104 protein-coding genes and 1 pseudogene (1 of these 105 cut by a window edge) are annotated in these 113,252 nt (G+C 66.8%); 46 read left to right on the top strand and 59 right to left on the bottom strand.

All coding sequences use genetic code 11. The annotated features are described in order from the left end of the window. Positions 1–78: 78 nt before the first annotated feature. The 3 genes from E8M01_RS18605 to E8M01_RS18595 all read right to left on the bottom strand — a co-directional run bounded on the left by E8M01_RS18605 (position 79) and on the right by E8M01_RS18595 (position 3,879). Positions 79–1,308, bottom strand: a complete 1,230-nt coding sequence (locus tag E8M01_RS18605; protein WP_136961489.1) for a M20/M25/M40 family metallo-hydrolase — start codon at positions 1,306–1,308, stop codon at positions 79–81. Positions 1,309–1,319: 11 nt separating this feature from the next. Beyond that, positions 1,320–2,600, bottom strand: coding sequence for an allantoate amidohydrolase (locus tag E8M01_RS18600; RefSeq protein WP_246088353.1), 1,281 nt, complete (start codon positions 2,598–2,600; stop codon positions 1,320–1,322). Between the two features lie 61 nt (positions 2,601–2,661). Next, positions 2,662–3,879: a urate hydroxylase PuuD gene (locus E8M01_RS18595; protein WP_136961487.1), complete on the bottom strand. Its 1,218-nt coding sequence runs from the start codon at positions 3,877–3,879 to the stop codon at positions 2,662–2,664. A 112-nt stretch (positions 3,880–3,991) separates the two neighbouring features. Between E8M01_RS18595 and E8M01_RS18590 the strand changes: the two genes are divergently transcribed. Then, positions 3,992–4,924: a LysR family transcriptional regulator gene (locus tag E8M01_RS18590; RefSeq protein WP_136961486.1), complete on the top strand. Its 933-nt coding sequence runs from the start codon at positions 3,992–3,994 to the stop codon at positions 4,922–4,924. 68 nt (positions 4,925–4,992) lie between these two features. Here E8M01_RS18590 and E8M01_RS18585 read toward each other — a convergent pair whose 3' ends face one another. Next, the gene (locus E8M01_RS18585; protein WP_136961485.1) at positions 4,993–6,399 is read right to left on the bottom strand and encodes a nucleobase:cation symporter-2 family protein; all 1,407 of its coding nucleotides are present in this window, start codon (positions 6,397–6,399) and stop codon (positions 4,993–4,995) included. Positions 6,400–6,585: 186 nt separating this feature from the next. Here E8M01_RS18585 and uraH point away from each other — a divergent pair, with 186 nt between their 5' ends. From uraH to E8M01_RS18540, 9 genes are all read left to right on the top strand, one after another. Beyond that, positions 6,586–6,942: a hydroxyisourate hydrolase gene (gene uraH, locus E8M01_RS18580; protein ID WP_136961484.1), complete on the top strand. Its 357-nt coding sequence runs from the start codon at positions 6,586–6,588 to the stop codon at positions 6,940–6,942. A gap of 50 nt (positions 6,943–6,992) precedes the next feature. Continuing rightward, positions 6,993–8,417 carry an allantoinase PuuE gene (gene puuE / locus E8M01_RS18575; protein WP_136961483.1) on the top strand — a complete coding sequence of 475 codons (1,425 nt, stop codon included), beginning with the start codon at positions 6,993–6,995 and terminating at the stop codon, positions 8,415–8,417. A gap of 407 nt (positions 8,418–8,824) precedes the next feature. Continuing rightward, positions 8,825–9,070: a hypothetical protein gene (locus E8M01_RS18570; protein WP_136961482.1), complete on the top strand. Its 246-nt coding sequence runs from the start codon at positions 8,825–8,827 to the stop codon at positions 9,068–9,070. Positions 9,071–9,325: 255 nt separating this feature from the next. Next, on the top strand, positions 9,326–9,583 hold the full coding sequence (locus tag E8M01_RS18565; RefSeq protein ID WP_136961481.1) for a hypothetical protein: 258 nt from the start codon (positions 9,326–9,328) through the stop codon (positions 9,581–9,583). A 14-nt stretch (positions 9,584–9,597) separates the two neighbouring features. Continuing rightward, positions 9,598–11,139: a TolC family protein gene (locus E8M01_RS18560; protein ID WP_136961480.1), complete on the top strand. Its 1,542-nt coding sequence runs from the start codon at positions 9,598–9,600 to the stop codon at positions 11,137–11,139. Positions 11,140–11,152: 13 nt separating this feature from the next. Beyond that, entirely contained in the window at positions 11,153–12,559 is a 1,407-nt protein-coding gene (locus tag E8M01_RS18555; RefSeq protein WP_211596657.1) for a multicopper oxidase family protein, read from the top strand. Between the two features lie 26 nt (positions 12,560–12,585). Next, positions 12,586–13,044: a cupredoxin domain-containing protein gene (locus E8M01_RS18550; protein WP_170181960.1), complete on the top strand. Its 459-nt coding sequence runs from the start codon at positions 12,586–12,588 to the stop codon at positions 13,042–13,044. Positions 13,045–13,068: 24 nt separating this feature from the next. Continuing rightward, positions 13,069–13,362 carry a copper-binding protein gene (locus E8M01_RS18545; RefSeq protein ID WP_136961478.1) on the top strand — a complete coding sequence of 98 codons (294 nt, stop codon included), beginning with the start codon at positions 13,069–13,071 and terminating at the stop codon, positions 13,360–13,362. A 209-nt stretch (positions 13,363–13,571) separates the two neighbouring features. Next, positions 13,572–14,048, top strand: coding sequence for a DUF411 domain-containing protein (locus E8M01_RS18540; protein ID WP_136961477.1), 477 nt, complete (start codon positions 13,572–13,574; stop codon positions 14,046–14,048). Positions 14,049–14,385: 337 nt separating this feature from the next. Here the strand turns inward: E8M01_RS18540 and E8M01_RS18535 are convergent, their stop codons facing one another. Then, positions 14,386–15,837, bottom strand: coding sequence for a porin (locus tag E8M01_RS18535; RefSeq protein ID WP_170181959.1), 1,452 nt, complete (start codon positions 15,835–15,837; stop codon positions 14,386–14,388). Positions 15,838–16,597: 760 nt separating this feature from the next. On the opposite strand from E8M01_RS18535, the gene E8M01_RS18530 reads away from it, so the two are divergent. Then, complete coding sequence (locus E8M01_RS18530; RefSeq protein ID WP_136961475.1) at positions 16,598–17,362, top strand: response regulator; 765 nt, start codon at positions 16,598–16,600, stop codon at positions 17,360–17,362. Beyond that, the gene (locus E8M01_RS18525; protein ID WP_136961474.1) at positions 17,359–18,678 is read left to right on the top strand and encodes an ATP-binding protein; all 1,320 of its coding nucleotides are present in this window, start codon (positions 17,359–17,361) and stop codon (positions 18,676–18,678) included. The genes E8M01_RS18530 and E8M01_RS18525 overlap by 4 nt, the downstream gene beginning before the upstream one ends. On the opposite strand, the gene E8M01_RS18520 is transcribed toward E8M01_RS18525, so the two are convergent. Together E8M01_RS18520 and E8M01_RS18515 are read right to left on the bottom strand one after the other, a co-directional pair. Then, the gene (locus E8M01_RS18520; RefSeq protein WP_215908768.1) at positions 18,675–19,181 is read right to left on the bottom strand and encodes a phosphatidylglycerophosphatase A family protein; all 507 of its coding nucleotides are present in this window, start codon (positions 19,179–19,181) and stop codon (positions 18,675–18,677) included. The two genes, E8M01_RS18525 and E8M01_RS18520, sit on opposite strands and share 4 nt — an antisense overlap. Further along, complete coding sequence (locus E8M01_RS18515; protein ID WP_136961473.1) at positions 19,178–20,311, bottom strand: dATP pyrophosphohydrolase; 1,134 nt, start codon at positions 20,309–20,311, stop codon at positions 19,178–19,180. The genes E8M01_RS18520 and E8M01_RS18515 overlap by 4 nt, the downstream gene beginning before the upstream one ends. A gap of 213 nt (positions 20,312–20,524) precedes the next feature. Between E8M01_RS18515 and E8M01_RS18510 the strand changes: the two genes are divergently transcribed. From E8M01_RS18510 to E8M01_RS18500, 3 genes are read left to right on the top strand one after another with little or no spacing between them, the layout of a single operon-like run. Next, positions 20,525–21,688 (top strand): LptF/LptG family permease, encoded by a 1,164-nt coding sequence (locus E8M01_RS18510; RefSeq protein WP_170181958.1) that lies wholly within the window; start codon positions 20,525–20,527, stop codon positions 21,686–21,688. Next, on the top strand, positions 21,685–22,875 hold the full coding sequence (locus tag E8M01_RS18505) for an LptF/LptG family permease (protein ID WP_170181957.1): 1,191 nt from the start codon (positions 21,685–21,687) through the stop codon (positions 22,873–22,875). The genes E8M01_RS18510 and E8M01_RS18505 overlap by 4 nt, the downstream gene beginning before the upstream one ends. A gap of 13 nt (positions 22,876–22,888) precedes the next feature. Next, positions 22,889–23,650, top strand: a complete 762-nt coding sequence (locus E8M01_RS18500; protein ID WP_136961470.1) for a glycosyltransferase family 32 protein — start codon at positions 22,889–22,891, stop codon at positions 23,648–23,650. A 15-nt stretch (positions 23,651–23,665) separates the two neighbouring features. Here the strand turns inward: E8M01_RS18500 and E8M01_RS18495 are convergent, their stop codons facing one another. After that, entirely contained in the window at positions 23,666–24,229 is a 564-nt protein-coding gene (locus E8M01_RS18495; RefSeq protein ID WP_170181956.1) for a DUF4833 domain-containing protein, read from the bottom strand. Between the two features lie 333 nt (positions 24,230–24,562). Here E8M01_RS18495 and E8M01_RS18490 point away from each other — a divergent pair, with 333 nt between their 5' ends. From E8M01_RS18490 to E8M01_RS18470, 5 genes are all read left to right on the top strand, one after another. Then, a complete protein-coding gene (locus E8M01_RS18490; protein ID WP_246088352.1) occupies positions 24,563–24,766 on the top strand; it encodes a phosphopantetheine-binding protein in 204 nt (67 codons plus the stop codon). A 1-nt stretch (position 24,767) separates the two neighbouring features. Then, positions 24,768–25,979, top strand: coding sequence for a beta-ketoacyl-[acyl-carrier-protein] synthase family protein (locus tag E8M01_RS18485; protein WP_246088351.1), 1,212 nt, complete (start codon positions 24,768–24,770; stop codon positions 25,977–25,979). Beyond that, on the top strand, positions 25,976–26,353 hold the full coding sequence (locus E8M01_RS18480) for a hypothetical protein (RefSeq protein ID WP_136961467.1): 378 nt from the start codon (positions 25,976–25,978) through the stop codon (positions 26,351–26,353). The genes E8M01_RS18485 and E8M01_RS18480 overlap by 4 nt, the downstream gene beginning before the upstream one ends. Beyond that, positions 26,350–26,757 (top strand): MaoC family dehydratase, encoded by a 408-nt coding sequence (locus E8M01_RS18475; protein ID WP_136961466.1) that lies wholly within the window; start codon positions 26,350–26,352, stop codon positions 26,755–26,757. The genes E8M01_RS18480 and E8M01_RS18475 overlap by 4 nt, the downstream gene beginning before the upstream one ends. A gap of 215 nt (positions 26,758–26,972) precedes the next feature. Next, complete coding sequence (locus E8M01_RS18470; RefSeq protein ID WP_246088350.1) at positions 26,973–28,043, top strand: fatty acid desaturase family protein; 1,071 nt, start codon at positions 26,973–26,975, stop codon at positions 28,041–28,043. A gap of 234 nt (positions 28,044–28,277) precedes the next feature. On the opposite strand, the gene E8M01_RS18465 is transcribed toward E8M01_RS18470, so the two are convergent. The 4 genes from E8M01_RS18465 to E8M01_RS18450 all read right to left on the bottom strand — a co-directional run bounded on the left by E8M01_RS18465 (position 28,278) and on the right by E8M01_RS18450 (position 31,892). After that, the gene (locus tag E8M01_RS18465) at positions 28,278–29,516 is read right to left on the bottom strand and encodes an aminotransferase class I/II-fold pyridoxal phosphate-dependent enzyme (protein ID WP_170181955.1); all 1,239 of its coding nucleotides are present in this window, start codon (positions 29,514–29,516) and stop codon (positions 28,278–28,280) included. A gap of 193 nt (positions 29,517–29,709) precedes the next feature. After that, on the bottom strand, positions 29,710–30,528 hold the full coding sequence (locus E8M01_RS18460) for an SDR family oxidoreductase (protein ID WP_136961464.1): 819 nt from the start codon (positions 30,526–30,528) through the stop codon (positions 29,710–29,712). A gap of 131 nt (positions 30,529–30,659) precedes the next feature. Further along, positions 30,660–31,103 (bottom strand): cupin domain-containing protein, encoded by a 444-nt coding sequence (locus E8M01_RS18455; RefSeq protein ID WP_136961463.1) that lies wholly within the window; start codon positions 31,101–31,103, stop codon positions 30,660–30,662. Between the two features lie 12 nt (positions 31,104–31,115). After that, complete coding sequence (locus tag E8M01_RS18450; protein ID WP_170181954.1) at positions 31,116–31,892, bottom strand: helix-turn-helix domain-containing protein; 777 nt, start codon at positions 31,890–31,892, stop codon at positions 31,116–31,118. A gap of 183 nt (positions 31,893–32,075) precedes the next feature. Here E8M01_RS18450 and E8M01_RS18445 point away from each other — a divergent pair, with 183 nt between their 5' ends. Then, on the top strand, positions 32,076–32,927 hold the full coding sequence (locus E8M01_RS18445; RefSeq protein WP_136961461.1) for an amidohydrolase family protein: 852 nt from the start codon (positions 32,076–32,078) through the stop codon (positions 32,925–32,927). Positions 32,928–32,955: 28 nt separating this feature from the next. Here the strand turns inward: E8M01_RS18445 and E8M01_RS18440 are convergent, their stop codons facing one another. After that, positions 32,956–34,539 (bottom strand): ABC transporter substrate-binding protein, encoded by a 1,584-nt coding sequence (locus E8M01_RS18440; protein WP_246088349.1) that lies wholly within the window; start codon positions 34,537–34,539, stop codon positions 32,956–32,958. A 10-nt stretch (positions 34,540–34,549) separates the two neighbouring features. Next, positions 34,550–36,019 (bottom strand): M81 family metallopeptidase, encoded by a 1,470-nt coding sequence (locus E8M01_RS18435; protein ID WP_136961460.1) that lies wholly within the window; start codon positions 36,017–36,019, stop codon positions 34,550–34,552. A gap of 183 nt (positions 36,020–36,202) precedes the next feature. Here E8M01_RS18435 and E8M01_RS18430 point away from each other — a divergent pair, with 183 nt between their 5' ends. After that, entirely contained in the window at positions 36,203–36,874 is a 672-nt protein-coding gene (locus E8M01_RS18430; protein ID WP_136961459.1) for a helix-turn-helix domain-containing protein, read from the top strand. Between the two features lie 35 nt (positions 36,875–36,909). Here E8M01_RS18430 and E8M01_RS18425 read toward each other — a convergent pair whose 3' ends face one another. From E8M01_RS18425 to E8M01_RS18410, 4 genes are all read right to left on the bottom strand, one after another. Further along, a complete protein-coding gene (locus E8M01_RS18425) occupies positions 36,910–38,193 on the bottom strand; it encodes a TRAP transporter large permease (RefSeq protein WP_136961458.1) in 1,284 nt (427 codons plus the stop codon). A 1-nt stretch (position 38,194) separates the two neighbouring features. Continuing rightward, positions 38,195–38,695, bottom strand: coding sequence for a TRAP transporter small permease (locus tag E8M01_RS18420; protein WP_136961457.1), 501 nt, complete (start codon positions 38,693–38,695; stop codon positions 38,195–38,197). A gap of 77 nt (positions 38,696–38,772) precedes the next feature. Then, the gene (locus E8M01_RS18415) at positions 38,773–39,768 is read right to left on the bottom strand and encodes a TRAP transporter substrate-binding protein (protein ID WP_136961456.1); all 996 of its coding nucleotides are present in this window, start codon (positions 39,766–39,768) and stop codon (positions 38,773–38,775) included. 102 nt (positions 39,769–39,870) lie between these two features. After that, on the bottom strand, positions 39,871–41,226 hold the full coding sequence (locus tag E8M01_RS18410; RefSeq protein ID WP_136961455.1) for an NAD(P)H-dependent oxidoreductase: 1,356 nt from the start codon (positions 41,224–41,226) through the stop codon (positions 39,871–39,873). A gap of 293 nt (positions 41,227–41,519) precedes the next feature. Between E8M01_RS18410 and E8M01_RS18405 the strand changes: the two genes are divergently transcribed. Next, positions 41,520–42,431, top strand: coding sequence for a LysR substrate-binding domain-containing protein (locus tag E8M01_RS18405; RefSeq protein WP_136961454.1), 912 nt, complete (start codon positions 41,520–41,522; stop codon positions 42,429–42,431). A gap of 17 nt (positions 42,432–42,448) precedes the next feature. On the opposite strand, the gene E8M01_RS18400 is transcribed toward E8M01_RS18405, so the two are convergent. From E8M01_RS18400 to E8M01_RS18385, 4 genes are all read right to left on the bottom strand, one after another. Next, the gene (locus E8M01_RS18400) at positions 42,449–42,928 is read right to left on the bottom strand and encodes a DUF2938 domain-containing protein (protein ID WP_136961453.1); all 480 of its coding nucleotides are present in this window, start codon (positions 42,926–42,928) and stop codon (positions 42,449–42,451) included. A 148-nt stretch (positions 42,929–43,076) separates the two neighbouring features. Next, positions 43,077–44,132, bottom strand: coding sequence for a 2-oxoacid:ferredoxin oxidoreductase subunit beta (locus tag E8M01_RS18395; protein WP_136961452.1), 1,056 nt, complete (start codon positions 44,130–44,132; stop codon positions 43,077–43,079). Next, complete coding sequence (locus E8M01_RS18390; RefSeq protein ID WP_136961451.1) at positions 44,129–45,964, bottom strand: 2-oxoacid:acceptor oxidoreductase subunit alpha; 1,836 nt, start codon at positions 45,962–45,964, stop codon at positions 44,129–44,131. Before E8M01_RS18390 ends, E8M01_RS18395 begins: the two co-directional genes overlap by 4 nt. After that, positions 45,946–47,736, bottom strand: coding sequence for an FAD-dependent oxidoreductase (locus E8M01_RS18385; RefSeq protein ID WP_136961450.1), 1,791 nt, complete (start codon positions 47,734–47,736; stop codon positions 45,946–45,948). Before E8M01_RS18385 ends, E8M01_RS18390 begins: the two co-directional genes overlap by 19 nt. Before the next feature lie 610 nt (positions 47,737–48,346). Here E8M01_RS18385 and E8M01_RS18380 point away from each other — a divergent pair. From E8M01_RS18380 to E8M01_RS18365, 4 genes are all read left to right on the top strand, one after another. Then, positions 48,347–49,687, top strand: coding sequence for an ABC transporter substrate-binding protein (locus tag E8M01_RS18380; protein ID WP_136961449.1), 1,341 nt, complete (start codon positions 48,347–48,349; stop codon positions 49,685–49,687). A 135-nt stretch (positions 49,688–49,822) separates the two neighbouring features. Further along, positions 49,823–50,815 (top strand): carbohydrate ABC transporter permease, encoded by a 993-nt coding sequence (locus E8M01_RS18375; RefSeq protein WP_136964708.1) that lies wholly within the window; start codon positions 49,823–49,825, stop codon positions 50,813–50,815. Next, complete coding sequence (locus E8M01_RS18370; RefSeq protein ID WP_136961448.1) at positions 50,815–51,726, top strand: carbohydrate ABC transporter permease; 912 nt, start codon at positions 50,815–50,817, stop codon at positions 51,724–51,726. The genes E8M01_RS18375 and E8M01_RS18370 overlap by 1 nt, the downstream gene beginning before the upstream one ends. Positions 51,727–51,736: 10 nt before the next feature. After that, a complete protein-coding gene (locus tag E8M01_RS18365; protein WP_136961447.1) occupies positions 51,737–52,837 on the top strand; it encodes an ABC transporter ATP-binding protein in 1,101 nt (366 codons plus the stop codon). A gap of 45 nt (positions 52,838–52,882) precedes the next feature. Here the strand turns inward: E8M01_RS18365 and E8M01_RS18360 are convergent, their stop codons facing one another. The 3 genes from E8M01_RS18360 to E8M01_RS18350 all read right to left on the bottom strand — a co-directional run bounded on the left by E8M01_RS18360 (position 52,883) and on the right by E8M01_RS18350 (position 54,952). After that, positions 52,883–53,440, bottom strand: a complete 558-nt coding sequence (locus tag E8M01_RS18360; RefSeq protein ID WP_136961446.1) for a hypothetical protein — start codon at positions 53,438–53,440, stop codon at positions 52,883–52,885. A gap of 189 nt (positions 53,441–53,629) precedes the next feature. After that, positions 53,630–54,049, bottom strand: coding sequence for a peptide-methionine (R)-S-oxide reductase MsrB (msrB, locus tag E8M01_RS18355; protein ID WP_136961445.1), 420 nt, complete (start codon positions 54,047–54,049; stop codon positions 53,630–53,632). Between the two features lie 30 nt (positions 54,050–54,079). Next, positions 54,080–54,952 carry a protein-methionine-sulfoxide reductase heme-binding subunit MsrQ gene (locus E8M01_RS18350; protein WP_136961444.1) on the bottom strand — a complete coding sequence of 291 codons (873 nt, stop codon included), beginning with the start codon at positions 54,950–54,952 and terminating at the stop codon, positions 54,080–54,082. A gap of 218 nt (positions 54,953–55,170) precedes the next feature. Between E8M01_RS18350 and E8M01_RS18345 the strand changes: the two genes are divergently transcribed. Together E8M01_RS18345 and E8M01_RS18340 are read left to right on the top strand one after the other, a co-directional pair. Continuing rightward, positions 55,171–55,890, top strand: a complete 720-nt coding sequence (locus E8M01_RS18345; protein ID WP_136961443.1) for a response regulator — start codon at positions 55,171–55,173, stop codon at positions 55,888–55,890. After that, the gene (locus E8M01_RS18340; protein WP_136961442.1) at positions 55,890–57,218 is read left to right on the top strand and encodes an ATP-binding protein; all 1,329 of its coding nucleotides are present in this window, start codon (positions 55,890–55,892) and stop codon (positions 57,216–57,218) included. The genes E8M01_RS18345 and E8M01_RS18340 overlap by 1 nt, the downstream gene beginning before the upstream one ends. Positions 57,219–57,227: 9 nt before the next feature. On the opposite strand, the gene E8M01_RS18335 is transcribed toward E8M01_RS18340, so the two are convergent. From E8M01_RS18335 to E8M01_RS18315, 5 genes are all read right to left on the bottom strand, one after another. Next, on the bottom strand, positions 57,228–58,163 hold the full coding sequence (locus E8M01_RS18335; RefSeq protein WP_136961441.1) for an arginase family protein: 936 nt from the start codon (positions 58,161–58,163) through the stop codon (positions 57,228–57,230). Positions 58,164–58,214: 51 nt separating this feature from the next. After that, complete coding sequence (locus E8M01_RS18330) at positions 58,215–58,823, bottom strand: nuclear transport factor 2 family protein (protein ID WP_136961440.1); 609 nt, start codon at positions 58,821–58,823, stop codon at positions 58,215–58,217. A 66-nt stretch (positions 58,824–58,889) separates the two neighbouring features. Continuing rightward, complete coding sequence (locus E8M01_RS18325) at positions 58,890–59,489, bottom strand: hypothetical protein (protein ID WP_136961439.1); 600 nt, start codon at positions 59,487–59,489, stop codon at positions 58,890–58,892. After that, complete coding sequence (locus E8M01_RS18320; protein ID WP_215908767.1) at positions 59,486–60,547, bottom strand: zinc-dependent alcohol dehydrogenase; 1,062 nt, start codon at positions 60,545–60,547, stop codon at positions 59,486–59,488. The genes E8M01_RS18325 and E8M01_RS18320 overlap by 4 nt, the downstream gene beginning before the upstream one ends. After that, positions 60,544–61,524 carry a Bug family tripartite tricarboxylate transporter substrate binding protein gene (locus E8M01_RS18315; protein WP_170181953.1) on the bottom strand — a complete coding sequence of 327 codons (981 nt, stop codon included), beginning with the start codon at positions 61,522–61,524 and terminating at the stop codon, positions 60,544–60,546. The genes E8M01_RS18320 and E8M01_RS18315 overlap by 4 nt, the downstream gene beginning before the upstream one ends. Positions 61,525–61,841: 317 nt before the next feature. Between E8M01_RS18315 and E8M01_RS18310 the strand changes: the two genes are divergently transcribed. Together E8M01_RS18310 and E8M01_RS18305 are read left to right on the top strand one after the other, a co-directional pair. Continuing rightward, complete coding sequence (locus E8M01_RS18310) at positions 61,842–63,731, top strand: DEAD/DEAH box helicase (protein ID WP_136961437.1); 1,890 nt, start codon at positions 61,842–61,844, stop codon at positions 63,729–63,731. A 10-nt stretch (positions 63,732–63,741) separates the two neighbouring features. Then, entirely contained in the window at positions 63,742–64,236 is a 495-nt protein-coding gene (locus E8M01_RS18305; protein ID WP_425467663.1) for a YaiI/YqxD family protein, read from the top strand. 221 nt (positions 64,237–64,457) lie between these two features. On the opposite strand, the gene E8M01_RS18300 is transcribed toward E8M01_RS18305, so the two are convergent. From E8M01_RS18300 to E8M01_RS18265, 8 genes are all read right to left on the bottom strand, one after another. Continuing rightward, positions 64,458–65,402: a DMT family transporter gene (locus E8M01_RS18300; protein WP_136961436.1), complete on the bottom strand. Its 945-nt coding sequence runs from the start codon at positions 65,400–65,402 to the stop codon at positions 64,458–64,460. Further along, on the bottom strand, positions 65,399–66,205 hold the full coding sequence (locus tag E8M01_RS18295; protein WP_246088348.1) for an ABC transporter permease: 807 nt from the start codon (positions 66,203–66,205) through the stop codon (positions 65,399–65,401). Before E8M01_RS18295 ends, E8M01_RS18300 begins: the two co-directional genes overlap by 4 nt. Further along, complete coding sequence (locus E8M01_RS18290) at positions 66,202–67,005, bottom strand: ABC transporter ATP-binding protein (RefSeq protein WP_136961435.1); 804 nt, start codon at positions 67,003–67,005, stop codon at positions 66,202–66,204. The genes E8M01_RS18295 and E8M01_RS18290 overlap by 4 nt, the downstream gene beginning before the upstream one ends. 2 nt (positions 67,006–67,007) lie before the next feature. Continuing rightward, positions 67,008–68,003, bottom strand: coding sequence for an ABC transporter substrate-binding protein (locus E8M01_RS18285; RefSeq protein ID WP_136961434.1), 996 nt, complete (start codon positions 68,001–68,003; stop codon positions 67,008–67,010). After that, the gene (locus tag E8M01_RS18280) at positions 68,000–68,716 is read right to left on the bottom strand and encodes a TetR/AcrR family transcriptional regulator (RefSeq protein WP_136961433.1); all 717 of its coding nucleotides are present in this window, start codon (positions 68,714–68,716) and stop codon (positions 68,000–68,002) included. Before E8M01_RS18280 ends, E8M01_RS18285 begins: the two co-directional genes overlap by 4 nt. Before the next feature lies 1 nt (position 68,717). Then, complete coding sequence (locus tag E8M01_RS18275; RefSeq protein WP_136961432.1) at positions 68,718–70,451, bottom strand: hydantoinase B/oxoprolinase family protein; 1,734 nt, start codon at positions 70,449–70,451, stop codon at positions 68,718–68,720. A 2-nt stretch (positions 70,452–70,453) separates the two neighbouring features. Next, a complete protein-coding gene (locus E8M01_RS18270) occupies positions 70,454–72,547 on the bottom strand; it encodes a hydantoinase/oxoprolinase family protein (RefSeq protein ID WP_136961431.1) in 2,094 nt (697 codons plus the stop codon). 390 nt (positions 72,548–72,937) lie between these two features. Then, entirely contained in the window at positions 72,938–74,644 is a 1,707-nt protein-coding gene (locus tag E8M01_RS18265) for an IlvD/Edd family dehydratase (protein WP_136961430.1), read from the bottom strand. 171 nt (positions 74,645–74,815) lie between these two features. Between E8M01_RS18265 and E8M01_RS18260 the strand changes: the two genes are divergently transcribed. Beyond that, positions 74,816–75,511 (top strand): GntR family transcriptional regulator, encoded by a 696-nt coding sequence (locus E8M01_RS18260; RefSeq protein ID WP_136961429.1) that lies wholly within the window; start codon positions 74,816–74,818, stop codon positions 75,509–75,511. A 252-nt stretch (positions 75,512–75,763) separates the two neighbouring features. Here the strand turns inward: E8M01_RS18260 and E8M01_RS35550 are convergent, their stop codons facing one another. The 8 genes and pseudogenes from E8M01_RS35550 to E8M01_RS18225 form a co-directional block, all read right to left on the bottom strand. Continuing rightward, positions 75,764–77,215, bottom strand: coding sequence for an aldehyde dehydrogenase (locus tag E8M01_RS35550; RefSeq protein ID WP_246088829.1), 1,452 nt, complete (start codon positions 77,213–77,215; stop codon positions 75,764–75,766). Positions 77,216–77,533: 318 nt separating this feature from the next. Then, positions 77,534–78,010: pseudogene (locus E8M01_RS35545) on the bottom strand (ABC transporter ATP-binding protein); the annotation flags it as partial. Beyond that, positions 78,003–78,731 carry an ABC transporter ATP-binding protein gene (locus E8M01_RS18250; protein ID WP_136961427.1) on the bottom strand — a complete coding sequence of 243 codons (729 nt, stop codon included), beginning with the start codon at positions 78,729–78,731 and terminating at the stop codon, positions 78,003–78,005. The gene E8M01_RS18250 and the pseudogene E8M01_RS35545, both read right to left, overlap by 8 nt. A gap of 4 nt (positions 78,732–78,735) precedes the next feature. Then, positions 78,736–79,695, bottom strand: coding sequence for a branched-chain amino acid ABC transporter permease (locus tag E8M01_RS18245; protein WP_136961426.1), 960 nt, complete (start codon positions 79,693–79,695; stop codon positions 78,736–78,738). After that, complete coding sequence (locus E8M01_RS18240; protein WP_136961425.1) at positions 79,692–80,567, bottom strand: branched-chain amino acid ABC transporter permease; 876 nt, start codon at positions 80,565–80,567, stop codon at positions 79,692–79,694. The genes E8M01_RS18245 and E8M01_RS18240 overlap by 4 nt, the downstream gene beginning before the upstream one ends. Before the next feature lie 369 nt (positions 80,568–80,936). Then, positions 80,937–82,166 (bottom strand): amino acid ABC transporter substrate-binding protein, encoded by a 1,230-nt coding sequence (locus E8M01_RS18235; protein WP_136961424.1) that lies wholly within the window; start codon positions 82,164–82,166, stop codon positions 80,937–80,939. 66 nt (positions 82,167–82,232) lie between these two features. After that, positions 82,233–83,234, bottom strand: a complete 1,002-nt coding sequence (locus E8M01_RS18230) for a Bug family tripartite tricarboxylate transporter substrate binding protein (RefSeq protein WP_136961423.1) — start codon at positions 83,232–83,234, stop codon at positions 82,233–82,235. A 72-nt stretch (positions 83,235–83,306) separates the two neighbouring features. Beyond that, positions 83,307–85,031 (bottom strand): thiamine pyrophosphate-requiring protein, encoded by a 1,725-nt coding sequence (locus tag E8M01_RS18225; protein ID WP_136961422.1) that lies wholly within the window; start codon positions 85,029–85,031, stop codon positions 83,307–83,309. A gap of 193 nt (positions 85,032–85,224) precedes the next feature. On the opposite strand from E8M01_RS18225, the gene E8M01_RS18220 reads away from it, so the two are divergent. Then, on the top strand, positions 85,225–85,710 hold the full coding sequence (locus E8M01_RS18220; RefSeq protein WP_136961421.1) for a MarR family winged helix-turn-helix transcriptional regulator: 486 nt from the start codon (positions 85,225–85,227) through the stop codon (positions 85,708–85,710). Between the two features lie 30 nt (positions 85,711–85,740). On the opposite strand, the gene E8M01_RS18215 is transcribed toward E8M01_RS18220, so the two are convergent. Then, the gene (locus E8M01_RS18215) at positions 85,741–86,625 is read right to left on the bottom strand and encodes a LysR substrate-binding domain-containing protein (protein ID WP_136961420.1); all 885 of its coding nucleotides are present in this window, start codon (positions 86,623–86,625) and stop codon (positions 85,741–85,743) included. A 104-nt stretch (positions 86,626–86,729) separates the two neighbouring features. Between E8M01_RS18215 and psrA the strand changes: the two genes are divergently transcribed. The 5 genes from psrA (at position 86,730) to E8M01_RS18190 (ending at position 94,159) form a co-directional block, all read left to right on the top strand. Further along, entirely contained in the window at positions 86,730–87,836 is a 1,107-nt protein-coding gene (gene psrA, locus E8M01_RS18210) for an iron-containing alcohol dehydrogenase PsrA (protein WP_136961419.1), read from the top strand. A gap of 20 nt (positions 87,837–87,856) precedes the next feature. Further along, positions 87,857–89,101, top strand: coding sequence for a phosphonoacetate hydrolase (gene phnA / locus E8M01_RS18205; RefSeq protein ID WP_136964704.1), 1,245 nt, complete (start codon positions 87,857–87,859; stop codon positions 89,099–89,101). After that, complete coding sequence (gene phnY, locus E8M01_RS18200) at positions 89,102–90,556, top strand: phosphonoacetaldehyde dehydrogenase (protein ID WP_425467661.1); 1,455 nt, start codon at positions 89,102–89,104, stop codon at positions 90,554–90,556. A gap of 118 nt (positions 90,557–90,674) precedes the next feature. Beyond that, the gene (locus E8M01_RS18195; protein WP_136961417.1) at positions 90,675–91,982 is read left to right on the top strand and encodes an MFS transporter; all 1,308 of its coding nucleotides are present in this window, start codon (positions 90,675–90,677) and stop codon (positions 91,980–91,982) included. A gap of 554 nt (positions 91,983–92,536) precedes the next feature. Then, positions 92,537–94,159 (top strand): ABC-F family ATP-binding cassette domain-containing protein, encoded by a 1,623-nt coding sequence (locus tag E8M01_RS18190; protein ID WP_136961416.1) that lies wholly within the window; start codon positions 92,537–92,539, stop codon positions 94,157–94,159. Between the two features lie 336 nt (positions 94,160–94,495). Here E8M01_RS18190 and E8M01_RS18185 read toward each other — a convergent pair whose 3' ends face one another. Next, positions 94,496–95,719 carry an MFS transporter gene (locus E8M01_RS18185; protein ID WP_136961415.1) on the bottom strand — a complete coding sequence of 408 codons (1,224 nt, stop codon included), beginning with the start codon at positions 95,717–95,719 and terminating at the stop codon, positions 94,496–94,498. A 68-nt stretch (positions 95,720–95,787) separates the two neighbouring features. Here E8M01_RS18185 and E8M01_RS18180 point away from each other — a divergent pair, with 68 nt between their 5' ends. Continuing rightward, the gene (locus E8M01_RS18180) at positions 95,788–96,741 is read left to right on the top strand and encodes an AraC family transcriptional regulator (protein WP_136961414.1); all 954 of its coding nucleotides are present in this window, start codon (positions 95,788–95,790) and stop codon (positions 96,739–96,741) included. Positions 96,742–97,060: 319 nt separating this feature from the next. Here E8M01_RS18180 and E8M01_RS18175 read toward each other — a convergent pair whose 3' ends face one another. Further along, positions 97,061–97,720, bottom strand: a complete 660-nt coding sequence (locus E8M01_RS18175; RefSeq protein ID WP_136961413.1) for a TetR/AcrR family transcriptional regulator — start codon at positions 97,718–97,720, stop codon at positions 97,061–97,063. A 135-nt stretch (positions 97,721–97,855) separates the two neighbouring features. Between E8M01_RS18175 and E8M01_RS18165 the strand changes: the two genes are divergently transcribed. The 3 genes from E8M01_RS18165 to E8M01_RS18155 are packed head-to-tail and all read left to right on the top strand — an operon-like array spanning position 97,856 to position 99,679. Further along, positions 97,856–98,221 (top strand): VOC family protein, encoded by a 366-nt coding sequence (locus tag E8M01_RS18165; protein ID WP_136961411.1) that lies wholly within the window; start codon positions 97,856–97,858, stop codon positions 98,219–98,221. 58 nt (positions 98,222–98,279) lie between these two features. Further along, entirely contained in the window at positions 98,280–99,131 is an 852-nt protein-coding gene (locus E8M01_RS18160) for an alpha/beta fold hydrolase (protein WP_136961410.1), read from the top strand. 32 nt (positions 99,132–99,163) lie between these two features. Next, positions 99,164–99,679 (top strand): GFA family protein, encoded by a 516-nt coding sequence (locus tag E8M01_RS18155; RefSeq protein WP_136961409.1) that lies wholly within the window; start codon positions 99,164–99,166, stop codon positions 99,677–99,679. A 30-nt stretch (positions 99,680–99,709) separates the two neighbouring features. Here the strand turns inward: E8M01_RS18155 and E8M01_RS35335 are convergent, their stop codons facing one another. From E8M01_RS35335 to E8M01_RS18140, 4 genes are all read right to left on the bottom strand, one after another. After that, positions 99,710–100,072: a VOC family protein gene (locus E8M01_RS35335; protein WP_215908765.1), complete on the bottom strand. Its 363-nt coding sequence runs from the start codon at positions 100,070–100,072 to the stop codon at positions 99,710–99,712. After that, positions 100,039–100,671, bottom strand: coding sequence for a VOC family protein (locus E8M01_RS18150; protein WP_215908764.1), 633 nt, complete (start codon positions 100,669–100,671; stop codon positions 100,039–100,041). The genes E8M01_RS35335 and E8M01_RS18150 overlap by 34 nt, the downstream gene beginning before the upstream one ends. 99 nt (positions 100,672–100,770) lie before the next feature. After that, positions 100,771–101,757 carry a Bug family tripartite tricarboxylate transporter substrate binding protein gene (locus tag E8M01_RS18145; protein ID WP_136961408.1) on the bottom strand — a complete coding sequence of 329 codons (987 nt, stop codon included), beginning with the start codon at positions 101,755–101,757 and terminating at the stop codon, positions 100,771–100,773. 78 nt (positions 101,758–101,835) lie between these two features. Then, entirely contained in the window at positions 101,836–102,699 is an 864-nt protein-coding gene (locus tag E8M01_RS18140; protein ID WP_136961407.1) for a fumarylacetoacetate hydrolase family protein, read from the bottom strand. Between the two features lie 166 nt (positions 102,700–102,865). Between E8M01_RS18140 and E8M01_RS18135 the strand changes: the two genes are divergently transcribed. Continuing rightward, on the top strand, positions 102,866–103,594 hold the full coding sequence (locus tag E8M01_RS18135; protein WP_215908763.1) for a GntR family transcriptional regulator: 729 nt from the start codon (positions 102,866–102,868) through the stop codon (positions 103,592–103,594). A 198-nt stretch (positions 103,595–103,792) separates the two neighbouring features. Then, positions 103,793–105,052: a pyridoxal-phosphate-dependent aminotransferase family protein gene (locus E8M01_RS18130; protein ID WP_136961406.1), complete on the top strand. Its 1,260-nt coding sequence runs from the start codon at positions 103,793–103,795 to the stop codon at positions 105,050–105,052. Positions 105,053–105,103: 51 nt separating this feature from the next. Here the strand turns inward: E8M01_RS18130 and E8M01_RS18125 are convergent, their stop codons facing one another. After that, positions 105,104–106,084 (bottom strand): IS110 family RNA-guided transposase, encoded by a 981-nt coding sequence (locus E8M01_RS18125; RefSeq protein WP_136961405.1) that lies wholly within the window; start codon positions 106,082–106,084, stop codon positions 105,104–105,106. Between the two features lie 332 nt (positions 106,085–106,416). Beyond that, entirely contained in the window at positions 106,417–107,334 is a 918-nt protein-coding gene (locus tag E8M01_RS18120; protein WP_136961404.1) for a LysR family transcriptional regulator, read from the bottom strand. 88 nt (positions 107,335–107,422) lie between these two features. On the opposite strand from E8M01_RS18120, the gene E8M01_RS18115 reads away from it, so the two are divergent. Then, positions 107,423–108,316 (top strand): DMT family transporter, encoded by an 894-nt coding sequence (locus tag E8M01_RS18115; RefSeq protein ID WP_136961403.1) that lies wholly within the window; start codon positions 107,423–107,425, stop codon positions 108,314–108,316. A gap of 6 nt (positions 108,317–108,322) precedes the next feature. On the opposite strand, the gene E8M01_RS18110 is transcribed toward E8M01_RS18115, so the two are convergent. The 4 genes from E8M01_RS18110 to E8M01_RS18095 are packed head-to-tail and all read right to left on the bottom strand — an operon-like array spanning position 108,323 to position 112,035. Further along, on the bottom strand, positions 108,323–109,156 hold the full coding sequence (locus E8M01_RS18110) for a sugar phosphate isomerase/epimerase family protein (RefSeq protein ID WP_136961402.1): 834 nt from the start codon (positions 109,154–109,156) through the stop codon (positions 108,323–108,325). Continuing rightward, complete coding sequence (locus E8M01_RS18105) at positions 109,153–110,052, bottom strand: NAD-dependent epimerase/dehydratase family protein (protein ID WP_136961401.1); 900 nt, start codon at positions 110,050–110,052, stop codon at positions 109,153–109,155. Before E8M01_RS18105 ends, E8M01_RS18110 begins: the two co-directional genes overlap by 4 nt. Before the next feature lie 58 nt (positions 110,053–110,110). Continuing rightward, entirely contained in the window at positions 110,111–110,962 is an 852-nt protein-coding gene (locus tag E8M01_RS18100) for an IclR family transcriptional regulator (protein ID WP_136961400.1), read from the bottom strand. 23 nt (positions 110,963–110,985) lie between these two features. Beyond that, positions 110,986–112,035 carry a Gfo/Idh/MocA family protein gene (locus E8M01_RS18095; protein ID WP_136961399.1) on the bottom strand — a complete coding sequence of 350 codons (1,050 nt, stop codon included), beginning with the start codon at positions 112,033–112,035 and terminating at the stop codon, positions 110,986–110,988. 214 nt (positions 112,036–112,249) lie between these two features. Here E8M01_RS18095 and E8M01_RS18090 point away from each other — a divergent pair, with 214 nt between their 5' ends. Beyond that, a protein-coding gene (locus tag E8M01_RS18090; protein ID WP_136961398.1) for an ABC transporter substrate-binding protein crosses the window boundary here: on the top strand, positions 112,250–113,252 show its 5' portion. It continues 257 nt past the right edge of the window; 1,003 of the gene's 1,260 nt are visible here — the first part of the coding sequence; the start codon lies at positions 112,250–112,252; its stop codon lies beyond the right edge, outside the window.

The raw sequence follows: 113,252 nt of genomic DNA, 5'->3' as shown, positions 1-113,252 counted from the left end.
CCGGCGTGGAGGGAAGGACGCGGTCATCACGACTGCGTGGAACATCGCCAAAGGGTTGGCGGAGGGCGGCTCCCGCCTTTAGCTCAAGAGATCGACGAGCGAGCGCGCGATCACCTCCGTCGCTTTCTCGAGATCGCTCAACCGCAATCTCTCGTCGGCCCGGTGGGCATTGGCCTCCTCGATCGATTTCGGGCCGGCGCCATAAAGCACCACCGGAACGCCCTTGGCGGCGTAGAGCCGCGCGTCGGTATAGAGCGGCACGCCGGTCGAGCGCACCGGCTCGCCGAACACCGCGGTCGCATGGCCGCCGACCAGCTCGGAGATCCGCCTCGCTTCCGCCGTCGCCTTCAGCGGCTCGGCGAGCAGAATGCGCCTGATGCTGACGCGCGCGGCCGGATAAGCCGCCGCGGCGGCGGCGATCAGGTCGCGCAGGGCGCTTTCGACGACGGCCGGGTTCTCTTCCGGGATCATGCGGCGATCGAGCCGGAAGGTGATCCGGTCGGGCACGACATTGGTGTTGATGCCGCCCTGGATGAGACCGACCGTGACCTGCGGACTGCCGATGCCGGGCACCGACGAGGTCGCCGCCTGCAAGGCCCGGCGCTCGGCATAGAGCGCTGCCAGGATCGGCGTCGCGGCTTCGAGCGCGTCGATGCCGGTCGCCGGGAGGGCCGCATGGGCCGACTTGCCTTCGACCACCACCTCCAGATGCAGGCAGCCATTATGGGCATCGACGACCGCGTAGCTGAAGCCGGCGGCGATCGCCATGTCCGGCCGGACAAGGCCCTGCGACAACAGCCAGCCGGGGCCGATCTCGCCGCCGGCCTCTTCGTCATAGGTCAGGTGCAGCTCGACGGTGCCGTTCAGCGGCAGGCCGGAGCGCTTCAGCGCATCGAGCGCGAAAGCATAGGTGGCGAAGTCGGATTTCGACACGGCGACGCCGCGGCCATACATCCAGCCGTCGACGACCGCCGCGCCGTAGGGATCCTGCGTCCATCCCTCGCCGGGCGGCACGACGTCGCCATGGGCATTGAGCGCGATCACCGGGCCGTCGCCGAAACGATGGCGGACGACCAGGTTGGTCACCGAAATCATGCCGTGGCGCGCCACCAGATCATCCGGCACCCGGTGCCGCTCGACCGTGAAACCGAGCCGTTCGAGCCATGCGGCGGCGTGCTCGGCATGGGCGGCGCAGTCGCCGGAGGGATTGTCCGAGGGCATTTTGACCAGCGCGGCGAGAAAGGCTACCTCGTCCTCGAAACGCTGGTGCACGAGATCATGCAGTCGGGCGGACTGGGCGGTCGTCATGGCTTGATCCTTCAGGTGGCGAGGTGATCGAGAAAATCGGCGAGAACACGCGCGGCGACATCGATGTCGTCAGCCGCGGCAAATTCGTCCGGGTGGTGGCTCAGCCCGTCGCGGCAGCGCACGAACAGCATGGCGAAGGGAAGCACGCCGCGAAACGCCATGGCGTCGTGACCGGCGCCGCTCGGCAATGAGGTGTAAGGCACACCGCAGCGCCCGGCGGACGCCGCCAGCCGCGCCGACAGCCCGGCATCGCAAGGCGCTGCCGGTGCCTCGTAGGACATGGCGATGTCGCAGCCGATGCCGCGTGCCCGGGCGATCGCCCTGATATCCCTGGTGATCGCGCCGAGAGCCGCCTCGCGCTGCGCGTCGAAGGGGCTGCGCAGATCCAGGGTCAGCCGCACCTTGCCGGGCACGGTGTTGACCGCTCCGCCAGGGGTCTCGATATGCCCGACGGTCGCGACGAGGCCGGGCTGTTCGCGCGCGCGCCGCTCGACCATCAGGATGATCTCGGCGGCCGCCGCCAGGGCGTCGCTGCGCAGGTCCATCGGGGTCGTGCCGGCATGGCTCGCCTTGCCGGTCAGCGCGACCGTTCCGCGCGAGGCGCCGTTGATCGCGGTCACCACGCCGATCGCGAGCCCGCTCGCCTCCAGCACCGGTCCCTGTTCGATATGAACTTCGACATAACCCAGCGTGTCGGCCGGCGAGCGCGCCGACCGGGGGATGGTCGCGACGTCGCAGCCGAAGCTTGCCAGCGCCTCGCGACGCGACACGCCGGCGCTGTCGCGCTCGTCGAGCGTCGCGGCATCGAACCTGCCGGCCATGGCACGCGAGCCGCCGAGCGTGCTGGCGAAGCGCACGCCCTCTTCATCGCCGAAGGCCACGACCTCGATCGCCAGGGGATATCGATGCCCGCGCCGGTGCAGCGACCGCACCACTTCCAGCGCGGTCACGACCCCGAGATTGCCGTCGAAGCGCCCGGCATTGCGGACCGTGTCGATATGCGAGCCGATGACCAGGGCCGGAGCCTTGGGCGTCGTCCCTTCATAACGGCCGATCAGACTGCCGAGGCCGTCGAGCGACACCTGCATGCCCGCCTCGGTCATCCAGGACGACACGAGATCGACGGCGCGGCGATGCGCCGGACCGAGGTAAAGCCTGGTCAGCACGCCCGGCTCGTCGGTGATGCCGGCGAGCTCATCGAGGCGCGCCACGATCGCGCGGCCAAGCGCGATGCCGGCATGGTCGCCGGCCAATGTCCCGAAGGCGGCGGACGGATTCTCCGATAGCGGCACCATGGGCTCCTGCGATGGCGTGGCGGGTTGGTCAAAAGGGCGCATCATGCGGCATCGATCGTCAGCGCGGGCCCGCCCAGTCCGCCAGGACGCGGCGCTCGCCGGCGGTCATGCCGGTGATGTTTTGCGGCGGCATGGCATGGGTGATCACCGATTGCAGCCGGATGGCCTCCCTTTGGCGCGCTATCGTCTCGGGACTGTCGAGCACGACGCCCTTCGGCGCGACGCCGATGCCGTCCCAGACCGGCTGGAGCGCATGGCACATGCTGCAGCGGCCAATGACGATATCGGCGACGGCGGTTGGCGCCCGCGGCGTTGCCGCGGCATGCCTGATGTCGCCGAGCGGCGCCAGGCCAAGCCTTTCGCGGCCGATCGGCGACGAGGCCATGCTGATCCAGCCGGCCCACATGATGCAGATCGCCGCCACCGCCCAGGTCCACCAGGGCTGGCCCTTGCCGGCGTGGCTGACATTGTAGAAGTGCCTGACCAGCGCACCGGCGACCAGAACCAGCCCGACGATCACCCAGGCGAACGGCGAGGAGTAGGTGAGCGGATAGTGGTTCGACAACATCAGGAACACGACCGGCAAGGTCAGGTAGTTGTTGTGGGTCGACCGGGCTTTGGCCTGCTTGCCGAAGTCAGGATTCGGCGTGCGGCCGGCGAGCAGGTCCTTGATGGTCTTGCGCTGGTTGGGAATGATGTTGAAGAACACATTGCCCGACATCATCGTCGCCATCATGGCGCCGGTATGCAGCAGCGCGCCGCGCCCGGAAAAGACCTGCTGGAACAGGAAGGCCATCAGGATGATGAAGGCGAAACCGACGGCCGCGAGCGCCACCTCATGCCTGATCAGCGGCGAGCGGCAGAGACCGTCATAGACCAGCCAGCCGAGGGCCAGTCCACCAAGGCCAATGGCGGCGGCGGCTAGCCGCGACAGTTCCATCACCTGCGGATCGACCAGGTACAGGTCGGCGCCGGCATAATAGATCCAGACGAGCAGGAAGAAGCCGGAGATCCAGGTCGAATAGGACTGCCACTTGTGCCAGATCATATCCGGCGGCAGGTGAGCCGGTGCCTCCAGATATTTCCGGACCTCGTAGAATCCGCCGCCATGCACTTCCCAGGCCGCGCCGCCCTTGCCCGGGCGGATCTCCGGAATGGCCTTGAGCGAGGCGTCCAGGTGCATGAAGTAGAAGGATGATCCGATCCAGGCGATGCCTGTGATCACATGCACCCAGCGCAGCAGCAGGCTGCCCCATTCCGCAATGATCGGATCCACGATCGCTGTCCTCCCCGACTTTCTCCGGACAGCCTAGGTCACTGGCCATTCCCCTTGAACACGCAAAAAGTAGTGATATTTTCGTCCTGGCATTGAAAATCATGAGGGCGCGATGGGCTTCGTCGAAGACGCCAGGATCTTTGCCCGCGCCGTCGAAAAGGGCAGCTTTTCCGCCGCCGGACGGGACCTGCGCATGTCCGCGGCGGTGGTCAGCAGCCGCATCCTGGCGCTGGAGCAGAAGCTCGGCTGCCGCCTGTTCAACCGGACGACCCGGAAGATCCAGCTGACCTCGGTCGGGCGGTCGTTCTTCGAGCGCATCGTCGATGTGCTGGACGCGGTCGAGCGTGCCGAGGCGAGCGTCGCTTTGGAAGGCGGCGCGCCGCGCGGATCGCTGAAGGTGACGGCGCCGCTCGGGCTCGGACGCAGGCTCGTCGGCCCGGTCGTGACGACCTTCAGGGCCGCCCAGCCGAATATCGACATCCGCTTGCGGCTCGCCGAACACCTGCTCGATCTGATCGGCGAGGGCATCGACCTGGCGCTTCGGATGGCGGATCTGTCCGATTCAAGTTTCATCGTCCGCAAGGTGGCGACCATCGAGCGCATTCTCTGCGCCTCGCCGGCCTATATCGAAGCGCATGGCGCGCCGAAGACGCCGGACGACCTGTTCGACCACCAATGCCTGCTGTTGCGTTTTCCGGGCTCCCGGCAGTTTCGGCTCACCTTGCGGCAAGGCCGGGAGGCCAGGACTCTGGCGGTCAGCGGCGCCATCGACTGCGACGACGGCGACGTCCTGACCCAGTGGGCGCTCGCCGGTTCCGGCATCGTGATGAAGCCGGTGTTCGAGGTCGCCGAACAATTGACCAGGGGCACGCTGGTGCAGGTGATGCCCGACGCCACGCCGGAACCAACCACATTGGCGATCATCTATCCGTCGCGGCAATTGCCGCCGCCGGGCCACCGGGCCTTTTCCGACCTGCTGCTGGAAGCCGGCCGCAGCCATGTCGCGACCGAGCTCGGCAAACTCGGCAAACGGCTGGAAAACTGATGGCGCCCGGACGGCTCCGCCGCATCGCGGCAGGCCGATCCGGGCGCCGGTCCTTGGGACCGATGCGATCAGTGCGCGGCGTCGGCCATGGCGCCGGCGTCGCGGACCTCGGCCTGTGCTTCGGCCGTGGTCTTGAAGCCGTTGAAGTAGATGTTCAGGCCGACGGCGGCGATCGCCGCCAAAAGGATGCCGGACTCGAGCAAGGGATGCAGGCTGTGCGGCATGTGCCGGAAGAAGTTCGGCGCGACCAGCGGGATCATGCCGAGGCCAACGGCAATGGCGACGATGTAGAGATTGTTCCGATTGCCGCGAAAATCGACGGTCGTCAGGATGCGCACGCCGGTCGCCGCGACCATGCCGAACATCACGATCCCCGCCCCGCCGAGCACCGCCGAGGGGATCGCCTCGGCGAGCGCGCCGAGCTTGGGGATGAGCCCCATGAACAGCAGGATGATGCCGCCGACCGCCGTGACGAAACGCGAGCGCACCCCGGTGACGCCGACCAGACCGACATTCTGCGAGAACGAGGTATAGGGGAAGGTGTTGAAGAGGCCACCGATCATGGTGCCCAGGCCGTCGGCCCTGAGGCCCTTGGTCAGGTCGTCCTGGCTGACCTTGCGGCTGGTCATGTCGCCGATCGCCAGGAACATTCCGGTCGACTCGATCATCACCACGATCATCACCAGGCACATGGTGATGATCGAGACCGGTTCGAACTTCGGCAGGCCGAACTGGAAAGGATAGATGAAGCCGAACCAGTCAGCCCTGCCGACGACATCAAAATTCATCTTGCCCACGGCAAAGGCGGCCATGCAGCCGATGGCGATCCCCAGAAGGACCGCGATGTTCTGGACGAAGCCCTTGCCATATTTGGTCAGGGCCAGCACGACGCACAGGACGAACAGCGCGAGCGCCAGGCTGTCGAGCGCGCCATAGCCCGGATTGGGGTTGTCGATCAGCCTGAGCTTGCCGTCGATCATGGTGGTGATGAAGGCCGGCCCGCCCGCCGCCCAGCCGATGCCGACGCGCATCAGCGAGACGCCGATCACCAGAATGATGGTGCCGGTGACGACCGGCGGAAAGAAGCGCAGCATGCGGCTGATGAAGGGCGCGAGCATCAGGGCGAAGAAGCCGGAGGCGATGATGGCGCCGAATATGCCGGTAATGCCAAGGTTCGGATCGCGCCCGATCGCCAGCATCGGCGCGACCGAAGCAAAGGTCACCCCCATCATGACCGGCAGGCGAATGCCGACGCCGGGAATGCCGAGCGACTGGATCAGCGTGACGACCCCGCAGGCAAAAAGATCGGCGCTGATCAGCAAGGCCACCTGGTCGGGCGTCATGTTGAGCGCGCGGCCGATGATCAGCGGCACCGCGATGGCGCCCGCATACATCACGAGAACATGCTGAAGGCCGAGCGCGAACATTCTTGGCGCCGGCAGCACCTGGTCAACTGGATGAACCTGATCGGCCATCGTCTTGTCCTCCCCATGCGGGCGCTGGCCGAATTTCCCGGTCTTGAAGAGCACTCGCCGGGACATTGAAGGTCGCCGACGAACCCCAAGCAATGATCTCAAAATCGGTAAGATTTTCAAAATTTGCATGAAAATGAACGGCCGCCGGTCGGGTTAACTGGCAGCCGTCAACAGGCGGGGAACGCAATGGGACGACTTTCGACACATGTGCTCGACACCGTCGCCGGACGGCCGGCCGCCGGCATGGATGTGGCGCTCTATCGCCTCGCCGAAGACGGCGCCCGGGCGCTGATCACAAAGGCCAGGACCGGAGAGGACGGCCGCACCGCCGAGCCGCTGCTGGCCGGCGCGGCGCTGGTGGCGGGAACCTATGAACTGGTGTTCGGCGTCGCGGCCTATTTCCGCGCCGCCGGGGCCGCCCAGGCCGACCCGCCATTCCTGGATGACGTGCCGATCCGCTTCACCATCGGCGACGCGCAGGCGCATTATCATGTGCCGCTGATCGCGACCCCGTGGAGCTATCAGACCTATCGCGGCAGCTGAGACCTCGATCGCCGCCCCATTCCGACAGACCCGATGCCGCGAGGCCCGTCATGCAGAACACCCCCTACCCCCGAGACATGATCGGTTATGGCCGCACTCCGCCAACGGCCAACTGGCCGGGCGGCGCGCGCATCGCCGTGCAGTTCGTGATCAATTACGAGGAAGGCGGGGAGAACAATGTCCTGCATGGCGATCCGGCGTCGGAAGCCTTCCTGTCGGAAATGATCGGGGCGCAGCCCTGGCCCGGCCAGCGCCACCCGAGCATGGAGTCGATCTACGAATATGGCTCGCGCGCCGGGTTCTGGCGGCTCTGGCGGCTGTTCACCAAGCGCCGGCTGCCGGTGACCGTCTATGGCGTCGCGACCGCCCTGGAGCGTCATCCAGACGCCGTCGCCGCCATGCGGGAAGCCGACTGGGAGATCGCCAGCCACGGGCTGAAATGGATCGACCACCGGGACATGCCGATCGCCGAGGAGCGCGCCGCCATCGCCGAGGCCCTGCGCATTCACACCGCTGTGTGCGGTGAACGGCCGCTCGGCTGGTACACCGGACGGACCTCGGAAAACACGCTGGATCTCGTCATGCAAGACGGCGGGTTCCTGTATTCCGCCGATTCCTATGCCGACGACCTGCCCTACTGGGTCGACGGGCCGAAAAGCCCACATCTCATCGTGCCCTATACGCTCGATGCCAACGACATGCGCTTCGCCACCGCGCAAGGCTTCAATTCGGGCGACCAGTTCCTCGCCTACCTGAAGGACTCGTTCGACGTCCTCTATGCCGAGGGCACGGATGGCGCGCCGAAAATGCTGTCGATCGGGCTGCATTGCCGGCTCGCCGGACGACCGGGGCGGCTCGCCTCGCTTGCGCGCTTTCTCGACCATATCCAGGGTCACGAGAAGGTCTGGATCTGCCGGCGCGTCGACATCGCCAGGCACTGGGCGATCCATCACTACCCGGCCGGGGGTCGGCCGAGCGGCATGACCCGGCCGGTCCTCGTCGCGAAATTCGGCGATGTCTTCGAGCATACGCCCGAGATCGTCGCGCGCGCCCACGACGCCGGATTGACCTCGGCCGATGATACGGCGGAAGGCCTGCACGGCGCTCTCACCGCGGTGCTCGATGCCATGACCGACGGCGAAAAGCGCGCGCTGATCAATGCCCATCCCGATCTCGCGGGCCGGCTTGCCGCGGCCGGGCAATTGACCGCCGATTCCGCCAACGAACAGGCCGGAGCCAACCTGGACCGCTTGACGCCCGACGAGCTTGCGCGTTTCACCGCGCTCAACGACGCCTATCGGGCGCGCCACCACTTCCCCTTCATCATGGCCGTCAAGGGCGCGACGAAGCAGGCTGTGCTCGACGCCTTCGAGCGGCGCATGACCAACTCCGCCGAGGACGAATTCGCAACCGCGATCGCCGAGATCAAGCGGATCGCTTTGTTCAGGCTGAAGGATCGTATGCGCGCCGCATGACACGCGCCGGCGCATGACCGCGCTGAACCGTGCCCCCGCCTGAACAGCGCCGAGCCTCGACCGCGGCTCCCGAGCCCTTCCGTCGTCCCCGAAGGCGCGCGCGAGATCGCCGCCCCGGCTTGACGGTACATGCCGTCGCGCCGCGGGCCGAACGAGCGTCCGACGGCGAAGACCAGCGGCCTACGTTACAAACGCCTTCATCTTCTGTAATATAACTTTTGTCTCTTGAAATATTACGCAATATTATGAAATATATACTCCTCTTATAACAATATTCGCGAACACGTGATTAGCCATACCATTGGTTACGTCGTATGCGAAGGGAGTTTCGAGCGAATACGGTTCGCCGAAACGACGATCTCGCCCATCGCGCAGTGATAGTTGCTGACATTGTCTGGAGGAAAACCATGATGAAGCTCATTCTTGCTGCGATACTCTTGCCGCTGGCCATGGCTCCGGCGCTGGCCCACCGGATCAGCGATACCACCGGCCAAACCGGAGCCCGGCACACGCGCGGCGCGGCGCCGACCGGCGCGTGCCTCAATTGCGCCGATAACGACCGGTCGCGGTCGATCTCGGTATCGCCCGCCGAGCGCATCCAGATCGATCGCCAGGCCGTGCCGTCCAGTGCCTTTTCGGACAGCGGCTCCTGATCCGAGCCGACAGATCCGCCATTGACGCCGGGATGTTTCATCCCGGCGTTTTTCGTTGCGCGGGACGCAGCGGACAGACGTCGCTGCAAATCGCCCCCCGGACCGGATGACTGCATGCCCCGGCGGCCTCGATGCGCGCCGGTTTCCGGCCGCGGGCCGGACCACGCAGGGCAATAAATTGTAACGATCGAGAAATACGACCTGCGAACAGCCTCGTTAGCGTCCCCGTGATGATTCAGCTTCAACGGGGCCCGCATGCCGCAGACGACCAGCTTTGCGTCCACTCGAATTCGGATTTTCGGCATTGCCATTGCGGCCAGCCTGACGCTTGGCGCCTGCAGCGAGACGGGCGCAAGAGCACGCCTGGGCGAACCGGCCGCCGACCCCGCCATCGCCAGCCGGCAAGTCCGGTATCAGCCTGTCCTCGCCGGCTTCACCGGCTTCCGTCCTGTCGGGCCGATCGACTGGGGGCGGTCGAACCAACGCGTCGCCCCCGGTTCCCCGGTGCGATGAGGACGATGGCGATCATGGCATTGTCCGAACACAGAGACCCGATCGGCGGCCGGCCGGATACCGCGAAGAAGCGGCTCAAACCGGCCCGGCTCGGCGCCCTGCTGATTGGTGCGGCCACCGCCCTTGGCGGCTGCGCGAGCTATAGCCCCGACGGAGGCCTTGCGGTCACACGCGACATTGCCGCACGGGAGCTGCGGCAGGAGGTGGTTCGCGTCAGGGAGCCGGCCGACAGCGACCGGGTGAGAGCCCGGGTCACCGGCCTGCTGCGCTCGCCGCTGACCGTCGACCGGGCGGTGCAGATCGCCCTCATCAACAATCGCGGCTTGCAGGCGGCCTATAATGATCTCGGGATTTCGGAAGCGCTGTTCGTCCAGGCCAGCCTGCCGCCGAGCCCAACCCTGTCGCTGACACGGCTGGCCAGCACCGGCGCGATCGAGATCGAACGTCAATTGCTGGTCAATATCCTCGGGCTCGCGACGCTGCCGCAGCGGCGCGCCGTCGCCGAGGTCCGGTTTACCCAGGCCCAATTGCGCGCCGCCGACGAGACCCTTCGCCTCGCCGGCGAGACACGCCGGGCCTATTATCGGGTGGTCGCCTCCGGCCAGCTGGTCAATTTCCTTGCCCAGACCAGCACGGCGGCGCGCACCGCCTCCGAACTGTTCAAGCGGCTCGGCGAAACCGGCGCGGTGAACCGGCTCGACCAGGCGCGCGAGCACGTGTTCTACGCCGATGTCGCGGCGCAGCTCGCCCGCGCCCGCCTGCAACACCAGGCCGATCGCGAACGCCTGATCCGGGTGCTCGGGCTGTGGGAGAACATTGCCGCGCTGACGCTGCCGGCCCAATTGCCTGGCCTGCCGCGCCGCCCCGCCGCCCGCGAGGCCATCGAACGGGAGGCTCTGGAGAAAAGGCTGGATCTCAGGATCGCCCGGCTCGAGGTCGACGGCGTCGCCCGCCAGCTCGACCTGACCCAATGGTCACGCTTCCTGAACGTGCTGGAGCTGCAGGGCGCATTGAACAACGAGCGATCGACCCGCACCGAGCGATCCTACAGCCTGCAAGGCGGGCAGATCGTCGAGAGCCGCCAGGTCGAATTCGAGCGGACCCGTGTGAGCGGCCTGTCGCTGGAAGTCCAGATCCCCCTGGATCTGGGCGAGAGCCGCCTGAGGGACGCCCGCGAGACCTATCTGCGCTCGATCAATCGCCTGGTCGAACGCGGTGTCAATGTGCGCTCGGAAGCACGCGAGGCCTACCAGCGCTACCGCGGCGGCTTCGACTTCGCCCGGCATTACCAGTCGCAGATCCTGCCGCTGCGCCAGATCATCGCCGATGAAAGCCAGCTTCGCTACAATGGCATGATGGTCGACGTGTTTTCGCTTCTGACCGAGGCGCGCGCCCGCATTGCGGCCAATGCCGCGGCGATCGAAGCGCGCCGCGACTTCTGGATCGCCCATAGCGATCTGCAATTTGCGGTCATCGGCGGCTCATCGCCCGGCGGATCAGCTGAAACCCCCACCACAGCGGTCGCAGGCGCCCAAGGCGGCGCGGCAGCCCACTGACGAGGAAGCAATCATGTCCGTATCGCGACGTGGATTTTTTGGCACGGCCGGCGCCGGGCTCGCCCTGGTCGGCGCCTCGCAGGTCAGCGGGCAGGCCCAGACCGCGAGCCTGCCGGAGGCACCGACCATGACCAGGCCGAATACCCAGCCGCCGCTCGCACCGCCATCCAGCGGACCGGATTACCAGCCGGTCGTCACGCTGAACGGCTGGACCTTGCCGTCGCGCATGAATGGCGAATGGAAGGAGTTCCATCTCGTCGCCGAACCGGTGGTGCGCGAGATCTCGCCCGGCATGGTCGCCCATCTCTGGGGCTATAACGGCCAGAGCCCGGGCCCGACGATCGAGGCGGTGGAGGGCGACAAGCTGCGCATCTTCGTCACCAACCGGCTGCCGGAAAGCACCGCGGTGCATTGGCACGGCCAGATCCTGCCGTCCGGCATGGATGGCGTCGGCGGGCTGACCCAGCCGCACATCCCGCCGGGCAAGACCTTTGTCTACGAGTTCCAGCTGCGCAAGAGCGGCACCTTCATGTACCACTCGCATTCCGACGAGATGGTCCAGATGGCCATGGGGATGATGGGTTTCTTCGTGGTACATCCGCGCGACCCCGCCCTGCACCGCGTCGATCGCGACTTCGTCTTCCTTCTCAATACGTTCGACATCGACCCCGGCACCTATGTGCCGAAGGTCTCGACCATGACCGATTTCAACATCTGGTGCATGAACAGCCGGACCTGGCCCGGCCTCGATCCCCTGGTGGTCGCCAAGAACGACCGCGTCCGCGTCAGGATCGGCAATCTCAGCATGACCAATCACCCGATCCACATGCATGGTTACGACTTCGAAGTGACCTGCACCGATGGCGGCTGGGTGCGTCCCGAGGCGCGCTGGCCTGAGGTGACCATCGACGTGCCTGTCGGTGCCATGCGCGCCTATGAGTTCCACGCGGTGAACGAAGGCGACTGGGCGTTTCACTGCCACAAGTCACATCACACGATGGGGCCGATGGGCCACGACACGCGCACGATGATCGGCGTGGACCAGCGGCAGCTGTCCCGCGCGATCCGGGGGCTGGTGCCGGGCTTCATGCCGATGGGCAGCGCCGGCATGGGCGAGATGGGCGCGATGGAGATGCCGCTGCCCGCCAACACGCTGCCGATGATGACCGGCGACGGGCCGTTCGGCCCGGTCGAGATGGGCGGCATGTTCACCGTGATGAAGGTTCGCGAAGGGCTGGCGGCCGGCGACTACAAGGATCCCGGTTGGTACCAGCACCCTCAGGGCACGGTGGCCTATGAATGGAAAGGCGCGCCACTCGCCCCGCCCGCGCGCGCCGGCACGCCGCCCGGACCGCCGCCTGCCGCGCGCGTGCTCGACCGCGCCGCGCGCCGCGCCCGCGGCGGCCACTCCAACCACTGACATCCAGACCCGGACGAGGACAGATCATGTCGAGGAACTCAACTCTGCTGGCCATTGCCGCCACCATCGCCCTGACCGGCATTGCGGTAGCGCATGGCCCGTCATCGCCCGCCGGCGAGGCCGGTCATGCCGGCAGCGTCACGCGCACCGTCGAGGTGCGGATGCTGGAAGGCGACGGCCGCATGCTGTTCGAACCGGCCGAGATCACCATCAAGCGGGGCGATACGGTGCGCTTCGTGGTCAAGAATGCCGGCGCGCTCGACCACGAGATGGTCATCGATACGCTCGAGGGCAATCAACGCCACAAGGCCGCGATGGAGCGCAATCCGGACATGGAACATGCCGATCCGAATGCTGTGAAGGTCGAGCCCGCGAGAACAGGCGAAATCGTCTGGCGTTTCACCAATGCCGGCACCTTCGAATATGCCTGCCTGATCCCGGGTCATTACCAGGCCGGCATGCATGGCCGGATCAACGTGCGCTGAGCGGCGCCACGAGAGGAGGTTCCCATGTATATCATCAAAGCTCTCGCCCTCGCCCTTGCCGTCACGACCATGGGCCACGTCGCCACGGCGACCGCCCAGGCGGTGACCGGCGAGGTCGTCAAGATCGAAGCCGAGCGTGGCCGGATCACGCTCAAGCACGGACCCATCCCGAACCTGGACATGGACGGCATGACCATGGTCTTCCGGGTCGCCGATCCAGCCATGCTGCAGCAGGTGCGTGAAGGTGATCGGGTCCGCTTCGATGCCGACCGCGTCAATGGCAACATCACCATTACCCGCATCCAGCGCGCCCGCTGAGACGGCCGGCGGCGGCGAGACGCCCCCGGGCCTTGGCGATTGTCTCCGGGGTTGCAGCTGACGCGTGAGCCGACCGCGCCCGATCGCGGTCGGCTCATGGCCGTTTGCGCCGGCGCTCGCGGAGCGGCGCGACCGGGCTCCGACCAGCGCGTGTCGCCTTGAAACAGCTTGAAACAGATGGAATAACGCAAGGGGCGGAGGTGAGAACCATGGCCGTCGATCGAAGAGTATTTCTCACGGCGCTGGCCTTGGCCGGCGCGACCGGTGCCCGATCGACCGCGGCTGCGGCCAAGCCGATCGTCGTCGTGCACAAGGATCCGTCCTGCGGCTGCTGCGGCGCCTGGGTCGAGCATATCGCCGCCGCCGGATTTCCGACCAGGGTCGTCGAAGACGTCAGGGTCAATGCGGTCAAGGCGCGGCTCGGCGTCCCCGTTGCGATGCGATCCTGCCATACGGCCGAGGTCGACGGTTATGTCATCGAAGGCCATGTGCCGGTGGCGGCGCTCGAGCGGCTGCTCGCCGAACGCCCGGCCGTGCGCGGCCTCGCGGTACCCGGCATGCCGATCGGATCGCCGGGCATGGAGGTGCCGGGCGAGCCGGCCGAGACCTATGACGTCATGGCTTTCGGCACCGACAGCGCAGCCGTTTTCATGCGCTTTCGCGGGTCGGACCGCATCGACGGCTGAAGGATCCTGCCGGTGACGCCGCGCAGCTTACGGGACTTGCGCATCGGTCTTCCGCCGTCGATTGCCGGGCTAACGAACGGCTCGCGATTTTCGCCGGGCCCGGCCGTAACTTTCCGGCATCAATCGATGGGCGTCCTCGCCACCGACGGATAAGCGTTGCCACTGGAAATACCGCTCATCGATCCAGTTGGCTGGCTGGCATCCGCTTCAGGAGGCATGGACACCAGCCAGCGCAAGAGGAGCACAGCAACCAAGGCGGGCACACCTTCAGTGGCGGCTGTGCTCAAGGCCCCCGGCGGCACACGGCCACCGGGCGCCAATGATGTTCGACTTCAGGTCAGAAGTTGCGCTGCACCCGGGCGGTTGCCACCCAGGCTCCCTCGGAGCCACGCGGCGTGCTGCTCGGCGTAATGATCGGAATGCCGCCGGCCTGCGTCCGCGCTTGAATATTGTGATAGACAAGCTCCAGGCCGAGATCGAGGTTGCGCACCGGCGACCAGATCGTGTTCACGCCGACCGTCGCGTATTTCAGGTTCCAGAGCGACGACGCGGCCGGCTGATCGATCTTGGAATAGGACCCGAAAATCGCCGAACGCAATGCCGGGGTCCAGAAGTGGCGGAACCCGGCCGCGACCGACCACGCCTTCGTGGTCTGGATCGTTGGGGTGGCGCTCGCCGTATTGACGATGCCGTCCCGCAATTGCGTGTTGAGCGCATTGACGCCTGCAAGATTTCCCGCGCCATAGATGCCCTCACGGTCACCGCCCTGATTGCCCACGCTGAAAGCGTAGTCGAGAGCCCCGTTGGCATAGACCGCCTGCAGCCAGAGAACGTCGCCACGGGCAAGCATATCGAGGTTGAGGCGGACACCGCCACCGACGACCCAACCGAGCTTGTCGCCGGCGGCGGCAATGGGCGCGCCGAAGTTCCGGCCGCCGGCGGTAGTGACGGGTGCCGCGTTCCAACCGACGTCGGTGAGTTGATGAAGCGCACCCATGAGCTGCGCGGAGCCCCACGCCTGATCGACGCGCAGGTTCGCAACAATGTCGGGCAGCTTCTGAGGCCCGTAGGTCAGGCCATAGAGCCCGGACAGCGGTCGCGACAGCGGAACCTGGTTGGGGCCAGCCGCGCCGTCGAGAAAGACATCGCCGTTGCCGTGCCGCCGATACATTGAATCCTCAATGGCGACCGACGCCGAGAAACCGGAGCCGAGCGAGGCCGTATAGGCCAGCACGGTGGTCCCGCGGGCGGTCGTTGCAAAGCTACCCGAATACTGAAGATCGCCCTGATAGAAATTGAAGAACGAACTCGAGAAGCCCGCCGTGAACCCCGCGAACTGAATAAAGGCCCGCTCGACATTGATCGCCGAAGCGCGCGGTGACTGGCCAACGCCGCCGTTGATCAGGCCTTGGGAATTGACGGAGCCACTGAATGGGCCCCGGTAGGCGCTGAACTGGCCGAATGCGCGAAGCAATCCGTATTCGGTGTTCGAGCGCGCATCAAAATTCAGCGTCATGCGTACAGATGTCGAATACAGCTGATCGAAATATGATGTGCCGAGAGAGGTGACGCCGGTGGCGGGATTCGTCCGGTTTCCCGCCGAGGAATTCACAACATAGTCGGCGCGGACAAAACCTCCGATGCGAAGGCATGTGTCGGTCCCCGGGATGAAGTAAAATCCCGCGCCATAGGTGTCGCAGATCCGCACATACTCCGCCGGGCTTGCCTTGCCCGGCAGATCGGCGGCGTTGGCCCCCGTGACGGCCGTCAATCCGATGGCGCAGCCCAAGAATACTTCTCGTTTTATTGTCATGCGACAGATCTCCCACTATCCTGATTGTCGTCCGGCTCTTTTGAGCTCTGGACATGATGATTTAGTTCGACGCGCTTATGCGCCGCCGGTTGTGCGAAGCATTCACGCGCCGATCTGAGATTTTTTGATCTTTTGACTGAACAGATGGCGATCGATGTCTGCGTCGCCCCGCCAACGGAACTTTCAGCGATCAATCGCGTTCGATGTTTTCTTCCCTGACTCAGTTCGCTTCGGCAATAACGTCCGAATACGCGGCCAATCCCATTGACGACTCCGCCACGGCGAGGCCATCACATGGATCCAACGCCTCGACTTGAAGCAATTTCGTCAAACAATGCCGCTCTATGTTTCTCCGTTTCGACTCATGCGGCAGTATTGACGGTAAAAACTGAACCTATATGAGTCAATGGCGATTTTATTTCAGTATATTTTGAAATATTTCACGAATATATTGAAACACCCTCCACACGCAGCTGACATCATCTGGCGTACACTTCTGCGGTCACTTTCAGATGCCTGGGGTATCTGGCCGGCCGCGGTGAGGCCGCGCCGTCGAGACGGCGCGCGTCCAGGGACAACTTCGCCGTCAGACGCCGCATTCCGGTTCGTCCGCCGCAGTCAGAGATCGTCATGAGCAGGCGCCGGACACACTTTGTAACAATCGTGAAACCCGAACGAGACACTTCGAAAGTATAGACCGGACGTTCCTATTTCACGGTGCTTCATGCCATCCGAGATGATCTTACGGCCGCCGGACAACACGGCGACGCGCGCACTGCCGGAACCTGGCGGTACTCATGTGTTGGTGGTCGACGATGACGGGCAGATCCGCCAGCTGGTCGCCAAGTTTCTCCGCGCCAACGGGTTCAAGGTCAGCGTCGCACGCGATGGCTACGAGATGCGGGAGGTGGTCGACCATGCAACGATCGACCTGGTCATCCTGGATGTGATGCTGCCCGGCCTGAGCGGTCTCGACCTCTGCCGGGAGCTGCGCGCCCGGTCGCAGATCCCGATCGTCATGCTGACCGCCAAGGGCGACGACACCGACCGCATCGTCGGATTGGAGATCGGCGCCGACGACTATCTGACCAAGCCGTTCAACCCGCGCGAATTGCTTGCGCGCATCAATGCGGTGTTGCGCCGGAGCCTCGGGCCGCGTGAGAGCGAACCGGGCACGCGGGCGCGAAAATATGTCTTCGAAGACTGGACGCTGGATACCTTGCGGCGGGACCTGATCGACCCGCGGGGCGTCGTCATCGAGCTGACCAGCGGCGACTACGATCTCCTGCTGACATTGCTCGAGGCGCCACAGCGCGTGCTGACGCGCGAACATCTGCTGGATGCGTCGCGCAACCGGTCCGCGAGCGGGTTCGACCGCAGCATCGACGTGCAGATCAGCAGGCTGCGCAAGAAGATCGACGAAGCGAACAATCCTCACTCGATGATCCGGACGGTGCGCGGCGTCGGCTATATGTTCAGCCCGGCGGTCAGGCGCGAGTGATCAGGTTCGCCAACTCGGTTCCCGGCCGGACGATCATCGTCCTGATGATCGCGATCGGGGTGCTGCACGTTGCCAGCCTCTGGACCTATCAGGCGTCGCTGCAGGCCGAGATCACCTCCAACAACGACGAGCGGCTCGCCGAACGGCTGGTGTCGATCATGCGCACGGTGATGCGCGTACCGGCCGCCGAACGCGAACTGACCGCGCATGCCCTGGCCGGCGGGCCGTTCGACATTCACTGGAGCTTGGCCGAACACGCGGTTGCCGGCGGTCCCGGCGTCGGGCGCCTCGAAGGCATGCGGAAGCGGCTCCTGGACATCGCCCCGGAACTTGGCGGCGGCAACCTGGTGATCGGAACCAGCGCTACCCTGCGCGATGACGAGCACATCGCGATGATCTCGATGCAATTGCCGGATCGCAGCTGGGTCAATGTCAGCGTCGTGTCGGTGCGTATCCCGCCGCTATCGGGTGACGGCACGCTCTACTCGACCACACTGATGGCCGGCGGCCTGCTGCTGGTCGCCGTGCTTCTGCTCGGCTGGCTGACGCGGCCGCTGAAGGTGGTTGCCGACGCGGCCCGGCAGTTCTCGACGGGGGTCGAGGTGGTCAAGGTTGCCGAAAGCGGTCCGACCGAGGTGAAACAGCTGGCGGCCGCCTTCAACGAGATGCAGGTGCGCATCAAGAAGCTGATCGACGACCGGAGCCAGACGCTGGCGGCGATTTCACACGACCTGAAATCGCCGCTCACCCGGCTGCGGTTCCGCATCGAGGATGTTCCAAGCCCGGAAACCCGATCCGAAATCGAAGCCGACATTGGCGAGATGGAGGCGATGATCGAGGGCGCGCTGGCCTTTCTCAAGGGCGACCGGTCGGACGAGGCCTTGCGATCCGTCGACTTGGCGTCGCTGGTCGAGGCGATCGCGACCGACTTCGACGACATGGGCAAGCCGGTCCGGTTCGCGGCGCCGCGGGCGGTGGTGATCCAAGGCCGCAAGCTGTCGCTCAAGCGGGCCCTGACCAATGTGATCGAAAACGCCATCAAATATGGCGGGCGGGCCGATATCAGCGTGTCGGCGGACGGGCTCAATGCGCAGGTCCTGGTGACCGACCAGGGCCCCGGCATCGACGACAAGGACAAGGAGGCGGTTTTCGCGCCGTTCCACCGGCTCGAGCTGTCGCGCAACAAGGAGACCGGCGGCGTCGGCCTGGGGCTGACGGTCGCCCGCTCGATCGTCCGCGCCCATGGCGGGGATGTCGTGCTGTCGGACCGCGCCGGCGGCGGCCTGTCCGTCCTGGTGACTCTGCCGGCGGCCTAAAGAAGACGCGCGACCAGATGCACCGCGGCCAGCGCATAGACCGCGGCCAGCGCATCATCGAGCATGATGCCGAGCCCGCCCTCGACCCGCCGGTCGATCCGGCCGATCGGCCAGGGCTTGACGATATCGAAAAAGCGGAAGGCGACGAAGCCGCCGAGCAGCATGGCGTAGCCGGGCGGCGCAAAGGCGACGACCGCCGCCATCGCCCAGGTCTCGTCGAACACGATGGCCTGGTGGTCATGGACGCCGGCGGCGCTGGCGGTCGCACCGCAGGCCCAGACGCCGATCAGGCCAGCCGCAACCAGGGCTGCGGCCGCCGGCCAGAAGCCGGCGGCGGCGAGCGCCAGGCCGAGCGGCAGGCCGAGCAGCGCGCCGAAGGTGCCGGGAGCGACCGGCACCAGCCCGACGCCGCCCGACAGGGCGATGAGATGCGCCGGCGCACGCATCAGGAAGGCCGTGTCGAGCCGCGCCGTCCCGGCCGGGCGATGGTCCGGATCGGTCATGCCTGGATGCTCCCGGCGACATCGCCATAGATGCGATAACGCTTGTAGATCGTGCCGCCGATGCGTTCGATGATGCGGCGCATGCGCGTGTTGTCGTCGAGGATCCAGCTCATTTCAAGCTCGCCGGGATAGCGGTTCTGGGCGAACAGCTGGGCAATGGCGGCCATTGGCAGGCGGGCGCCGAAAGTGGTGTCGCGCAGGTCCGAGCGGACGCCGAGCAAGGTGAAGCGATAGCTGGCGAACCGGTGGGTCAGGACCCGCCAGGCGGCGCGTGCCCAGTTGAACGGCAGGAGCCGCCCGTCGAACCCGCGGAACAGCTCATAAGCATTGGGCAGGCCAAAGGCGAAGGCCGAGACACGCCCGTCGATCTCCAGAAATGTCGCGTGATTGCGCCGGAGAATCGGCCGCGCCACCTTGAGCAGGGTCGCCAGTTCCGGCGCGGCGAGCGGAATGAAGCCCCAATTGTCGTTCCACGAGGCGTTGAACAGCTCGGTCATGATCTCGGCCTCGCGGTCGAGCGCCGAGAGGTCGAGCATGCGGGTGGTCATCTGGCTCTGGCCGGTAGGTTTGCCGACCTGCAGCCCGCGCCACTTGGCGGCGTGATCGAGATCGATGACATAGGCGAGCAGATCCTTCAGCGGCGCCAGTCCCGCCGCTTCGACATGGGCGCCGAGATAGGCGGGATGCCAGGGCATCAGGATCATGGCGCCCCGATCCTGGCCTTCGACCTGCAGGCCGGCCTCCTCGTTGATCGAAAAGGTATAGGGACCCTGGAGGGCCGTGCGGCCGCGCCGGGCATGCCAGTCGCGCGCGGTCGCCAGCAGGGCCGCGACGACGCGCGGGTCATCGACCGCCTCGAGGCAGCCGAAATGGCCGACCAGAACCTTGTCCGGCGGGGTCAGCCGATCGAATTGCGCGGAGATGCGGCCAAGCGGCCGGCCATTGCCGTCGGAGGCGATCCAAAAGGCCGCCTCGCCATGGCTGAAGAAGGGTGAGCGCTTCGGATCGATCAGCTGCATCCGCTCGAAATCCAGCGGCGGCTCGAAGCCGGCCAGGCCCGAATAGAGCTCTCGCGGGATTCGGACGAAGCGTCTAAGATCGGCCCGCGTTGTGACTTCGTCGATCCGCACCCGGTTGCTCCTTCCCTTGGCAGCGGGGCGTGATCTTGTGTCGCCGACGCCTGTCGGCATGCTGTCTATCGTGTCATTGGCCGGCAAGCCATCATCACGACGATCAACTCATCATCAGTGGAGCGAACCGGAACGATGCAGTCGCGGCCAGACATCGCGCGAAAGGCCATCGCCCGGACCGGCGTCGCGTGGCGGGACAGGGCCCAGCGAAACATGGCCGGCCAGCCACGCCGGTTTCCGCACCAGCAGGCCAAGCGCGTGATCCGCGACGTGGTGATCCAGGTCGCGCTGGTGCTGCTGCTGATCGAATGCGTGTTCGTTTCGGAAAAGCTGATCTCGGGCCTTTTGGAAGAGGTCCTGAAGATTCGCGCGCCGCTGTCCAAGACCCTGATGATGATGGTCGCCCTGTTGCCCGAAGTGTTCGAGCTGGCGCTGCCGACCGCCGTTCTGATCGCGGTCTATCGGGTCACCCTGGCGATGCGCGAGGATCGTGAATTCCTGATGCTGTCGAGCCTCGGCATTCCACCCCACGGCCTGATCCGGCTGGTGCTGGCGATCGGGCTCGGCGCCCAGATCGCGACCCTGGCGATCGGCGGCTTTGTCGACCCGCTGTCGCGCTACGCCTTCCGGCTGGTCATGTTCTCCGCCCAATACAATGCCCTGACCGGCAATACGGTTTCGGCGAACCGGCTGATCGAGACACGGATCGGCACGGTCGCGGTGACGCCGCGTGCCGGTGGCGACGGCAATCCGCGGCTGTTCGTGCGCCAGGACGACGAGCCGGGACGCGAACGCATCATCGTGGCCAACGGCGCGAGCCTGACCGGGCCCGGGGACAGCGGCCGGGTGTCGCTCCATCTGTTCGATTTCTCGGTCGACGAATTCGCGCTTCCCGCCGCCGGTGCTCCGCGCACCGGCCGGCCGCCGACCGCGCCGTTCTCGTCATTGCGCGGCAGCTCGACCTCACAAAGCATGGTCATCGACGACGTCGTGCCGTTCGACCCGCGCAGCCGCCATGTGGCGGAGCAGACGACCGCCGAATTGTTCATGTCGGCCGGCGCCGACCCGCTGCATCGGCTGGAACTGGGCAAGCGGATCGGCCGCAGCCTGCTCTGCCTGCTGGCGCCGCTGATCGCGATCCTGGCCTTGTCCTTCACCACCCGGCTCAACCAGGCCTTCGTGCTGCCACTGGCCTGCGCCGGGCTGATGGCCACCGAGATCGTCGGTACCGCGGCACTCGCCGGCGTCACCTGGATCGGCGTCGTGCCGATGCTGGCCTTCCTGATCATCATGGCCACCGGCCTGACGCTCGCCATGGCGAGCCTGGTCGCGGCCCGCTCATCGGCCGTGGCGCGCCCAGGGCTCGGCCGCTCGTGACCGGTGCCATCTCCCGCCTGACCTCGACACCGGCCGGCCGGAGCTTCGGCCTGGTGCCGCTCGGCACCTTCACGCGGACGCTGGCGCTTGCCCATGCGCGCCATGTGGCAACCGTTGTCGCGGCGCTGCTGATCGTCGGCCTGACGCTGGATGTCGCGCCGCGCGCCGACCGCATCCTGGCCCAGGCGGCCAACCAGAGCGCCCTTGGCATCACCGGACACCTGGTCTGGTATATCGCGCTCAGGCTGGCCGACCTGACGGGATCGCTGATGCCGCTCGGCACGTTTCTCGGACTGTTCTGGTCGGAGGTGACGCTGACCCAGACGCGCGAGCGGGTGGTCATCTGGAACGGCGGACGCACGCCACTGCAGGCGATCGTTCCGCTGGCCATCGTCGGCGCGCTGTGCGGGATGATCCAGGTCGCCTCGATCGGCATCCTGAGGCCGGCCGCGGTGGCCTATCAGATCGCCCACGGGCTCGGCGACTATGGCGAACGTTTCGATCGCCGGCTGCAGGATGTGCCGCGCTGGATCACCCTCGACAATCAGATGATCAAGGCGCGGCTCGACTACCGGCAGCGCCGGCTGGTCGATGTCGACGTCTACGAGGTCTCGGCCGATAGCCGTCTGGTCTCGCGGGTCGCCGCCAGTTCCGCCCGTCCGGCCGCCGAGGCCGGCCGCTGGATCTTCACCCAGGGCAGCCGCTGGACGGCGCCCAGGGAGGGCGATCCGACGCCGGCGACCGGGGCGGGCGACGCCTGGTGGTTCGACGAAGAAACCATAACGCTGCCGCTCGACCCGCTCTGGCTGGAAAACAGCGGCATCGATGCCCGCTATCTGCCGCAGGCGACGCTTGCCGCTCTCGCCAGCCGCGGCGACGGCATTCCGGACGCGGCGAGCTATTCGACCTGGTGGCATGCCCGCTTCGCCCAGGCTTTCCTGCCGTTCGGCATGATGGTCCTGGCCTCCGCCATGGCCATGACGCTGATCGCCCATCGGCTCAAGTTCAGCGCCATGATGACGATTGGCCTGACCGGCTATTTCCTGCATGTCGCGACCAATATTTTCGTCTGGCTGGGCGAATATGGCCGGTTTCCGCCTGTCGTCGCGACCTGGGGCATGCCGCTGGCGATGATCGGCGTCGCCTTCGCCCTGCTGATCCGGCTCGACCGGATGGGCCAGCGTTGACCGGAACCAGCCGATGATCCCGCCGATCCTGCACCAGACCTGGGAAACCCTGGATCTGCCCGACCATCTCCAGGCATTCCGGCAAACCATCAGAACGCGCAATCCCGGCCTCGACATGCGCCTCTATGACGCCAGCGCCCGCCGTGCCTATGTCGCGGCCCGTTGTCCCGAAGCGCTTGCCGCCTATGACAGCCTGCCGTTCGGTGTGGCCAAGGCCGATCTCTTCCGGCTGGTCGCGGTCTTCGCCGAGGGCGGCTTCTACGCCGATCTCGACATGGAATGCCTGAAGCCGATCGAGCGGTTCCGCAACACCGACCAGGCGGTGTTTTCGATCGAGGCCCAGGTCATGCCACAACGCCAGCGCGAGCTCGGCTACGCGCAGCCGTTCCAGCTCGCCAACTGCATGTTCGGCGCGCCGCCCGGACATCCCTTCCTCTACGCCATGATCACCAAGATCACGCAGCGCCTCGCGGCCACCCCCCTGACCCTGCGCGGCGAGATCGAGGACGCCACCGGCCCCAGGGCGCTGACGCGGCTCTTCTACGCGCTCGAGCCACGCGGCGTCGGCGTGTTGGAACAGGTCTATTGGGTGCCGCCCGACCTCTATGCCGGCCTTCCCTGGCTGAACCGAAACATCCATTTCCGGCATCATTTCGTCGGCGCCTGGAAGCAGCCGCAAGGCCGGCGCCAGCCGCTGGCCAGGCAATGGGTCGAGCGCAACCGCCTGCCGAACCCCTATCCGGCCGGCCTCTGGCACGATTTCGGCTGGCGCTAGAGCCCGGCCCGGCGATCACATATCGAGACGAATTCTTTCACGAATCGCCTCGCCCGTTGCGATATCGAAGCCGTGCACGTCGACGTAATGGATCTTCGGGATGAAGCCGGCGTCATCGGCCGAGGCATAGGCATAAACAACCCGGACCATGCGCGAACCGACCGGCAGCAGGGCGCGCGGCTTGCCCCTTTCGTCGAGATCGATGATCGCTTCACGCGCCCGGTAACCGGCGATGCGCGCGCCGTAGCGACCATCCGGCAAAGCCCGCGTGCTGACCCCGAAAGCAAAGATCCGTTCGAAGAAATTCAGCGCTCGCCTTTGGCCTTGCTCGTCGAAACGGCGCCAGAACGCTTCCACCGGCTGGTTCGGGTCCAGCTTGCCGTCCGGCCGGAGCCGCGCGGCATAGACGATCAGGCTCTTGTTGATCGAGTGCTGGACGTAGAACAGAAGGCCCGGGTCGGTCGCCACCGGCAGGTCGGGCCTGGCCACGATCAACGTCCGCGAGACGGTGACCTCCGAGCCACGCGCGACGATCGGCGGCAGCCGCTGGCCCTGGGCGAGCCCCGGCCGGCTGGCCATCCCATATGCCAATGCGCCTGCAGTCAGAAATAGGGAACGCCGGGTGACCATGATATCAAGCTGGATCCGTGATAGGTGGGGCAATATCGCATAGACATTGCGGCCGATCCTGTGCAACAGGCAATCGCGCTGTAGATAGGGCGCTGCGAACCGTATAGGAACAACAGGTTGAGCCCTTGGGGGGCTTGGGCACTTGGCTTCCGGACGCCGAGCGCATAGCTTGCGCCGAAGTTACCAAAATCCAAAAAAGGCTAATGAATGAGCGACATTGCAACCCGATTTGGAGATGATGAACTCACTCTGGACCTCGTTGACGTCATCGCGAAAGAGGGCATGGTCGATCTCGCTGGCGTCGGGCCGGAGACGACGCTCGAGTCGCTCAACATTGCCAGTGTCGACTACATGATGATCCTCGCCGCCGTCGAAGAGAAATTCGCCGTCTATGTGCCGATGGACGAGAGTCTGGCCCAGGTGAAGGATGTCGGCGGCCTGCTGACGATCCTGAAGGAACGCATCCTCGCCGAGAAGAAGGCCTGACGTGACCGGCAGGCAAGCCGTCATTACCGGCATCGGCGCGATTTCGGTCGCCGGGCTCGGTGTCGAGGCCTTGTGGAATGCCGCCGCCGAGGGCGTTTCCGGCGCGCGCCCGCTGATTCTGTCGCGCGATGTCGGCAATGCGGTGAAGGTCGCGGCCCAGATCCCGGAGCTCGATCTGCCGCAGCTGTTCCCCGACAGAAAAACCGGCTTTTACGATCGGGCCACCGCTTTCGCGCTGATCGCCGCGGCGGAAGCCGTGAAGGATGCCGGCCTTGCCGACGCGCCGCCGTTCGGCAACCGCACCTCGGTGATCGTCGGCACCGGCATCGGCAGCGCCGGCTCGATCGAGGATGCGATCCTCAATCTTGGCGCCGGCAAACGGCCCGATCCGTTGACCGTGCCGCGCTCGATGATGAGCGCCTCGGCCTCCCATATCGGCATGACCTATGGCTGCACCGGCACGACCTTCGTCATTTCCAGCGCCTGCGCTTCGTCGTCGCAGGCGCTCGGCATGGCCATGATGATGGTGCGCTCAGGGCTCGCCGACCGGGTCATCGTCGGCGGCACCGAGGCCATCGTCACGCCCGGCGGCATGAAGGTCTGGGAAGCAATGCGCGTGTTGTCGCCGGATCTCTGCCGGCCGTTCTCCAAGGGCCGCAACGGCCTGTTGCTGGGCGAGGCGGGCGCCGTGCTGATCGTCGAGGCCGAAGAGGTCGCCAAGGCGCGCGGCGCCAGGATCCGGGCCCGCCTGCTCGGCTATGGCACGACCAGCGACGCCAAGGACATTCTCCGGCCAGACCTGGACGGCGCTTCCGACGCCATGGCCGCCGCTCTCGACGATGCCGGGCTGCCGCCAAGCGCAGTCAGCTATGTCAACGCCCACGGCACCGGCACGGTGCTGAACGACACGACCGAGAGCGAAGCGCTGAACCGCATCTTCGGCGATCACATTGCCAACCTGCCGGTCAGCTCGACCAAGCCGGTGCACGGCCATACGCTCGGCGCGGCCGGAGCCGTCGAGGTGGTGATCACCGTGCGGGCGCTGGAAGAAGGCCGGATCCCGCCGACGATCAACCATGCCGCGGCCGACCCGAACTGCCCGATCGACTGCGTGCCCAATGTCGGCCGCCGCCAGCCGCTGTCGGTGGCGATGAGCAATTCTTTCGCTTTCGGCGGCATCAATGCCGCGCTGGTCATCGGGCGCGCCGCGTGAGCCTCGCCGGCCGGCACGCCTCGGCGCGTTTCGGCGTGGTGGCCGGGGCCGGCGACGTCAGGGCTTTCGCGGCGAGCATCGGCGCCGATCCGACGGCCGCGCGGCTGCCGACGACCTATCCGATCCGCTGGCTGACGCGGCCCGAGGTCGTCGCCCTGGTCAAGGCCTTGAGCGCCGACATGCCCATGGCCCTGCCGGTGCATGAACTTCAGACGGTCGAGACTTTCGCGGCCCTGCCGATCGATACGCCACTGTCGATCGAGGTTACCGCGACGCGCACCGACGCGATCCATGTGACGCTCGAAGCCTCGGTCACCGATGCCGGCAACCAGGCGCTGGTCAGGCTTCGCAGCGTGCTCAGGCTGTTTCAATGACCGCCGAGACGCTTGCCGTCGGCAGCCAATTGCCCGAGCATCGTTTCGGGCCGATCGACGCGGCGGCCGTCCGGTGTTACGCCGAGGCCTCGGGCGACGCCAATCCGATCCATGTCGATGCGGGCGCCGCCAAGGCGATCGGCCTCGACGGCCCGATCGTCCAGGGCATGCTGTTGATGGGGCTGGTCGATAGCGCCTTGGCAGCCTGGCTGCCGCAGGCGCGCTGCGACAAGCTTTCGAGCCGCTTTGCCCTGCCGGTCGCCGTCGGCTCGCCGGTGACGGTGGCGGCCCGCGTGGTGCGCCTGGACAGCCCCGAGGGCCGGCGGCGTGTCACGCTCAGGATCTTCGTCCGCGACGGCGCCGACAAGGTGGTGGCGCTGGCCGAAGCGGTGCTGACCGGCTAAAAGGGACCTCGGCCAGCCGCAGGCCGGGAGCGCCGCCGCCATCCTGGTCAGCCTGCCGTGCCAGCACCTGCCTGCATTTGCGGCAGGTCTGCGCCTTTCCCGTCGTTGTCGCGTCGCCTGCCCTTCGCTATCGTCAAAGGCTCATGGTCGCCTCTCCCGACCGCCCGGGCCATTGTTTCGGAGTCCGCCATTTGTCCGTCATGAGCCCGCAGCCCGTGGAAGCCAGGCAGAATGAAAAAAGCGACAGCGCCGTCCTGCTGAAAGCCGCCCACCGCCTGACCGCCGATCTGATGCAGCCCAATCCGGTGCTCTACTGGGTCGACCTGATCGCCAGTTCCGGCCTCGGCTACGGCGCGCTGGCGGCCGCGGTGGCGCCGACGCTACCGGTTCCGCTGCGCATCGCGGCCGGCATCATTGCCGTGCTGGCACTCTACCGCGCGATCCTGTTCATCCACGAACTGACCCATGTCCGGCTGTCGACCTTGCCCGGCTTCTGGACCGGCTGGAACATCCTGGTCGGCATTCCCCTGCTGACCCCCTCGTTCTTCTACGAGGGCGTGCACACGCTGCATCACGCCAAGACCCATTACGGCACCGTGCGCGACCCGGAATACCTGCCGCTCGGCCATAACCGGCCGGTCGAACTCATTCTGTTCACTTTCGCCGCGCTGTTCTTCCCGCTGCTGCTGATCCTCCGCTCGCTCATCCTGGTGCCGCTCGCGGCGGTCATTCCGCCGCTCCGGCGCCTGATGGTGGAGCGCCTGTCGGCGCTGGTGATCAATCCGGAGTTCCGCCGGCCGCCGCTGACGCCGACGCTCGCCCGGCGCTGGCTGGTGCTGGAAACCGTCACCTGCCTTTATGCCTGGGGGGTTGCCGCCCTGGTGCTGTCAGGCGCGATCTCCTGGACTTCGGTCGCCATCGTGCTGGCGATCGCCGCCGGCATCGCCCTGACCAACCAGTTCCGCACGCTGCTGGCGCACCATTGGGAGAACGAAGGCGAGGAGATGGATGCGGTCGAGCAATTGCTCGACACCGTCAACGTGCCGCCGCCGGCCATGCTGCCCATGCTGTGGGCCCCCGTCGGGCTGCGCTATCACGGGCTGCACCATTTCCTGCCCGGCCTGCCCTATCACAATCTCGGCGAGGCGCATCGCCGGATGGTGACGGCGCTGCCGGCCGACAATGCCTATCAGCAGACCTCGAGCACGGGCGCGGTCGAGGTGCTGGCCAGGCTTCTGGCGCACCAGGCGCGCGCCAAGGAGCTGCGCCGCGAGCGGAAGGCCTGAGGGCCTGGTACCGCCGCGCAGTGACTATGACGGGTTCATTTTGGTGCAAACAAGTCGTGGATATCAGGGACAAGCCCGGGCAGGACGACGGGTAGACCTCACCGTGTGCCGGGCCACGGCGCGGGTCCTGCGCCCGGTCCGTTCAGCGCCCGTCGCTCCAAGGACAATTCTCGTCTTGGCCGGGCTTGTCCCTGATATCCACGACTTCAGCCCAATTGCTCATAGAGAGCAGCCTCAGGCCGAGATCGCCCGCGGTGCCATTTCACGCATGATATCGAGGAACTTGTCGATATCCGCATCGGTATGGGCGGCCGAAACCGAAAAGCGCAGCAGCACCTCGCCCGCCGGCGTCGCCGGCGGGATCAGCAGGTTGACATAGATGCCGCGCGCCAGCAGGTCGCGCCAGAAATCCATGCCCTGGACCAGCCCTCGCATGCGGATCGAGCCGACCGGGCCGGGCGCCGCACAGAGACTGTAACCGAGCGCCTCGACACCCAGGCAGAACCGCTCGGCCTTGCGCCACATCTCGGCACGCAAGCCCGGTTCGGACGCGATGATCTCGATGGCGGTGCGCGCCGAAGCGACGACCGCCGGCGGCAAGGAGGCGGTATAAAGATAGGCCCGGGCGAGGAAACGCAGCGACTTGAGCGCCGGATGCATCGTGACGCAATAGCCGCCGATGACCCCGACACTCTTGGAGAAGGTGCCGACGATGGCATCGACCAGATGTTCGGCACCCTGCGCCTCGGTGACACCCCGGCCGTTATCGCCGTAAAGGCCGAGGCCATGAGCCTCGTCGACGAAGACCAGCGCGCCATGGTCTTTTGCGACGGTCGCCAGGCCCTTGACGTCGCCGACATCGCCCCAGACCGAATAGAGCCCCTCCAGCACCACCAGGATGCGCGAGGCCGGAACCGTCGCTTCCTTCAACAGGCGGTCGAGATCGACCGGATCATTGTGCTTGAACGGCTTGAAGGTGGCGCCGCTCGCCCGGCAGGCATCGATGATGCTGGCGTGGCAATGGCTGTCATAAAGAATCAGGTCGCCATCGCTCGCCAGGCCACAAATGGTGCCCATATTGGCCATGAAGCCGGTCGAGAACACGATGGCATCAGGACGATCGTAAAATTTCGCGATGGTTCGTTCGAGCGCGACGTGGCCGTCCTGATTGCCCGAGGCGACACGTGAAGCGGTCGAGCCGGTGCCCCACTGGCGCAACGCCTGTTCGGCGGCGGCGATGCAGCGCGGATCGAAATTCAGGCCAAGATAGCTGTTGGTGCCGAAAAGCGTGGTCTGGCGGCCGTCGATCACCGCTTGGACCGGACCGTCGAACCGCTCGATCTGGATCCTGAGCGGATGATCGGCATTGCCGACCGAGCGGTCGATCATGTCGCCGATCATGCCGACGCGGCGGAGGATGCCGGACAGTTGCGTGGTAGCGGCCGCAGCTTCGGGCCGGGTGTTCTGCTGCACAGGGCTATCCGACATGGGCGAGCAAGCTACCTTCGACCGACCGACAAACCGGTGACTGTGTGTCACGACAGTGACGCTATAGTCACCTTAGGCGAAGTGAGCAAGCTTCGGGCCAATCCCCGGGTGATCGACGCCGCCCTCGTCGCCGTTCGAAATTGGCCGGTTCGACGGCTTTTTCCGAGGTTTTCGCCGCTCAGGGCCGGAGCCGATAATAGATGCCGAGCCCCCATTGGAACAGCCGGGCCGGAATGAACGCCCTGCCCGCGACCAGGATGCGCTGGGCCAGCGGGCCAACCACGTAGCGCGGCGCGGTGGCGCGGCCCTCGACAATGTCGGCGATCCGCCGCGCAACCCCGACAGCCGGCGAACCGGCGCGTTCTTCCGCCTCGAAGGTCGCCAGCACGCGCGGAAACACGCCGGCATAGGCCGAGGCCTCCAGCCCGGAGGCTTCGGTTCGCTGGCGATTGTCGACCACGCTGGTGGCGGTATCGCCAGGCGCGACCAGGGTGACCTGGACACCGAAGCCGGCAACCTCCAGCCGCAGGCTCTCGCTCAGGCCTTCGAGCGCAAATTTGCTGGCGCTGTAGAGCCCCTGGAACGGCAGGCCGACACGGCCGGCGAGCGAGCCTATGTTGACGATGACGCCGGCGCGCTGCGCCCGCATGGCCGGCAAGGCCGCCCTGGTCACCCGCAGAGCGCCGAACAGATTGGTCTCGAACAGCTGGCGCGCCTCGGCGAGCGTGGTGTCTTCGACCGCGCCGGCCAGCACCAGGCCGGCATTGTTGACGACGGCATCGATCCGGCTCTGTTCGGCAAGAATGGTCGCCATGGCGGCCGCGACCGAGCTATCGTCGGCAACGTCAAGCCGGATCATCCGCCACGCCGCCGGATGGCGCTCCGGATCCCGGCTGGTGCCGTAGACGATATGGCCCCTGTCATGGAGCATGGCCGCAGCGGCGCGGCCGATGCCCGACGACGCTCCGGTGACCAGCACGACCTTGGCGACTTTCATGCCCGCTCCCGACCTGAGGCTCGCGGTTGTCTAGCGCAAGCCGATGCCGGGTGCATCATGCCATGTCGCGAGGCCAGGGAGAGGCACGCCACGGCGACCATGGCGCGCCAATGTCCCGCCATGCCGCGCTGTCAGAGATCGGTGCGCTCGTCCGCGACGTCGCGGCGCTTGTCCATGTCGAAACGCCCGGCATAGATCGGTCGTCCGCCGGTGGTCGGTCCGGGATATTGCACGATCAGGATATCGCCGCCGGTCGCCGTTTCGAACTTGCCTTCGAAATGGGGATCGGGATGGAAGATCATGGTTCCGGGCTTGCAGAGCGTGTCGTCGATCTTGAATTCGCCGCTGAGAATGTACCAGACCTGCGCGAAATCGTGGTTGTGCAGAGGATGGTGGGCGCCCGGCTCGAGCCGGAGAATGCCGGCATTGGGCTCGGTCGGCCGCTCGGGGCGCGGATGAAACAGCATCTTGCCGGTCTCGCCCGGCCACCGGATGGTTTCCCAGCCGATGTCGTCCATATGCTTGATTTCATAAGGCAAATGCGCGCCGCTGGGCGTGATGGCCACCGTCTGCATGGGTGTTCTCCCTTAGCCTGATTTGGTCTTGGATTGCCGCATCGACTGGGATGCGGTGGGGACTCTCCACCAGTCGAAATGTTCGGTCTTCAGTGGAGATTTCGCGACGACCATCAGCACGCGCGCTTCGTCGTCTCCGATGTTGTCGGCGCGATGCGGCAATTCGGAATTCAGGAAGATGCCCTCGCCAGGGGCCAGATCGAAGCTCTCGGCGCCAACGTGGAACTGGATGCGCCCGCTGATCACGTAGCAATATTCCTGGCCCGGATGCGAGACCATGAGATCCATCCGGTTCTTCCTCGGAAAGACCAGGTGAAAGACCTCCAGGTCGTCGTTCGGCATGCCGCCGGCAAACAGCGACCAGCGATAGCCGGTGGCGGGGATGGCCTGGGCTTCGCCGGCATCGCCGATCCGATGCACGGTGACATCGCTGCGCAGCTGATCCGGCGCGGCCGCGAACAGTTCGCCGACACCGATCTCCAGGACCTGGGCGATCTGGATGAGGTTGGCGACCGAACTCGAGACCTGGCCGCGTTCAAGCCGCGAGACGAAGGCGTCGGAGAGCCCGGCACCATCGGCCAGCTCCTTCAGCTTCATGCCGCGTTCCTCGCGCAGCGCGCGGATGCGTGCGCCCAGTCCGAGCAGTGCATCATCTTGCATTTTCATGTTTGGCAGTTTTTCCTTCGATTGCGTTGGTGTCAATAGAAATTGTCTTCCATGCAACTCGTCAAAAATGGACAGCAGATTTTCCAGTGAAACCCATCGAGCGCGCAAGGCAAGATTGCGCACGACGCAACCGGCGCTTCCGGCAGGCGGTATCGGGACGGACGGAAGCATCTGGGGACGACGCACCGCCGGCCTTGATCATCACGTCCCGCGTGCCGATCCTGCGCCGGCTTGCGCGGCGGACGGCCGCTGCGCCCGACATCGGGACGCGGCGGGCCCTTAGCGGATGAACCCTGGCATGGCCTCATGTTGATCGACGCTCATCAGCACTTCTGGTCGCTCGCGCGTGGCGACTATGGCTGGCTGACGCCGGCGCTCGGGCCGATCCATCGCGATTTCGGCCCAGCCGATCTTGGTCCCCTGATCGCCCGCCACGGCATCGCCAGGACCATTCTGGTGCAGGCGGCGCCGACACCGGAAGAAACCGAATTCCTGCTGGCGATCGCGCGGGACGAGGCGTGGGTGGCGGGTGTGATCGGCTGGGCCGATTTCGCCGCCGCCGATGCGCCGGCGGCGATCGCCAGGCTCTCGGGCGACCCGTTGCTGGTCGGCCTGCGCCCGATGGTCCAGGACATTGCCGATGATGACTGGCTGATACAGCCGTCGCTGCGGCCGGCCTTCGAGGCGCTTGCCGCGACCGGCCTGGTCTTCGATGCCCTGGTGCTGCCGCGCCATCTCCCGCGCCTGCTGAATGTCGCGAAACGCCACCCCGATCTGACCATCGTCATCGACCACCTGGCGAAACCGCCGATCGCCGAGGGCCGGCTCGATCCCTGGCGCGCCGACATGGCGGCGCTCGCGGCCTTGCCGAATGTCGCCTGCAAGCTCTCCGGAATGGTCACCGAGGCCGGGCCTGGCTGGACCACGGCGCAACTCGCGCCCTATGCCGCCCATGTCCTAGCGGTGTTCGACGCGGAGCGCCTGTTATGGGGATCCGACTGGCCGGTGGCGACGCTCGCGGCAGGCTATGATGACTGGGTCGCGGCGACCGGCGACCTGCTCGGCCAGCTGTCGCCGGAGAGCCGTGCGGCGGTGCTCGGCGGCAATGCCGCCCGCATCTATCTCGGCCGGCGGGGCCGCGGCGCGAACCCGGCGTGAATGCCGCCGGGGCCCGCTGCGATAGGGTTCAGCTCTTGCGCAGGTTCCAGAACACCGCCGCGCTGGCGGGAACGATATCGCTGACCACGTTGCGGAAGATCGTCGGCTGCTGAATCTGGCCGAGCGGCACATAGGGCGCCATGTCGAAGGCCTGCTGCTCCATCTCGGTGGCGAGCTTGCGCTGGGCCGCTTCGTCGGGGGCGGCGAACCAGGCGGTGCGGAGCGCCTCCATCTTCGGATCGGTGAACCAGCCGGCCCAGCCCGCCGGCCCGTTGCCGCGCATGCCGAGATGGGAGGCCGGGCTCATGAATTCCGGCGCGACCGCGGTGGTGTGGAAAATGTTCCAGCCGCCGTCCTCGGCCGGCTTTTGCGACGCCCGCCTGGCCAGCAAGGTGCCCCAGTCGGTGGTGACGAGATCGACCTGCATGCCGAGCCGGCGCAACAGGTCGGCGGTGACCTCGCCCAAAGGCGCCAGAAGCGGCAGGTCGGCGGAAGCCAGGATGACGACCTTGCGGCCGTCATATTGGCTCGCCTTCAGCATGGCCCGGGCTTCGTCGAGCTTGCCGTCCATCACGGCCGAACCGGTTCCGGTCGAGAGCGGCGTGCCGCAGGGGAAAAAGGCCTTGCACTCGCGGTAGAGCTTGGGATCGCCGACCATGGGCTGGAGGTAGTCGTTCTGGTTGACGGCGCGCAGCACGGCGCGGCGCACCGCGACCTCGTTGAACGGCGGCACGAGGCTGTTGAACCGCAGCATCACATAGGTGCCGATCGGATCGAGCGTGGAGATGGTGACATTGCGCTGCCTGGCGACCAGCGGCAGCAGATCGGGCGACGGCACTTCGAGCCAATCCACCTGGCCGGTCCTGAGCGCCGACATGGCGGTCGATGCATCGGGGATCGTGTGCCACTGGACGCGCGCGACATTGACGACCTTGCCGCCGGCCATGCCATCCGGCTTTTCGTTGCGCGGCACATAGCCGTCGAAGCGGGAATAGGCCGCGCTGGCGCCTTGCCGCCATTCACTGGCCAGGAAACGGAAGGGCCCTGAGCCGACCGCCTCCTTGATCTGCTGGCTCGGGTCGGTCAGCGCCAGCCGCTCCGGCATCATGAACGGCACCGGGCTCGACAGCTTGCCGAGCGCCTCCGGCAGCAGCGGGAACGGCGCCTTGAGGCGAAAGCGAATGGTGCGGTCGTCGACCGCGGCCAGTTCGTCGGTATGGGCCATCAAGGTCTGGCCGAAGCCGTCGCGCGCGGCCCAGCGGCGAATGCTGGCGACGCAGTCACGGGCGAGCACAGCCGTCCCGTCATGGAACTTCAGCCCCTCGCGCAGCCGGATCGTGCAGGTCTTGCCATCGTCGGTGACCGTATGGCCCTCGGCCATCTGCGGCCGGATGCGAAAGCTCGAGTCGAGCGAGAACAGCGTGTCGAAGACCATGTAGCCGTGGTTGCGCACGACATAACCGGTGGTCCAGATCGGATCGAGCGCGGCGAGATCGCTGGAGGGAATGAAATGCAGCGTGCTGGCCGGCTGCGCGATGGCTGGCCGGGCGAGCGGCGCCAGAGCCGCTCCAGCCAGGGTGCCAAGCGCGGACCGTCGGGTCATCGAGGCCATGGCCTGCTCCTCAATTTACGGCGAAGGGATCGGCGACACGCGGCCAGAACGGCGACGCCAGCCGGGTATAGGGAATTTCGGCATAGGCAAATTGCAGCGCGCCGGGGCTGGAGACGTAGCGAACCTGCCGGGCGATCGGCGCGAAGGCCGCCTGGAAATGCTGCGACGATTTGACTGCCACCAAGAGCTTGTCGTGCAAGGTCAGGCCAAGCCCGGTGAACGCGTCCGGTGCGAAGGTCTGCGCCCGCCTGGTCACCAGGACGAGATCGATGCCGTCGGCGGAAACCCAGACGCTGGGGCCGAAACTCGAGCGGCCGCCGCTCAAGCCGGCTTGCGAATGATCGGGCGCGATCTTGCGCACCGTCACCATGAGGTCGACGGCATCGCCGGAGGCCGGACCACATTTGCCGCCGACACGCAGGAGAAAGCGCGCGCCCTCGCCGGCCTCGATGCAGAACTGGACCGCCTGCGGATCCCAGAAGCAGCCGAGGACCGCGCCGGTGATGCCGCGCTCGCGGATGCGCTTGAGCAGGAAGGTGCTGTCGGCCGGCGCGCCGCCGCCGGGGTTGTCGGCCGCGTCGGCGAGCACGACGAGGCCCTTGCCGTCGGCGAGGACCGCGTCGAGCGCTTCGTCGATGCTGTCGAGCCGGGCGGTGATCGCCTCGCGCAGATCCCACAATTCGCGGCCGAGCCGGGCAGCCAATGCCTTGGCCTTGGCTTGGTCGCCGTCGGCGATGACGACCACCTTGGCGCCGACATCGGGCACGTCGGCCCAGGGAAAGCCGTGGCCGAACGACACCGAGAGAATGCCGTCCTTGCCTTCCATCGCCATCATCCGGTCGACGAAACCGCGCAGCGGCTCCTGGGTCGGCCGGAAGGTGCCGATCATCCGGCAGTCGTGATAGGCCATGACCGGCCGGGTCTTGCCGGAAGCGGCATCCAGGCACAGGCGATAAAGTTCCGGCGCCCGGTCGCCGATATCGGTATGGGGATATTCCTTGAAGGTCACGATTGCCGTCGCCGAGCTACGCATCAGCTCGGTCAGATGACAATGCAGGTCGAGCTCGATGCCGATCTTCACATCCGGGCCGACAACCTCCCGGACCCGTGCCAGCGTATCGCCCTCGCAATCGTCATAACCTTCCGCCACCATGGCGCCATGCATGAACAGCAGGACCACGTCGACCGGCATGGCGGCTTTCAGATCCGCGAGCAGGGTGTCGCGCAGCTCCTCGTAGATATCGCGCAAGGTGGTGCCGGCCGGTTGGGCGAAGGTGCAGATGCTCTCGACGACCTGATGGCCGTCCGCTTCGCCCTGCTTGCGCCAGGCGATCAGGGGGATGTTGGCCGTAGTGGCCGGGTGCCGGCTGCCGTCGTTGCGGAACCATTCCCGTCCGCCACCGGTAAAGGCCGCCCGGCCTGTCGGGATCGGTGAAAAGGTGTTGGTCTCGGTGGCGAGCGTCGCCATGAAAATCTTCATGCCTGCAACTCCGGCGCTCCGAGCGGCGCCTGACGCCGCATTTTCCGGGCGGCGCATTGTCAGCCCGGTTCAAACCGAATGACAAGGGCAAAATTTCAAAATCGTGGAATTTTTTAGCGCATCAACTAAACTATCATCAAATGTCGCTATTCGCTTTCAGCTCTGACATAGTTGGCCCTGGCCATGACCGTCCCTGATTCATCTCCTCAGCGCCCTCAGCTCGGCGATTGCCTGAAGGCCGCCCGGCGCGCCCGCGGCCTGACCTTGAAAGATGTCTCGGCACGGACCGGCATGGCGCTTTCGACCCTGTCGAAGGTCGAGAACCACCAGATGTCGCTGACCTATGACAAGCTCTTGCAGTTGAGCGCCGGGCTCGGCATGGAGGTGGCGGAACTGTTCCATCCGGCCGAGATGAACGCGCCGGTCAGCGCCATGCCGACGGCGCGCCGCAGCATCAGCCGCAAGGGTGAAGGGCAGTTCGTCCGGACCAAGGCCTATGGCTATTCCTATCAAAACACCGAGCTTCTGGGGAAGCGGATGATCCCGATCATCGCCGAGCTCACGGCCCGGAGCCTGGACGAATTCGGGCCGCTGATGCGGCATTCCGGCGAGGAATATCTGCTGGTGCTCGAGGGCCGCGTCGCCGTCCATACCGAGTTCTATGCCCCCGAACTGCTGGAGCCGGGCGACGGCATCTATATCGACAGCACCATGGCCCACGCCTATCTGAATGTCGGCGACGGGCCGGCCCGGGCGATCTGCGTGTGCAGCGCCGACAGCCCCGACCTTTACGAGCAGCTCCAGACCCTGGCGCGCCGCAGCGCGATCCCGAAAGCGGATGACCGGGAAATCTGAAACAGCCCCCGGACGCGCGGCCGCAGTGCTCCCCGTCAGTTCAAGAGAACCCGGGGCAGCCAGAGCACGGTTGACGGAAACACGGTGATCAAGACCAGCACCAGGAGACCGGCGCCGAGGAAGGGGCCGAGCTCGCGGCTCTCCTCTTCCAGCTTCACCCCGGCAAAATTGGCGCAGATATAGAGGAGAATGCCGACCGGCGGCGTGATCAGCCCGAGGCAGAGGTTGAACACCATCACCAGGCCGAAATGGACGAGGTCGATGCCAACCGCGCTGACCACCGGCACCAGCACCGGGATCAGGATGAACAGCGCCGGCAGCGGCTCCATGAAGATGCCGATGATCAGCAAGAAGACGTTGATCATCATCAGGATGACCAGGGGGTCGCTGGAGATCGAGGCGATCCAGGCGGCGATCGCCCTGGGCATGCCGGAGACCGCGAGCAGCCAGCCGAAACCGCTCGACAGCGCGATGATGAACATGACCAGCGCGGTATCGAGCGCGGTCTGCACCAGGATCGGCCAGATCGTCCTGAGGCTCAGCTCGCGATAGACGAAGAAGCCGACAAGGGCGGCATAGACGACCGCGATGGTGGCGCTCTCGGTAACGGTGACGATGCCGCCGGTGACGCCGAGCAGGATGATGACCGGCATCATCAGGGCCCAGAGCGCCGGCCCGACCATGCGCGGGATCTCGCGGAACGGCACGGCGTCCGTGGTCGGATAGTTGCGCCGGACCGAGATCCAATAGGCCGCGATCATCAGCGACAGGCCCAGGAGAAAGCCCGGCACGATGCCGCCGAGGAACAGGGCGATGATCGACACGCCCTTGCCGGCCGACAGGCCGTAGATGACCAGCGGGATCGACGGCGGGATGATCGGTCCGTTGACGCAGGCGGAGGCCATCAGCGCGGCGGCGAAACCGCCGCCATAACCCTGCTTCTTCATGGCCGGTATCAGCACCTTGCCGAGCGCCGAGGCATCGGCCGCGGCCGAGCCGGACAGCCCGGAAAAGATCATCGCGGCCATGACCGAGGTCAGCGCCAGGCCACCGCGAAACCGGCCGACCATGGCATTGGCAAGATCGATGATCTGCCTGGTAATGCCGCCGCCATTCATCAGGTTGCCGGCCAGGATGAAAAAGGGAATGGCCAGCAGCGCGTAACTGTCGGCGCCGACCAGGGTGCGCTGGGCGAGCAGCGACATGGGCAATCCGCCATGGGTCCAGATCGCGCCCATGGTGGCGATGCCCATGGCGAAGCCAATGGGAAAGGAGAGCGCGAGAAGCAGGAAGAAACCGCCGATCAGCACCGTGCTCATGTCAGAAATCCCCAACCGAGCCTTCGGGCACCCGTTTCGAGGGATCGACGATCTTCTCGACGAAAAAGAACATCATCATCACGCAGGCGACCGGCGCGGAAAAATAGAACCAGGCCGGCGTGATATCGAGCGCGCCATAGGTATTGGGCAGGACGTCGATGCTGAGTTTCACCGAGTAGATGAACAGCACGACAATGAAGCCGAGATTGCCGGTCTCGATCACCCAGAACATGATCTGCCTGGCGCGGCCGGCGAGCATGTCGATGAACATGTCGACACCAATATGCAGCTTCTGACGATAGAGCACCGCGGCGCCGATGAAGGTGATCCAGATGAACAGGATGTTCGACACCTGCTCGATCCAGGCGATCGGCGCGTTGACCACATAACGCCACCAGACCGCCGCCAGCGTGATCAGCACGATGGCGGCGACGCAGGTGCCGAGCACCAGCTTCGCGACCTCGGTGATCGCGTCGCAAATCCTTCCGATGACAGGTTTCATGCCCGGTCCCAGGCCGATGGCGCGAAGGAGGCGGGGCGGCGGGCGGCCGCCCCGCGGCGGCAGGGCTCAGGTGTGGCTCAGGTGACCTGGCCGATGCGCTCGACCCACTTCTTGCCGGCCGGGAACTCGGTCACCAGGTTGCGCACCGAGGCGGCGAACGCCGCCTTGTCGACCTCGGTGATCATGATCCTCTTCGCCTTGACCTGTTCCATGACAGCCGTGTCGTCGGCGATCACCTTGGGGCGCAGTTCCGCCTCGACGTCGCGGGCGGCCCGGTCGAGCGCCGCGCGCTGGTCCGGCGTCAGGCGCTGATAGGCGACCTCGCCGACCAGGATGCAATTGTCCTGCATCATGTGCTCGGTCAGCGAGAGGTGGGTATTGGCGTCGAAAATGCCGGAATTGAAGGTCAGCGCGATCGGGTTCTCCTGACCGTCGATGACCCCGGATTTCAAGGCCTGGAACACCTCCGGGAAGGGCAGCGGCGTGGGCGAGGCGCCAAACATTTCGAAGGTCCGCCGCCACAGCGCGGTCTCCGGCACGCGGATCTTCAGCCCCTTCATGTCGGCCGGAGCGCGGACCGGCCGGTTGCAGGTCAACTGGCGCGGCATGCGCGGAATGGCGCCGAGCGGACGGAGTTTCGCCTGGCTGGCGGTATCGGCCTGATATTCGGCACGAATGGTGTCCCAGACCCGATCCTTGTGGGCGACGTCCTTGAACAGATAGGGATGGGTCCAGACCTCGGCGGGCCGATACCAGCCGGCCAGCACGCCCTGGCCCGGGGTGGCGACATGCACGGCACCCTGCAGCAGCGCTTCGACATGTTCGCGTTCGCCGCCGAGCGAACCACCGTGATGCGAGGATATGACGATCTGATCCTTGGTCAGTTCGGCGACACGCTTGGCGAAGAAGTCGAGTGCCACGCCGATGAAATCGGCGGCCGGCGTTCCGGTCGCGCCGATCCATTGCAGCCGCTGGGCGCGCAGCGTCGCCGGCGCGGCGATGATCGCGGCGCCCGTGGCGAGCGTGCCGAGAACGCCGCGGCGGGTGAAAGACGATGTCCCTTGATGTCGCATGGTGGCTCCCTCCTCGTGTTGCCGTCCGGCCCGTTGACCGGGCTCTGACGTGCAGGCCGCGCCGGCGAACCCGGCGCGACTGGCAATGATCAGACCAGGTCGTCAGCCGCCCGCCTCGGGGCGCGCGAAGGCAGCCTCCATCTCGCGGCGGACCCGGACGGCGATATCGTTTTGATCATAATCGACGTCGCTCCATTTGAGCCGCTGGCCGCGCGCGATATCGCTGTTCAACCTGACGCCGTGGGCAAGGCCGAGCGGCAGATAACCACGCTCGAGCGAGGTGTCGGCCGGGGTCTGCTTGCCCCAGACGCAGAAGCCGCCCTCGCCGTCGAGCATTTCGCCCGCCTTGAGGTCGCGCTTGGCGGTGGCGATCACGTCGGAATTGAACATGATCGGCGCCCCGGTCGGCTCATGGCGCAGCGCCACGGAGGCGACGGAGATGCCGAGCTCCAGGCCGATCATGTGGATCGGCCGGTAGAGCGCGGCATATTTACCGCTGGAATCCTGCAGCATGCTGTATTCGCGGAAGCACTCCTGCGAATAGGCGCTGTCGCTCTCGAACACCACATAGGTGCCCATGACCAGGCTGTGCGGCACGTCGGTGCCGTCGCGATAGACCGACGAGGTCACCTCGGTGACGCCGGCCCGCTCGAGCACGCCGCCGGATGATTTCGGTTTGCAGATCTCGGCATGTTCGAACCGGGTGGCCGGCGGAAAGGACAGGCCCTCGGCCTGCGAATGAAGGCCGGTGGCATTGCACACCGCGGTCATCTCGATGCCCGACTTGGTGCCGTCGACGAAGGAGTTGAACATCTTCGGATTGATCGAGGTCCGATCCTTGATCTTCATATATTTGTCGAGGATGTCCCAGACCGTGTCGGGCGTCGATTGATGATAGGTCGGGTGGTAGCGCGTGCCCTTGCCGGCCGAAACCACCCGGAAACCGGCGGCGCGCGCCCAGTCGATGTGATCGGCGATCAGCGCCGGCTGGTCGCCCCAGGCGAGCGAATAGACGACGCCGGCCTGGCTGGCCTTGCGCGCCAGGATCGGACCGGCGACCGCATCGGCCTCGACATTGACCATGACGATGTGTTTGCCGTTGTCGATCGCCTTCAAGGCGAAACGGATGCCGGCGCCGGGGTCGCCGGTCGCCTCGATGATCACCTCGATGGCGGGATGGCCGATCATCAGGTCGGCATTGTCGGTCACCACCGTGCCGCCGCTCTCGAGCGCGTCGTCGATCGACCGGGCGGCATATTGTTCGGCCGGCCATGACCCGGCGGCGAGCTGCGAGCGGGCCCGCGCGGTGTTGAGATCGGCCACCGCCACCAGATGCATGCCCTCGGTCGAACGCACCTGGCTTGCGAACATGGTGCCGAACTTGCCGGCGCCGATCAGGCCGACCGTCACCGGCCGGCCGGCGGCCTGACGTTCGAGAAGCATTCGATGCAGGTTCATGCGCTTGTCCTCTCAAAGACCCTGAACCGGGCGCCGCATCGGCGGCCCCCGGGACTGCCGCGCCAGCTCGGGCGCGCCGACAGACAAGGCGGCAGGAGGATTTGAGAGGAGCGCGGGATGGCGGCGCGGCGCTTCGCCGGCCTCCCGAGCGGAGCCCCATGCGAAACCTCGGTGGCATCTCTCCCCGCGGCCCGGTTTTCCCGGCCGTCGATCTGTCTTGAAGAAACGCTATCAACAAACCAGAATCCGTGAAATTGAAATAAACTGGCCAAATCGGTGATGTGAGCTCATCAATGATCAAGGGCATGCCGCCGCTGAAATGCCTGCTGACCTTTTCCGCCGTGATGGAGACCGGCAGTTTCGCGCGGGCCGCCGATCAGTTGAACGTCACGCCCTCGGCGGTCAGCCATCAGATCCGCGCGCTCGAGGACTTTCTCGGCAAGCCCTTGTTCGTGCGGGCGAAACGCACGGTGCTGCCGACCGAGGACGCGCTCGCTTATGCCGCCGCGCTCGGCGAAAGCTTCACCCGCATCGCGATTGCGACCAGCCGTTTCGCCGCGTCCGGCGGGGTGCTCAGGCTGATGCTGCATTCGGCCCCGAGCCTCGCGACGCTCTGGCTGGTGCCGCGGCTCGGTTCGTTCAAGCGCCGGCATCCGGAAATCGACCTGACCCTGTTTGCCGGCCACGAGCCCGCCAAACTCGGCGGCGACGGCTTCATGATCGACATCCAATATGCCCGCCCCGTGCCCGAGGCCTGCGACAGCATCGTGCTGGCCGAGGAGCGGGTGGTGCCGCTGGCAAGCCCCGCCTTCGTCGCCGAGCACGGCCTGACCGATCTCGACGCCATCGCCAGGGTGCCGGTCATTCATTCGGTGCGCTGCGTGGTGCAATGGGACGAGTGGATCGCCCGGCACGCGCCCGATGTGATGCTGAACCGGCGCGGCATGCAGTTCGACCGGGCTTTCCTTGCCCTGATGGCGGCGGCCGACGGCCTCGGCATGGTGCTGGAATCCGAGTTGCAGGCGACCGACATGCTGCGCGCCGGCAAGCTGGTCATGCCGTTCGGGCCGATCGGCGTCGGCTCGGTCGCCCACCGGGTGGTCTATCGGCGGGAGGACCGGACGCGGCCGCAGATCGAGGCTTTTGTCGCCTGGATCACCGAGGAAATGGCGGCCGACCGGGCGGCCGGGCTCTCGGCCGAATAGCCGAGGCCCGGCATTTTTTAGCGAATGAGCCAGGCGGCGGCGAACATGCCGAGGCCGAAGACGGTGTGGCCGGCAATGTTGAGCAAACGGATCTGGCCGGCATTGGGCCGCCGCGAGGCGGCGATGCCGGCGCCCATGCCGGGCTGCAGGATGAACCAGCCGCAGCCGACCGTGACCAGGCCGACAATCAGCGGCCAGACCGCTGTCGGGGCGAATTTCCAGGCCGGCCCGGCGAGCAGCAGCAGGGCCGCGGCGAACAAGACGCCAACGGCGTAATGGCCGATCCAGCCGACCGTCAATTCGTTCGGAAAAGGCTCGGCCTTGGCAATGTCCTCATGCATGGCCGTGCCGCGGGTCAGGTGGCCGAACCAGCGGCCGACCATGGCCCAATTGGCCGGGGGGATGCCGAAGGCATTCTTCAGGAACAGCGCCCAGAGGTCGAGCAGCGCGGTGGCGGCCACGCCGATGACCAGCGAACGGTAGATGAAATCCAGCATGTCGCCCCCTCGCCGGCGCGCGGCCTCGTGCCGCGTCGCCGGCAGACAATCGATCGTCCCCAACGGGCGGCAGTCTGGCCGAGCCGGAGACCTGGCGAAAGCGCGGAAGTGACGGGGATGGCTGGTCTGCGCGAAACGGGCCCGCGCTTCAGCGCAGGCCGGCATTGATCCTGGCGAGCGCCGCGGCGCCGGGGATAAGATCGGCCTCCGCCAGCGCGTTCAAGGGCCGCTCGTCGGTGTTCAGCCGCTCGTGCAGATCACTCGAATCATCCTCGAGATAGATCAGTCCGGTGGCGATCTCACCGGAAGCATGGACCTGGTAGAGGTGGTTGAGCGCGGCGCCACGATCGCTGACGTCGTAATCCAGGCTCAGCTTGCGCAGCCGGATCGTCGAGCCGTCATGCAGCGCGATGTCCTGGGTCGTGCCCTCGGCATAGTCGGCCGTGATCGGCGCCCGACCGGTGATGAAATCGAGCGAGTTCAGCGCGGCATTATGGGCGCGGACATAGTCGAAACTCTTGGTCGAGCCCTCGTGGTTGTTGAAGGCGACACAAGGCGAAATGCAGTCGATGAAGGCGGCGCCCTTGTGCTCCAGCGCGGCCTTGATCAGCGGCACGAGCTGGTCCTTGTCGCCGGAGAACGAGCGCGCGACGAAGGTCGCGCCGAGCTGCAGCGCGATGGTCACCAGGTCGATCGGCGAATCGGCGTTCATCACGCCCTTCTTGCTCTTCGAACCGCGGTCGGAGGTCGCCGAAAACTGCCCCTTGGTCAGGCCGTAGACGCCGTTGTTCTCGACGATATAGACCATGTTGACGGCGCGGCGGATGGCATGGGCGAACTGGCCGAAGCCGATCGAGGCGCTGTCGCCGTCGCCGGAGACACCGAGATAGATCAGGTCGCGATTGGCCAGGTTGGCGCCGGTCAGCACCGAGGGCATGCGCCCGTGCACCGAATTGAAGCCGTGCGACTGGCCGAGGAAATAGGTCGGGGTCTTCGACGAGCAGCCGATGCCGGAGAGCTTGGCGATGCGGTGCGGCGGCAGGCTCAGCTCGAAACAGGCGCGCATGATGGCCGAGGAGATGGAGTCGTGGCCGCAGCCGGCGCAGAGCGTCGAGATGGCGCCCTCATAGTCGCGGTGGGTGAAGCCGAGATCGTTGAGTTCGATCGCCGGGTGATGGAATTTCGGCTTGGCCAGATAGGTCATGACAGCACCTCGCGCCTGGCCGGGGTCCGGATGACCGAGGCCTTGGCGGCAATCTCGCGGCGGATGAAGCGGGCGGTGATCGGCGTGCCGTCATAATGCAGCACCGCGACCAGCTGGGCCGGATCGATGCCGCATTCGGCGAGCAGCAGCGTGCGCAATTGGCCGTCGCGATTCTGCTCGACCACGAAGACCTGCTCGTGATCGGCAATGAAGTCGGTCACCGCGTGACTGAACGGAAAACCGCGCACGCGCAGCGCATCGACATGCACGCCGTCGGCGCCGAGCAGCCTCACCGCCTCGTCCATGGCCGGCCCGGTGGAGCCGTAATGGATGACGCCGATGCGGGTCGGCTGCGCCGCCTTGTCGAGCAGCGGCGGCGGCACCAGCGCCTTGGCGGTCTCGAACTTGCGCAGGAGCCGCTCCATGTTGTCGACATAGGGCGCGCCCTCTTCCGTGTAGCGGGCATAACGGTCGCGCGTGCTGCCGCGGGTGAAGAACGAACCACGCGAGGGATGGGTGCCCGGATAGGTCCGGTAGGGGATGCCGTCGCCGTCGACGTCGAGATAGCGGCCGAAATCGCGCCCGGCCTCCAGCTCGTCATGGGTCATCACCTTGCCGCGGTCGAGCAGCCTGGCGTCGTCCCAGGCGAAGGGCGCGCAGAGGTGCTGGTTCATGCCGATATCGAGATCGAGCATGACGAAGATCGGCGTCTGCAGCCGGTCGGCGAGATCGAAGGCCTGGGCCCCGAAGGTGAAGGCCTCGTGCGGGTCACGCGGAAACAGCAGCACGTGTTTGGTGTCGCCATGGGCGGCATAGGCGCAGATCAGGATGTCCGATTGTTGCGTGCGCGTCGGCATGCCGGTCGACGGGCCGCCGCGCTGGACGTCGAACAGCACCGCCGGGATCTCGGCGAAATAGGCGAGCCCCAAGAACTCCTGCATCAAGGATATGCCGGGGCCGGAGGTTGCGGTGAAGGCGCGCGCGCCGTTCCAGGCAGCGCCCACCACCATGCCGATGGAGGCGAGCTCGTCCTCGGCCTGGACGATGGCGTAGCGCCGCTTGCCGGTGTCGGGATCGGTGCGCAGGCGGACGCAATAGCGCTCGAAGGCCTCGGCGAGCGAGGTCGAGGGCGTGATCGGATACCAGGCGCACACCGTCGCGCCGCCATAGACCGCGCCGAGCCCGGCGGCGGCATTGCCTTCGACGAAGATGCGGTCGCCGACCTTGTCGGCGCGCCGGACGCGCAGGCCGATCGGGCAGGCGAAGTTCGCCTTGGCATAATCGAAGCCGATATGCAGCGCCCTGTGGTTCGGCGCGATGAGCTTGTCCTTGCCCTTGAACTGCTCGCCGATCAGCGTCTCGACGACGCCGATCTCGATGTCGAGCAGGGCCGCGAGCGCGCCGACATAGATGATGTTCTTGAACAGCTGGCGCTGGCGCGGATCGGAATATTCGCGGTTGACGATATCGGTCAGCGGCATGCCGATGACACTGACGTCGGTGCGCAGCTTGGAGGCCGGGATCGGCCGCGAGGAATCGTAAAACAGGTAGCCGCCGGGCTCGATCGCGGCGACGTCCTTGTCCCAGGTCTGCGGGTTCATCGCGACCATCAGGTCGGTGCCGCCGCGGGCGCCGAGATGGTCGGCTTCGGTCACCCTCACCTCGTACCAGGTCGGCAAGCCCTGAATGTTGGAGGGGAAGATGTTGCGCGGCGCTATCGGCACGCCCATGCGCATGATGGCGCGGGCAAACAGCTGATTGGCACTGGCCGAACCCGATCCATTCACATTGGCGAAGCGAACAACAAAGTCATTCACGCTCTCGATTGGCATGCATGCCCCGCGTGTGTCATTTCAATGATCGATTTCTGCATGTCCCAGGCCCCCGTCGGACAGCGTTCGGCGCAGAGCCCGCAATGCAGGCAGACGTCTTCGTCCTTGGCCATGACGCGGCCGGTCTTCAGCCCGTCGGCGACATAGATCGCCTGGCCGCGGTTCTCGGCCGGCGCATTCAACCTGAGCCTGAGCTCGTCTTCCGCGCCGTTGCCGGTGAAGGTGATGCAGTCCATCGGGCAAATGTCGACACAGGCGTCGCACTCGATGCAGAGCTTGGCCTCGAACACCGTCTGGACGTCGCAATTGAGGCAGCGCTGGGCCTCGGCGAAACCGAGCTTGGGATCGAAGCCGAGCTCGACCTCGGTGCGGATATCCTTCAGCGCGATGGCGCTTTCGAGGGTCGGCACCTTGAAGCGCAGGTCATTGGCGATGGCGTTGTCGTAGGACCATTCGTGAATGCCCATCTTCTGGCTGATCAGCGTCACCATGGGCGGCGGCCGGATGGCGATGTCGGCGTCGCGGCAGAAGGCGTCGATCGAGATCGCCGCGTCATGGCCGTGGGCGACCGCCCAGATGATGTTTTTCGGCCCGAGCGCGGCGTCGCCGCCGAAAAACACATTGCTGAGGCTCGACTGGAAGGTCTTCGGGTCGACCACCGGCATGCCCCAGCGGTCGAAGGCGAGACCGATGTCGCGCTCGATCCAGGGGAAGGTGTTCTCCTGGCCGACCGCGATCAGCACGTCGTCGCAGGCGACATGTTCGTCCGGCTCGCCGGTCGGCACCAGATTGCGCCGGCCCTGGTCGTCGATCTCGGCCTTGACCTTCTCGAACAGCATGCCGGTGAGCCGGCCCCTGTCGTGGGTGAAAGCCTTGGGCACCATGAAATTGAGGATCGGAATGCCCTCGTGAATGGCATCCTCCTTCTCCCAGGGCGAGGCCTTCATCTCGTCGAAGCCGGAGCGGACGATGACCTTGACGTCGACACCGCCGAGGCGGCGCGACGACCGGCAGCAATCCATCGCGGTATTGCCGCCGCCGAGCACGATGACCCGTCTGCCGATCGCCTCGACATGGCCGAACGACACCGAGGACAGCCAGTCAATGCCAATATGGATATTGGCGCCGGCCTCGCGCCGGCCCGGCAGGTCGAGGTCGCGGCCGCGCGGCGCGCCGGTGCCGACGAAGACCGCGTCGAAACCCTCGGCCAGCACCTTCTTCAGGCTGTCGATGCGCCGGCCGCCGCGAAACTCGACACCGGTGGCCATGACATAACCGACCTCCTCGTCGATGACGCTGTCGGGCAGGCGGAATTTCGGGATCTGCGAGCGCATCATGCCACCCGCCTTGGCGTCCTGGTCGAACACCACGACCTCGTAGCCGAGCGGCGCCAGGTCGCGGGCGACCGTCAAGGACGCCGGACCGCCGCCGATGCAGGCGATGCGCCGGCCGTTGCGCTGGGTGACGGGCTTTGGCAGGAAGGCCGAAATGTCGTTCTTGTAGTCGGCGGCGACCCGCTTCAGCCGGCAGATCGCGACCGGCTCCTCCTCGACCCGCCCGCGCCGGCAGGCCGGCTCGCAGGGGCGGTCACAGGTACGCCCGAGGATTCCTGGAAAAACGTTGGACTTCCAGTTGATCAGATAGGCCCCGGTATAGTCCCCCGCCGAGATCCTTCGGATGTATTCGGGGACTGGCGTGTGTGCGGGGCAGGCCCATTGGCAGTCGACGACTTTATGAAAGTAATCGGGATCCACGATATCAGTAGGCGTCACTCATTCCTCCTGGAGCAATGAATTCGCCTTCCGCCGGCTGCGGCCGCTCGCGCGGCACGCCATGACGGCATCGGACGACATGACGGCCAATGTTCCCCTGACTCGGCATGTTAGAACCAGTCTGAACAGAAATGAGGCATATGTCGATGACCTGACACGATCTTTTGTTCGAACAGATGGCTTCGGGCGAAAACGACAGCCTTGCTGTCTCGATCTGACGAAAGCTTGGGCACTGCTTTCGATTCCGCGGCCTTTCCGCGTGCGTTGCAACATGACGACTGACCGAATCCGGCAGGCCGGATCGCCGAAGCGCCTTTGCCAGTCATTCGCTGGCGTGGCGGCGATCGTTACTGCTGCGGTGCAAATAAGATTCCGCCCAGCAATCGGCGCCGATTGTGCAGGTGCGAAGCGTATAATTCTTCGCCGACACCAGGATTGGTATCTAGGACAGAGGCGAAATTTAGCGTTTACTGGTCACGTCGTCTGAGCTGAGGGGTCGTGATCGCAGTCGCCTGACCTGAGCTGCGTTCCCGAAATCCGCAATCAAGAACAGCCGGGCGCGAACCACGCGCGGGGTTATCCCGTACGTGCCAAGAGGGAGGACTATCCGATGTACAAGCGCGAAGTGACGCGACGTCGTTTCCTTGCGACCACGACCGCCCTGACCACCGTGGCGATCGCCGCCCCTTACGTCCGCGGCGCCCATGCCGCCGGCAAGCTGTCGATCGGCCTGTGGGACCACTGGGTGCCCGGCGCCAACACCACCTCGACCGCCGTCGTCAACGAATGGGCGGCCAAGGAGAAGGTCGACGTCTCAATCGATTATATCCCCTCGCAGGGCAACAAGAACCTCCTGACCATCGCGGCCGAAGCCCAGGCGAAATCGGGCCATGACATGCTGGCCATGCCGACCTGGTGGCCCCATGCCCAGGCCGACCTGCTGGAACCCTGCAACGACATCATGCCGCAGCTGATCGCCCAGAACGGCCAGGTCAACGGCACGGTGCAATATCTCGGCAAGCTCGGCGACAAGTGGCTCGGCGTGCCGGCCACCATCGGCTCGCAGATCAAGGGGCCATGCACGCGCATCGACCTTTTGAAACAGCATGCCGGCATCGACATCCAGGCGCTGTATCCGGCGGGTGCCGCACCCAAGGCCGACAGCTGGACCATGGAGACCTATGCCAAGGCCGCGGAAGCCTGCCACAAGGGCGGCGTGCCGTTCGGCATCGGGCTCGGCGAGACGACCGATTCAGTCGACACCGCCGGCGCCTTCTTCCAGGCCTTTGGCGCCGCGCTGGTCGACGCCAAGGGCGAGCTGACGGTCAAGTCCGACGCGGTGCGCCAGGCGCTCGACTATTGCGCCAGGGTCGCCAAGTTCTATCCGGCCGACGCGCCGGCCTGGGACGACGGCTCGAACAACCGCTGGCTGGTGTCCGGCCGCGGCGCCCTGATCATGAACCCGCCGAGCGCCTGGGCGGTGGCCAAACGCGACGCGCCGCAGATCGCCGCGCAATGCTGGACCCACGGCTTCCCGGCCGGTCCGAAAGGCCGCTTCGCGCCGTTCCTGCCCTATTTCTGGAACATCTGGAGCTTCTCGCAGAACAAGCCGGCGGCGAAGAGCCTGCTGGTCGCCCTGTCGCAGCCGGCGGCGGTCGAAAAATTCGTCGCCGCCTCGGCCGGCTACGACATTCCGTCATTCGAGAAACTGACCACGCTGAAGACCTGGGCCGAGGAAGGCCCGCCGAAAGGCACGCTCTACCACTACCCGAACCCGCACAACCACCAGACCCTGTCGATTGCAGCGTCACCGGCGCCGCCGAAGATCGCCCAGCAGATCTACACCCAGGCGACGCTGACCAAGATGATCGTGCGCCACATGCAGGGCGAACCGATGGAACGCACGCTCGCCTGGGCCGAGAGCGAGGTCGAGGGCTTCCTGCGCGGCTGAGGCAGAAGCCGATCCCGGCATCGGGATCCAGCCCTTTGGGGGGCGCCGCGGCAGGCGCCCCTCGATCACCGTCCCGCCGGGGCTTTCGGGCGCTCGGCGGGAGGTGAATTCATGTCCCAGAGCGAGAGGCGGTCCATGGTCGACACGGCCCTGTCTTCGAATGCCACGACATCAACACGCGTGCGCGCCAAGGCCCGGCCGTCGGGCCTGCGCAAATTCCTGCAGCGCAAATCGACCATCGCCTTCTTCATGGCGCTGCCGTTGATCCTGCTGATCCTGACCCTGGTGGTGTACCCGGCGTTCTACGCCATCTATCTGTCGACTTTGAGAAAATCGATGACCAGCGTGGCCTGGATGCGGAACTGCCAATGGCTGCCGGATGCCATTTGCGGCTATATCCCGTTCGGCAACATCCAGTTCCTGTTCACCCGCGAAACCTTCTGGATGGTGGTCTGGCAGTCCTGCCTGTTCGCCATCAGCGCGGTGATCTTCAAGGCGCTGATCGGCTTCATCGTCGCCCATTTCGTCCACAACATCCCGGCCAAGGGCCAGCGCAAATGGCGCGGCATGCTGCTGATCCCCTGGGTGATCCCGCCGGCGATGAGCACGCTCGCCTGGCTGTGGCTGTTCGACCCGTCCTACAGCGCCTTCAACTATGCGCTGAGCGCCTTCAATGCCGGGCCGATCCCCTGGACCGGCAATGCCAACTGGGCGCGGTTCTCGGTGATCCTGGTCAATATCTGGGTCGGCGCGCCGTTCTTCATGATCATGTATCTGGCGGCGCTGAAATCGGTGCCCGACCAGCTCTATGAGGCGGCGGCCATCGACGGCGCCAACTGGTGGCAGCGGATCTGGTACGTGACGCTGCCGATGATGCGCAACATCATCGCCATCACGGCGCTGTTCTCGACCATCGTCACCTTCGCCAATTTCGACATCGTGCGCGTGCTGACCGCCGGCGGGCCGCTGGACAAGACCCACCTGTTCGCCACCTGGGCGTTCCGCATCGGCATCGAAGGCGGCGACATCCCGCTCGGCGCGAGCGTTTCGCTGTTCATGGTACCGATCCTGGCGATCGCCGCGATCTTCATCCTGCGCGACATCACCAAACGGGGGAACGAAGCCTGATGACCGCAGCCGTTCTCGACAAGGGCGCACCGACCCGCAAGACCGGTTACGGCAGCATGAGCCGGGACCGCGCCTGGGCGCTGAAATGGTCCTATTTTTTCCTCACGCTGTTCGTGATCTTCTTCCTGCTGCCGCCGGTCTACATGTTCATCACGTCGCTGAAGACCAGCACGGAAATCTCGGCGGCGACCAATCCCTGGTGGGTGTTCCATCCGACCCTGGAAAACTACACCGGGCTTCTGACCTCGCCGCAATATCTGACCTTCTTCAAGAACTCGCTGATCGTCTCGACCTTCGTGGTGACCATCACCATGCTGATCTCGATCCCGGCGGCCTTCGCGCTGGCGCGCATGCGCTTCTGGGGCTCGGCGACGCTGGCGACCGGCGTGTTCCTGACCTATCTGGTGCCGGACACGCTGTTGTTCATCCCGCTGTTCAAGATGTTCGCGGTGTTCCACGAATGGACCGGCATCCAGCTCCTGAACCGCTGGTGGGTTCTGCTGGTGGTCTATCCGACGCTTACCGTGCCGTTCTGCACCTGGATCATGATCGGCTATTTCGCCTCGATCCCGAAGGAGCTGGACGAGGCGGCGATCATCGACGGGGCGAGCTGGCTGCAGACGCTGACCCGCATCTTCATTCCGGTGGCGCTGCCCGGCATCATCGCGGCGACCATCTTCGCCTTCACGGTCAGCTGGGCGCAGTTCCTCTATCCGCTCGCCTTCACGACCTCGGTCGACCAGCTGGTGCTGCCGGTCGGCATCATCACCACGCTGATCAAGGGCGACGTGTTCAACTGGGGCCAGATCATGACCGGCGCGCTTCTGGGCGCCGCCCCGCCGCTGATCATCTACGCCTTCCTGATGGACTATTACATCGCGGGTCTCACCGCCGGCGCGACCAAGGGCTGAAGAGGCAAATATGGCAGGCGTAACCCTGAGCAATATCGTCAAGCGTTATGACGACGTGGAGGCCGTGCGCGGCATCAATCTCGACATTGCCGACCATGAATTCGTCGTGCTGGTCGGCCCGTCCGGCTGCGGCAAGTCGACCACCCTCAGGATGATCGCGGGGCTGGAAGACATTTCCGACGGCGAGATCGCCATTGACGGCGATGTCGTCAACGACGTGCCGCCGAAGGACCGGGACATCGCCATGGTGTTCCAGAACTATGCGCTCTACCCGCATATGACGGTGGCCGAGAACATGTCGTTCGGGCTCCGCCTGAAGCATTTTCCGAAAGCCGAGATCAAGCAGCGCGTCGACGAGGCGGCCCGCATCCTCGACATCACCGAACTATTGAACCGCAAGCCCAAGGCCTTGTCCGGCGGCCAGCGCCAGCGCGTCGCCATGGGCCGCGCCATCGTGCGCCACCCGAAGGTTTTCCTGTTCGATGAACCCTTGTCGAACCTCGATGCCAAGCTGCGCGTGCAGATGCGCACCGAGATCAAGAAGGTGCATCTGCGCGTGCGCACCACCACCGTCTATGTCACCCACGACCAGGTCGAGGCGATGACGCTGGCCGACCGGGTGGTGGTGATGAACCATGGCCGGATCGAGCAGATCGGGCCGCCGAACGAGCTCTACCATCAGCCGAAGACCCGTTTCGTCGCGGGCTTCATCGGCTCGCCGGCGATGAACTTCATCCCGGCCCGGCTCGAGGAGGCGAGCGGCGGCTTGCGGATCCGGCTGACCGATACGATCGCGCTGGCCTTGCCGGAAGCGAAAGCGGCGCGCTACCGGCCGCATCTCGGCAAGACCGAGCTGCTGCTGGGGCTCAGGCCCGAACATATCACCGAGACCGACGCGCATATGGCGCCGGGCAAGGAACCGTTCCAGGTCAAGCTCGACGTCATCGAACCGATGGGCAACGAGACGCTGGTCTATTTCGCCATCGAGGGCGCCCAGCTGTGCGGCCGGGTCGACCCGAATGCCGGCGCCCGCGACGGCGAGCCGATGCGGCTTGCCGCCGACCTCAACCACATGCACCTGATCGACGGCGCCAGCGGCCTGGTGCTGTAACCGGTCTCGCCCGGGCGCCGCCCGCAGGGCAGCGCCCGCGCCCCATCAGGTGACGAGGTCGAGCAGCATCAGCGCGACGATCGCCAGGACGAGGACCAGATCGGTGACCTTGCGGCCGGGTGACGATCGCGTCAGCATGCCGAGGATCGATATGAGGAAAGCCACGACACCGGCGACGACCGAGACCGCGAGCAGCTTCAGGTCGACAAAGAGCGCGACGGCGATGACGGTCGCGACCCCGACGAGGGCCGAAATGACCAGCGCGAACAGGCCATAGGCGCCGGAGAGATCGCCGGCCCTAAGCAGCATTCTCTTCAGCGTGGAGACCCGGCGCGCCGGCACCGTCACGTCGTAGATCGCGCCGAGCGAGCGGGCGCTGGCGAGGAAAGCCAGCGCCGCGGCGCCGGGCATCAGCGCCAGCAGCGCATAACGCCGGTCGGTGGCGATCTTCTCGATGCCGATCATCCGCTCGACGAAGCCGAAGGCGGTCAGCAGCACCGAGCCGATGGTGAGCGCGGCCGTGACGATGACGCGCGCGACATCGATCAGGGCGAGGTCGCGGTTGAACGCTGCGGGGGGGACTGCCGGATCTTCCAAGGCCATTTCGCCGCTCGTGGGATGTCAGGTGCCATCCTGACATCCCACGCGAATCGGCCAAGCGGAAGCGGTGTTTTGGCCACGGGCTTTACCGGGCGTTCCGCGGAGCTGAAGTCGTGCGCTCGTGGCCCAAAACCGTGTCAGGCCAACACGCCGTCATGCCCAGTCTTGTCCCTGATCCCCACGACCTGTCGATCATGCCGGCTTGAAGTTCATGGCGACGCCGTTGATGCAGTAGCGCAGGCCGGTCGGCGGCGGGCCGTCGGGGAAGACATGGCCGAGATGGCCGCCGCAGCGGCTGCAATGCACTTCGGTGCGCGTCATGCCGTAGCTGCGGTCGACGGTCTCCTCGACCGACCCTTCGAGCGGCCGGTCGAAGCTCGGCCAGCCGGTGCCGCTCTCGAATTTCTTGCCCGAGACGAACAGGTCCTGGCCGCAGCCGACGCAGGAGAAGGTGCCGGCGCGCTTTTCGTAGTTCAGCGCGCAGCTGCCCGGCCGCTCGGTACCGTGGCCGCGCAGCACGGCATATTGCTCCGGCGTCAACAGGCGGCGCCATTCCTCGTCGCTATGGGTGACCGGGTAGCTGTGAGCGGCATGTTCGGCGGTGCGGGTCATGGCGGATCTCCGTTTCGGACAGTCATATGGTCATTCGGCGGCGCTGGCGACAGGCTGCCGGGTTCGGCCCCGGCGGCCGCGGTCGGGTTCGCCGGTCAGCCGGCGCAAGAGCGTGACGCCGGCAATGCCAAGGCCTGTGATCAGCACCCAGGCGGCGGGCCTCAGCCCAATATCGATGGAGAAATTGGCCATGAACACGCGCGAGGCCATGACCCCGGTCCGGGCGGCATACCACCCGGTTTCCAGCAGTGCGGTGGCGGCGGCGGCGGCGATCGCCAGGCCAATCAGCGACACCGGCGTGATCTTGACATCGAAGCGCCGCATCAGGCGAAAGCCGACCAGCCAGAGGAACAGCCCGGCCATCAAGGTCGGCTCGGTCACGTCGATCTTGCTCTGCAGGAAGAAGTGCAGCAGCGCCAGCACGGTCAGGCCGTAGATCAGCTGATGCAGCCGGTTCCACCTGGCGGTGCCGAGCCGCTTGATCATCGCATCGGTGGAGGTGGCGCCGAGCAGGACGAGGCCGAGCAGCGCGGCGAAGCCAATGGTCAGGTAGATGCGCAGCACGATCTCGCTGACCACCTTGGCCAGGTCATAACCCTGCTCGACCACGTAGAGCCCGAGATGGATGACCGCATAAGCGAGCGCCGCGACGCCGACCATGCGGCGGATGGCGATCAGCTTCGGCCAGTCGAAGGCGTAGCGGAACGGCGTCACCGCGAGCGACAGCAGCAGCAGCCTGACGGTCCAGTCGCCGGCCTGGTGGATCGCCTCGGTCACCGGCTTGGAGCCGAGCGTCCCCGTCACGGCCTGGGCGATGATCCACAGGCCGGGCGCGAGGATGCCGAGGAAAAAGACCAGCTTGAGGACGGACAATCGTCCGGCCCGATCGTTCCACGGCAGCATGCTGGGGCTCCACATCATCGAGATGTGACGTCATACGGCCTCCGGCGGCAAGCCGTTACCGGCCCCGCCTCACGAATCGGTGATGGTGGGGGGTGGCAGCCTCGACTGCCGAGCCATGATCTCCGCATATGTTTCCGGTTTTCTCCCCGCACCCGGTGGATACAACCGGAAACAATAAATTTGTCCCGGAGACCAACGCAGCGCGCGATAAGACAGCCATGTCCACTCAGCCGCACATCCTGATCGTCGAAGACGACAGCGAGATCAGCAAGCTTCTGACGCGCTACCTGCGCACCAACAGCTTCCGGGTGACCGTCGCGCCGGACGGCCGGGATTTCGATCGGCTGCTCGCCGACCACCGCTTCGACCTGTTGATCCTCGACATCATGCTGCCGGGCGAAGACGGGCTCAGCCTGTGCCGGCGGGCCCGCGCCGCCAGCGCCATCCCGATCATCATGCTGTCGGCGCGCGGCGAAGATCTCGACCGCATCATCGGGCTGGAGATCGGCGCCGACGACTATGTCGCCAAGCCGTTCAATCCGCGCGAGCTGCTGGCCCGGATCCGGGCGGTGTTGCGGCGCACCGCCGAAGGCTCGGTCGCGGCGCGGCCGCTGGGCGTGCGCAATTATCGCTTCCTCGGCTGGACGGTCGATACCGTGCAGCGCACCCTGACCGACGCGTCCGGCGCCCGCGTCGCCATTACCAGCGCCGAGTTCGACCTGCTCAACGTGTTCTGCGAAAGGCCCGGCCGCACCTTGAGCCGCGAACAGATCGTCGACCTGACCCAGGGCCGCGCGGTCGGCCCTTATGAGCGCAGCGTCGACATCCTGGTCAGCCGTCTGCGCAGCAAGATCCGCCTCGGCGACGACGAACCGAGCATCATCGTCACGGTGCGCTCGTCCGGTTATCAGTTCACTCCGGAAGTGGATGCGGCCTGATGCGCCACAGGTTCGATCTCAGGCCACGCCGGATCACCATGCAGATCGCCGCCCTGGTCATCGGGGCGGTGGCGATCTTCCATCTCATCGCGACCATCGTCTTCGCCCTGTCGAACACAGATCTCAAGCCGCGCCATCCGGCCGAGCTGGCCGGCCGCGCCTCGGCCTTGCTGGCGCTGATCGACGCGACACCGATGGCCGAACGCGGCCCGCTGCTGGCGAGCCTCGCTACCGCTCGGACCGACGTCTCGATCCGGCGCGACACCGAAACCACGCCGCCGGCCGAGCAGGAGCCGCTGCAGCGCGGCTTTCGCCGCATCCGCGCGATTCCCGGCATTTCGGTGTGGCCGCTCGGTCCGATGGCCGAGCCGCGCCCCGACGCCGCCGAGGAACTGCTGGTGCGGCTGCGCGACGGCGACATGTTCCGGGTCACCCTGCCGCGCTCCTCCCGCGCGCCGCTGTTCGGACCGGGGCTGTCGACGCTCGCCTTTCTCGGCATCAGCCTGGTGCTGCTGAGCCTGTGGGCGGCCAAGGCGCTGACCCGCCCGCTGAACGAGATCGCCGAAGCCGCGCGGCGCTATTCGGCCGATGACATCGCCGTCGCGCTGCCCGAGCGCGGCCCCCGCGAGGTCCGGCAACTGGCCCATGCGATGAACCAGATGCAGGCGCGCATCTCCAAATTCGTCGCCGAACGCACGCGCATGCTGGCCGCCGTCAGCCATGACTTGCGGACGCCGATCACCCGGCTCCGGCTGCGCGCCGAGTTCATGGACGACCAGGGCCAGAGGACCGGCATGCTGGCCGACCTCGACCAGATGGAGACATTGGTGCGCGGCACGCTCAGCTACCTGCGCGACGGCCGCGGCGGCGAGCCGCTGATGCCGACCGAATTGCCGAGCATCCTGATGGCCATCCGCGACCAATATTCCGACATGGGCGTGAGCGTCCCCTATGACGGCCCCGAGGCCCTGCGGCTGGACATCCGGCCGAACGAAATCCAGCGCGCGGTGACCAATCTCGTCGAGAATGCGCTGAAATATGCCGGCAGCGCACGCATGCGGCTGGGCATTGCCCCGGATGGCGGCGTCGCGATCGAGGTCGAGGATGACGGCCCGGGCATTCCGGACGGCGAGCGCGACCAGATGCAGGAGCCTTTCGCCCGCGGCGACGCCGCCCGCACGCTCAGCAACGACACCGGTTTCGGCCTGGGACTGACCATTGCGCGCGCCATCGCAGAAGGCCATGGCGGCCGGCTGGTGCTGGCCGACCACGCGCCGCACGGGCTCACCGCCCGCATCGAACTGAAGCCGAGCCGGACGCCTGCCTGAGCGGCGGCGTCAGCCGCGGCGCAGGATCGTGCCGATCATGTTGACGATCAGCCTGACGATGCCGAGGCTGGTGATGGCGTTGACGTCGAGCGCGGGATTGTGTTCGGCAAAGGCGACGCCGGCGATCACCCCGCGCCGGGCGAGGCCGGTGAACAGGTCGACAGCGTCATAAAAACCGAGCCCGCCGGGCAGAGGCGAGCCGGTGCCGGGCATGACCGACGGATCGAGCCCGTCGCAATCGAAGGATATGAAGACCTTGGCGCCGTCGGGGACATGCGCCAGGGCCGCGGCAATGCCATCGCGCGCAACCTGCCGCGCCGTGACGATCCGGTTGCCGGCGGCCAGGCTGTCGGCGACATCCTGCGGCCGCGCGCTGCCGATGCCACGCTGGCCGACATGGATGATGCGTTCGACCCAGGCCATTTCGGAGACCCGCCGCATCGGACTGGAATAACCGTGCCGCTCGCCATCGACCTCGTCGCGAAAGTCCAGATGGGCATCGACCTGGACGACATGCAGCGGGCCTTGGGCTTCGAGCCCGGCGGCGACCAAAGCCGGCACCGAGTCGTCGCCGCCAATGACGATCGGCACGGCGTTGCGGCTTGCGATCAGTCGCACGGCCTCGGTCACCCGGCGGCCATTGGCCCTGAGGTCGCGGTGATCGCCGGCGACATCGCCACAATCGACCAGGCCCGCCTCGGCCGCCGAAAACAAGGGCGCGTCCAGATCGAAGTCATGATGACCGGCGAAGTGGCCATGGCGATGGGAGCGAGCCCGCACCGCACGCGGCGCGTCGCTGTTGCCGCCTGCGATGCCGCGCATGCCGTAGGGCACGCCCCAGGGCGCGCCCAGGACGGCGAAGCGGGCCGACAGGGCCTGGAGGTCAAGCGCCGAGGGCGCGGCGAGGAAGTTCAGCCCACCTTCCGGCGGCACGGTGATCGTCATGTGTCAGTCCTTCGCGCTCGGCGGCTCGTGCCTTGGTCGGCCGAAACCCTGTCACCACGGCTCCGCCAGCCGCCCGGCGAGCCATTCGCGGCCGCGCCGGTAGAGCACCTCGACCTCTGGGCCGCGCAGGCCGGGCATGTCGCGCTTCACCGTGTAGCCGATCTGGGTCTGGATATAGGCGAGGTGGCGGTAGCCTTCCGGGAACTGGCCGAGCAGGTCGGCGTCGAGCGTGAGTTTGGCATCCGGCAGCACCGGGTCGAGCCGGTCCTTTTCATAGATCGGCTGGCGGAACAGCAGGCGCCATTCGCCGTGGCGCTTTTCGATGAAGTCGTGGAAGCGGCCGGTGCAGACGACGTCGCACAACACGCCATGGACCATGCCACGCTGCGAAATGGTCATCTTGGTCTGGGCGATCGCGCGGCTGCCGTCGAGGTCGATCGCCGTGCCGCCGAGAAAATGCAGGATGCTGACGCCCTTGGCCCAGCCTTCGCGGCTGACCTTGATGAAATCGCTCGCCAGCCCCTGATACCAGGTGGCCGCCATGCGGGCTTCCGCGTGCCAGCAGGTGGCGAACCGGTCCCAGTCGCCGGCATCGCGCCACAGGGCCCAGTTCTGCACGAGGTCGCGGATGGCCAGCCGTTCGATCGTCTCGTCGTTCATGTCCATGCTCCCAAAGCTGATCGGGCCCGCACCATCATGACTCGGCGGCGGCTGTCTAGCACCCGGTCAGCCCGCCGGCAAAAAATCTCCGATCAGGCGAAAGGCGCTGGTCGTGGCGGCAGCGGCCGGCGCGCGCCTTGCGATCTCGGCGCGAAGCACGGCCGGGTCGTCGGCATCGACCAGCAGGACCGACCCGGTCGTCGGGGTTGCACGCGCCAGCGGATGACCCGGCGCATCGGCGGCGATGACGCCATGCTGGATGGCCAAGCCAGACCCGGCGGACGCCCCATCGCGCGAAATGGCCTCGGCCGTCACCAGCGGCACGATGAAGGCCGCCGATGGCGAAGCCTGGCGCGCCGCGATACGGCAGATGATGCGGGTGAACCCGGTCAGGTGCGGACGCATCCTGATGCTTTCAGGGCTCGGCTGGTTGATCAGCCGCTGATAGGCCGGAGTGTCGAGCACCTCGATCGAGGCGAGGTCGTAAAGCGTGAAGAAATGCGCCTGGTCGCCATCACCGGCCTGATAGCGCCAGGCGGCCAGCATGCCCGGCACGGTCAGCCGCTCGGGCACGTGCTCGATGCCGTGCCAGTCCTGATAGGCGCTGAGATGGCCGGGCGCGACGCCGTTCCACAGCGCCAGGAAAGCCGTGCCGGAGAGGTTCATGTGGCAACCATGTCCATCTGCGGGTCCAGCATGACCTTGACGCCGCTGCGATCGCGCATGGCGGCAAGTCCATCAAGGGCCTCGGACAAGGGCAGCCGATGGGTGATCAGCCTGCGGAAGCGTTCCGGTTCGGCCGAGAGCCGGTCGACGACCCGCGACCAGGTGGCGATGGGCGCGCGGTAGGAGCCGCGGATGGTCTGGCCGGCGCGCACCAGCCTCGTCAGATCAAGCGACGCCGGACGGGCATGGATGCCGACCACCACGAGCAGGCCGTCCTGGTCGAGCACGTCGAGGGCCTGCGGGATCAGGGCCGCGACACCGGCCGCCTCGATGACCACGTCGAAGGCCCTGTCCTGGCCGCCGGTGCGCAGGGCCTCGGCCAAAGGGCGGTCGCCGACATCGATCGTTGCAGGGAAGCCGAGCGCGTGGGCGCAAGCAAAACGGGCGGCGTCGTCGCGGCCGGCCAGCACGATATCGGTCGCGCCTGATGCTTCGACGAACAGCGCGACGCCGAGCCCGATCGGGCCGGGCCCGAGGATCAGCACCCGCGCGCCCGGCCGGATCATGGCACGATCGGCGGCTTCGGCCGCCACCGTCATCGGCTCGGTCAGCGCGGCGATTTCGGCATCCAGGCCATCGGGCACCGCAATGCAATTGACCGCCGGCACGACAACCCGCGAAGCGAAGCCACCGTCGCGGCGAATGCCGATGCCGGTGCGGCTGGTGCAGCGCTCGAAGCGACCGCCCAGGCAGGACGGACAGGTGCCGCAGACGACCGAAGGACGCACGACGATGCGCTGGCCGGACCGGATCCCGGCGCCGCCGACGACCCGGCCGGCGAATTCATGGCCGAGCGTCACCGGCATGGCGCTGGTCATGGCTTCATAACCGCCGGTCCAGTCGGCAATATGCAGGTCGGTGCCGCAAATGCCCGCCGCCTCGACCGCGACGATCACCTCGTCGCCGGCCGGGCGCGGCACCGCCGTTTCGGTCAGGACGACGCCTGGAACGGCCTCGGTCTTGCGCAGGGCGAGCATCAGGCTCAGGGTCCGGTTCATTCGGGTTTCAGGCCGATGGCGCGCACCACCTCGGCCCATTGGCTGGCTTCCTTGTCCATGAAGGCGGCGAGTTCGGCCGCCGTGCCGGGCGTCGGATCGGCGCCGAGCACCTTCATCCGCTCGCGCATGGCCGGCGTCGCCAGCACGGTGGAAAAAGCCTTCTGCAGGGCGTCGACCGCCTCCTGCGGCGTGCCGCGCGGCGCCACCACCGCGAGCCAGGCCGAGACGTCGTAATCGGCATAACCCTGCTCGGCCAGCGTCGGCACATTGGGCAGCATGCTGGTGCGCGCCCGGGTGGTGACGCCCAGCGCCTTGACCGTACCGGCCTCGATCTGGCCCGACACGGAAGCGAGCGTCGCGAACGACACTTTCAGCGAACCGCCGAGCAGGTCCGACAAAGCCGGGCCCTCGCCGCGATAGGGCACATGCTGCAGCTTGACGCCGGTGCGCAAGGCATAGAGCTCGCCGGCGAGATGGGCGACCGTGCCGGTGCCGCCGGAGGAGAAAGTGATCGGGTCGCGGGCGGCCCTGGCCGCCGCCTCGAACTCCTTCATGGTCGAATAGGGCGCGTCGGCGCGCGCCACCACGACCAAAGGCAGCTTGGCGATCATGCAGACCGGCACGAGGTCGGTCTTCCAGTTGAACGGCAGGTTGTCGCGCGAGGCGGCGTTGATCACCATGGTGGTCGGCGCGGTGAGCACGGTATAGCCGTCGGGCGCCGCACGCACGACCGCGGTCGTCGCGGTGATGGTGGCACCGCCGCCGCGGTTCTCGATGACGAAGCGCTGGCCGATCAGGTCACCCGCGGCCTCGGCCGCGACCCGCATGGTGACGTCGACGCCACCGCCGGCGGCAAACGGCACGACCACCTGAATCGACCGGTTCGGGTAACCCTGGGCGAAGCCCGGCCCGGCGATGCCCGCCAGCGCCAGCGCGCCAAAACCCCGCCGCGACAACGTGGCTCGACCCTCGACCATGGCATCCTCCGAATTCTTCTGGTTTGACCTTAAGGTGCGGCGCCGCGGCCGGCCGTTCAACGCCGAAGATATCCAGGCACGATAGCCTGTGCCTATAGGCCCTGGACATAGCACGGCAGGCGGCCTGGAGCGCCGCCGCCGGCTCATATTTCGCCTGCCCCGCTTCGCAACGCACAAACAAGCCATGGCATTTTCGGCTGAATTGGCTTAGGAGCCACCATACAGTTGGATTTTGGACCGACGGCGGCTCGGTCCGCGGCGGTGAGCATTTGGGGTCGCTGTCGACCCACACTCCTCCCAAGAAGGCATCGATCCTCGTGACGGAACTTCCGATTTCTCCTCCGCTGGCGCGTGCGCTGGCCGAACGCGACTATACCGAACTGACCCCGGTACAGAGCGGGGTCATGGGTCCGCAGGCGCTCGACCGCGACCTGCTGGTCTCGGCCCAGACCGGCTCCGGCAAGACCGTGGCCTATGGCCTCGGCCTCGCCCATACGCTGCTCGGCGACGAAGAACGCATCGCGCCGGCCGGCGACCCGATGGCGCTGATCATCGCGCCAACCCGCGAACTGGCCTTGCAGGTGCAGCGCGAGCTGGCCTGGCTTTATGCCCAGACCGGCGCCCGCGTGGTCGCCTGCGTCGGCGGCATGGACCCCCGGCGCGAACGGCGCATGCTGGACGAGGGCGCCCATATCGTCGTCGGCACGCCGGGCCGCCTGCGCGACCATATCGAGCGCAATGCGCTGAACCCCTACAGCCTGAAGGCCGTGGTGCTGGACGAGGCCGACGAGATGCTCGATCTCGGCTTCCGCGACGACCTGGAATTCATCCTCAACACGACGCCGGAAAACCGCCGGACCTTGCTGTTCTCGGCGACGCTGCCGGCCGGCATCGTGACGCTGGCCAAGCGCTTCCAGCGCAATGCCTTCCGGATCGAGGCGTCGCGCGGCGAGCGCGGCGGCCATATCGATATCGAATATCGCGCCATCCGCGTCGTGCCCAACGAGGTCGAGCACGCGGTGGTCAACGTGCTCCGGCAGGTCGAATCGCCGAGCGCCATCGTGTTCTGCAACACCCGCAACGCGGTACGCCATCTCCAGTCCATTCTGGTCGAGCGCGGCTTCTCGGCGGTGTTCCTGTCGGGCGAGCTCGGCCAGCACGAGCGCAACATGGCGCTGCAGGCGCTGCGCGACGGTCGCGCGCGCATCTGCGTGGCGACCGACGTCGCCGCGCGCGGCATCGACCTGCCCAATCTCGGCCTGGTGATCCATGCCGAACTGCCCAATGACGCGGAAATCCTGCAGCACAGGAGCGGCCGCACCGGCCGTGCCGGGCGCAAGGGCATCAGCGTGATGATCGTGCCGCCGGCGCGCAACCGCCGGGCCGAAACCCTGCTCGCCAATGCCGGCATCAAGGCGCAATGGTCGGGCCCGCCGACCGCCGACGAGATCCGCAAGCTCGACGGCGAACGGCTGCTGCTGGATCCGCTGCTGACCGACGAGCCGAGCGAAGAGGACCGCCAGATGGCGGAGACCCTGCTGGCGCACAAGTCGGCCGACGACATCGCCGCGGCTTTCGCGCGCGTCCTGCGCGGCCGCCTGCCGGAGCCGGAAGAGGTGACCATGCCGAGCATGGGCCGCGAGCCGCGCGGCGCCAAAGAACGCGTCGGCGGCGCCCGTGACCGCGACGACGACCGGCCGGCGCGCTCCTCCGCCGGCATGGCCTGGTTCCGGCTCGATGCGGGACGCGAGAACAATGCCGATCCGAAATGGATCCTGCCGATGCTGTGCCGGCGCGGCAAGGTGACCCGCCAGGACATCGGCGCCATCAGGATCTTCGACGACGTCACCGAATTCGAGGTCTCGGAGGCCGTCGCGGAAGAGTTCGCGATCAGCGTCCGGCGCGCCAATGCCGAAGACATCTATATCGAGCCGATGACCGAAGCCCCCGGCCAGCGCGGCCCGGCGGGACCGGCGCGCAAGTTCGCCGGCAAGCCGGCGGGCAAGCCGTTCGGCAAGGGCGAGGGCAAGCCCCCGCGCGACGCCAAGCCGTTCAAGGACGCCAGGCCCGCCAGGGAAGGCAAGCCGTTCAAGGCCGAAGGCCGGCCCTTCGGCTCGGACGACGGCAAGCCCGCGGGCAAGCGCCCGCCGCAACGCCCGACCGGCAAGGCCGAGCGCGGCGGGTTCAAGCACCGCAAGGGCCGGTGAGGCCGACGCGATGACCGAGGTGTCGGGCGCGGCCGCGCCGAAGCGCATCACCGTCTTCGTCGATGCCGATGCCTGTCCGGTGAAGGACGAGGTCTATCGGGTCGCCGGGCGTTATGGCCTCGAGGTCCATGTCGTCGCCAACAGCCCGATCGCGGTGCCGCGCGAGCCGTGGATCCACCGCGTCGTGGTCAGGGACGGGCCCGACGTGGCGGATGACTGGATCGCCGAGCGGGCGACGCGCGGCGACGTCGTCATCACCGCCGACATCCCGCTGGCAGCGCGCGGCGTCAAGGCCGGTGCCGTGGTTCTGGCCCCGACCGGCAAGCTGTTCGACGAGACCTCGATCGGCCTGTCGCTCGCCACCCGCAACCTCATGGATGGCCTGCGCTCGGCCGGCGAGACGACGCGCGGGCCGAAGCCGTTCGCGCCGCGCGACCGCTCGGCCTTCCTGTCGGCGCTCGATCTTGCGATTTCCCGGCTGAAACGCGCCGGCTTCGGCGCCTGAGCCGGGGTATTGCGGGCGGGTTGGCCGTCCTTCGAGGCTCGCACCTGGACCACGACGTCACCCCCGGCGCCTGAGCGAAGCGAGGGCGGGACGGGGGTCCAGGAGTCGCAGCGCGCGACCTCAACGTTGGGAAAACACCTCGACGACATGCGCTGCAAGCGCCGATGAAGCGGCCCTGGACCCCCTTCCCTCGCTTCGCTCGCCGGGGGTGACGTGGCGACTCACGCCGTGGGCACCCGCACCCGGCCAACGCGGTTGAGCAGCACCAGCCCGGCAATGATGGCGACGAAGCCGGCGACATGGAACCAGGCGAGTTGTTCGCCGAGCCAGATCATGGCGAAGCCGGCGGAAAAGACCGGGCTGAGATAAAGGAAGACCGCCGCGCGTTGCGGCCCGTTGGTGACGACCCCATAGAGGTAGAACAGGTTGCCGAGCATGGTCGGACCGAGCCCGACATAAGCGATCGCCGCGAGCGCGAAGTCGCGGTCCTGTCCCGGCCAGATCAGCCAGGGCCCGCCGGTCAAGAGCCAGACCAGATAGACCGGCAGGAACACCAGGAGCAGAGCCACCCAGGCGGTGACGACCGACAGCGGCAGCGCGCCGATGGTGCGGGTCCAGTCGCGCAGGCGCAGCGAGAACCAGGCGAAGGTGATCGCTGCCAGCAGCGACAGGAGATTGCCGAGGTTGAAGTCGAGCTGGGCGATGACCGCGGGGTCGCCCTTGGTGATGATCAGGAGCGTGCCGGCAAAGGCCAGGGCCAGCGACAGCCAGGTGGCCAGCGGCACCCGCCCCTCGCCCATCCTGAGGCCGAGCAGCGCCACCCAGATCGGCGTGGTTGCGTTGATGAAACCGACCTCGATGGCAATGCTTTGATAGGCGCCGCCGATCAACAGGTAGGAGAAGAGGCCGACGCCGACCACGCCGCCGACAATCAGGTCGCCGAGGCGCGCGCGGATCGCCGGCCAGGCCGGACGCAGCGTCGGCAGGGCAATCAGGGTGAGTACGACCACGCCGATCGCCCAGCGCCAGAATACCATTGACGGCAAAGGCACGACATCGCGCACGGCCCGGGCGACGACATGGTTGCTGCCCCAGAGCGCGCCGGTCGCGACCAGCGCGGCGATGCCGAGAAGGACGCGGGGCTGCGATGCCTGCCGATCGGTCATACGTGCCTGGACTGGCCCTGACGGGCGCGCTGCGAAACGTGCCAGGGCAATAGCAGGCGCTCGACGAAGTCGACCAGGAAAAACAGGATGGTGCCGACGAAGCCGAGCAGCAGCAGCGAGACGAACACCCTGGTCGTGTCGAACTGTCCCTGCGCCACCAGGATTTGGAAACCGAGGCCCTGGCTACCGGCGACAAACTCGCCGACGATGGCACCGACGAGAGCAAAGGACACCGCCACCTTCATGCCGGCAAACAGGCTCGGCAGGGCGCAGGGAAAGCGGATCTTGAACAGCACGGCCCAGGGCGAGGCCCGGGAGACACGCGCCAGATGCAGCATGTCGGGATCGACCGAGCGCAGCCCCAGCACCATGTCGATGACGATCGGAAAGATCGCCAGCATCAGGGCGATGGCGATCTTCGGCTCGGTGCCGGTGCCGAGCCAGATGACGAAGAGCGGCGCCAGCGCGACTTTCGGGATCGAGTTGAGCGCCACCAGCAGGGTATAGACCGTACGCTCGAGGAACGGCGAATAGACGATGCCGACGGAGAGCGCGATGCCGAGCGCCACCGCCAGCACGAAACCGACGCAGGTCATGGCCAGCGTGAAGCCGAGATGGCGCATGAACAGGCCGGGTGTCTCCATGAACGCCGAAAACACCGCCGAGGGCGCCGGCAGGATCAAGGGCGACGGCTGGAACAGGGCGACACCGATCTCCCACAGGATGAGCGAAGCGGCCAGCACGAGGAGGACGTCGCGAACCTCGTTATCGGCGGCGAACAGGCGTTTCAGCGCGCGCATCATTCCTTGACGATCCCCAGCTCGGCGAAATGGTGACGGATGCGTTGGGTATAGGCGGCAAAGCCGGCGCTCTCGCGGATCGCCAGCGAGCGCGGCCGCGGCAGGTCGATGTCGATGATGTCGAGGATCTTGCCCGGCGCCTTGCCCATCATGACGACGCGGTCGGACAGGAACACCGCTTCGGCGATCGAATGGGTGATGAACAGGAGGGTCTTGCGGGTGTCCTGCCAGATCCGGGCGAGTTCGATGTTCAGGTCGTCGCGGGTCATGGCGTCGAGCGCGCCGAAGGGTTCATCCATCAGCAGCAGCTCTGGATCGGCCAGCAGCGCCCGGCAGATCGAGGCGCGCTGGCGCATGCCGCCGGACAGTTCCCAGGGGAAACGATGTTCGAAACCGGCAAGCCCGAAGCGGTTGAGCAGCGTCAGCGCCCGGTCGCGGTATTGCGCCCGCGGCAGGCCGAGGAACTCGATCGACAGGAGCACATTGTCGAGCACGGTGCGCCAGTCGAGCAGGACGTCGCGCTGGAACACCACGCCGAGCTTGTCCGGCGGGCCGTCGAGCGGCCTGCCGCCGACGCGGATCTCGCCGGTGGAAACCTCCTCCAGCCCGGCGACACATTTCAACAGCGTGCTCTTGCCGCAGCCCGACGGCCCGACCACGCTGACGAATTCGCCGGGCCGGATGTCGAGATCGATGCCGAGCAGGGCCGGCACCGGACCGCGCGGCGACATATAGGTCTTGCCCGCGCCGCGGACGGAGACATAGGCCGCCGTCACGGCCGGTGCTGGCGTCTGGAAGGTCATGGTCACTCGACCAGCTGGTTGGTGAAATAATCGGTGACGGCCCAGCCGGCGCGCACGACGCCCGCCGCCTCCATCGATTTCAGCGCGGCCTCCCAGTCCTCGCGGGCCTGCCAGCCGATCGGCCGGCCCTGCGATGCCGGCGTGTCGAAATAGTCGATGGTCAGCTTGATCTGGCCACGCAGCACCTCCGGGTCGAGCCGGGCATCCGGCCGCTCGGCGATCATGGCGCGGACGCCGTCGTCGGGATTGGTGCGCAGATGTTCCCAGGCGCGCTGCTGGACCTGGATCAGCCGGCGCAGCGCCGCGCCCTTGGCGGCAATGGTGTCGTCGCGGGCGACCAGGCCATAGCTCGGAAAGGCAATGCCCTCATCCGCCGCCAGCAGGCATTTCGACGGCCGCGCCCGGTCGGCGATCGGCAAGGCCGAACCGACCGTCGACATCAGGCCGTCGGCGCGCTTGGCGGTATAGGTGCCCCAGAGCGCGGCCGGATCGACGAAGTCGATCTTCAGGTCGTTGCGGGTGAGGCCACCGGCGCGCAGGTAGAGATCGATGAACGGCGCCCAGGGGCTGGCGGCGAAGACCACCACGGTCTTGCCGCGCAGATCCGCGGCGCGGGCGACGGGCGAGGCCCGGTCGACCAGGATGCAGAGATCGGTGCGGCGCTGGAAGGTCGCGATCGCCCTGATGTTGGCGCCCTGGGCGCGGGCCGAACCGACCAGGCCAACCTGGACCTGCCCGACATCGGCCTGGCCGGCATTGACCAGCTGGATGGTATTGCCCGAACCGCGGCCGTCCTGGATGTCGACATCGAGATTGGCCTCGCGGAACCAGCCGCGGTTCTTGGCCAGATGCATGGCCGCCTGCACGCCCCAGGGCGAGAAGTCGAGCCTGACCGAAAGCTTGTCCGGCGCCGCGGCCGGCTGGGCGCCGGCGGGCCAGGCGGCCAGCCCCACCAAGGCCACGGCCGCCATGGCCGCCGCCGATAGAAACTTTTTCATTGTCCGTCCTCCGACTTGATCACCTCTGTTTTGGCGCCCCCCGCTTCTTCAGGCGGAATATGCGTCAAATAGCTCAGCACCATCTCGACGACATGGCGTCGGCGCCCGGCCACGCGCTTCGCCGCGACGAAGTCGCGATCGAGAAGCCAGGACAGGGTGTGCTGGTTGGACAGGAAGAAATAGGCGAGACCCGAGATCGACAGGTAGAGATCGACCTCGTCGACCTCGGCGCGGAACACGCCGTCGGCCTGGCCACGCCGGAGCAGCGTGCGGAGCGTGTCGAGCAGGCCGCCATAGAGCGGCTTGATCGTCGTCGAGCCCTTCAGGTGCTGGGCGTAATGGATGTTCTCGATGCTCATCAGCCGGATGAGATCGGGGGTCGCGACGAAATGGTCGAAGGTGTTGCCGACCAGTTGGCGCATGCCTTCGAGCGGTGGCAGACCCCTGACGTCGTCATCCTTCTGGCTCTTGCGCAGACCCGAATAGATCCGCTCCAGGACCTCGAGATAAAGCCCGTCCTTGGAGCCGAAATAGTGATAGATCAGGTTCTTGTTGACACCTGATTGCTCGGCGATGCGGTCGACCCGGGCGCCGTTCAGCCCCTGGGTGACAAACTCGATCCGCGCGGCCTCCAGGATCCGGGCGCGGCTGGCTTCCGGATTGCGGGTCGCCTTGACGCCCGAAGCCTTCGCTGGGATCGCCGCGGCGGCCATGTCAGGCCTCCCGCGTCGCGGCGGCACGCTCGGCGCGCAGGCGCTCCGTACCGGCAAAATCGACCGCCTGCCTGTCGGCGAACAGCACCGCGTAGTGACGGGCGGCGAAGGCGGCCGAGATCTTGCCGTCGATCAGATCCTCGCGAACATGGTCGGGATCGCGCGTCAGGGGATCGCCGAAGCCGCCGGCACCGGCCTGTTCATGCACGATGAGCGTGCCCTGCTCGACCGTCGTGGTGATCTTGCCCGGCAGGTCGCGCCAGACGCCGGCAACCTCCATGGCATTGCGCGAGGGCCCGCCGGGCTCGCCGCCGGCAAGGCCGTAGGGCCGGAACTTGACCCGGTCGGTGCGCATCTGCAGCAGCGCCTCGGGCGCCAGGATCCGATAGGAGCGGCGGATGCCGACACCGCCGCGCCAGCGGCCGGCACCGCAGCTGTCGGTGACGAAGCCATAATCCTCGATGCGCACGGGGTGCTCGGCTTCCATCACCTCGACCGGCATGTTGGAGAGGTTCTGCGAGGCATTGGTCACCGCCTCCAGCCCGTCCTTGTCGGGCCGGCCGCCCCAGGCGCCGCAGATCATGTCGACAATAATGAAGGGCTGGCGATTGGGCCTGAGACCGCTGATGCAAATGACGCTGTTGCCGCCCTCGCCGGCCGCCGGCACCTTGTCCGGCACGATCTTGGCGAGCGCCCCGAGCATACAATCGAACACCCGGTAGCCGGTCAGCGCACGGGCCGCGCAAGGGCCCGGCATGACCGGGTTCAAGACGGAAGCCTCGGGCGCCTTGACCTCGACGCAGCGGAACATGCCGACATTGTTGGGGATGTCGCGCGCCAACACGCAGCGGACGCTGAGATAGGTCAGCGAATGGGTGAAGCTCAAGGTCGAATTGAGCGCACCCTTCACCTGCGGCGACGAGCCGGTATAGTCGACATAAAGCGTGCCGTCGTCGCGCACGGTGATCGCCACATTGATCGGGATCGGCGTGTCGGAGAAACCGTCGTCGTCGATGTAATCGGTGAAACGATAGGTGCCGCGCGGCCAGGTCTTGATCTCCTGGCGGGTCAGCCTTTCGGCATAGTCGAGCAGTTCCTGCATATAGGTATCGACATCGTCGGCGCCGTAGCGCTGCATCAGCTTGTCGAGGCCACGCTTGCCGACCTGGGCGGCGGCGAACTGCGCCGACAGATCGCCCCAGACCCGATCGGGCACCCGGACATTGATCTTGATCATGGTCTCGAGCGTCGTGTTGAGCACACCGCGGTCGTAGAGCTTCAACGGCGGGATGCGCAGGCCTTCCTGGTAAATCTCGGTGGAATCCGAGGCATTCGAGCCGGGCACCCGGCCGCCGACATCGGTGTGGTGGCAAATGACCACCGCGAAGGCGCGCCGCTTGCCGCCGTGGAAGATCGGCACGAACATGAAGATGTCGGGCAGGTGCATGCCGCCGTGATAGGGATCGTTGAGGATCACCACGTCGCCGTCATGCAGGTCGTCGCCGAACTTCGACAGCACCGACTGCATCGCCTCGGGGATGGCGCCGAGATGCTGGGCGATGGTCTTGGCCTGCGCCACCATCTGGCCGTCGCCGGCGCAGATCGCCGCCGAGAAATCCATGACGTCCTTGACGATCTCCGAGCGCGCGATGCGCACCACGGTGTAAGCCATTTCGTCGGCTATCGAATCGAGGCCGCTCTTGATGACCGCGAAGGTGATGGGATCGACTTTCATCATCAGGCTCCAAATTCCAGCACGATGCAGCCGATGGCGTCGCGATGCACGCGGGCATCCGGCGGCACGACGATGGTCGCGTCATATTCTTCGATGATCAGCGGACCCTGGCGTGGCTCGGCGCCGATCGCGGCGCGGGTGACGATGCCGACCGGCACCGGCCGGTCGCCACGGGCGAAAGCCACCTCGCGCGTGCTGGTTTTTGCCGCGCCCGGCCGATGGGCGATCTTCATGTCGGCGAAATCCAGCCGGCTCTCACGCAAGCCGCGACCGATGATGCGCAGCTTCATCAGCTCGATCGGGGTGGTGTCCTTGTAGCCATAGGTCTTGAAATATTCGGCGACGAAGCGTTCGCGGATGGTGTCGAGGTCCTCGCCGGCAAAGGCCACGGTCAGCTCGGTCGCCTGGCCCTCGTGGCGGAGATCGGCCTCGAACAGGAATTCGCTGCGGGCGGCGGGATAACCGTCCTGGGTCAGCCTTGCGCCGACATCGGCCTGCAGCTCGTCCTTCAACCCCTTGAGCTCGGCCGGCGTCATGGCGGCGAGCGGCCGGGTGACGGTGGCAAGGCCGGTATGCTCGACGTCGGAAGCGAGCATGCCGACCGCGCAGAAAATGCCCGACAGCGGCGGCACCACCACCCGGGGGATGCCGAGCTGGCGAGCGAGATCCGGCGCGTGGACGCCGCCATTGCCGCCGAAGGCCATCAGGGTAAGGTCGCGCGGGTCGCGGCCGCGCTCGACGGTGACCGCACGAATGGCGCGCGCCATGGCGGCATTGGCGACGGCGCGAATGCCATGGGCGGCGTCCGCGGTCTCGAGGCCGAGCGGCGTGCCGACATGGGCGTCGATGGCCTTTTCGGACAGCCGCCGGTCGATGGCGAGCCGGCCGCCGGCCAGTTGCTCGGCATTGACGAAACCGAGCACGACATTGGCGTCGGTCACCGTCGGGCGATCATTGCCGAGGCCGTAGCAGGCCGGCCCCGGCACGGCGCCGGCCGATTGCGGCCCGACCACCAGCAGGCCACCCTTGTCGATGCCGGCCATGGAGCCGCCGCCGGCGCCTACCTCGGCAATGTCGATCGCCGGCACCTTCAGCATATAGCCGCCGGCCTTGATGAAACGGCTCGACGCCGACATGCCGTCGCGAAACTCATATTCCGAGGTCATGGTGGGACGGCCATCCTCGATGATGACGGCCTTGGCGGTGGTGCCGCCCATGTCGAAGACGATGATGTCGCGCTCGTTGCGGGCAAGGCCGAGACGGGCCGCGCCAATGACGCCGCCGGCCGGCCCGGAGGCGACGACCAGGACGGGTTTTTCGCAGGTCGCGGCGGCCGCCAGCATGCCGCCATTGGAGGTCATCACCAGGATCGGCGCGGCGATGCCGATGGCGCGCAGACCGGTCTCCAGCTTCTGCAGATAGGCGCGCATGGCGGCCAAGAGATAGGCGTTCACCACGGTCGTGCTGGTGCGCTCATATTCCTTCATTTCGGGTAGCACGGCGCAGGAGGTGGTGACCAGCAATTGCGGGAAATGGCGCGCGAGAATGGCCTCGGCCTCGCGCTCGTGGACCGGGTTGCGGTAGGAGTTGATGAAGGCGATGCCGACCGCCTCGATGCCCTCCTCGACCAGCGCCCGGCCGGCGGCGATGACATCGGCCTCCGACAGCGGCGTCACCACCGAACCATCGCCGGCGAGCCGTTCGGTCACCTCCATGCGGTGGCGGCGCGGCACCAGCGGCTTCGGCTTGTCCCAGGTCAGGTCGAACATGTCGGGCATGCGGATGCGGCCGATTTCCAGCACGTCGCGAAAGCCGCGGGTGGTGATCAGGCCGGTGCGCGCGCCGGAACGCTGCAGGATGGTGTTGGAGCCGACTGTGGTGCCGTGGAGGATTTCGGCGACCGCGCCGGACGCAATGTCCAGTTCGGCCAAGAGCTGGGCCAGCCCCTCGACCACCGCGCGGCTCGGATCGTCGGGCGTCGACGAGATCTTGCTCTCGTGGACCAGCCCGGCCTCGGTCGACAGCGCGATATCGGTGAAGGTTCCGCCGATATCGACGGCGACCCGGACGCGCTGAGTTCGGTGTTCGGCTGCCATCGGGTCCCGTCCATACAAACTAACCAGTTAGTCAATAGCAGCAGCAAGCCCGGTTTCCGTCAAGCGGGAATTTGAGGAGAGAGTTCGGGTCTTGGCGGAATTGCCTGCGAGCTGAGTAGACGTGCGCGGGGAACGGGCAAAGGGTACGGATGAGGCCGAGCGCGTGCAAACCCTCTCCCAGAGGGAGAGGGTGCCCGCGTCAGCGGGCGGGTGAGGGGCGTGGGCTTTCAGAATTGGTGCCGGCGCTCACGCTGCGTGCCGCCCGATCCGGAAATGGACAACCCCTCTCCCGGCGCCTGACGGCGCCACCCTCTCCCTCTGGGAGAGGGTCGGTCGCGTTGAGCCTTTCACTTCGAAGACGGCCTTGCATTAATCCGGGACGCCCGCCCCCTACCCCTCGCCGCGCTCGACCATGAAGTCGAAGTCGCAGCCCTCGTCGGCCTGCAGCACGGTTTCATGGAACAGCCTGGCATAACCGCGCCTGGCCCAGGCCGGCGTCGGCGCCACCGGCAGCGCCGCCTGGCGCCGGGCGAGCTCGGCCTCGTCGACCAGGAGATCGATGCGCCGGCCGGCGACGTCGAGCCGGATCATGTCGCCGGAGCGGACCAAGGCGAGCGGCCCGCCGACCGCCGATTCCGGCGTCATGTGCAAGACGATGGTGCCAAAGGCGGTGCCGCTCATGCGTGCGTCCGAAATGCGCACCATGTCCTTCACGCCCTGGCGGCCGAGCTTTCTCGGGATCGGCAGATAGCCGGCTTCAGGCATGCCGGGCGCGCCTTTCGGCCCGGCATTGCGCAGCACCAGGACGTCGTCGGCGGTGACGTCGAGATCGGGATCGTCGACGCGGCTGGTCATGTCCTCGACCGATTCGAACACCACGGCGCGGCCGGTGTGCTGCAGGAGCCGGGCGCTTGCCGCGGCGTGCTTGATGATGGCGCCGCGCGGCGCGAGATTGCCGCTCAACACCGCCATCGAGCCCTCGGGCTTGATCGGATTGTCGCGCGGCCGGATGACGTCCTGGCCCGGCACGTCCTCGGCGCCAGCGGCGATCTCACGCAGCGTCTGGCCGGACACGGTCATGGCGTCGAGATCGATCAGGTCACCGAGCTGCTTCAACAGTTTCGGCACGCCGCCGGCATGGTGGAAATGCTCCATGTAATGGGCGCCCGACGGCTTCAGGTCGACCAGAACAGGCACATTGCGGCCGAGCGTGTCGAACAGGTCGAGGTCGAGCTTGTGCGCGGTCCGGTTGGCGATGGCCGAGAGGTGGATGACGCCATTGGTCGAACCACCGATCGCCTGCATGACCACCGCGGCATTGCGGAAGGCTGACGGTGTCAGGAGCTCGCTCGGGCGCGGGGCCCCGCTCACCGCCATTTCGGCGGCGCGCCGGCCGCTCGCCTCGGCCGAACGGATGCGCTCGGCATGGGGCGCCGGGATCGATGCGCTCATCGGCAAGGACAAGCCCAGCGCCTCGGTGACACAGGCCATGGTCGAGGCCGTGCCCATGACCATGCAGGTGCCGACCGACGGCGCGAGCCGGCCATTGACGATCTCGATCTCGTCCTCGTCGATCTCGCCGGCCCGATGCTGGCCCCAGAGCCTGCGGCAGTCGGTGCAGGCGCCGAGCACCTCGCCCTTGTGATGACCGACCACCATGGGCCCGACCGGCACCACGATGGTCGGCAGGTCGACGCTCGCCGCCGCCATGATCTGGGCCGGCAGCGTCTTGTCGCAGCCGCCGATCACCACCACCGAATCCATCGGCTGGGCGCGGACCATTTCCTCGGTGTCCATGGCCATCAGGTTGCGCAGGAACATCGAGGTCGGATGGGCGAAGCTCTCGGCGATCGAGATGGTCGGGAACACCATGGGCATGCCGCCGGCGAGCATGACGCCGCGCTTCACCGCCTCGATCAGCTGCGGCACGTTGCCGTGGCAGGGATTGTAGTCGCTGTGGGTGTTGGTGATGCCGACGATCGGCCGGTCCAGCGCATCATCGGAATAGCCGGCGGCCTTGATGAAGGCCTTGCGCAAGAACAGCGAAAACCCCGCGTCGCCATAACTCGTCAGCCCCTTGCGCAGTCCCTTGGTCATTTAGCTTGCCTTTCCGAACGATCGTCGCGTGTCGGCCGCACCGTCAACCTGCAGGCCAGTATTGTCAACGATCGGGGTTCGGAGGCCAGCCATTCTCGTCATGTCGACAAGACAAGGCCCGTGATTATTGATAATCCTGCCTTTCCTGTGAATCTCCGGCAAACCTGACCGATGGCAACGGATACCGATCTGGATCTTGGTCCCACCCGCCGCGACGAGCAGGCGGAGGTGCTGCGCCAGCTCGAGGAGGACATCATCTTCGGCCTGATGGCGCCGGGTTCGCGGCTGGTCGAGGACGTGCTGATGGCGCGCTATGGCGCGACCCGGCATTTCATCCGCCAGGCCCTGGTCCAGCTCGAACGCACCGGCGTGGTCCGGCGCGAAAAAAATGTCGGCGCCACCGTCTCGTCCTATTCGGCCGAGGAGGTCCGGCAGATCTACGAGGTGCGCGAGATGCTGACGCGCCAGGCGGCGCTGATGATCCCGCTGCCGGCAGAGCCCGAACTGATCGACCGGCTGACCGAGCTGCAGGCGCGCTATTGCCACTATGGCGATATCGGCGATCTCCGCCTGATGCACGAGACCAACGACGCCTTTCACATCGCGCTGTTCGCGGCCTGCGGCAATCCCTACCTGGTGCGTTCGATCCAGGACTATATGGGCCTGACCTTGCCGATGCGGGCCAAGAACCTCGCCGACACGGAGGGCCTGCGCATCTCGCGCCAGCAGCACGACATCATGATCGCGTTGTTGAGGGGCCGCGACAGCTGGGCCTTGGCGCAGCTTTGCGTCGACCACATGCGTTTCAGCAAGACCGACTATCTGGAGCGGATCGTTGCGGGTGGGTCGAAGGCGCGCCGCGCGTGACGGGTGTCGGGTCCGGCCCAGCGGTCCTTGCACGAGAAGGCGCAGATATATCAACCCTCTCCCAAAGGGAGAGGGTGCCGGCGGAGCCGGCGGGTGAGGGGCGTAGGCGTCGAGGCCTGATGCCGAGGCTCGCGCCGGATACAGCTCCATCCGGAAATGGACCACCCCTCACCCGGCAGCTGACGCTGCCACCCTCTCCCTTTGGGAGAGGGTTGATTGGGTTGCGTTTTTCGCCTTTGACCCACCCCCTCCTCAGAACGGATAAGGCCTCGGCCCGGTCTGGATGGTGATCCAGCGCAGCTCGGTGAAGGCCTCGATCGCCGCCTTGCCGCCGAAGCGGCCATAACCCGACGACTTCATGCCGCCGAAAGGCATCTGGGCTTCGTCGTGCACGGTCGGGGCATTGATGTGGCAAATGCCGGCATCGATGCGTTTGGCGACGCCGAGCGCGCGCGCGATATCGCGCGAGAACACCGCCGAGGACAGGCCATATTCGGTGTCGTTGGCGATGCGGATCGCCTCTTCGTCGCCGGAAACCCGGACCACCGTCACGACCGGGCCGAAACTCTCCTCGCCATAGATGCGCATCGACGGGGTGACGTGGTCGAGAATGGTCGCCGGCATGACCGTGCCGTCGAGCGTGCCGCCGCTCGCAAGCGTCGCGCCCTTGGCGGTTGCGTCGTCGACCAGGTCCATGACCCGTCTGGCGGCATCGGCCGAGACCAGCGAGCCGAGCACGACATTGCCGGAACGCGGATCGCCATAAGGCAATGACTTGGCCTTGGCCGCGAATTTCTCGACAAAGACATCGGCGATCTTGGCGTCGACGACGATCCGTTCGGTCGACATGCAGATCTGGCCCTGGTTCATGAAGGCGCCGAAGGCCGCGGCCTTGACCGCCTCGTCGAGGTCGGCGTCGTCGAGAATGACCAGCGGCGCCTTGCCGCCGAGCTCGAGCAGGGCGGGTTTCAGATAGCGCGCGGCGGTCTCCGCGATGATCCGGCCGACATGGGTCGAGCCGGTGAAATTGACCCGCTTGACCGCCCGGTGGGCGATCAGCGTCTCGACCACCTTGGCGGCATCATCAGGCGCATTGGTGACGATATTGACGGTGCCCGAGGGCAGGCCGGCGTCGCGCAGCACGGTGCCGATCAGCTGGTGGGTCGCCGGGCAGATCTCGGATGCCTTGAACACCACGGTATTGCCGCAGGCGAGCGGCATGGCGAGCGCGCGCACGCCGAGAATGACCGGGGCGTTCCAGGGCGCGATGCCGAGGATGACGCCGACCGGCTGACGGATCGCCAGCGCCAGGTTGTTCGGCTTGTCGGTCGGGATGACATCGCCGGTGATCTGGGTGGTCATGGCGCCGGCCTCGCGCAGCATGCCGGCGGCGAGCGTGACGTTGAACATGGCCCAGCCGCGGGTCGCGCCGGTCTCGGTCATCATCGACTGGACGAAGTCTTCGGCGCGCGCCAGCATCAGGTCGGCGGCTGCGACAAGCTTGGCGCGCCGCTCGTTCGGGCCGGTCTGCGACCAGGTGACGAAGGCGGCGGCCGCGGCGTCGACGGCGGCGATGGCGTCAGAAACGGTGGCCGCGGCGGCGCGGGTCGCGACCGAACCGGTCAGGGGATCGAGCCGGTCGAAGGTGCGGCCGTCGGCAGCGCCGATCTCGTGGGCATCGATCATCAGGTTGACGTGCTTCATGGGGATCTCCTTATGGGGCGGCGACGGCGGCGGCGCGTCGGGGGCGGGTCTGGCAAAAAGCGGCTGGGGTGATGGCGCGGGCCGGGGCACGCCGCCGAGATAAGCGGCGGCGACCTTCGGGTCCTCGGCGAGCTGGCCGGCCGACCCCTCGCCGACGATGCGGCCATTGGCGATGAGATAGGCCCGGTCGGCGAGCCTGAGGCTCTTGCGGGCGTTCTGCTCGACCAGGAGGATCGCCATGCCGGCCTGCTTGACCTGATCCAGCGCCTTGAACAATTCGCTGGTCATCAAGGGCGACAGGCCGAGCGAAGGCTCGTCGAGCATCAAGAGATCGGGCCTGGACATCAGCGCCCGGCCGATCGCCACCATCTGCTGTTCGCCGCCCGACATGGTGCGGACCTGCTGGCCGAGCCGCTCCTTCAGCCTGGGGAACAGCGACAGCACATGATCGAGCGCGCGCGCTTCGCTCGCCCGCGCCCGCCGCGGGAAGGCCCCGAGGCTCAGGTTCTCGCGCACCGTCAGGTCGGCGAAGATGCCGCGACCCTCGGGCACCAGCGCCACGCCGGCCTCGACGATGGCATGGGGCGATGCCCGGGTGAGGGCCAGGCCGTTCAGCCGGATCGAGCTGGTCTCGGCCGCCGGCACCAGCCCGGCGATGGCTTTCAGCAAGGTCGACTTGCCGGCGCCGTTGGAGCCGAGAATGGCCACCGTCTCGCCCGGCCCGACCGACAGCGAGACGCCGTCGATGGCGACATGCGGGCCATAGGCCGCCGAGAGCCTTGCGACCTCAAGCATCGTCGTCTCCGAGATAGGCCTTGACCACGGCGGGGTCGGCCAGCGCCTCGGCCGGCGTGCCCTCGGCGATCTTGCGGCCGGCATTCATCACGATGCAGTGGCCGCAGAGCGCGCGGATCGCATCCATCACATGTTCCACCATGATGATGGTGATGCCGTCCCGGGCGATCGTCCGGATCAGCGCGATGCCCTCGTCGAGCTCGGTCGGGTTCAAGCCCGCCAGCCATTCATCGAGCAGCAGCAGCGACGGCCGGCCGGCGAGCGCACGCGCCAGTTCCAGCCGCTTCTGGTCGATATAGGTGAGGCTTGCCGCCGGCTGGTGGGCCCTGGCGCCGAGCCCGACACGGGCAAGCAGCGGCACGGCACGCGCCATGGCCTCGGCCGGCCGGCAAGGTGCCGCGCCGAAGATCGCGCCGACGGCGACATTTTCGGCAATGGTCATGGAGGGCATGACGCGGACCAGCTGGAAGGTTCGGGCTATGCCGGCACGGGTGATCCGGTGCGCCGGCATAGCCTCGATACGGCGGCCGTTGAAGCGGATGATGCCGTCGTCGGCTGGCAGATTGCCGGTGATCAGGTTGAGCGCGGTGGTCTTGCCGGAACCGTTCGGTCCGACCAGGCCAACCACTTCGCCGCGGCCGATGCTGGCGCTGAAGCCGTCGACCGCACGCAGTCCGCCAAAGGCCTTGGACAATCCGGAGATCTCGATGAGCGCGGCCATGACCTCACTCCGCCGGATGGGCGCGGCGGGCCGCGCTTTTGGCCGCGCTCTTGGTGGTTCGGCGGCCGCCGCCGATCAGGCCGGCAACGCCGTCGGGCACGAAATAGACGACGCCGAGGAAAACCAGCCCGAGCAGGATCGAGAAATAGTTCGGGAAATTGGCCGACAGCACCTCGAACAGCAGCACCAGCGGGATGACCCCGAGCAGCGGGCCGTAGAGCCGGCCGGCGCCGCCGAGCAGCGCCATGATCAGCACCTGGAACGAGACGATCGGATTAAACGCGATGGTCGGGTCGATATAGGTCCAGCGCGGCGCCATGATCGCGCCGACGACGGTCATGAAGGTGGCGCTGACGACGAAGACCAGGACCTTCGCCCGCGTCGCATCGACGCCGGAATGGCGGGCCACCGTCTCGTCCTCGCCAATGGCGCGCAGCGCCCAGCCGAGCCTGGAGCGGCCGATCCAGATCCCGGCAAGGAAGATCACCACGCAGAGGCCGAGCAGCAGCCAGTAGATGTCGCGCTGGGTGATGTCGACGAAGATGAAGCGGCCGACCGTGCCGCCGAATTTCGCTTCACCCCAGGTCACCAGCTGGCGCACCAGCTCGGCAAGGCCGAAGGTGAAGACGACAAAATAGACACCCGACAGGCGCAGCGTCGACAGGCCGACGATGGAAGCGACCAGCGCGCCGAGGACCGCGGAAGCGGCGAGCACCGCCTGCCAGGGCAAGGTCTCGCCGAGAAAGGCCATGGTGTAGGCGCCGAGGCCGAAAAAGGCGACGGTTGCCAGCGAGACGTAACGGGTCGGGCCGGAGAACAAGGCCCAGGCGGTGGCCAGCGCCACATACATCAGGATGTTGATGACCAGCGACTGCCAATAGGCGTCGATGACCAGCGGCAGCGGCGCCAGCAGGGCCGCGGCCACGACGACGAGAAGCGGGGCGACGAGGCCGCGGGCGGTCATCGGGCGGCCTTTCCGAACAGGCCGGTGGGCTTGATCAAGAGCACGGTGAGGAACAGGGCGAAATTGATGGCGAGCGTCAGGCCGGTGTCGATGAAGGCGCCGCCCAGCGCCTCGGCGAGGCCGAGCAGCAGGCCGGCGGCCAGGCAGCCGAGGATATTGCCGACGCCACCCATGATGACGACGATCAGCGCCTTCATGGTGAACACCACGCCCATCGAGGCGTTGAAGGTGAGGAACATCGAGACCAGCACGCCGGAGGCGGCAACCAAGGCGCCGCCGAGCGCGAAGGCGAAGGCCGCATAGGCCGCGGTGTCGATGCCAACGAGGCTCGCCGAGGCCGGGCTGGCGGCGACCGCGCGCACGGCGGTGCCGATCCGGGTACGGGTCAGGGCGAGATAGAGGGCAAGCCCCAGCGCCAGCGCGATCAGGGCGGCGAGCAGGCGGTTGGCGGCGAGCGTCGAGCCGATCACCTCGACCGGAATGGCGAGATAGGAATAGCTGAAATAGGTGCCGCCGAAGATCACCAGCAGCACGCCCTGGACCACGAACAAGAGGCCGAAGGTCGCCAGGATGGTATCGACCTCGAGCGCGCCGGCCGTGGGCGCGCGCCGGACCAGCGGCGTCATCAGCACCCGGTAGATCAGCCAGTTCAGCGCAAAGGACAGCGGCATGACCACCGCCAGTGCCAGGATCGGATTGATGCCGGCGAGCGAGAACAGCACATAGGCGCCGAAGGCGGCGGCAATGGTGAACTCGCCATAAGCCAGATTCATGATCCGGGCGACGCCATATTGCAGCGACAGGCCCATGGCGATCAGCGCGTAGATGCCGCCGAGCACCAGGCCGGAGAGAACGACGTCAACGAGATACATGGGAACCGCTTCCCGGCGAACGCATGAGAAAACGCAAGAGGGCCTGCACTGTCAGAGGCGGTGCTTCACCGCCTCCGGGTCTCGCCGTCAGATCATCTACGACCGTGCTGCAGCTTCGGACGTCGCAAACCACCCCGCAGCACCATACGTCATCCCCGGCCGAGCCCGAGCAGAAGCCCTTGCTTCTGCGCCGGCGAGGGGAAGGGGATCCAGGAGTCGACACACTGCCCCGCGACCCCTGGATCCCCTTCCCCTCACTCGCCCTGTCGGGCTCGATCGGCCGGGGATGACGTAGTGCACTGAAAGGGCCGACCGAGCCCTCCGTTTGCTGGTGAACGCGGGAAGGGCGTCCCCTCCCCGCGCCCGACTTCACGTCTGCGACCAGGCCGGTTTTGGATATTTCGACGGCTGCACGCCGGCCACTCCCGGCGGGCCGACGGCGACGAACTGGTCGCCTTGCCACTGGCCGACCCAGGCCTGTTCGATGCGCTGGTTGTTCTGCAGCTTGATGGTGCCGACAATGGTCTCGAACGAGCCGGTGGCGATCTCCTTGATCAGCGCCGCCCGGTCGACGCCGCGGGTGCGCTCGATCGCCTGCTGCAGCACCTCGAGCGAGGCATAGGTGACGGGCGAGGCCCAGCCATCCGGCGGCCGGCCGACCACCTGGACGTGGCGGGCGACATAGTCGCGGATCTTGGGGCTCGCGGTATCGACGCCACCAATGCCCATGATGCCTTCGGCATTGGCGCCGAAACGCTGCTTGAACAGCGGGAAGGCGGTGCCGACGGCGGTATAGAACACTTTCGGGCTGAGCCTGGCGATGCGTGCCTGTTCGGTCAGCGCCAGCGTGTCCGGCGGGTACGAGAAGGCAATGAAGATTTCCGGATTGAGCCGGGCCGCTTCGGTCACCAGCGGCGCCAGGTCCTGGCTGCCGAGCGGATATTGCCGGTCCATGACGATCTTGAAGCCGGCCTTCAGCAGCGCCGGCCGCGCGACATTGACGAGTTCGATGCCGAACTGATCCTGCACCGAGACCAGCGCCACGGTATCGCCGAGGCCGTTGGACTGGCGCAGCGCGGTGAGCTTGGTGATCAGCGCTTCGGCCGCGGCCGAGGACCGGCCGAGGAAGAAGAAGGCATTCGGCCAGCGCTGCGCCAGTTCCGGAATGCGCTCGGTCACCGAGGTGACCGCCAGATGCGGATAGCCGGCCCGGTTGAGCACCGGCCCGACCGCCAGGTTGAGCCCGGTGCTCCAGGGCGGCAGCACGATGTCGACCTTGTCCTGGTTGATCAGCCGCTCGACATTGCGCACCGCCTCTTCCGACTGCGAGCGGTCGTCATATTCGATCAGCTCGATCGGCCGGCGCGAGCTGCCGAGATTGAGGCCGCCGGCATCGTTCACGGTCTTGGCCCAGAGCTGATAGTTCGGCAGGGTCGTGACATTGGCGCCGCCGGCATTCGGCCCGGTCTTGGAGATCGAGAAGCCGATCTTCACCGGCTGCGCCGCGGCTTGCGCGCGGGCGCCGGCCGCGCCGATCACGGTTGCCGCGGCAAGCCCGCCGATCAGGCTGCGGCGGTCAGGTTTCAGAGCGTCCGTCATGGTGTCCCTCCCTCAAGGGTTCGGGCTTTTCGCCCGATGTCGTTCTGGTCTTTCACTGCGACACGATCATTCGGAGATGCGGATATTGGCGGCCTTGATCACCGGCTCCCACAGCTTGACCTCCGCCTGCATGGCATCGGCGAGCGCCTTGGGACCCGTCCCGACCGGGGTCGAGGCCATGTCGGCGAGCCGCGCCACGACGTCCGGGTTATGCAACGCTCCGTTGAGGCCGGATGCAAGCCTGTCGATGATGGCCGGCGGGGTGCGCGCGGCAGTGAAGAAGCCGAACCAGGACATCATCTCGTAACCCGGCAGCACGCTGGCGATTGGCGGCACGCCCGGCAGCGACGGCAAGGGCTCTTTCGAGGTGACGCCGAGCGCCCGGATCTGGCCGCCGCGGATCTGCGGCGCCGAGACGGTGAGCGTGTCGAACATCATGTCGAGCCGGCCGCCGATCAGGTCGGTCATGGCCGGCCCGGCGCCCCGATAAGGCGCGTGCACCAGGTCGACCTTGGCGAGGTATTTGAACAGTTCGCCAGCCATGTGGATCGAGGTGCCGATGCCGGCGGAGCCATAGGTGAGCTTGCCCGGATTGGCGCGGGCGCGCGCCAGCACGTCGGCGATCGAACGATCCGGCGAATTGGCCGGCACCACCAGCACATTGGGCACGGTGATCGCCATGGTGACCGGCGCCAGGTCCTTGTAATTGTCCACCGCCATGCGGGCATAGAGCAGGTGATTGATCGCCGCCGAGCTGGAGGTGATCAGGAGCGTGTGGCCATCCGGATCGCTGCGCGCCACCTCGGCGCCGGCGAGATTGCCGCCGGCGCCTGCGCGGTTCTCGACAATGATCGACTGGCCCCATTCGGCGGTCAGCCGGTCGGTCAGCTGGCGCGCCACGATGTCGGCCGCGCCGCCCGCCGGAAAGGCCACGACGATGCGGATATTGCGCGAAGGCCAGGCCTGGGCGCGGGCGAGCCCGGGGGCTGCCAGCGCCATGCCGAGACCAAGCCCGGACTGCAAGATTTGCCGGCGGCCGACGCCCGCCGATGCCTTGTTCGTTGCCATCCCGTCCTCCCTGTTGGTTCTCCGTCCGCGTTCGTTTGCTGCCGCGGATCGAAATCTTCTTGAGCCTCGTCTTCAGCCTTCCATCAGATGCGGCAGCCAGACGTCGAGCACCGCCGCGCGGCCCTCGGTCTTCACCGCGTGCAGGCCGGCGGCAATGGCCTCCTCGACCTGGTCGACGGTCTCGACCTTGCGCGCGAAGGCGCCGCCGGCGGCAGCCGCGATCGCCGAATAGTCGGGCGGCGGATCGAAGGCGACGCCGAGATCATCCGAGCGGCTGGCATACCCGCTAGGGTGCACGGCCAGCGTCGAATAGCGCGGCGCGCGCCAGCCGCGATTGTTGAACACCACCTGCAGGAACGGCGTCCTGTATTGCCGCGCCATCCAATGGACGGTGGAGGGTTGCGAGAACATGTAGCAGCCGTCGCCGGTGAGCGTGATGACGGTCTTTGCGGGATCGGCGAGCTTGGCGCCGATGGCGGCACCACCGGCCCAGCCGAGACTGCCGCCGCCGGAATTGAGCATCTGGCCGGCGCGCCGCGGCGCGATATGGTTGACCACCACGGGGTAATTGGTGATCGCCTCGTTCAGTACCAAAGTCTGGTCGTCGACATGGGCGCGGACGCAGGCCGTGACATATTCGGCCGTGATCACGCCATTGGCGGGACGCGCCTCGAGCCGTTTCAGCCGGGCCCGCCGCGCCTCGTGCTCGGCCATGTAATGGGCGCGCCGCTCGGCGATCCTGGCCTCGTCCAGCTTGACGCGGCCGAGGCCTTCGTTGAGCTGCGCCAGCGCCGTCTCGACATGGGCGCGGAACACCCGCCGCGCCGGGATCGACCAGAGCGGCATCTGGTCCTTCAAGGGGTCGACGTCGATATGCCAGATGCGGGCGTCAGCGCGCGGTTTTGAAACAGTCGGGATCCACGGCACGTCGGAATCGAGCACCAGCACCACGTCGGCCTCGGCGAGCCTGGCGTTCTGCACCGGCTCGTTCCACTGGCAGCCCTGATACATCGGGTCGTCATGGGGCAGGTTGACCGCGTTCGGCACCGATTCCATCACCGCGATGGCAAGCGGCCCGACCAGCCGCTGCAGCTCGGCCACCGCCTTGACGTTGCGGCCGAGATAAGAGGTGACGATCAACGGCCGGCGCGCGCGCGCCAAGTCGTTCAGAAGCTCGTGCACGGCGCCCTGCGGCAGGGCGGCCGGCGAGATCGGCGCCCAGTCGGCCGGGTCCGCCTCGATGCGCGGCACTTGCTCTTCCATCACCTCGCGGGCGCCCATCAGATAGACCGGGCCTTTCGGGTCGGAATGGGCGAATTGCAGGGCGCGCCAGGTCAGCTGCTTGATGTTGCGGCCGGTGCGGATCTCGTTGTCATATTTCATGTAGCCGCGCACCAGCCCGCGCTGGTCGTGGACATCCTGGATCCACTGGATGAACTCGTTGCGGCTGCCGGTCATCTCGCCATGCTGGGTGAACGGCGAGGCACCGGCGAAGATCAGCACCGGCACGCGTGCCTTGGCGACATTGTGCACCGCGCCGCCGAGCGACTGGGTGCCACATTCGACATGGACGATCACCGCCTGGGCCTGGCCCGACACCTGGGCGTGGCCCTGGGCGGCGGTCAGCGCCACCATCTCGTTCGGACAGGTGATCATGGTGGGCACGCGCCGGCCATGGGCGCGGGCTTCCGCCAGGGCCTCGACGAGTGCCGGATGATCGCTGCCGAGATTGGCGAAGAGATAGCTCACGCCGGCGGCGTCCAAGGCTTCGAGAAAGGCCGTCGAGGCTGTGTACATGGGACAATCACCAGCGGGTTGACGAGATAGTTTGATATCCGACAGTTGATGTCAAGATCGTCTTGCGCGGCCGGATGTCGCGTGCGATTCATGGTTGACGGGAGGCCCCGCACAACGGATTGCGCTGACGGGCCCCTTCAGCCGGCGCGCGCCCTGCGCGCGCTTTCAAGATGACATCGCAGTCGAGGTATCAATGGCGAAACGTCCGGCCGAGCCGACCGCCAAGGCCGAAGGTCCAGCCGACGACGCAGTGCGCCTCGGGCCCTTGAGCAATCTCGTCGGCTTTCACCTGCGCATCGCCCAGGAGGCCTCGTTCCGCGCCTTCGCCGCGCGGGTCGGCGACCCCAACCTGAAACCCCGGCGCTTCGCCATCCTGACCCTGATCAGCGAGAACCCGGGCCTGACCCAGACCGCGCTCGGCCGGGCCAGCGGCCGCGACAAGTCGACCCTCACGCCGGCGCTCGACGACCTCGTGAAGCGCGGCCTGGTCAAACGCGACCGCGCCGCCAACGACCGGCGCAGCTACACCCTCAACCTGACCCAGGCCGGCGAAGCCCTGCTCGCCGAACTGACCGCCCGCGCCGCCGAACACGACGCCGAACTCGACCGCATCGTCGGGCCGGAACAGAAGGCGGAGTTTATCAGGATGCTCAGGCGGATTGCGATGACGCTGGGGTGAAGGGGGTGGGGGATCAGCGCGTGATCCCCCTCACCCACCCCGCGACCGCCTCACCCCCTTGGTCACCGCCAAAAACGCGGCGATCATCCGCGCGTGGATCCGGTCGCGCATGCAGACGATGCGGGCATAGTTGTAGATCTCGGCATCGGTCACCGGCAGATAGGTGATCCGCTCGTCGCCAATATATTCGGCGACCGAGACCACGCCGAAACCGACGCCGCTGGCGACCGCCTCGCGCACCGCCTCGCGGCTGCCGATCTCCATGACGATGCGCGGCGTCACCTTGGCCTTGGCCATGGCCTCCTCGGTGGCGCGGCGGGTGTTGGAGCCGTGCTCGCGCATGACCATGGCCTGGCCGTCGAGTTCGTGGATCGAGAGGCCGGCGCGATCGCCGGCGAACAGCGGATGGTCGCGCCGGCCGAAGGCGACGATCGGGTCCTTGCTGTATTGCGAGATCCACAGCCGCGGGTCCGGCTCGACATGAGCGAGGATCGCGACGTCGGAGCGGAAGTCGAGCAGGCTCTGCAGCACGTCGTGGGAATTGCCCACCGAGACGGAAATCTCGATCTGCGGATAGCGGGCGTGGAAGGCGACGAGCATTTCGGTGACGTGGAACGGACCGACCGCGCCAACCCGCAAATGGCCGGTGCGCAGCTCGCTGCTTTCGGTCAGGAAGTGCCGGGCATCGGCCTCCTCGGCGAAGATGCGGCGGGTGATCTGCTGCAATTGCTCGCCCGCTTCGGTCAGCCGCAAACGCCCGCCGGCCCTGACGAAAAGCTCGACGGAATAGTCTTCTTCGAGCGCGCGGATCTGGGTCGTCAGCGTCGGCTGGCTGACATGGAGCTGGCGCGCAGCCGCCGTCACGCTGCCGACATCGGCAACCACGTGGAACGAGCGGAGCTGCGTGTGCCTCATAGGTTTTTTATATAGGTTCGGAAAAGGAAATCAATTCGACATATGGAGCGGTGACGCGCTCCCATTGGGCCCAAGAGCAAAGCCCATTGGGAGGATCAAGAGCCGTGTCATCCTGGACCTATTCAAACCCCGTCGCCCTGACCTTCGGCGAAGGCGCGATCGCCGCGATCGCCGAGAAGCTCGCCGGCCGGCGCTATTGCCTGCTGACCTATAACGACAATCCCTATTTCGACACGCTGGTGGAACAGGTCACCCGTGAGGCCGGGCCTGCCGCGGTCATCGTCCGCGACGTCGAGCCGAACCCGAGCTTCAACGGCTTGCGGGTCGCCTGCCGCGGGTTCGGAGCCGGGCTGCAAGCCCCTGAGGCCATCGTCGCACTCGGCGGCGGCTCGGTGATCGACACCGCCAAGGTGCTGTCCGCGTCGGGCGGCGATTTCGCCCGGGTGCAGGCTTTTCTCGAGGGCCGCAGCGGCGCCTGGACGCTGCTCAACCTGCCGATCATCGCGGTGCCGACAACCGCGGGCACGGGCAGCGAGGTGACCTCATGGGCAACCGTCTGGGATACGGATGCGAAGAAGAAATATTCGCTCGCCCGCCCGAACCTCTATCCCGAACACGCCATTGTCGATCCGGAACTGACCTTGCGCGTCCCGCGCGCGCTGACGCTCAGCACCGGGCTCGACGCGCTGTCGCATGCACTCGAAAGCATCTGGAACGTCAACGCCAATCCGGTCTCGGCGAACCACGCGGTGTTCGCGGCAAGCGAGATCCTGATGGCGCTGCCGCCGCTCTTGCGCCGGCTCGACGACGTCGCCCTCCGGGCCCGCGTCGCCCGCGCCAGCCTGTCGGCCGGCCTCGCCTTCTCGAACACCAAGACGGCGCTCGCCCATTCGCTGTCCTATTACCTCACCCTGCACCACGGCACGGTGCACGGCATCGCCTGTTCGTTCAGCCTGCCGGCGGTGATGCGCAGCGTCATCGGCAAGGACGAGGCCTGCGACGCCGCGCTGAAGCGCATCTTCGGCGACGATCTCGCGCAAGGCGCGGACCTGCTCGACGGCTTTCTCACCGCCCTCGGCGTCTCCACCCGCGCGACCGATTACGGCGTCACCCGCGAGAACTGGATCGGCGCGATCGACGAGGCCCTGAAGGGCGAGCGCGGCCGCAATTTCATCGGCAGCCGCGACGCGGTGCTGGCCGCCGCGGCCTGAGAGGAGGCGACACCATGAATATGCACCACAGGACCCAGACCGACGTCATCGCCAATGGCCGCGCCTACCGGCGGCCGGACAAACCCGTCGTGGTGATCTGCATCGACGGCTCGGAGCCGGGCTATATCGAGCGCGCCATCGAAGCCGGCCTTGCCCCGAACCTCGACCGGCTCATGAAGACCGGCGCCAGCACCACCGCGCTCTCGGTCATCCCGAGTTTCACCAACCCGAACAATCTCTCGATCATCACCGGCCGGCCGCCGGCGGTGCATGGCATTGCCGGCAATTTCTTCTACGACCGCGAGGCCGGCGAAGAGGTGATGATGAACGATGCGCGCTTCCTGCGCGCGCCGACCATCCTCGCCGAATTCCAGAAGGCCGGGCTGAAGGTCGCGATGGTGACCGCCAAGGACAAGCTCAGGACCTTGCTCGGCAAGGGCCTGGACTTCGACAGCGGCACGGCCATCGCCTTCTCGTCCGAAAAGGCGGACAGGGCCAACAGGGCCGAGAACGGCATCGACGACGTGCTCGATTTCGTCGGCCTGCCCTTGCCGGAGGTCTATTCGGCGGATCTCTCGGAATTCGTCTTCGCGGCGGGCGTCAGGCTGCTGAGGCGTTTGCGGCCCGACGTCATGTATCTCTCGACCACCGACTATGTGCAGCACAAGGCGGCGCCGGGGTCTCAGGTCGCCAACAGCTTCTACGCCATGTTCGACCGTTATGTCGGCGCGTTGGATGACGCCGGCTGCACGCTGGTGATGACCGCCGACCACGGCATGAACGACAAGCACCTGGCGAACGGCGAACCCGATGTGATCTATCTCCAGGAGATCCTGGATGAGCAGTTCGGCGCCGGCGCGACCCGCGTCATCCTGCCGATCACCGACCCTTACGTCGCTCATCACGGCGCGCTCGGATCGTTTGCCACCGTCTATGTCGATGCCGAAGGCCAAGCCGAGGTCATCAAGCTTCTGGCGGGCGTCGAGGGCATCGCGGTGTCGATCTCGGCGGACGAGGCCTGCGAACGTTTCGAGCTGCCGGCCGACCGGATCGGCGACGTGGTGGTGCTCTCCGCCCGCCACAAGGTTCTCGGCACCGCGGCCGCGCGCCACGACCTCTCCGGCCTGACCGAACCGCTGCGCTCCCATGGCGGGCTGACCGAACAGACCGTGCCGATGATCGCCAACCGCCGGATCGCGGTTCCGGCCGGCCGGACCCTGCGCAATTTCGACGTCTTCGACGTCGCCCTGAACCTGGCGAGGTGAGTGATGAACGCCATCGTCAAGCTGCCGTTCCGCCGCGAAGCCATGCGGATCGCCGGCAAGCTGGTGCGGACCGACGACATGGTCGAGGTCTTCAACCCCTATGACAACTCAGTCGTCGGCACGGTGCCGGCAGCGCGCGCCGAGCACGTGCGGGAGGCCTTTGCCAAAGCCAAAGCGTTCAAGCCGGTGCTGACCCGCTACGAGCGCCAGCAGATCCTGCAGAAGACCGCCGAGATGTTGCGCGACCGCCGGGAGGAGTTCGCCCGGATCATCACGGCCGAGTCGGGCCTCTGCTGGAAGGACTCGCTCTATGAGGCGAGCCGCGCCTATGACGTCTGGTCGTTCGCCGCCCAGCTCACCATCAAGGATGACGGCGAGATCTATTCCTGCGACATCTCGCCGAACGGCAAGGCGCGCAAGATCTATACGACGCGCCTGCCGCTGCTCGGCGTGATCTCGGCGATCACGCCGTTCAACCATCCGCTGAACATGGTGAGCCACAAGCTCGCGCCGGCGATCGCCACCAATAACCGCCTGGTGCTGAAGCCGACCGAGCTGACGCCGCTGACCGCGCTGGCGCTGGCCGACGTGCTCTATGAGGCCGGCCTGCCGCCCGAAATGCTGTCGGTGGTGACCGGCAATCCCTCCACCATGGGCGACAGCATGATCACCGATCCGGATGCCGACCTGGTGACCTTCACCGGCTCGGTGCGCGTCGGCAAACACATCGCCAGGACCGCCGGCTACAAGCGCATCGTGCTCGAGCTCGGCGGCAATGATCCGCTTGTTGTCATGGAGGATGCCGATCTCGACCGGGCGGCCGAACTGGCGGTTGCCGGCGCGACCAAAAACTCCGGCCAGCGCTGCACGGCGGTGAAGCGCATCCTGGTGGTCGACAGCGTCGCCGAAGATTTCTCCCGGCTGGTGGTGGAAAAGGCGAAAAAGCTGAGATCCGGCGACCCGATGGACCCGGCGACCGATGTCGGAACCGTCATCAACGAACGCTCGGCGATCCTGTTCGAAAACCGGGTGAACGAGGCGGCCCGGCTCGGCGCCGAGATCCTACACGGCGCGCCGCGGCAGGGCGCGCTGTTCGCCCCGACCGTGGTCGACCGCGTGCCCCATGACTGCGAGCTGGTGCACGAGGAAACCTTCGGTCCGGTCATCCCGATCGTGCGCTGTCCAAACGACATCGCCGAGGTCATCCGCATCTCCAATTCGACGGCCTATGGCCTGTCGTCGGGGGTTTGCACCAACCGGCTCGACTATGTCGCGCGCTTCGTCGCCGAGCTCGAGGTCGGCACGGTCAATGTCTGGGAAGTGCCGGGCTACCGGATCGAGATGTCGCCCTTCGGTGGGATCAAGGATTCCGGCCTTGGCTACAAGGAAGGCGTGGTGGAGGCGATGAAGAGCTTCACCAACGTGCGCACCTGGTCGATGCCCTGGGGCGCCTGACCGGCGCCCCCGACACCCCCGCACCAACAGCAACCGAAAACCGCGCGGCCTGAGGTCGGCCGAAACCACGCTTCAAAAGACCAACCAAAACAAATAAGCCCCTTGGGAGGGACCCATCATGAGCAGTGTCTCCTACACAACGCCTGCCTATCCGGCCGCCGGCGCCACTGACGAGGCCTTTCGCAAAGCCCAGTGGCGCATGCTTCTGGCGGCGATGTTCTGTTACCTCTTCTTCTACACGGGACGGCAGACCTTCGGCTTCGCCATCCCCGGCATCCAGGCCGAATTCGGCGTCTCGAAGGAGGCGCTCGGCTGGGTCAGCGCGGTGATGCTCTGGTGTTACGCCATCGGCCAGGCGGTCAATGGCAATCTCGGCGACAAGTTCGGCGGCCGCCGGGTGATGAGCGCCGGCGCCATCCTGTCCTGCGCGATGAACTGGGCGACGAGTTTTGCCACCGGCATCGTCAGCCTCGGCGTCTGCTGGGGCATCAACGGCTATTTCCAGGCCATGGGTTGGGCGCCGGGCAGCCGGCTGCTGTCCAACTGGTGGGGGCGGCACGACCGCGGCAAGGTTTTCGGCTGGTATGTCTTCGCTGCGGGCCTGGCTTCGGTCCTGTCCTTCGTCACCTCGCTGATCGTCGTGCACTACCTGCATCTCGACTGGCGCTGGATCTTCCGCATCCCGGTGCTTCTGCTGCTGGTCGGCGGCATCACCTTCTATCTGGTGGCGCGCGAGCGGCCGGAAGACATGGGTTTCAAGTCGCCGCATGACGACGCGGTCGACAACGACAAGGCCGCGGCGGTCGCCGACGACGAAAGCTCGCTGGAACGCTACAAGGGCGTCTTGAAGAACTGGCGCCTGCTGGTCGGCGGTCTCGCCATCGGCTTCCAGAACGCCGCGCGCTACGGCCTGTTGATCTGGGTGCCGGTGCATTTCCTCGGCTCGAACTGGGCCAAGGCGAGCGCCGAGACCGCCGTCATCGACCCGAAATGGATCAGCATTGCGCTGCCCGTCGGCATGGCGATCGGGGCGGCCACCAATGGCTGGGTGTCCGACCGCATTTTCAACTCGAAGCGCTACCTCGCCATCGTGCTCTACATGGTGCTGGCGGCGATCACCTCGCTCTACATGTACACGATCCCGGCGACCGACGTTTACAAGGGCCTGATCGTGCTCTTCCTCTGCGGCTTCTTCGTGTATGGCCCGCAATCGTCGTTCTGGGCGCTCTGCCCCGACCTCGTCGGCCACAAGCGCGCCGGCACGGCGATCGGCGTGATGAACTTCTTCGCCTATCTGTTCGCCGGCCTCGGCGAGCCGATCATCGGCAAGTTCATGGACACGCATAACGACACGTCGCTGGTGTTCCTGCTCGTCGCCATCGCCAGCGCCATGAGCGCGACGGTTGCGCTGTTCATCCGCCGGTAGAGACCGGCGCTTGCCCGGCAGGGCGCAATGCTCTGCCGGGGAAAAGACGGGTCGTCCGCGGCGCGTTTGACGGGTTTATGCGCCGCGGAACCAAGCGCAATTGACGCGTCCCGCGCCTCGATCGCACACCCTTCGAGATCTGATACCGGAACCACCAGCCTCACCTCTCCCCGGCGGGGAGAGGTCGGGCGAAGCCCGGGAGAGGGGGAATAGATAATTTCGAACAATGCTTTACGCGTTTCGCATGATGATTTCCCGTCTCGCGCCTCGCCCCCCTCTCCCGACCTTTCGCTGCGCTCAAGGTCGACCTCTCCCCGCCGGGGCGAGGTGAAGGTGGTGGTTCTCGTGCAAACCACTGAACCCACGGATATTTTTGGGTTATGTGAATGCCATAGCCCCGCCCGAGCGAGGTGGCGCCAGCGGTTCCGGTGCCGGCCCGCCGCCGGTGAGGTGAGACTTCTGCGAATGCCATAGCCCGACCGGCAGCCCCTTCCCCGCACCCGCCAGATGGCCTAAGGGCGCCGCAAGATTTTGTTCCGGGCGCCAGACTTCCCATGATTCGACTTGAAAGCATCAGCAAACAGAACGGCCACCAGATCCTGTTCATCGAGGCCTCCGCCGCGCTCCAGAAGGGCGAGAAGGTTGGCCTTGTCGGCCCCAACGGGGCCGGCAAGACCACGCTGTTCCGGATGATCACCGGCCAGGAGGACCCGGACGAAGGCCAGGTGGCGGTCGATCGTGGCGTCACCATTGGCTATTTCAGCCAGGACGTCGGCGAGATGGCCGGCCGCAGCGCCGTGTCGGAAGTGATGGACGGCACCGGCCCGGTGAGTACGGTGGCGGCCGAGCTGAAGGCGCTGGAGGCCGCCATGGCCGATCCCGACCGGGCCGACGAGATGGATGAGATCATCCAGCGTTACGGCGAGGTGCAGGGGCGGTTCGAGGAGCTCGGCGGTTATGCCCTGGAGGGCCAGGCGCGCGAAGTGCTGGCGGGCTTAAGCTTCAGCCAGGAGATGATGGACGGCGACGTCGGGGCGCTATCGGGCGGCTGGAAGATGCGCGTGGCGCTCGCCCGCATCCTGCTGATGCGGCCCGACGCCATGCTGCTCGACGAGCCGAGCAACCACCTGGATCTCGAGAGCCTGATCTGGCTGGAGCAGTTCCTGAGAGGTTACGAAGGCGCGCTGATGATCACCTCGCATGATCGCGAGTTCATGAACCGCATCGTCAGCAAGGTGGTCGAGATCGACGGCGGATCGCTGACCACCTTTTCCGGCGATTACGAGTTCTACCAGCAGCAGACCGCACTGAACGCCAAGCAGCAGCAGGCCCAGTTCGAGCGCCAGCAGGCCATGCTCGCCAAGGAGATCAAGTTCATCGAGCGCTTCAAGGCGCGCGCCTCGCACGCCGCCCAGGTGCAGAGCCGGGTGAAGAAGCTCGAAAAGATCGACCGGGTGGAACCGCCGCGCCGGCGCCAGACCGTGGTGTTCGACTTCCTGCCCGCGCCGCGCTCGGGCGAGGACGTGGTCAGCCTGAAGAGCGTCCACAAGGGTTATGGCATCAGGCCGATCTATGAGGGGCTGGACTTCATGATCCGCCGCCGGGAGCGCTGGTGCGTGATGGGCATCAACGGCGCCGGCAAGTCGACCCTGTTGAAGCTGGTGGCCGGCGCGACCGAACCGGACACCGGCACGGTGACGGTCGGCGGCAGCGTCAAGATGGGCTATTTCGCCCAGCACGCCATGGACCTGCTGGACGGCGAGGCCACCGTGTTCGAAGCGCTGGAGGGCTGGTTCCCGCAGGCCGGCCAAGGCTCGCTGCGCGCGCTCGCCGGCTGTTTCGGCTTTTCCGGCGACGATATCGAGAAGCGCTGCCGGGTGCTGTCGGGCGGCGAGAAGGCCCGGCTTGTCATGGCCAGGATGCTCTATGACCCGCCGAACTTCCTGGTGCTGGACGAGCCGACCAACCACCTGGATATGGCGACCAAGGAAATGCTGATCACGGCGCTTTCGCAATATGAGGGCACCATGCTGTTCGTCTCGCACGACCGGCACTTCCTGGCGGCGCTGTCCAACCGGGTGCTGGAACTGACGCCCGAGGGCGTTCACCAATATGGCGGCGGCTATACCGAATATGTCGCGCGCACCGGCCACGAGGCGCCCGGGCTCAGGAGTTGAGGTGGAAGGCCTCGAGCGTTTGAGGAAGGACGGCGCCGCAATTTGGCTAGCCCTCCTTCGAGGCTCGCGCCAGAACCACCGCCCTCACCTCTCCCCGGCGGGGCTACCGGATTCGCACATCTCGACAATCCGTGTCTTGGCGCGGCGTTGCTCGCTTCGTCATGGCCGTGCTTGTCACGGCCATCCACGTCTCCCACGGTCAATGCAATGCGTGGATGGCCGGCACAAGGCCGGCCATGACGAAAAGGGCGGCGCACGCGCTATCCGTGGTTCTCGTGCGAAGCCTTGAAGCTGGCGAATTCAGGCTCACCTGAGAGATGTGTCCGCCCCCTCCCCTCACGCCGCCTGCAATGCCTGGCCACGCGCCGCCGTCAGCATCACCACCGCGCCGATGAGCACCGCGACCGCGCAATAGGCGATGGCGCCGGGCGCGCCGAAACCGTCGACCAGCAGGCCGCCGAGGATGGCGCCCGAGGCGATGGCGACCTGGAAGGTCGAGACCAGCAGGGCGCCGGCGCTTTCGGCATGGTCGGGCGCCGACTGGGTGGTCCAGGTCTGGAAGCCGACCGGCAGGCCACCAAAGGCGAAACCCCAGATGCCGGTGGCGACCAGCGAGACCGGCACCGAGACGCCGAAGCCGAACATCGCGAAGGCCATGACCGCCAGCAGCAGGGCGGCGAGGCCGACCGCCAGCCGGGCGCTGCGCTCGGCGATCAGCCCGCCGACGATATTGCCGAAAAAGCCGCCAATGCCGAAGGCCAGCAGCACCAGCGAAATCATCTCGACATTGAGCTTCGGCACCTGTTCGAGGAAAGGCCGGACATAGGTGAAGCCGGCGAAATGGCCGGAAATGACCAAAAGCACGATGATCAGGCCAATGCGGATGCGCGGCCGGCGCAACAGCACGACGAAGGTCGAGAGGCTCTGGGCGCCGAGCGGCGGCAGTTTCGGCATGGTCGCGAGCTGGACCGCCAGCGCGACGACGCCGATGCCGGCGGCCACCATGAAGGTGGCGCGCCAGCCCCAGAGATTGCCGAGATAGGCGCCGAGCGGCGCGGCGCAGACGGTGGCGGCGGAGACACCGGTGAAGATGATCGACATGGCGCGCGGCATCAGGGCGAGCGGCACGAGGCGGAGCGCCAGCGCCGCGGCGAGCGACCAGAAACCGCCGAGCGCAATACCTAAGCCGACACGGGCGGTGAGCAGGACCGCGACATGCGAGGCGACCGCCGCCAGGATGTTGGAGATGACCAGCAGCAGCGTCAGGCCCCAGACGACCAGACGCCGGTCGACCCGGCCGGTGCCGATGACGATGGCGGGTCCTGCGACCGCTGCGACCAGCGCGGTCGCCGTGACGGTCTGGCCTGCCGTGCCGTCGGAAATGCCGAGATCACTGGCGATCGGGGTCAGGAGGCTCGCCGGCAGGAACTCGGCGGTGACCAGGCCGAAGACGCCAAGGGTCAGGGACACCACCGCGGCCCAGGCCGCAGGCGCCCCTGTGTCTTCGGTTCGGGCGGCCAGGTCAGGGGTTTCGGCGACGGCGGCGGCAAAGTCGGACATGCGCATTCTCCATGCAAGGTGCTGAGCTATGGTTCGCGCCCTGGATTTTCCATGCTATAAACGCCGCAATGCTTAGCCGTTCGTCCAAACCTGAAACCGCCACCGGTGACCCGCTCAACGACATGTTGCGCGGGCTCAGGCTCGACGGGGTCGATTACTGGCGCTGCCAGCTGTCGGCGCCCTGGGGCTTTTCGTTTGCCGCGCAGCAGGCCGCCCGCTTTCATTTCGTCGCCGAGCAAGGCTGCTGGCTGAAGACGCCGGAGGGCGAATGGGTCGCGCTGACCCCTGGCGATGCCGTGCTGCTGCCGCGCGGCGCCGCCCATGCCCTGGCGAGCGCGCCCGATGTGCCGATCCAGCCCTTCCTCGGGCAGCGATGCGCGACGATCTGCGCCGATATCTTCGATCTCAAATCCGGCGGCGACGGCGCCGACAGCGTGCTGTTCTGCTGCTCGCTGCATTTCAACCTGGATGGCCTGCATCCGCTGTTGCGGATGATGCCCGACGTCATGCGCGCCACCGAGCTGATCGCCAGGGAGCCGGCCGTGCCGCATCTCCTGGAGGCGATGGGGCGCGAGGTGGCGCTGGACCGGGTCGGCGCCGCCGGCATTGCCGCCAGGCTCGCCGACGTGCTCGCCGCCAAGATCATCCGGTTTTGGGTCGAGCACGGCTGCGGCGACGCCACCGGCTGGATCGCGGCGGTGCGCAACCCGGATGTCGGCCGCGTGCTGGCGGCGATTCACCTCAACCCGGACCGGGACTGGACGGTCGCGGCGCTGGCCGGGATCATGGGCGCGTCACGCTCGAGCTTCGCCGACCGCTTCGCTTCCATCGTCGGCGAGACGCCGGCCCGTTATGTCGCCCAGGTGCGGATGCACCAGGCACGCCAATGGATCCAGCGCGACCGCGCCCGCATTTCCGACGTGGCGCGCCGGCTGGGTTATGATTCGGAAGCCGCCTTCAGCCGGGCGTTCAAGCGCATCATCGGCACCGCGCCGAGCCATTTGCGCGGCCAGGCGGGGTAGGCTCACGGGCGTGGTCCAGGTGAGGGGGCGGCGGGGTGGCTTGTGATGCTGCCGAAGTGCGCCGCCCGACTGCCGGCATAGCCTCGACGTCACCCCCGGCCGAGCGAAGCGAGGGGAAGGGGTCCAGGAGCCAACAGACCGCGCTCTCCGTGCATCCGTTCAGGTGATTTCGCGGTGTTGGGGTAGGCGCTCTGCAACTCCTGGGCCCCCTTCCCTTCCTTCGCTTCGCTCAGTCAGCCGGGGGTGACGTCGAGGTTCAAGCGCGCGCCCGGCGTCGGTATGATTCTCCACGTGAGCGCCGGCCTTCACCGCTCCAGGATCACGCCTTGCCGTAGGCCGCCAGGAACACCCGCACGCCGTCGGCGGCATGGCGGCGCAGTTCCGCCGGTTTCGGGATCGCCGCGTCGCCCAAGAGCATGGCCTGGTTCAGCGGTTGCGACATGACCAGCCAGTTGAAATGGGACGCCGCCAGCAAGGGATCGTCAATGGTCAAGAGGCCACGATCGGCCAGGCGCTGGAAAGCGTCCGCCAGGATCGCCAGCGCGCGTTTCGGCCCGCCTTCGTAGAGCACCCTGGCAAGCTCCGGGAAGCGGCTGACCTCACCGATGACCAGGCGGCGCAGCTGCATCAGGCGCGGGGTGAGCACCACGGTGAGCTGCCGGAAGGCGTAGTTGCGCAGATAGTCCGCGACATCGCCGCCCTTGGCGAGGTCCTGCATCTCGTTGTGCACGGTGTCGCCGGCGGCCCTGGTCATGCGCATGACGATCTCGACGAACAAGGCCTCCTTGCTGGCGAAATGTTTGTAGACGGTCTGTTTCGACACCTCCGACAGGGCGGCGATCTCGTCCATGTTGGTGCCGAGATAACCGCTCTTCAGGAAGACCTCGGTGGCGGCGTCGAGGATCGCCCGGCGCTTGCGCGCCGACTGGCCGCTGGCCTCGGGCTCGACCGAGTTTTTCGCTGGCGCCGACCTGGTCATGAAAGTTTTTGTCCGGCCCGGGGGAATCCCGGTTGACTCGACAGTACTGGACAGTCTAGTTTCGCGCAACTTCGGAACTGGACGGTCTAGTTTTGTGCCGGGCCGCCGGTCTCGACCTGCAAGGAGAACCGAGCCATGCACATCCAGTTCGCCGAGCTTCCGGTGTTCGACCAGGACCGCGCCAAGCGCTTCTACACCCGGCATTTCGGCTGCGAGGTCGCCGCCGACGCGGCCATGGGCCCAAACGGGTGGCGCTGGATCGAGCTCAAGTTTCAGGGCGCCGAAACCACCCTGCACTTCGTCAAGCGTCCCGACGACAAACCCTCCACCGATCCGGTGATGGTGCTGGTCGACGCGGCCATCGAAGCGACGGTTGCGGCGCTGAAGGCCGGCGGTGTCGAGATCATCACCGAACCGCAGGAGGCGCCCTGGCAGCCCGGCCGCACGGTCGCCGAGTTTCGCGATAGCGAGGGCAACCGCATGGTGCTCGGCAGCCGGTGACCCCTGCCGGCAGATGACCCCAGGCAGTCGCGCAAGACCTCGACCAGGAGACATAGCCATGACCGACCCGACCCCATCCGCCACGCTGAAAGTCCCGGGCGCCAGGATCTATTACGAAGTCCGGGGAGCCGGTCCGATGCTGCTCCTGATCCCCGGCGGCCCGACCGATGCCGGCGTCTTTGCCGAGCTTTCGCACCATCTCGCCGACCGCTACACGGTGGTGGCTTATGACCCGCGCGGCAACTCGCGCAGCACCCTCGACGGCGACCCGGAAGAGCAGCGGCTCGATGTCCATGGCGACGATGCCGCGCGGCTGATCGAGGCGCTCGGCGCGGGCCAGGCTTACGTGTTCGGCAATAGCGGCGGCGCCCAGATCGGGCTCAACCTGACCGCCCGCCACCCGGAGCGGGTCAAGGCGCTGGTGGCCCACGAGCCGCCCTGCCTGATGCTGCTCGCCGACCCGTCGGAGGCGCTGGCCGGTGACCAGGAGATCCATGACATCTATCACCGGGAGGGGCTCGGCCCCGCCGTCGAGAAGTTCATGGTGATGGCGGGTCTGAGCGGTGGACCGGAAGGTGACCAGGCGCCGCCGGAGCACGCCATGCCGCCCGAGGCTCTGGAGACCTTCGGCCGGATCGACGGCAATATGGACTATTTCATCGCGCATGGATTGATGCCGCTGTCGCGCTACCAGCCCGATATCGCGACCTTGCGGGCCGGACGCCCCCGCGTGGTGGTTGGCGTCGGCGCAGAGACTTCAGGGCAAATCGCCCACAGCACCGGCCTGGCGCTGGCCGAAAAGCTCGGCAGCGCGCCGGTCGCCTTTCCGGGTGACCATGGCGGCTACGGTCTCCATGCGCAGGCCTTCGCCGAGACCCTGCACCGGGTGCTCCAGGGTGACCGCGCCTAGGTCGCGCGAGCACCCGACGACAGGAGGCCCCGATGCCCGAGCCACTGAAAAACAGCCTGACGGTGCGTTGCTCCTGCGGCAGGGTCCAGCTGGAAGCGGCCGGCGCGCCGATCATCAGCCTTGCCTGCCATTGCGACGATTGCCAGGCCGGCTCCCTCGCGGTCGAGGCCTTGCCGGGCGCAGCGCCGGTGCGCGATGCAGCCGGCGGCACGCCCTATGTTCTCTACCGCAAGGATCGCGTGACATGCATCGAGGGTGCGACGCTGCTCAAGAGCTACAAGCTCAAGGACATATCGGCGACCAACCGGATCGTCGCCACCTGCTGCAATGCTGCGATGACCATGGGCTTCGACGATTCCCGGCACTGGGTCTCGATGTACCGGGCCCGTTTCGAGACCGACGTCCCGCCGCTCGAAATGCGCATCTGCACCAAGTTCAAGGCCGGCGACAGCGTCATCCCGGACGACCTGCCGGCCTATCCGGGGTTTCCGCTGAAGTTCATGGCCAAGCTGGTCGCGGCGTGGATTCCCATGCTGCTTCGCCGCTGAGGCTACGGCGTGCCTTCGCCTTCGGCCAGGTCAACCTTTGGCGGCTTCGTGGTTGAAGGCGAAGTCTTCCGGCGGCGTCGGTCCCCAGACATAGAAGGCGTCATGGCCGGGATGATCGCCGGCCTCCCATTCGAAATTGGCGGGAATGTAGTCGATGTCGGAGGAATATTCCGAATAGCTGCCCCAGGGATCGCGGACATAGTGGAAGAAATTCGAGCCAAGGACATGGCGGCCGAGGCCCCAGCCGGCCGAAAACCCCTTGTCGGCCATTTGCATGGCGCCAAGGCCGATCTCGTGGATCGAGCCGACGTCCCAGCTCAGATGGTGCAGCCCCGGCCCTTCGGATTTGGCCAGCGCGATCAGGTGATGGTCGCTGCCGTGGATGCCATGCATGAAGGCGATGCCATCGCCCGAACGTCGGACAGGCGAAGGCCCAGCACGCGTGAATAAAAGGCGATGGCGCGCCCGACATCGGCGGTGAAGATGAGGATATGGGCGAGCCGCCGCGGCCGGACCAGCGGCGCCGCGCTGCGGTTCGGCGAGGTCTGCGTGCCGGCCGGCCCGGAGACGTTGCTGGAGCCGGACTTCTCGTTCGGCGAGCTCTTGTCGGCAACCCGGATTTCGACCAGCGAACCGTCGGGATCGCGGAACCACAGGCCGTTCGATTCAAACCCCGGCGGCGGATCGAGCTGGGGCATGCCGAGCTCCTGCAGGCGGTGGCGGAAGCGCGCCAGATCGTCGTCGAAACAGCCGAAGGTGAGATGCGAGAGCTGCTTGCGGTCGCCTTCGCTGACGGTGCCCCAGCGATGGCCGTGGCCTTCGGTGTGAAAGCCGAGGCTGTTGCCAAAAGTCCGCATGTCGAGGCCGAAGGCGGTGTAGAAGCTGTCGGCGGCCTTGAGGTCCGGCACCACCAGATTGAAGTGGTCGAGCGAATGGACACCAAGCTCGCCGGGCCGGCGGGTCGGGCTGACATAGCCCCTGATCTGCGTCATGGCGGCGTCCTCCAGCGGCGCATGCTTGCGACCCGGCTCATGGCGCCGGTTCTGGCGGCGACCGCGCTGGCGCGACCGCCGTGAATGGACCCGGCGCGGTTAGATCAGCAGTTTCAACTCGGCGACCAGCGGGCGCACCTTGGCGACCTGTTCGCTGACCACCCGGCCGAGTTCATCGGGCGACGAACCGACGGCTTCGGCGCCGACATCGCTCAACCGGCGCCTGAGCTCGGGGTCGGCGGCGGCCGCCTGGATCACGCCCTGCAGGCGCTGGATGACGGCGGCCGGCGTCGCCTTCGGCGCGAAGAAGCCGTTCCAGCCGCGCAGCTCCATATTGGGGAAACCCAGCTCGCGCACCGTCGGCACGTCGGGAAAGGGCGCCATGCGCTCGGCCGCCAGCGTCGCCAGCGGCTTGACCGAATTGGCGCGGATGAACTCGAGCGAGGTCGACAGCTGGTCGCCGCCGAACTGCACGCGGCCGGCGATCATCTCCTGCATCAAGGGCGCCGCGCCGCGGAACGGCACATGCTCCATCCGGATGCCGCCATCGCGCTTCAGCACCTCGGACACCAGATGCATCACGCTGCCGGGGCCGGTCGAACCGTAAAACAGCGGCTGCGACGAGGACTTCGCATAGGCGACGAATTCGCGCAGGTCCTTGGCCGGCACGACGGTGCCGGCCATGACCACCATCGGGACATTGGCGCCGAGCGAGACCGGGGCGAAGTCCTTCTCGATGTCGTGCGGCGAACGCCCCGCCGCCTGCAAGGCCGCCGTCGTCGCCGAAAAGGTCAGGTTGTGGAACAGCAGCGTATGGCCGTCGGCCGCCGACCGCGCGACCCGCTCGGCGCCGATCGAGCCGCCGGCGCCGCCGATATTCTCGATGACGACAGGCTGGCCGAGCGCCTCCTGCATCCTCTGGCCGAACTGGCGAGCCAGCATGTCGGTGGTGCCGCCGGCCGCGAAGGGCACGATGACGCGCACCGGCTGGCTCGGAAAGGCCGGCTGGGCGCGGGCCTGAGACACACTGGACAGGACGCCGAAAGCGGCACTGCCGGCAACAAATCGACGGCGCGAAAAAGACATGGGTCTCTTCCTTTGAGGACAGGGACGAAGCCATAGGCCCGCCGCGGCTGCCCCTCGGGCCAGCCGGGCGGCGCGGGTTCAGCGGAGCTCGTTGGCGACCGGATTGCTCAGGACGCCGATGCGTTCGATCTCGACCTCGCAGATATCGCCATGTTTCATCCAGAGCGGCGGCTTGCGGGCAAGGCCGACGCCCGACGGCGTGCCGGTGACCAGGATGTCACCGGGCGACAGGGTGATCGCCTCGCTGATGATGGCGATCTGGGACGCCACATCGAACACCATGGCGTCGATCGAGGCGCTCTGGACGGTCTGGCCGTTGAGCCGGGTTTCGAGCTTCAGGCCCTTGCAGCCGGGCGGCAATTCGTCGGCGGTGACGAAGACCGGGCCGAAGGCGCCGGTGTCGTCGAAATTCTTGCCGACCGTCCATTGCGGCGCCTTGAACTGATAGTCGCGGATCGAGGCGTCGTTGAAGATCGAATAGCCGATGACGTGATCGAGCGCCTGGGCTTGCGGGATATGCCGGCCGCCGCGGCCGATGACCGCCACCAGCTCGCCTTCGTAGTCGAGCTGTTCGGAAACGGTCGGACGGATGATCGGCGCGCCCGAACCGATCAGGCTCGATGCGAAACGCGAAAACAGGGTCGGATAGTCCGGCTGCTTGAAGCCGCTCTCGGCGGAATGGTCGACATAGTTCAGCCCGACACAAATGATCTTGCCGGGATTGGACAGCGGCGGCAGCAGCGAGACCGTGTCGAGGTCGATCGGCCGGCCGGCCGAGAGCGCCCGGTGCGCGGCGGCCAGCGCCGCCTGGCCTTCGACGATCAGCCCGTCGAGATCGCCGGGATAACCGGCATCCTTGGCCGTCAGGCCGATATAGCGGCCCCCGTCGACCGCCACCGCGAGACCACGCACACCATCCTGGCGGAAAGCCGCAAACCGCATTTTCAGACGCTCCTCATCACTTGTTGCGATAGATCAGCCGATATAAAATCGATCTGTCAATAAAAATATATATTCTTGCGACCCATCCGTTTTCCGCCTATTCGTGTCATCTGAATCATCGGCGAGCGCCGTCCAGACGCTCGAGCCGGATGGAGGGGCGTTTCTGTTGATCGGACACCGGGCAGCCACCAAGAGCCTGACCGAAGCGGCTTATCTGGCCTTGCGGGCGGATATCCTGGCTTGCCGCCTGGCGCCCGGCGAGAAGATCAAGATCAACGACATCTGCGCTTCCCGCGGCGTCAGCCTGGGCGCGATCCGCGAGGCGCTGTCGCGGCTGACCGCCGATGGCCTGGTGGTCGCCGAGGCCCAGCGCGGCTTCAGCGTCGCGCCGGTGTCGCAGGACGACCTGATCGACCTGACCAGCACGCGCATCGAGATGGAGCTCGCCTGCCTTGGACGGGCGCTGGAACGCGGCGACGTCGAATGGGAGACCGGCATCGTCGCCGCCTATCACCGCCTGTCGCGCACCCCGGAACGGGTCGACGGCGACCCGATGGTGGTCAGCGAGGACTGGGCGCTCGCCCACAAAGCATTCCATGCCGCCCTGGTCGCGGCCTGCGACAGTCCGTGGCGGCTGAGGCTGCGCGCGATCCTCTACGATCAGAGCGAGCGCTACCGGCGGCTGTCGGTACCGGCAGCCTCCCACGAGCGCCCGATCGATGCCGAGCACCGGGCGCTGATGGACGCCGCCCTGGCGCGCGACGTGGCTTTGGTCGGCAGGCTGATGCGCGACCACCTGAACGAAACGACCCGCAGGGTCCTGCCGCTGGCCATGCCCACGGCGCAGGCCAAGGTGCCGCGCGGGACGATGCGAGACGCTCCGATCGCGCTTTAGATTTTCACCGAAAGCGCCACGATCGCGACCCAATGCCGGCCTTGGCGGCGCAAAATCGCGATATCAGGTCCGCGCCGATTCAGCCCGTCCTCGGCTAGCGGCCGATCCTGCGCGCGGGTAGAAGGGGTGCCTCGATCGAAAGCCGTGTCCGTCCGACAGCCTGGCTGAGGACGTGCCATCAGGCAAAGGGAGCCGTTCATGACTGTCGCCAATGGCCGGGCCTTGCTCGCAATTCCCGGCCCGACCAACATTCCGGACCGCGTGCTTCAGGCGATGATCCGCCCGGCCGAAGAGATCTATACCGGCGCGATGGTCGGCCTGACCGACAGCCTGCTCGACGATCTCCGCAAGGTGTTCCGCACCAAGTCGCGGACCTATATCTACGCCGCCAACGGCCATGGCGGCTGGGAAGCGGCGCTGACCAATGTGCTCTCGCGCGGCGACAAGGTTTTGGTGCTGTCGAGCGGACGGTTCGCCATTGGCTGGGGCGAAATGGCCCGGTTCATCGGCGCCGATGTCGAGGTGCTGGAAGGTTCGTGGCGCGCTTCCGTCGACCCGGCCGCCGTCGAGGAGCGGCTCCGGCGCGACAAGAACCACGAGATCAAGGCCGTGCTCATGGTCCAGATCGACACCGCCTCGGGCGTCGTCAACGACGTCAAGGCGGTGCGCAAGGCGATCGATGCCGCGGGCCATCCCGCGCTCTATATGATCGACGGCGTCGCCTCGGTCGGCTGCGTGCGGTTCGAAATGGACGCCTGGGGCATCGATGTCGCGATGACCGCCGCGCAGAAGGGCTTGATGACGCCGCCCGGCCTCGCCTTCGTCGCGGCCAATGACAAGGCCCATCGGGCGCATGAACACGCCACCATGAAGACGCTCTACTGGGACTGGACCGCGCGCCAGCAGCCGCCGCACTACATGAAATATTGCGGCACCCCGCCCGAACATCTGCTGTTCGCGCTGCGCGCGGCGCTCGACATGATCCTGGAGGAAGGGCTCGAAGCGGTCTGGCAGCGCCATGCGCTGCTGGCCGACGCCACCCATGCCGCCGTGTCGAAATGGGCCGAGGGCCAGGTGCTGTCCTGCAACGTGGTCGAACCGTCGCAACGCGCCGCCTCGGTCACGCCGGTGCTGGTCCAGGGCATCGAGCCGGAAACCATCGCCAAATATACCGAAACCGTCTGCGGCGTGACGCTCGGTTCCGGCATTGGCGAGCTGACCGGCAAGGCGTTCCGCATTGCCCATATGGGCCATGTCAACGCGCCGATGGTGATGGGCACCTTGAGCGCCATCGAGATGGCCTTGAACGCGCTCAATATCCCCCATGGCGCCGGCGGCGTCGCTGCCGCCATCGCCCAGCTCGCCCGCACCACGTCGGCCCAAGGCGACGCCAGGCAAGCGGAAGCCGCCAAGCCGTCGCAGGCCGAGGTCGCGGAGCGGGTGACCGCACCGGCGTGATCACGCCGCTCAACAAACCCTCTCCCAAAGGGAGAGCATCTGTGTTTCGGGTCAAGCCTGTTTTGGAGCGTGAGTGGCCCAAGTGCGGTCCTGAGCGATAAGGGTGTTGGCGAGGACGACGAGCTTTCGAGCCACGGCGATGAGGGCGCATTTGGGCTTCTTGCCCTTGGCGATCAGGCGGTCGTGGAAACTTTTCATGTCGGCGTTGCAGCGCGTGGCCGAGAGCGCCGCCAGGTAGAGAACGCGGCGCACCCGGGAGCGTCCGCCCCAGATGACGCGGACGCCCTGTCGTTCACCGGAATCATCGGCGATCGGGGCTAGTCCCGCCAACAGGCTGATCTGTTTGATGTTGCAGGTCCCCAGCTCGGTCAGGGCGGCCACCAGGGTCGTGGCGACCGCCGGGCCGAACGAAGGGATCGAGATCAGAATGTCGTGGCGTCTGGCCAGGCATGGATCGGCCGCGATGCGTTTGGCGATCTCGCCGGCGATGGCTTCGATAGCCTTGGCGATCCGGGTGAGACGGTGAGCGAGATGGCGGATCAGGAACTTGTCGGTGACCGCGTGCCGCTGGTTCTTGAGGGCTGTCTGTTCGCCGACGGCCGCATCGCGGGCGCTGACCAACTCATTGAGCGCATCGAGGGCTTCCGGTGCCGGCGGTCGCTGGGCCGGGTTCATGGCCCGCGCGAACAGGGCCAACACGCGGGCATCGAGCCGGTCGGTCTTGGCCAAGGTGCCCGTGGCACGCGCGAACATGCGCACGCGATAAGGATCGACCACGGCAACCGGCACGCCCGAGGCATGCAGGCTTCGGCGAACCTGGCGGTGCCACTTGCCGGTCGCCTCGACCACGACCAGCGCCAGATCAAAGCGCTGAAGCCAGCGCTTCAACTGCCGGATGCCCAACTCGGCATTGGCAAAACGGTGGGTCTCCCCGCCGGGCAGAACGTGGATGTCGAGCCAGCTCTTGCTGACGTCGATTCCCACGGTAGACTTGCCTTCGGTCTCTTGTTTGGACGCTTCCTTGCCTTGCATACGGGACTTCCTCCCCAGCATCTGTTCAGGACAAGAGCCAGAGGACGGCCGGACCATGCTCTCCCGCGGTGCTGAGCCAAAGGGTGAAACGGTCCCGGACATCCGCGTCGAGGCCGGTGGCCACCGGCCTCGACGCACCTCTCAGCCTGCGCTGAGTCGGTCCCGCAAACATGCAAGGGTGGCAGCGTCAGCTGCCGGGTGAGGGGTCGTCCCTCTCCGAATGAGACGGTATGCGGGAAGCGCGGCGGCATCAGTTCTGAGGGCTTACGCCCCTCACCCGGCGCCTGACGGCGCCACCCTCTCCCTTTGGGAGAGGGTTGATTCCCCCTGCCCTAACTCCGCAAGAACCGCTCCATGGCCGCCGGTGCGACACCGGCCTCCTCGCCGATCCGGCGGGCGACGGCGGCAGCAGCCGGCCTGACGTCGCCGGGCGCCCGGTCGAGCCAATAGGAAAACGGATTGAGCGCCGTGTGCGGGTCGACCACCACGACGCGGCCACTGTCGATCAGCGCCTGCGCCAGCGGCGGCCGGGCCAGCGCCACGCCGAGGCCGTGGGCGGCGGCATCCAGCACCAGGCTGTAATCCTCGAAGCGCCGGTCCTGCGGCCGCGGCCGATAGTCGAGGCCATGGCTGCCGAACCAGGCACGCCAGGTCGAGGCGCAGGAATCGTGAATCAGCGGTGCCGTCAGGATCCGCCCGGCTTGCCCCGAACCCAGCGTCCTGGCGAGCGCGGGCGAGGCGACGGGGTAGCACCATTCCTCGAACAGCTGGACCGAGACCCGGCCGGGCACGCCGGCCCGGCCGCAGCGCAGCGCCAGGTCGGTGGCCTCGCCGAGATCGACCTGCCGCTGGTCGATCCGGAACGAGATGCGCGCCGGCGGATCGCCCGCCTCGAGCCGCGCCAGGCGTGGCATCAGCCAGAGACCGCAGATCGACGGCAAGGAGTTCAGCCGGACCACCGCGCCGCCGCGCGGCTCGCTCCAGCGGTCGGAGGTCTCGGCGATCAGCGCGAAGGCTTCGGTCGTACTCTCGAACAGCCGCTCGCCCTCGGGCGTCAGCGAGACGCCGCGCGCCTCGCGCTCGAACAGCCGCTGGCCGAGCCAGTGTTCGAGCCGGGCGACCTGCCGGCTGATTGCGCCGTGGGTGAGGTTCAAGGCGTCGGCAGCAGCGGAAAAGCTGCCGGCGCGTGCCGCCGCTTCGAAGGCGCGCAGGGTGTCGAGCGGTGGCAGCGGGCTCAAGCTGTGATCCATGCTCACAGCTGAGCCCCGGTCTATTCGATTGTCAACCGGTGCCGTCAGGCCGACAAACCCCCGGTCCGACCACCGCCCAAGGCCACCGATGAGCGCCATGACCCCCAGCCAGCCGGCCCGCGCCAGCGTCGACGGCATCAGCATCGCCGCCGTCGCCGTGACGGTGATCGGCTGGGCCTCGTCGTTTCCGGCGATCCGCGCCGGCCTTGCCGGCTTCGGGCCGCTGGAGCTCGGCGCGGTGCGTTTCGCCATCGCCGCCATTCCGGCCGCGCTGTTCCTGGCGGTCGTCCGGCCGAGCCTGCCGACCTCAAGCGAAGCCTGGCGCTTCGGCTTCGGCGGCGTGGTGTTCATCGCGCTCTATACGCTGCTGCTCAATGCCGGCGAGCAGACCGTGCCGTCGGGCGCCGCGAGCTTCATCATCAATGTCAGCCCGGTCATGACCGCCGCCATGGCGACAGTGCTGCTCGGCGAGCGCTTTTCGGCGCTGGCCTGGACCGGCACCGCCATCTCGTTTGCCGGTGTCGGGCTGATCGCGCTCGGCGAAGGCGACAGCCTCGATTTCGGCATGGGCGCCTTGATGATCCTCGGCTCGGCGGTCTGCACGGCGGTCTCGACCATCGTCCAGAAGCCGCTGTTTGCCCGCCACAAGCCTCTGACCGTTTCGGCCTACAACATGATCCTCGGCGCGCTGTGCCTGGCGCCGGGCCTGCCCAATGGCCTGGCCCAGGCATACCAGGCGAGCCCGGCGGCCTGGTTCGCCGTGATCTATCTCGCCATCGTGCCGGGGCTCATCGCCTATGCGGCCTGGGCCACCGCCCTGTCGCGCCTGCCGGCCGCACGCGCCTCCAACTTCCTCTATTGCATCCCGCCGGTGGCGACCCTGATCGGCTTTCTCTGGCTCGGCGAGGTGCCGAGCCTGATGGGGCTTGCCGGCGGGGCGCTGGCGCTCGGCGGCGTCGTGCTGGTCAACCTGAAGCGCTGAGCCGCCTCAACCTGGTTGACCGGCAAAATGCCAGCCGGCGGCCAGGAGCCGGTCGCGGCCGGCCAGGATATCGTCGAGCGGCCGGCTGGAGATGATTTCGAGCACGACCGGGCCGGCGAAGCCGATCTCCCTGATGGTTCCGCCGATCGCCGAGAAATCGATATCGCCCGAGCCGATCGGATCATGGCGCCACGCGCCGCGCGGCGCATCGGAGAGATGGACGATGCCGAGATGTGGCAGGAGCCGCCGCAAGCCGGCCGAGGGGTCCTCGCCGATGGCGGCGGCATTGGCGACGTCATAGGCGATCGAAACGCCATCATAAGCGCCGGCGGCCAGGAAGCTTTCGATCGCTTCCATCTCCGCCAGCAGGCCGTTCGGATGGTTCTCCAGGACGACACCCATGCCGGCGTCGCGGGCGCGCAACAGGATGCGCTCGAAGGCGTCGCGATAGATGCCGAGAAGCTGGTCGCCTGCCTGCGGCGCCAGCGCATGGCGCCGGCCCGAGGCGACGCAGATGCCGCGGGCGCCGAGGTCGGCGCCGAGATCGATCGCCCGGCCATAGGCATCGACGGCAAAATCGACCACCGCGCGCGACGGGCTCGCCAGATTGACGTCGTTGCTCGCCAGATCGAGTGCCAGCAGCGCGATGCCGGCCCGATCGATCAGGCGGCGGAGCCGGCGCTGCAAGGCCGGGTCGGCAGCCCAGGGATCGTAATGTGGCGGCGCCGCCATCAGCTGGAGGGTCGAAAAGCCTGCGCCGGCGAGGGCTTCGAACGCCGCCTCGGCATCGCGGTCCCAGGCGAAACCGAAGGTATGGGCGCCAAGGCGCGGCAGGGTCATAGGCGGCCACCTTGCCGGTAGAAATCGACGGTCAGGGCAATGCCGTCGGTCAGGCTGGTCTGCGGCAGGCCGGGCAGGACCGCGGCGATCGCACCGGGATCGACATCGGCCGCGATCGGCAGGGCCGGTCCGCCGGCGGTGATATCGGCGCTCGCGACGACCCGGCGGATCGCCGCGACGACATCGTCATTGGAGACCGTGGTGCCGACCAGGTTGAACACATGGGCGCCGGCGGGGTCGCGCAGCACGGCGCTTTCATAAGCCGCGGCGACATCGTCGACGAAAACCAGGCCGGCGCTGCCGCTATAGGGGATCCGGTAGCTCTCGCCGCGCGCCGCCGCCCGGCAGGCCAGGCTCGGTCCGGCGGTCAGGCCGGTCTCACGGCCGGGGCCGTAGACGATGAACGGCCTGAAGCCGATGCTGGCCAGGCCATGATCGGCGAGATAGGCCCGGGCGCTGCCCTCGCAGGCGAGCTTGAAGGTGCCGTAATGGGTGGTCGGGCGTGGCGTCAGGCCGTCGTCGGGACCATAGACGCCGGCGCTGCTGGTATAGACGACACGGCTGATGCCGTGGCGAAGCGCCGCCTCGAAGACGTTCAGCGTGCCGATCAGGTTGATCTCGGCGCCGCGCACCGGGTGGGCCTGGCAGGCTGGCGTCAGGACCCCGGCCAGATGCACGATGGCATGGCAGCCGGCGGCCGCCGTCAGGACGTCTTCGCCCGTGACGATGTCGCCGACATGCCATTCGACCTCGCCCGCCCTGATGCCGCCGATGGCCTCGACCAGGCCCCGGTCCTCGGCGACGTCGAAGATCCTGACGGCCAGGCCCTGTTTGAGCAGGCGCCGGATGATCCAGGCGCCGAGAAAACCCTTGCCGCCGGTGACCAGTACGCGCATGTCCGAAGCCTCCCGGCCTGTCTCGGGTTCGATGGACCGGGCGCCCGCCCGGCCGCGCTCAGATCAGCGGCACCAGGCCGTCGCGCTGATCGCCGCCGGCACGGCCGGACAACGTCGGCGAGGCGGCGCTCGCAAGCGACAATTCCTTGGCTGCCGTCAGCAGCAGCGGCGCGAGTTCGTGCATGCGCGGCTCGGTGAGCCGGACATGCGGCCCGGCAATGCTGACCGTGCCGGTGACCTCGCCGGTGACCGGCGAACGGATGATCGCCGCCATGGCGTTCATCCAGGGGGTGAAGGCCTGGACCACGAAGGCATAGCCGCGCTTGCGGGCGGCTCTCAGCTGCTTGACCAGCGCCTGCGGCGTCTGCGGCGCGCGCGGCCCATATTCCTCACGCGAGCCGTAACCCTGCCTGGCGACCAGCGCCAGGGCATCCTCTTCCTTCATGGTGGAGAGCCAGGCATGGCCGCTCGACGAACAGGACAGCCGGCCCTCGCGCCCCATGTCCGGATCGTAGCGCAGGCCGAACTGGGCACCTTGCGACTTGGCGACCCAGATCAGCCGCTGGTCGTCGACCAGGGCGAGGCGAATGAGCTCGCCGGTGTCGCGCGCCAGCCGGTCGAGGATCGGCTGGGCCAGGTCGGTGATGCCGCTTTCGGACAGGAAGGTGAAGGCGAGCGAGGCGATCTTGGCGGTCAGCAGATAGGCGCCGTGGTAGCGCTCCTGCCGGACATAACCGTGCTCGACCAGGCTGGTCAGGACGCGATGGGTGGCGCTGCGCGGGATATGCAGCTTGTCGGCGATCTCGAAGAGCTGAAGCCCATGGGCGTTGAGCGCCAGGATCTCCAGGACACCAAGGGTTCTCTCCAGCAGTCCGGACGGGCCAGAGCCTTCATCTTGCGCCGCGGCCATCAGCGATTCTCCGTTCAACACAGCTATTGTCCATAGCTCAGAGCAACGGGCGCTCCTATCCTGGCAGCCTCATGCACGGCGAGCGTCGCCTCCAGGGTGCGGGTGCCGTCGGCGGCGCTGATCACCGGCTGCTCCTCGCCGCGCGCGACCGCGCAGAGGTGGCGGATCTGCTCGGCATAGGGATCGGCGCGCTCGACCGGAACCGTCTCGCGGGCGATCGGTTCGTGCCAGCCGGCCTTGCCTGGATAACGCCAGAGGTCGAGCTGCGGCAAGGTCAAGGACGCCGCCGTGCCGGACAGGTAATGCGAATTCACCGGCACCGGCAACTGCGGATAATGCTGGCTTTCGCGCGTCGCCATATCCCAGCTCCAGGGCGCGACCGCGGTGTCCGAGACATTGACCGTCACCAGCGCGCCGCCGGCGAGCCGGAGGATGACGGCGGCGCTGTCTTCGACCTCGAAGCCCCTGACCGCATTGGAGGTGACCGCCTGGACCGATTCGATCTCGCCGCAGATGAAGCGGATCAGGTCGATCTCATGGATCAGGTTGATCAAGACCGGGCCGCCGCCGGCGCGACGCCGCCAGTCGAGCTCGAAATAGCTGTCGGGTTTCAGGAATGTGTAGAGCACCGAGACCGATGTCAGCCGCCCGAGCGTGCCCGAGCGCACCAGGTCGCGGGCGCGCCTGGCGATCGGATTATGCCGCCGGTGATGACCGACCAGGACGGCAACACCGGCTTTCTCGGCGGCCGCGGTCAGCGCCCGCGCCTCGGCCAGCGTGCTGGCGATCGGCTTTTCGACCAGCACCGGAATGCCGCGTTCGATGAAGGCGAGCGAAACCGGCAGGTGGGTCTGGTTGGGCGTCGCGACGATGGCCGCATCCACCGTGCCGGCCGCCAGCAGGGCGTCCTGATCGACAAACCACGGCACGCCGAAATGCACGGCGACGGCCCTGCCCGCATCGGTCGGGTCAACGATCGCGGCGAGCTCGGCGACATTGCCGGCCGCGATGACCTCGGCATGGGCCCGGCCGATCGCGCCGGCGCCGACAACCGCCATCCTGAGTTTCGCCATGTCCCGAGATCCTTATCGTCCAGAGCCTGCCAGGGCTCGACCCGGCAGGACTCAATCCCATCGGGCGGGAATTACAATACCAGAACGCAATTCCAGTTTCAATAATTTTACTGGAATCGGATTCCAGTTTGATTTATAGCACTGCCCAACAACGGACGCGGCGGTCACCGCCACGCATGCCGCAGAACAACAAATCAGCCCCGGGAGGACGCCAATGAATGACATGACAGGGATCCCATCCAGGCTCGGCCTGATCGGCCGCCGCAGCCTCTTGATCGGCGCCGGCGGTCTTGCCGCAACCCACCTCGGCGCGCCCTATATCGGCAAGGCCAGCGCCGCCGAGCCGATCAAGATCGGCATGCTCTGGGCCAAGACCGGCACCATCGTCGACCAGTCGGAATATCTCGCCCAGGGCGGTTTCCTGGCACTCGAACAGCTCAACAACACGCTGCTCGGCCGACCCGCCGAGATCGTCTGGCTGGATGAGCCCAATCCGCAAGGCGCCCAGCAGAATGCCCAGCGCCTGATCGACGAGCACAAGGTGGTCGGCCTGATCGGCGGCGCGCTGTCGTCCAATGCGCTGGCCATCTCGGCGGTCGCCAAGCGCGCCAAGATCCCATTCGTCGCCGCCAATGCGGCGACCGCCGACCTGACCGGCAAGTCGTGCAACAAATATACCTTCCGGCTGCAGCCGCCGGTCGACGTCCATGCCCGCGTGCTGGCGCCCTATGTGCTGGAACACGGCAAGAAATGGTATCTCCTGACCGCGTCCTACGCCTTCGGACAGGACATCAAGGCGTCGTTCACCGATTACCTGAAACAGGCCGGCGGCACGGTGGTCGGCGCCGACGAGGTGCCGGTCAACACGCCCGACTATTCGTCCTTCATCCTGAAGATCCGCCAGGCCCGGCCCGATGCGGTGATCGGCGGCATCGCCGCCGGCGACCTCACCACCTTCCTCAAGCAGTGGAACGAGCTCGGCATGAAGGGGCGCATTCCCTTCGCCGAAATCTCGATCGGCGACACCGATATCTGGGGCGTCGGCGCTGACGCCGCGACCGGCATCTTCACCAAGACCTGGTACTTCAACAATCCGAACAACACCGCCGAGGACAAGGCCTTCGCCGCGGCCTATCTGAAGAAGCACAACCGGCCGGCGGCCGACAAAGCCTGGATGGGCTGGTTCGGCATGAAGTCGCTGTTGGAAAGCATCGAGC

It is taken from the genome of Phreatobacter stygius, assembly GCF_005144885.1.
GTDB lineage: Bacteria > Pseudomonadota > Alphaproteobacteria > Rhizobiales > Phreatobacteraceae > Phreatobacter > Phreatobacter stygius.
The sequence above is the reverse complement of the archived record's forward strand: the minus strand, read 5'-3'. Positions and strand labels throughout refer to the sequence as shown.

Bases quoted from the DNA above. Each gene is read 5' to 3' on its own strand.
- E8M01_RS18605 (WP_136961489.1), bottom strand. From the start codon at position 1,308: ATGACGACCGCCCAGTCCGCCCGACTGCATGATCTCGTGCACCAGCGT.
- E8M01_RS18590 (WP_136961486.1), top strand. From the start codon at position 3,992: ATGGGCTTCGTCGAAGACGCCAGGATCTTTGCCCGCGCCGTCGAAAAG.
- E8M01_RS18585 (WP_136961485.1), bottom strand. From the start codon at position 6,399: ATGGCCGATCAGGTTCATCCAGTTGACCAGGTGCTGCCGGCGCCAAGA.
- uraH (WP_136961484.1), top strand. From the start codon at position 6,586: ATGGGACGACTTTCGACACATGTGCTCGACACCGTCGCCGGACGGCCG.
- puuE (WP_136961483.1), top strand. From the start codon at position 6,993: ATGCAGAACACCCCCTACCCCCGAGACATGATCGGTTATGGCCGCACT.
- E8M01_RS18570 (WP_136961482.1), top strand. From the start codon at position 8,825: ATGATGAAGCTCATTCTTGCTGCGATACTCTTGCCGCTGGCCATGGCT.
- E8M01_RS18565 (WP_136961481.1), top strand. From the start codon at position 9,326: ATGCCGCAGACGACCAGCTTTGCGTCCACTCGAATTCGGATTTTCGGC.
- E8M01_RS18560 (WP_136961480.1), top strand. From the start codon at position 9,598: ATGGCATTGTCCGAACACAGAGACCCGATCGGCGGCCGGCCGGATACC.
- E8M01_RS18555 (WP_211596657.1), top strand. From the start codon at position 11,153: ATGTCCGTATCGCGACGTGGATTTTTTGGCACGGCCGGCGCCGGGCTC.
- E8M01_RS18550 (WP_170181960.1), top strand. From the start codon at position 12,586: ATGTCGAGGAACTCAACTCTGCTGGCCATTGCCGCCACCATCGCCCTG.
- E8M01_RS18545 (WP_136961478.1), top strand. From the start codon at position 13,069: ATGTATATCATCAAAGCTCTCGCCCTCGCCCTTGCCGTCACGACCATG.
- E8M01_RS18540 (WP_136961477.1), top strand. From the start codon at position 13,572: ATGGCCGTCGATCGAAGAGTATTTCTCACGGCGCTGGCCTTGGCCGGC.
- E8M01_RS18530 (WP_136961475.1), top strand. From the start codon at position 16,598: ATGATCTTACGGCCGCCGGACAACACGGCGACGCGCGCACTGCCGGAA.
- E8M01_RS18520 (WP_215908768.1), bottom strand. From the start codon at position 19,181: ATGACCGATCCGGACCATCGCCCGGCCGGGACGGCGCGGCTCGACACG.
- E8M01_RS18510 (WP_170181958.1), top strand. From the start codon at position 20,525: ATGGCCGGCCAGCCACGCCGGTTTCCGCACCAGCAGGCCAAGCGCGTG.
- E8M01_RS18500 (WP_136961470.1), top strand. From the start codon at position 22,889: ATGATCCCGCCGATCCTGCACCAGACCTGGGAAACCCTGGATCTGCCC.
- E8M01_RS18495 (WP_170181956.1), bottom strand. From the start codon at position 24,229: ATGGCCAGCCGGCCGGGGCTCGCCCAGGGCCAGCGGCTGCCGCCGATC.
- E8M01_RS18490 (WP_246088352.1), top strand. From the start codon at position 24,563: ATGGTCGATCTCGCTGGCGTCGGGCCGGAGACGACGCTCGAGTCGCTC.
- E8M01_RS18475 (WP_136961466.1), top strand. From the start codon at position 26,350: ATGACCGCCGAGACGCTTGCCGTCGGCAGCCAATTGCCCGAGCATCGT.
- E8M01_RS18460 (WP_136961464.1), bottom strand. From the start codon at position 30,528: ATGAAAGTCGCCAAGGTCGTGCTGGTCACCGGAGCGTCGTCGGGCATC.
- E8M01_RS18455 (WP_136961463.1), bottom strand. From the start codon at position 31,103: ATGCAGACGGTGGCCATCACGCCCAGCGGCGCGCATTTGCCTTATGAA.
- E8M01_RS18445 (WP_136961461.1), top strand. From the start codon at position 32,076: ATGTTGATCGACGCTCATCAGCACTTCTGGTCGCTCGCGCGTGGCGAC.
- E8M01_RS18440 (WP_246088349.1), bottom strand. From the start codon at position 34,539: ATGGCCTCGATGACCCGACGGTCCGCGCTTGGCACCCTGGCTGGAGCG.
- E8M01_RS18435 (WP_136961460.1), bottom strand. From the start codon at position 36,019: ATGAAGATTTTCATGGCGACGCTCGCCACCGAGACCAACACCTTTTCA.
- E8M01_RS18430 (WP_136961459.1), top strand. From the start codon at position 36,203: ATGACCGTCCCTGATTCATCTCCTCAGCGCCCTCAGCTCGGCGATTGC.
- E8M01_RS18425 (WP_136961458.1), bottom strand. From the start codon at position 38,193: ATGAGCACGGTGCTGATCGGCGGTTTCTTCCTGCTTCTCGCGCTCTCC.
- E8M01_RS18420 (WP_136961457.1), bottom strand. From the start codon at position 38,695: ATGAAACCTGTCATCGGAAGGATTTGCGACGCGATCACCGAGGTCGCG.
- E8M01_RS18415 (WP_136961456.1), bottom strand. From the start codon at position 39,768: ATGCGACATCAAGGGACATCGTCTTTCACCCGCCGCGGCGTTCTCGGC.
- E8M01_RS18410 (WP_136961455.1), bottom strand. From the start codon at position 41,226: ATGAACCTGCATCGAATGCTTCTCGAACGTCAGGCCGCCGGCCGGCCG.
- E8M01_RS18405 (WP_136961454.1), top strand. From the start codon at position 41,520: ATGATCAAGGGCATGCCGCCGCTGAAATGCCTGCTGACCTTTTCCGCC.
- E8M01_RS18400 (WP_136961453.1), bottom strand. From the start codon at position 42,928: ATGCTGGATTTCATCTACCGTTCGCTGGTCATCGGCGTGGCCGCCACC.
- E8M01_RS18395 (WP_136961452.1), bottom strand. From the start codon at position 44,132: ATGACCTATCTGGCCAAGCCGAAATTCCATCACCCGGCGATCGAACTC.
- E8M01_RS18390 (WP_136961451.1), bottom strand. From the start codon at position 45,964: ATGCCAATCGAGAGCGTGAATGACTTTGTTGTTCGCTTCGCCAATGTG.
- E8M01_RS18380 (WP_136961449.1), top strand. From the start codon at position 48,347: ATGTACAAGCGCGAAGTGACGCGACGTCGTTTCCTTGCGACCACGACC.
- E8M01_RS18375 (WP_136964708.1), top strand. From the start codon at position 49,823: ATGGTCGACACGGCCCTGTCTTCGAATGCCACGACATCAACACGCGTG.
- E8M01_RS18370 (WP_136961448.1), top strand. From the start codon at position 50,815: ATGACCGCAGCCGTTCTCGACAAGGGCGCACCGACCCGCAAGACCGGT.
- E8M01_RS18365 (WP_136961447.1), top strand. From the start codon at position 51,737: ATGGCAGGCGTAACCCTGAGCAATATCGTCAAGCGTTATGACGACGTG.
- E8M01_RS18360 (WP_136961446.1), bottom strand. From the start codon at position 53,440: ATGGCCTTGGAAGATCCGGCAGTCCCCCCCGCAGCGTTCAACCGCGAC.
- msrB (WP_136961445.1), bottom strand. From the start codon at position 54,049: ATGACCCGCACCGCCGAACATGCCGCTCACAGCTACCCGGTCACCCAT.
- E8M01_RS18350 (WP_136961444.1), bottom strand. From the start codon at position 54,952: ATGCTGCCGTGGAACGATCGGGCCGGACGATTGTCCGTCCTCAAGCTG.
- E8M01_RS18345 (WP_136961443.1), top strand. From the start codon at position 55,171: ATGTCCACTCAGCCGCACATCCTGATCGTCGAAGACGACAGCGAGATC.
- E8M01_RS18340 (WP_136961442.1), top strand. From the start codon at position 55,890: ATGCGCCACAGGTTCGATCTCAGGCCACGCCGGATCACCATGCAGATC.
- E8M01_RS18335 (WP_136961441.1), bottom strand. From the start codon at position 58,163: ATGACGATCACCGTGCCGCCGGAAGGTGGGCTGAACTTCCTCGCCGCG.
- E8M01_RS18330 (WP_136961440.1), bottom strand. From the start codon at position 58,823: ATGAACGACGAGACGATCGAACGGCTGGCCATCCGCGACCTCGTGCAG.
- E8M01_RS18325 (WP_136961439.1), bottom strand. From the start codon at position 59,489: ATGAACCTCTCCGGCACGGCTTTCCTGGCGCTGTGGAACGGCGTCGCG.
- E8M01_RS18320 (WP_215908767.1), bottom strand. From the start codon at position 60,547: ATGAACCGGACCCTGAGCCTGATGCTCGCCCTGCGCAAGACCGAGGCC.
- E8M01_RS18315 (WP_170181953.1), bottom strand. From the start codon at position 61,524: ATGGTCGAGGGTCGAGCCACGTTGTCGCGGCGGGGTTTTGGCGCGCTG.
- E8M01_RS18305 (WP_425467663.1), top strand. From the start codon at position 63,742: ATGACCGAGGTGTCGGGCGCGGCCGCGCCGAAGCGCATCACCGTCTTC.
- E8M01_RS18300 (WP_136961436.1), bottom strand. From the start codon at position 65,402: ATGACCGATCGGCAGGCATCGCAGCCCCGCGTCCTTCTCGGCATCGCC.
- E8M01_RS18295 (WP_246088348.1), bottom strand. From the start codon at position 66,205: ATGATGCGCGCGCTGAAACGCCTGTTCGCCGCCGATAACGAGGTTCGC.
- E8M01_RS18290 (WP_136961435.1), bottom strand. From the start codon at position 67,005: ATGACCTTCCAGACGCCAGCACCGGCCGTGACGGCGGCCTATGTCTCC.
- E8M01_RS18285 (WP_136961434.1), bottom strand. From the start codon at position 68,003: ATGAAAAAGTTTCTATCGGCGGCGGCCATGGCGGCCGTGGCCTTGGTG.
- E8M01_RS18280 (WP_136961433.1), bottom strand. From the start codon at position 68,716: ATGGCCGCCGCGGCGATCCCAGCGAAGGCTTCGGGCGTCAAGGCGACC.
- E8M01_RS18275 (WP_136961432.1), bottom strand. From the start codon at position 70,451: ATGAAAGTCGATCCCATCACCTTCGCGGTCATCAAGAGCGGCCTCGAT.
- E8M01_RS18270 (WP_136961431.1), bottom strand. From the start codon at position 72,547: ATGGCAGCCGAACACCGAACTCAGCGCGTCCGGGTCGCCGTCGATATC.
- E8M01_RS18265 (WP_136961430.1), bottom strand. From the start codon at position 74,644: ATGACCAAGGGACTGCGCAAGGGGCTGACGAGTTATGGCGACGCGGGG.
- E8M01_RS18260 (WP_136961429.1), top strand. From the start codon at position 74,816: ATGGCAACGGATACCGATCTGGATCTTGGTCCCACCCGCCGCGACGAG.
- E8M01_RS35550 (WP_246088829.1), bottom strand. From the start codon at position 77,215: ATGAAGCACGTCAACCTGATGATCGATGCCCACGAGATCGGCGCTGCC.
- E8M01_RS18250 (WP_136961427.1), bottom strand. From the start codon at position 78,731: ATGGCCGCGCTCATCGAGATCTCCGGATTGTCCAAGGCCTTTGGCGGA.
- E8M01_RS18245 (WP_136961426.1), bottom strand. From the start codon at position 79,695: ATGACCGCCCGCGGCCTCGTCGCCCCGCTTCTCGTCGTCGTGGCCGCG.
- E8M01_RS18240 (WP_136961425.1), bottom strand. From the start codon at position 80,567: ATGTATCTCGTTGACGTCGTTCTCTCCGGCCTGGTGCTCGGCGGCATC.
- E8M01_RS18235 (WP_136961424.1), bottom strand. From the start codon at position 82,166: ATGACGGACGCTCTGAAACCTGACCGCCGCAGCCTGATCGGCGGGCTT.
- E8M01_RS18230 (WP_136961423.1), bottom strand. From the start codon at position 83,234: ATGGCAACGAACAAGGCATCGGCGGGCGTCGGCCGCCGGCAAATCTTG.
- E8M01_RS18225 (WP_136961422.1), bottom strand. From the start codon at position 85,031: ATGTACACAGCCTCGACGGCCTTTCTCGAAGCCTTGGACGCCGCCGGC.
- E8M01_RS18220 (WP_136961421.1), top strand. From the start codon at position 85,225: ATGGCGAAACGTCCGGCCGAGCCGACCGCCAAGGCCGAAGGTCCAGCC.
- E8M01_RS18215 (WP_136961420.1), bottom strand. From the start codon at position 86,625: ATGAGGCACACGCAGCTCCGCTCGTTCCACGTGGTTGCCGATGTCGGC.
- phnA (WP_136964704.1), top strand. From the start codon at position 87,857: ATGCACCACAGGACCCAGACCGACGTCATCGCCAATGGCCGCGCCTAC.
- E8M01_RS18195 (WP_136961417.1), top strand. From the start codon at position 90,675: ATGAGCAGTGTCTCCTACACAACGCCTGCCTATCCGGCCGCCGGCGCC.
- E8M01_RS18190 (WP_136961416.1), top strand. From the start codon at position 92,537: ATGATTCGACTTGAAAGCATCAGCAAACAGAACGGCCACCAGATCCTG.
- E8M01_RS18185 (WP_136961415.1), bottom strand. From the start codon at position 95,719: ATGTCCGACTTTGCCGCCGCCGTCGCCGAAACCCCTGACCTGGCCGCC.
- E8M01_RS18180 (WP_136961414.1), top strand. From the start codon at position 95,788: ATGCTTAGCCGTTCGTCCAAACCTGAAACCGCCACCGGTGACCCGCTC.
- E8M01_RS18175 (WP_136961413.1), bottom strand. From the start codon at position 97,720: ATGACCAGGTCGGCGCCAGCGAAAAACTCGGTCGAGCCCGAGGCCAGC.
- E8M01_RS18165 (WP_136961411.1), top strand. From the start codon at position 97,856: ATGCACATCCAGTTCGCCGAGCTTCCGGTGTTCGACCAGGACCGCGCC.
- E8M01_RS18160 (WP_136961410.1), top strand. From the start codon at position 98,280: ATGACCGACCCGACCCCATCCGCCACGCTGAAAGTCCCGGGCGCCAGG.
- E8M01_RS18155 (WP_136961409.1), top strand. From the start codon at position 99,164: ATGCCCGAGCCACTGAAAAACAGCCTGACGGTGCGTTGCTCCTGCGGC.
- E8M01_RS35335 (WP_215908765.1), bottom strand. From the start codon at position 100,072: ATGCATGGCATCCACGGCAGCGACCATCACCTGATCGCGCTGGCCAAA.
- E8M01_RS18150 (WP_215908764.1), bottom strand. From the start codon at position 100,671: ATGACGCAGATCAGGGGCTATGTCAGCCCGACCCGCCGGCCCGGCGAG.
- E8M01_RS18145 (WP_136961408.1), bottom strand. From the start codon at position 101,757: ATGTCTTTTTCGCGCCGTCGATTTGTTGCCGGCAGTGCCGCTTTCGGC.
- E8M01_RS18140 (WP_136961407.1), bottom strand. From the start codon at position 102,699: ATGCGGTTTGCGGCTTTCCGCCAGGATGGTGTGCGTGGTCTCGCGGTG.
- E8M01_RS18130 (WP_136961406.1), top strand. From the start codon at position 103,793: ATGACTGTCGCCAATGGCCGGGCCTTGCTCGCAATTCCCGGCCCGACC.
- E8M01_RS18125 (WP_136961405.1), bottom strand. From the start codon at position 106,084: ATGCAAGGCAAGGAAGCGTCCAAACAAGAGACCGAAGGCAAGTCTACC.
- E8M01_RS18120 (WP_136961404.1), bottom strand. From the start codon at position 107,334: ATGGATCACAGCTTGAGCCCGCTGCCACCGCTCGACACCCTGCGCGCC.
- E8M01_RS18115 (WP_136961403.1), top strand. From the start codon at position 107,423: ATGAGCGCCATGACCCCCAGCCAGCCGGCCCGCGCCAGCGTCGACGGC.
- E8M01_RS18110 (WP_136961402.1), bottom strand. From the start codon at position 109,156: ATGACCCTGCCGCGCCTTGGCGCCCATACCTTCGGTTTCGCCTGGGAC.
- E8M01_RS18105 (WP_136961401.1), bottom strand. From the start codon at position 110,052: ATGCGCGTACTGGTCACCGGCGGCAAGGGTTTTCTCGGCGCCTGGATC.
- E8M01_RS18100 (WP_136961400.1), bottom strand. From the start codon at position 110,962: ATGGCCGCGGCGCAAGATGAAGGCTCTGGCCCGTCCGGACTGCTGGAG.
- E8M01_RS18095 (WP_136961399.1), bottom strand. From the start codon at position 112,035: ATGGCGAAACTCAGGATGGCGGTTGTCGGCGCCGGCGCGATCGGCCGG.